We start from the raw sequence: 115,343 nt of genomic DNA on the forward strand, positions 1-115,343 counted from the left end.
TTTCTTTTTCTTGAGCACTTAAAGTAATACCTAAAACTTTTTCTATATTATCTTTAGTAATTTGTGGATAACCTGTATCAATAGGTGAATTTAAAGGTGCATTTTTAGCAAGTAAACTCTCTCCTTCATATTCAAGTCCAAAATTGTTTCTAAAGCCCATACCACCTTTTGCTACTTCAATGTCGGTATTATAAAGCACAGGAGAACCTGGGTGCTTATCACTCCAACAAGGCCAAGGAAGCCCGTAATACTCGCCAGCAACTTCGTCTTTTCCTTCTAAAGTTACCTCATCAAATTTATCCCAGTATAAAGTATGCTTTTTAAGCCTTTCAGGACTCCAACCATTAAGCCCTATACTTCTAACTGCTTTTGCAATTTCTCTTGTTGCATTTTCAGGCCAAACAATCTCACCTTTTTCATCGCGTAAAGTCTTGGTAAAGTCTTCATAAAAACCTAATTTTTTAGCAAGCTCAAATAAAATTTCTTGATCTTCCATGCTTTCATAAAGTGGATCTACAACTTTAAATCTCCATTGTCCGCTACGATTTGTTGCTGTTACACTTCCGCTTGTTTCAAACTGTGTTGCTGCAGGTAAAAGATAAATTCCATCTTTTCTTTCTGCAATAATCCCTGCTTCATTTACAAAAGGATCGGCTAAAACTAAAAGCTCTAAAGCTTCCAAACCTTCTTTAACTTTTACTTGTTGTGCAGTCGAAGTAATACCATTTCCCATAACTACTAAAGCTTTTAAAGGCGTTCCTGCATTATCGATAGCATCATTTCCATCTTTTCCATTTAAAGCCGCTGCCCACCATCTAGCAAGTGAAAGCCCAGTTTTATGCATCCAATCTTTGCTTACAAAATTTCCTAAAAGCCACTCATAATCCACACCCCAAATTTTGGCATAGTATCTCCAAGTCGCTTCATTTAAAGGATAATAACCTGGTAAATTTTCGCTCAAACAAGCCATATCTGAAGCACCTTGAACATTATCGTGTCCGCGTAAGATATTAACTCCACCACCAAATTTACCTATATTTCCAAGTACCATTTGCACAATAGGTGCTAAACGTGTATTTGAAGTTCCTACAGTGTGTTGAGTTAAACCCATAGCCCAAATAAGCGTAGTTGGTTTGTTTTTAGCTACTTCGTGAGTGATTTGCACCAAAAGTTCTTTAGAGATCCCTGTAACATTTTCTACTTCTTCGGCTGTCCATTTTGCTGCTTCTTCGCGAATTTTATCGATTCCAAAAACTCTTTCATCAAGATATTTTGTATCTTCTAAGCCTTCATCAAAGATGATTTTTAGCATTCCATACATGAAAGCAATGTCGGTTCCTGGACGAATTCTTGCATAAATATCCGCTTTTGCCGCACTTTTTGTAAATCTAGGATCTACAACGATAAGCTTTGCACCTTTTTCTTTTGCTTTTAAGAAATGTCTAAAACCCACAGGATGATTTACCGCTGGATTTGCCCCAATGATAATGATACATTTACTTCTTTGAATGTCTCCAAGATGGTTTGTCATAGCGCCATAACCAAATGTATTCGCCACACCGGCGACTGTTGCGCTGTGTCAAATTCTAGCTTGATGATCTACATTGTTCGTTCCAAAAAATGCTGCAAATTTTCTTATATAATAAGCTTGTTCATTATTAAGTTTTGCAGAACCTAAAAACATAACACTTTCAGGATTTTCTTTACGATAAGCAGCTAGTTTTTCTCCGATCTCACTTAAAGCTTGCTCATAACTTATGCGTTTCCATTCTCCATTTTCTTTTTTCATAGGATATTTTAAACGCACATGTGAACGCACCATATCGATCATATCAGATCCCTTGCAGCAATGTCCACCTGAACTCACAGGATGATCTTGAGCGATTTCTTGACGCACCCAAACACCATTTTGCACTTCTGCAATAATCCCACAGCCTACAGAACAGGCTGTACAAACTGTTTTTACTTTTTTACTACCTTCATAAGCTTCTTTAAGCTCATCAGCACTCGCTTCTCTTAAAGTTTCACTTCTAGCAAGCAACGGTGTTGCTAGACTTGAAAGTGCTGCCATTTTAAGAAAAGAACGACGCGTAAGCTTGATATTTTCACCTACACTTGACATTACTCAGCCTTTATATAATAATTTTCCCAATTAGCACTTCTTTGAAAAAGCACTTCTTTTTTCTTGCTTTTACCTTTAACCAAATCTTTTCTTTCTTCATCTTTAGCTAGAGCTAAAGTTGTGCTACCAAGCACTCCAGCAGCCCCTAAGGCAAAAGCGGATTTTTTAAGAAATTCCCTGCGATTTTTCACGAGTCCTCCTTTGTTTATTTGCTTCTCTTCTTAAAAATTCCGAACGCGATAGATCATTTTGCACTTTTTTAGAATTTATTTTTGCAGGTTTTTCCACTTCAAAGCAAAGTCTTTCAAATTCCATAAAAGCCATCGCAATACTTGCAATTTCCTTATATAAATTCGCATTTTTATTCATGAAAACATCGCCTAAAAACTCATCAATGCTTTTATTGATCACTTTTTCAAAAAGCTCTTTAGCTAAATCATCTTCATTTTGCCTTAAAAATTCACTCATCAACAATAAACAAAATCCAACACTATCTTCACTTTCTTTAAAAAATTTTTCATTGCGTCTTATTTTACTTTTGACTAAAATTTGACGTACGCAAAGTAAAGGATTTGAATTTTCAAAACCTTCTTCTATGTAAGAAAAAGTCGTTGGAATGCTGTTTTTAAGACTTAAAAAAAGCAAATCGTATTCTTTAAAAAATGCTTGTATAGAATTTTCATCATCTAAATGCTTAAGCAAGATATCAAAATTTGATTTTAAATTTTCATCAAATAAACATTCTTGCATTGTCTTTAAATACTCTTGTAATTTTGACAATCTTTCTTCAGAAAATGAAAAAACAAAAAGCTCTCCTAGACATTGATAATAAAGACTTCTAGCTAATCTTAATTTTTCCAAATCCATTAAAGCCTCCATGCATTCAAAATTTTCAAAAATAGCTTTAAATTTTGCTTGAATGAATATTATGCAAAATATACCTAATATTCATTTTAAAGCCGATTTTTAAATCGATTTATCTTAATACTATTTGATTTAAAAATCACTGAATTTCAATAAAATTCCACAAGGATTTAAAATCTTAAAAAATCATATCAAAGTATTGAAAATTAGATATTTGAGTTGATTTTATATTTGAAAAAATAAAATACTTTGCATAAAATTTATATCTTTGATTCTCTTCCAAATAAAATTAACATTTTATGCAAATTATAAATAATATTAATTTCTTAAAGAATAATCCTTATAAGAAAATTCTCTTATCATTTGAAGTTCATTTTTATGGTCTAAAAGCATGAGATTTGGAAGTCTTATACCATTAAAAGTTGTGTTTTTCACAATGGTGTAATGAATTTGATCTAAAAAAACAATTTTATCGCCGATTTTAAGCTTTTTATCAAAAGCGTACTCTCCCATTACATCACCCGCTAAACAAGTATTTCCAGTAAGTAAATAGGCAAATTCGTTTTCTTTTAAGTCTGAAATTTTTTCATTTTCTCTTGTGGCTAAAATTCTAGCATTTAAAACTTCACTTGTATAAGGCATGATGATAGTATCTGGCATATGTGCTTCGCTTGAAGTATCTAAAATGGCAATTTGTTTTTCATTTTCTATGATATCTACTACACTAGCAACCAAATTTCCTGTTTGCCAACCTACCGCTTCACCTGGTTCAAGATAAACTTGTACACCATATTTATCGCTGAAATTTTTACACAAAGCAATAAGTTTTTCAACATCATAGCCTTTTTTGGTGATGTGATGTCCTCCTCCAAAATTCACCCATTTCATTTGCCCTATCCATTTACCAAATTTCTCTTCAAAGACCTTTAAAACAGCTTCTAAAGCGTCAGCACTTTCTTCACAAAGTGCGTGAAAATGAAGTCCTTCTATAGCATTTAAATCCACATTTTCAAAATCTTTAGCACGAATTCCAAGTCTTGAGTATCTTCCACAAGGATTGTAAAGTTCTTTTGGGGCTAGAGAAAATTCAACATTGCAACGAAGACCTAAGGAATTTTTTTGTGTTTTGCTTTGAAATTTATGAAATTGAGCTAAAGAATTAAACACTATATGATGAGATAAACTGGCTATTTCACCTATTTCATCTTCTTTAAAAGCAGGTGAATAAGTATGAATTTCTTTATCCATGTATTCTTTAGCAAATTTTGCTTCCCAAAGTCCGCTACAAGTACAACCTTTTAGGTATTCTCCAACAATTTTCATCGCTCCTGAAAAAGCAAAACCTTTTAAAGCTAAAAGCACTTTAGCACCACTTTTTTCACCAACACTTGCTAAAAGCTCACAGTTTTTTCTTAATTTATCTTCTTCTAAAATATAAGCTGGAGTTTGAATTTTTTCATAAAACATTATTTTTCCTTGATTAAATTGCTAAAATCATAACAAAATTAAACCAAATTTTCATAAATATTTACTAAAACTAAAAAAATAATGACTATAATACAAAAAATCAAGCAAAAGGAAAAACTAATGAATAGAAGAAATTTTTTAAAATTTAATGCACTTACTCTAGCAAGTATGGGTGTAGCCTATGCAAATCCTATGCACGATATGCACTCCATGCATAAAAATCATTCTATAAATCATGACTTAGATACTTCTTTTATCAACTTTGCTCCAAAAAATTTAAAACTTTTAGATCCAAAACAATTCCCCCAAAGAGAAATTTTAAAAGCCTTGCCTTTGCTCAAAAATGAAAGTAAAGAAAAAAATATTTTTCGTGCTACCCTAGAAATCAAAGAAAATCATATAGAGCTTATCAAAGGTAAAAAAACCTTATTTTATACTTACAATGGTCTAGTACCTGCTCCAAAAATAGAAGTTTTTGAAGGAGATAAACTTGAAATTTTAGTCAAAAACAAACTCAAGGAAGCTACAACTATACATTGGCATGGCGTTCCTGTGCCACCTGATCAAGATGGAAGCCCACATGATCCTATCTTAGCAGGAAAAGAAAGAATATATCGTTTTGAAATTCCTCAAGATAGCGCAGGAACTTACTGGTATCATCCACACCCTCATTATACCACTTCTAAACAAGTTTTTATGGGTTTAGCAGGGGCTTTTGTGATCAAAGCAAAAAAAGATGCTTTAAGTCATTTAAAAGAAAAAGATTTGATGATTAGCGATTTGCGTCTTGATGAAAACGCTCAAATTCCGAACAACAACCTAAATGATTGGCTAAATGGTAGAGAAGGAGAATTTGTACTCATTAATGGACAATTTAAACCTAAAATCAAACTCGCCACAAACGAACGCATACGCATTTATAATGCTACTGCAGCAAGATATTTAAATTTACGCATACAAGGAGCTAAGTTTATACTTGTTGGTACTGATGGTGGACTTATAGAAAAAGCTATTTATAAAGAAGAACTTTTCTTAAGTCCTGCTTCTCGCGTAGAAGTTTTAATCGACGCTCCAAAAGATGGGAATTTTAAGCTAGAAAGTGCTTATTATGATAGGGATAAAATGATGGTAAAAGAAGAACCTAATACCCTATTTTTAGCTAATATTAGTCTAAAAAAAGAAAATGTAGAACTTCCAAAAAATTTAAAAATTTTCAAACCTTCAGAAGAACCTAAGGAATTTAAAGAAATAATCATGAGTGAAGATCATATGCAAATGCATGGTATGATGGGAAAAAGTGAAAGCGAATTAAAAATCGCTCTTGCGTCTATGTTTTTAATCAATGGCAAAAGCTATGATTTAAAACGCATTGATTTAAGCTCCAAGCTTGGAGTAGTTGAAGACTGGATAGTGATAAACAAATCTCACATGGATCATCCTTTCCACATACACGGCACGCAATTTGAACTCATCTCATCAAAACTCAATGGCAAAGTTCAAAAAGCCGAATTTAGAGCCTTAAGAGATACTATAAATGTGCGTCCTAATGAAGAGTTAAGACTTAGAATGAAACAAGATTTTAAAGGGCTTAGAATGTATCATTGTCATATTTTAGAACATGAAGATTTAGGAATGATGGGAAATTTAGAAGTAAAGGAATAAAATGGTAAAAGTGGAATTTTTAGGCCCCATAAATAAAGAAAATTTAGAACTTGAGGTAAAAAATTTAAAAGAATTAAAAGAAATTTTGCAAAAAGATGAGAGTTTAAAAGAATGGCTAGAACTTTGTGCCGTATCTTTAAACGATGAAATCATTTTTGATGAAAACACTAAGTTAAAAGATGGTGATAAAATAGCACTTTTACCACCAGTTTGTGGGGGTTAAATGAAACATTTTACACTCTATCAAGGTTCTTTAGATATTCCTAAAATTTATAGCCAATGGTATGAATTTGCCAAGGATAAAAACTGCGGTGCTTTGCTGACTTTTTGTGGTATTGTGCGTGAAGAAGGAGGCATTGAGGCACTTAGTTTTGATATTTATGAACCGCTTTTAAAAAAATGGTTTAATGAGTGGCAAAAAAGAGTAGATTCTGATGGTATTAGCTTGCTTTTTGCTCACTCTATAGGCGATGTGGTGGTTCATGAAAGCTCTTATTTTGCAGGAATTTTAAGCAAACAAAGAAAATTAGGACTTAAACTTCTTAATGAATTTGTGGAAGATTTTAAAGCAAGTGCACCCATTTGGAAGTATGATGTGATAAACAAAGAAAGAATTTATGCCAAAGAAAGATCAACCAAGCTTTGCGGTGCAGGACTTTTAAAAGGATAAAAAATGCTAATGTCTTATGAAGAAAGTTTAAAAATTTTACATTCTCATATCAAAACTTATGAAAAGATTGAAAAAATAGCTCTTACAGAGTGTTTAGGACGCATTTTAGCTCAAGATATAAAAGCCCCTAAAAATCAGCCTGAATTTCCAACCTCGGCTATGGATGGTTATGCGATCAAATTTGAAGATCAAGACAAGCCTTTAAAAATTTTAGGCCTCACACCTGCGGGTACTATGCCACAATTTAGCGTACAAAATGGCACTTGTGTAAAAACCTTTACAGGCTCACTCATGAGCGAAGGAAGCGATACTTTAGTCCCTGTTGAAAATATACGCATAGAAAATGATACTCTTTTTATAGAAAAAAAAGTTCCCCAAGCTTTTGCCGTGCGTGCGGTAGGAGAAAACTATAAAAAAGATGAAATTTTACTCAAAAAAGGCACAAGGTTAAATTATAGCGAGATAGCTCTTTTAGCTGAACTTGGATTTTTTCACATTAGTGTATTTATAAAGCCTATTGTAGGGGTTTTAAGTAGTGGAAGTGAGATCAAAGATCTAGGAGAAGCCTTGGAAAATCCTGCTCAAATCCGCTCTTCAAATCATATCGCCATAGCTAATTTAGCTAAAAATTTAAATTGCGATACAAGGGTTTTTCCTCTTTTAAAAGATGATGAAAAAGCCACTTTTTCTACACTTGAAAGTGCTTTGCAAAGTTGTGATATTTTGATTACAACGGGCGGGGTTTCTATGGGGGATTTTGACTTTTTAAAAAAAGCCGTCAAAGAATATGAAATCATCATCGATAAAGCCGACATAAAACCAGGCAGACATATCAAAATAGCTAAGGCTAATGAAAAATTCATCATCGCCTTACCAGGTTTTCCTTACTCGGCTATGGTAATGTTTAATCTTTACGCAAGAGAGATTTTAAGCTCTTGGTTACTTCAGCCTAAAGACTATATTTGCAAAGCCTTTTTACAAGGAAGCTACAAGAAAAAAACACCTTATTTGGAATTTGTCGCTTGTAATGTGGAATTTAAAAATGGACGCATTTTAGCTAATCTTGAAGGTAAAAAAGAAGGCTCTAGTGCGATTATAAACAATCTTAACAATAAAGCCGCTCTTATGGTGGTGCCAAAAGAATGTGAAATTTTAGAAAATGAAAGCTTAGTGGATATTATCTTTATGCCTTAAAATTATTTAAATAATTTTATTTCGATTTTAATCAACCCTAAATTTCAATAAGTTTCAAATTCGCAACCTCCTTTTAGTGGAGTAATTAGCCCTAGCGGAGTTTCAATCCACTAGGGTTTATTTTAGTCCCTTTTTAAATTTCTTTATGGTAAAATGCAGAAAATGGAGATAGACAAGATTTTCCTGTTTTAGTCCCTTTTTAAATTTCTTTATGGTAAAATTATTTGAACGCTTAAAATCAAGAAAATATTGTTTTAGTCCCTTTTTAAATTTCTTTATGGTAAAATGCAGAAAATGGAGATAGACAAGATTTTCCTGTTTTAGTCCCTTTTTAAATTTCTTTATGGTAAAATAGATATTTACCAGATAATGAAAATTTCGGGGTTTTTTCATGAAAAATAGCAAAAATTATGCTATAATCTCATAAGAAATTTAAAAAGGGACTAAAATAAAGAGTTTGCGGGACTCTGCGGGGTTACAATCCCCTAAAACCGCTTTTAAAATTCAAATAAATTTTGCTGATGATATTTTTCTTGTTTTTTGTTTATTTGAATTTCTTCATTATTTGAATTTTTATATTTAAATTCTCCATGACTATCTATATCAAAAAGCGTTAAATTGGTTTCGTTATTAACTTTTTCGTTAAAAACTATGCCACCAAGCAAAAGCTCCATTTTATCAAATTGCTTTTCAGTGATGATTAAAGCCCTTACATTTCCATAAGGTGGCAAAATCTTTTTTACATTTTCAATAGAACTTTTTGCAGAACTTAAACCCTTGCAAATACGCATATAAACACTAAATTGCAGCATAAAATAACCTAATTTTATAAGATTATTTCTAAATTTACTTGCTAGTTTTTGCTCTTTTTTACTTTTAGTAGGTACATCAAACATCAAAAGCACACGCATAAATTTATCTTCAATCATCAAATTTCACTATCTTTAGTTCATCTTCATACAATAAAGCATTTTTAAAATTTGCCACATAATGATTTATCGCTCTGTTTAAAGGATAATTTTGCCCATCAAAATTGATTTTGCTTTGTAAATTGCCAATCAACGCTCTTTTGTCATCTTTGCTTAAAAACTCACTTTCACCCTTAAGCTTTAAAACACAATCATCAACACTAGCCCTAAACACTTCTATCAAATCATCACAAAGCGCAAAAGAATTATAAATATTATCGTGCTTTATGCCAAGCCAAGGCAAAAGCCCACTTATGCAAACTGCTCTAATAATACAAGCCCTAATGATTGCATAGCCATAATTTAAAGCAGAATTTTCAAAGCAAAGCTCATCTCTTGAAAAAGAAGTACCAAACAAAGTTTTAAAATAAAGCGCCGCCGCAACAGCTTCAATATTTTTACTATCATTTAAGCTTACTTTTTTAGCCAAATTTATAAGCTCATTGCTTTGCTCTATTTTATTGTATTTTTTTAAGATAAAGGCTTGATTTAGGATTTTATTTTTAATGATTTTTTGCCATAAAATAGCCTTTTTTTGAGCACTTACATTCATTTGCTCTTTTGCGATTTTTGCACTTTGAAAATGCCCTAAAAAAGGAGTAAAAACACCATTTATACTATGAGTTTCATCGCAGGTTAGCAAGATGATTTTATGCCTTGCAAAAGCGTTAAAAAGTGCGGAACTAATGCTTACTTGTAAGCTTTCTAAAACGATGATATTTATATCTTTTAAAAACAATTTGGCTATATTTTCATCTTGCTTAATCACAAGATGATTTAGCTCTAAATTTAGCTTGGCATTAGAGCTAATAAGCAGTGTTTTAAAAGCTTCATCGTAACTCATTTTTTAAAATCTTCTCTTTGTCTAAACTCAGCCTTTGTAACTTCCCCAAGTGCTGAAACTATGTATTTTTCAAATACTTTTAGATTTTGAATTCCTATGCTTTTTGCGATTACTTCTTTTTCATTTGCATTTTTAAACAATATTTTTTGATTTTTGCTTAGCGTTTCAAATTTATTATCGTGTTTTGAAACAATCAAACTAACAGTAGAGCTTGTAAAAGCATTATAATAAACAAATTCTGGCTCTTGCATATCTTTAGTTTGAATTAAAATCAAACTATCTTTGTATAAAGAAAAGCAAAACTCATAATTTTCATCCATTAAAATCCAGTCTTTTATCTCACCTTTTTTACTTCGTGCTACAGCTTTATTTGGTAATACTTTTAAAGCAAAATCCATAGTATAAATTGGCACAGCATAAAATTTATTTGTCTTTTTGTGTTTAAAAATATCCACTCTAAACATATCGCCATTTTTAACAATTTTACCATTTACTTTGCGGATTTTACCAAGCTCTAGGGCTTTTAAAACTCCTTCTTTTCCGCCGTATGATTGATAGAATTCTTCTTCTTTTCTAAATGTTTCTTCATGTAAGGCTCCGCTTGGCTTTTTTCTCTCAGGTTTTGAGACAAAAATTTCATCAATTTTATCTAAAACCTTTTGCCTAAAACCACTAAAAGGCTCAAAAAACTTCCTTTTGTTTTTATAATCTAATTCACTAATTTTTTTTGCATAAAGTTCTGCACTGTTGCTTTCTTGCTCTTTTTTAAAATCTGAAAAAGCCTTTACGATAGAGTTGTTTGCATAAGCAATAATTACTGCATCGATGGCGTGATGAAGATGGTTATTTCTATCCTTAGCGCTAAAGCCCCAAGTGTGTCTTAAAGCCGATGTAAGCATACCGCTTTTTGCTTCTACATGCACTTTTGAGCCTTTTTGTGTGTCGTTTAACTTTGTATTTTCATCATCGCTTAAAGGTAAAAAATCTAAATAATCTTTAGTGTAGTTTAAAACAAGCCTTGCGATGTAGCGAGTATCGTTTAGATTTCTATCTTTAAAGTCTTTTTGCTCTTTGTCTTTGTAATTTTTATCTAAAATTCTTTTTTGCTTTTTAGTAGGTAAATTTTTTGCTAAAACTTCAATTTTCTGCCATTTTGCACTATCATTGCCAAAGGCTTCAAAGGGGGTTTGATTAAGTTTTTCTTGATTTTGCTTGGTAAAAACTAAAACTTTATTCATATAAGAATCATCAAAACTTCTAGAATAAGGGTAAATGTGATCAATTTCAAGCATTTTTTCATCTTGCAAATCACTAATTTTAATCTTTTCTCCACTATAAGCACAAAATTCTTTTTGTTCTTTAAATAATCTTAATTTTAAAATATTTTTGCTATTTATTTTTAAGCCTAGTTTTTCACATTCAAGTTCGGCGTCTTTTTTGGCCTTGTAGTTTTCATTTTGCTCTTTTTCTATTTTAGCTCTTTGGCTGTAATTTTTACCTACTTCTCTTGCTAATTCAATGTTTATTTTATGCACTTTGCCGTATTTTTTAAGTAAAGCATTTAAGACCTTTCTGTATTCTTTAATCGCTCTTAAAACCACAGGATTAGTTACCTCATCTTTATAATAAGTTTCATTAAATGCGGGTAAAAAATCTTTTTTATCTTCATTGATTGCTACTTTTAAATTAAGCTCATTACAAGCTTCATCGTATTTTTTACCTTCAAGCATTAAAGGAGTGATAAGTTTTAAGGCTTTAAAACTTATATTTAAATGGTCTTTAAATTCCAATTTGCTTAAACTATCAATTTGATTTTGATTTAAATCATATTTTGCTAAAGCCTTTTTAAGCTTAATCTCATCTTTTATAAGGGTAATATCTTTTGCTATTTCATTTAAATCATCTTGGCTTAAACTATGATCACCTAGGGCTTTTATAAATTCTTTATATTTTTTAAACTCAATAAAATAAGTTCCTTTTTCCCCTTTAAATTCATAATCATCGCTTAAGCCCAAAAGCTTTTTTGTTTGTTTATAAGTTAGAGTGCCGTTTTTTAAAACTTCATTCAAAAGGGCGTTTAAATCATCTTTTGTATATAAAATTCCTTCAGTATTTTTAAGATTGTTTAAAAGATTGATAATTCTTGTAAGTGCTACAAACATAAAAGCTAAGGGCGAATTTTTTGGCGCTCTTTTTTCATCGGTAAAAAAACTACAATTTCCCACCAAATGAGAAAAATCTTTTAAAGCCCTTTTATAAAATGCTACACTAAGCACCTCTTCTTCAAATTTTTTTGAAAAAGAAAAGCCAAATTCTCTTTGTTTTTTAAAAATAAGCTTTAATTCATCTTTTAAAAAACTTTGCGCTATGCAGCGTTCATAACTTTCTTTTTTATTTCTAACATTTGTAAATTCTTTGGAATTTTCTTTGAATTTTTGAAAATACTCTTTATAAAGATACTCGCCCACACTTTGATAATTTGCTAGTTTTTCTTCATTTTGCTTGATAGCTTTTAAAATCGCACCTTTTTCTTTATCATCACTATTTTTAATATCATCATAGCCACGCCTTTTTGCAATATGTAAAATCACTCTTGCAAAATCTTGCTTACTTAAAAGCTCGTTTAAAGCTCTAAATCTTAACTCATAAGGGCTAATTAAAGATCCTTTATAAGCCTTGGCTAAACTTTCATCAAAGCTTTGATAATCTTCGTAATTTAACTTAAATTCATTTGCGATTAAATGTTTTAAGTGATTTAGCCTTGCTTTGCGTCTAGCAAGGCGTTTTCTAGCACTTCTTGCAAGGCGTCTTGGCAAGGCTAAGGATTCTCCTGTTTTGGGATTTTCAGCCTTTGTAAAAATCCTAACTCCACAATCTTTTAACTCATCATTTTCACTAAATGCCCAGCCAATAGAGCTTATTCCTATATCAAATGCCAAAATTCTTGCCACACTAGATCCTTTTTAATATTTATGATTTGTGTATAATTATAATACAAAAATCATTTTTTAAACAAACATAAACTTTTCAGTAACCAAACTATACATATTATTAATTTTATAATGTAAAAAATAAGTAAAATTTTAAATGAAAAATATTTATTAGTTAAATTTTAGCTAAAATAAAATAAAAGCTAATAATAACTTTAGGAGAAATCATGCCAATTTTTATGATATGTTCTACACTTTTAGCGGTAATTGTCGTTGCTTATTATATACTTAAAAAATACAATCCTATTTTTGTATTTTTTCTTTCAGGTATTATCTTGCTTATTTTTGCTTTTTACATCACAGGAACACCTATACCCAAAGCCCCGAGCAGAGAACATGCAAGCTTTTTGAATGTTTTACTTGATAGCTATGCTTTTATCACAGCGACTTTTAAAAGTCAGCTTTCTGGAGTAGGACTTATTATCATGAGTGTGGCAGGTTTTGCTACTTATATGAAACATATCAATGCTTCGGCTAAACTCGCTTTTTTAGCAAACAAACCTTTAGGAAAAATCAAAAATAAATATTTGATTTTAAGCGGAACTTTTATCGTTGGAATGGCCTTAAAAATTGTTATTTCTAGCTATGCTGGACTTCTTTTGCTTTTATTAGCATGTATTTATCCTGTTTTAATCTCACTTAAAATCCGTCCTATTACAGCTGTATGTGTGCTTTCTTTGATTGCGCTTGATTATGGTCCAAAAGATGGAAATTCAATCAATATGGCAGATATGGTAGGACAAAGCGATAATGTCGTGGGGCTTTTTTTAAATTATCAAATTTATAGCGTGATTGCTTATGTGATGGTTATTGCTATCTTAATACCTTTTTACTTTGCTTGGATTGATAAAAGAGATAAAGAAAAAGGTGTTTTAAATGATGAAGTTGAAATTCCGCAAATCATTGATCCTAAATGCCCTACTTTTTACATACTCTTTCCTTGGTTACCTGTTGTATTTTTATTTATAGCGTATTTTTTTACTATCAAGCTCGATGTTGTAACAGCAAATTTTGTAAGCATTTCTTTAGTTTTTCTTGTTGAATTTGCAAGACACAGAAATGCTAGAAAATTAGGCGAAGATATGATGGTGATTTTAAAAGCTATGGCTGAAATTTTTATCTCAGTCGTAAGCATAATCATCGCCGCTGGAGTATTTGCTGAAGGCATTAAAGCACTTGGTGGAGTTAATATCCTTGCCAACGCGGTTTCAAGTCTTGGAACAGGAAATTTTGCATGGTTTGGAATTCTTTTGAGTATAGCTATTTTAAGCTTTTTAGTTTATTTTGCCACAGTGATTATGGGAAGTGGAATTGCCGCTTTTAATGCTTTTGGAAAACTAGCTCCTGATATAGCTACAAAATTAGGCGTTGCACCTATTACTCTAGTTTTACCTATAGAAATTGCATCTTGTTTAGGTCGTGCAGCTTCACCAATAGCAGGCGGAATCATAGCTTTAGCTGGATTTGCAAAAGTAGCTCCAATGGATATTATAAAACGAACCACTCCTCTTTTACTTATCGCTATGCTTGTAAATGTACTTGTAGCCTTTTATCTAGCACAAACCAATCCTTTGCCAAAAGAACAAAACACTACAAAAATAGAACTTAAAATACAAAAATAAAGCGTATTGACGCTTTATTTTCATTCTAAAACAATACCTTCATTAATGCAAATTTCGCCGATAATAAAGGCATCTGAATTTTCTAAAACCTTACTTACATTAGAAGGATCTACAACCATTACTAAACCCACTCCCATGTTAAAGCTTCTATACATTTCGCTTTCTTCTACAGCCTGTCCTATAGTATAAAAAATTTCAGGAGTTTTAAGATGATGTTTGCGTATAGTTGCACCCATACCACGAGGCAAAACGCGTGGTAAATTTTCTACTAAACCACCCCCTGTAATATGAGCTAGAGCACTGATATAAGGCTTTAATGTAAGAAAATCACGCACATAAATCCTTGTAGGTTCTAACAAAATATCAATTAAATTTTTACCCTCTATCTTGTCATCAAATTTTAATTTTAAACTTTCAAAAAGTACTTTTCTAGCTAAAGAATAACCATTTGAATGAAGTCCTGAACTAGGAAGTGCCAATAAAATATCACCATTTTTAACAAATTTACTTCTATCAATCTCATCTTCTTCAGCCATACCCACTGCAAAACCCGCAAGATCAAAATCATCTTTTACATACATTCCAGGCATTTCAGCAGTTTCTCCGCCAATTAATGCACAATTTGCCATCTTACATCCCTTGGCAATGCCTGATACAACAGCCTTTGCTACTTCTACTTCGAGCTTGGCTGTAGCATAATAATCTAGGAAAAACAAAGGCGTAGCAAAATTACAAATCAAATCATTCACGCACATTGCTACTAAATCTTGCCCTATAGTATCATATTTTTTAGCATCAATTGCCAAGCGAAGCTTGGTACCAACCCCATCTGTTGCACCTAAAATCACAGGCTTTTTAAAACCACTTGGCATTCTAAAAGCACCAGCAAAAGAACCAATTCCACCTACAACATTATCATTAAAAGTTTCTTTAACCAAAGGTTTTATAGCCTCTACAAAGGCATTTCCATTATCTATACTTACGCCTGCATCTTCATATGAAATTTTCATTTATTTTCCTTTAAGAACTAAAAAGGTATTTTAACGAAAAAAGTTTTAATAAGGCATAAGATGAAAAATGCTTTTTTTGTAACCGCTTCAATTGCTTGTGGTAAAAGCACTTTTATAGAAATAGCGAATTCTTTAGACTTTAAAAGCATTAGCGCAGACAAAATCGCTCATAAAATTTTAGATGAAAATGCTTTAGAACTTGAAAAGATTTTTTCTCCCTTTAGTTTAAAAAATTTACTCACAAAAGAAAAGAAAATCGATAGAAAAATCCTTGGAGAAATTGTTTTTAACAATAAAGAAGCTAAAAAAATCTTAGAAAATTTCACTCATCCTAAAATTCGAGCTAAAATTTTAGAACAAATACAAATTCTAGATAAAGAAAATAAAGCTTTTTTTGTAGAAATTCCTCTTTTTTTTGAAAGCGGTGCTTATGAAAATTTAGGCAAAGTCATTGTAATTTACACACCTAAAGAATTAAGCCTTAAAAGAATCATGCAAAGAGATAAGCTCAGCTTAGAAGCTGCAAAAGCAAGACTTGATTCTCAAATAGATATTGAAGAAAAACTTAAAAAAGCAGATTTTATCATTAAAAATACTAATTCTTATGCCGATTTTAGGCAAGAATGTGTTAAAGTAATACAAGAAATTTCTAAAGGAAAAATGTGAAATTTTATAAATATTGTGCAAGTGGGAATGATTTTGTCATAACAAATGCTGATAGAAAAGAAGATAGAAGTGCTTTAGCTAAAGAACTTTGTAATCGTTATGAGGGTATAGGTGCGGATGGCTTTATCGTGATATTGCCTCATGAAAAATACGACTTTGAATGGGAATTTTATAATAACGATGGCTCAAGGGCTGCTATGTGTGGAAATGGCTCAAGGGCTGCGGCACATTTTGCACATCATATTAACAAAATAAATCCTAACATGAGTTTTTTAACCGGTGCAGGAGTAATAAAAGCAAAGGTAAATCAAGATAAAGTTGAAGTATCTTTAGGCAAAATAAAAAGCGTGCAAAATACTTTTGAAGAATTAGGAAAAACTTGGCAACTTTGCAACACTGGAGTTCCACATCTAGTACATTTTTGTCAAAATTTAGATGAATTTGATACAATGCTTTGTCAAAAAATGAGACAAAAATATAATGCCAATGTTAATTTTGTAAAAATTTTAGATGAAAATCATTTAAAAGTTCGCACCTATGAACGCGGAGTTGAAGATGAAACCTTAGCTTGCGGCACAGGAATGGGGGCTTGTTTTTATCTGGCATTTTTAAATAAAAAAGTACAAAATAAAGTTAAAATAACTCCTAAAAGTGGTGAAGAGGTAGGGTTTGCATATAAAAATGAAGAATTGTTTTTTGAAGGAAAGGTAAAGTATTGTTTTGAAGCCAATTATAATTTTTCTTAGTCTTTTTCTAATCCCACTTTTTGCTGATGATCTAAAGAGTGGATTTGGAGAAGAATATTACAAACTTGATATAGATCAAAAAAGACAAATTTTTTTTATAAAAATGAATGAAATGTTTGATCAAAGCTTTAAAAAAATTGAACAAGAAAGAGCTTTTATCGAAGCCTTTTTTAAAGATGCTTACAAAACAGGCTTTAGGACTTCAAACCAAATAAATCTTGAAAAACTTATCATGATAAAAAACAAATATCGTATTGAAAATCTTTATGATTTTGCAGAATATAAAAAACGTATTCAAAAAATTCCAAAATCCATGGGTATAGCCCAAGCTTTAGTTGAAAGTGCTACAGGTACCAGTCGCTTCGCAAGAGAAGCAAACAATCTTTTTGGAGAATGGACTTGGGGTGAGAAAGGTTTAATTCCTGATTTAAGACATCCAGATAAAAAACATAAAATTAAGATTTTTGATAGTCTGCAAGATAGTGTTTACTCTTATGTTTTAAATTTAAATCGTCATTTTGCTTATGAAAAGTTTCGCGATGCAAGAGCTAAATTTGCAAGCGAAGGCAAAGAGATAACAGGACTAGAGGCTATTAAAACTTTAGATTCTTATTCTGAACGCAAGGGATATTATATCAATCTTATTACAAAAATCATCAAACGATACAACCTTGAAAAATACGATACAAACTCAAACAACACCTAAAATCCAAGTGAAAATTTATCAAAAGATATGACTTCAAATTTAACCCCTTGCTCAAAAAAACTATCCTCGCTTGAAAGAGTGATAAAAATCACATGAAAAATTCCAAGTTCTAAAGCCTTTGGTAAAATTTTCTTAGCACGTAATTTAATCAAATCAATATCTAAAGTTGGACTTGAAATATAAGCAATTTTAGATATTTGGCTATAAAAGTTAAAGTATTTGTTATAAAAAAATTCTTCTTTAAATTTAAACAACTCGCTTAAAACTAAATTTTCAAATAAATGTGAAAAATCCTTTGAAATACAAAGATTATTTCTTAGGCCAAAATCTTTAAAATAAATCTTTTGAAGTTTTTTTTCATCATGTTTTAAGGTATAAATCACATAAGTATTTTCTAATTTTTTGATAGCTTGATAAACACTATCTTTTGAAGTTTTTAATCTTTTTTTGAGTTCTATAAATATCTTAGAAATACTGATTTGCTGACCCAAATTTAAAGCTAAATACTTTAAAATTTCTAATTCTAAAAGAGTAAAGCTTTGTCTTAGAAGTATGTTTTTTTCTCCAAATTTACTGCGTCCACTTTGCAAAAAAAGACCTACTAAATTATTTATAGGTAAATTTTTCTTACTTACACTAATAAATTCTTCAAAATCAAAATAATCAAGTTCAAGCTCTTCAAACCCATTTACATTTAAATCTTTTATATTTGTACTTAAGATGATGGGAATGTTAATTTTTTCTAAATTAGGGATAAAATCCAAATTATAAAGGCAAAGAATTTTAATTTGTAAATTTTCATTCAGAAAATCAGCAAGTCTTTCTAAACTTTGTTTTTCAAAGCGTGTATCATATAAATCTAAAAACAAAATTTCACTTGCTTTAAATTGAGATAAAAAATTAAAAATAAGTGTTTTTTTACCACAAAATCGTGGGCCTTTTATGATAATATTTGGTTTTGAAATTTGATTTTTTCTTTCATAACTTACTTCAAATTTAGGGTGGTTTTCATAAAAAAAATTAAGTACTTTCAATTTTATCCTTTAAAAAAGGATATTATAACCTAGTTTGTATAATTGGGGCATAAAGCCCCTTAAATTACATTTTGCAAGCACCTTGTAAAGTAGCGCCTATCATCCAAAGACTTTTTTCATATTTTGCGATATTTTCTTGTGCAAAAGCAGCTGTTGTAGTATCACTTTCTTTTTCTGCTGCTTCATTGAGTTTTTTAAATTCTGCTAAAAGATATTCATAATCTTGTTTGATCAGTTCTATGACTTCAAGCGGAGTAAAGCAATCTTTTGCAACTTTTGGACTTTTTGCATTTTCCATTAAAACTTTTTGGCAAGTGATAGCTTTTTCGCCAAGTTGTAAAACTCTTTCAGCACAACTATCAAAAAGTTCTGCCATTTCTTCATAAGCTTTTTCTGTGTACTCGTGTATAGAAAAAAATTGCAAACCTTTTACATTCCAGTGATAATTATGAAATTTAACCCATAGATGATGAGCATCTGCTTGCATTTGTAATAATTGTTTTGTAACTGACATGATTGACTCCTTTTTTTAATTTTTAAAATTATAACATAAAATTCTTAAATAATAATTATTATTAATTAAAAATTTTTATTATAATTTTAACTTAAAATTATTATACTCTTTTTTAATGAATTTTGATTAAGAATTTAATATATTTTTTAAGATCAACTTTCCAACTTCCACACCAGGTTGATCATAGGTGTTAATCCCTAGCATAACACCGCAAGTTGAAGTAAAAAGTTCATAATAATACATCAAATATCCCGCATGCCAAGCATCAAGTTTTTCAAGTTCTATCACATCAACGCTCAAATTTTCAGCGATTAAAGCGTGCATAGTTGCATTACATTGAGCGTTTAAAAGTTCGTGAAGATTGACTTTATTACTTAAAGAATCTAAAAATTTAAAATGAATATCAGGGATAATAGGTGCTTTTTGAGCGTCTTTGATTTTTAAAAAAGTTACAGTTTTATTTTTAGGTCCATCCATAATGAGTTGTAAAAAACTATGCTGATCTCTTGCTCCAATGAGTGCAATAGGAGTTAAACCTATACGTTTATAGCCTTGCTTTTTACCTAAACTTTCAGCAATAAGCTGGATATACCATTCATTAAAGCCTTTAAAAGCATCACTATATGAAAAAAGTACATTGATATTGGCATTTTTGTGTGTGCAATAATGATAGGCTTTTTGTAAAATTTCATCTTTTTTATGAGTAAAAAAATCTTCAAAACAAGCTTTAGCTCCTTCTAAAAGAGCTTTGGCATTATAGCCACAAAAACAAAGCGGAACTATACCTACGGCTGAAAGTATGCTAAAACGACCTCCTACATTTGCAGGGATAAAAAAGCATTTAATACCTAAATTTTCACCTTCTTGATGAAGTTTTGAATCCTTATCGGTAATAAAAACAAAGTATTTTTTTAATTCTTGCATATCAAGTTTAAAATGTTCAATAAGAAGTTTAAAAAGCGATACAACTTCTATAGTACTACCTGTTTTGCTGATGATTAAAAACAAACTTTCCTCAAGCTTGATTTTTTCTAAAGTCTTATTAAAAGAATGTGAACTTGTGTTATCGAGTATAAAAAGTTCTCTTTGGTTGCTTTTTTCATTAAAAAGCATATCACGCAAGGCTTTTACACCACAACTTGAACCACCCATTCCCACTAAAACGATATTTTTTATGTGTTCTTTGTCTTTGATAAAAGCCAAACTCTCATCGATTAAATTCAAACTTGTATCAATAAGATGATAATACCCTATATCTCCACTTTTTACCTCATCATTAATACGATTTGCATAAGAACTTATAGTGTGAATTTCACTTTGCTTAAAAAAAAGTGTATTGTTTAACATTTACTTTTCTCGTAAAAATAATTTGTCGCTTCTACAAAGCCTTCTACACTTCCACAATCAAAGCGTTTTCCTTGAAATTTATAAGCTAAAACCATACCATTGGTTGCTTGAGTTAAAAGCGCGTCGGTAAGTTGGACTTCACCATTTTTTCCCGCTTTAGTATTTTCTAAAATTCCAAAAATATCAGGAGTTAAAATATATCTTCCTATGATAGCAAGATTACTTGGAGCTTCATCAGGACTTGGTTTTTCTATCATAGAATTAACCATGATAAGATTTTCTTCTACAAAATTTCCAGAAATTACTCCATAGTTTGAAACTTGCTCTTTTGGTACTTCCATCACAGCTATGATGGTGCAGCGATATTTTTCATAAATTTTTACCATTTGAGCCATAACATTTAAGCCTTCTTCATTGACACACAAATCATCAGCTAAAATTACGCCAAAAGCTTCATCGCCAACCAAAGGTCTACCTTTTAAAACCGCATCACCTAAACCTTTCATTTGATTTTGTCTTGTAAAAGTAAAGGTGCAACGATTGATCAAAGAGCGAATTTCATCAAGTAAGTATTCTTTTTTTGTACCTGAAATTTGATGCTCAAGTTCATAAGAAATATCAAAATAATCCTCCAAAGCTCTTTTTCCACGCCCTGTGACAAAGCCCATATTTTCCATTCCTGCTTCCAAAGCTTCATCAACACCATAATGGATCAAAGGTTTGGTTAAGATAGGTAACATCTCTTTAGGTAAAGTTTTTGTTGCAGGTAAAAATCTCGTCCCATAACCTGCCGCAGGGAAAATACAAGTTTGAAGCATAAAAATTTCCTTTTATTTTTTTATCATTATAGCTTATTTTTATGAATTTTCATGCAACTAGGCAAAGTTCTTTTTGCCTTGTTATTCAAACTCTGCCTTAGCTAATTTAACAATGGTTTCTACTACTTTAGAATCTTCAAGTGTTGAAATATCCTGTTTGATTTCTTCGCCTCTTGCTATAGTTCTTAAAATTCTTCTCATTATTTTACCGCTTCTAGTTTTTGGCAAACCTGGAGTATAAAGAATTTTTTCTATTTTAGCTATAGGTCCTATTTCTACTCTTAAAATGTCATTAAGTTCTTTTAAAGTTTCTATAGCTCCGCCAAGATCACAACTGGATGCAGGACTTAAAACCACAAAAGCAAACAATGACTCGCCCTTAATCACATCCAAAATACTCACTACAGCTGATTCTGCTACACTTGGATGTTTAGCAATAGCGCTTTCAATTTCAGCCGTTCCTATACGATGTCCTGCAACATTAACCACATCATCTGTTCTTCCTGTGATAGTTATATAACCATTTTTATCATAAAAAGCACCATCGCCACTAAAATATACAGCTTTTCCATCTTTTTTAGCTTGAGAAAAATAACTTTCTATATAGCGTTCATCATTACCCCAAATTCCACGAATCATCGAAGGCCAAGGTTTGATTATACAAAGCAACCCATCTTCACCCTCATCTTTTTTATTGCCTTCTTCATCAATAACTTCTGCAAAAATCCCTGGCAAAGGCAAGGTGGCACAACCTGGTTTTAAAGGAGTAGCACCTGGTAAAGGCGTGATCATATGCCCACCTGTTTCTGTTTGCCACCAAGTATCGACTATAGGACTTTTAGTTCCCCCTATTTCATCATAAAACCACTTCCAAGCACTAGGATTGATAGGCTCTCCAACCGTTCCAAGCACTTCAAGCGTACTTAAATCATATTTTCTTGGCTCATCAGGTGCATCAGCATGAAGCATTCTTATAGCAGTTGGCGAAGTGTAGAATTTGCTTATTTGATACTCTTCTATCATTCTCCACCAACGCCCAGAATTTGGATAAGTAGGAGTTCCTTCATGCATTATAGTCGTTGCTCCACATGCTAAAGGCCCATAAACTACATAAGTATGTCCTGTAATCCAACCCACATCAGCACTACACCAATAATTATCATAATCTTTAATATCAAAAACCCATTCCATAGTCATTTGTGCCCAAAGTATATATCCTGCACTTGCATGCATAACTCCTTTTGGCTTGCCCGTTGATCCTGAAGTGTAAAGCAAAAACAACAAATCCTCGCTATCCATGATTTCGGGTTCACACTTATAAGATTCATTTTTCACAAGTTCGTTATAAACATAGTCCCTTCCTTTAATATATTCTATAGGCTCATTATTGCGTATAACTATAAGTACTTTTTCTACACTTTCACACCCTTCACTTAAAGCCTTATCTACTGCAGGTTTTAACATATAAGGTTTGCCACGACGAAAAGCACCATCAGCCGTTACTACAAGTTTAGCTCCTGCATCTATAATTCTATCTCTTAAGGCTTCAGGAGAAAACCCTCCAAATACCACACTATGAATAGCCCCAATCCTTGCACAAGCTAACATTACTATAGCTGTTTCTGGAATCATAGGCATATAAATTACAACCCTATCGCCTTTTTTTACTCCGAATTTTTTAAGCAAATTGGCCGCCTTGCAAGTTTCATGCAATAATCTTCTATAAGTATAAACTTCATAATCCCCCATTTCACCTTCAAAAATCAAAGCAGCTTTATTGCGTCTTGTTTTCATATGACGATCAAGACATTGATAACTTACATTTAAAGTTCCACCTTCAAACCATTTATAAAATGGAGCTTTATCCTCATTTAGCACTCTTGAAAAAGGCGAAAACCACTCAATCTTCTCAAATGCTTGTCTTTTCCAAAAACCTTCAAAATCTTCCTTGGCTTCATCGCATAAATCATAGTATTCACATAAATTTTTTATACGAGCATTACAAGAAAATTCTTTACTTGGCTTAAAAAGCTCTTGATTATTTTGATTAAGCATAAAAACTCCTTTATGGTTATTTTTAAACATTATATAAGAGTTTATTTGTATTAAATACAAATTTAAAAAATAATTAAGATAAATTTTATAAAAAATGGGAATATTTGTAATATTTTATTTAAATTTTATAACGTATGTTAATTTAAGAAACATATTGCATCTTCATAAAAATAAAGACTGAGTTCTTCGTATAATTTTAAATCGAATTTTAAAAATTCTTGTTTTTCTAAGGCAAATTCTAAAATTTTATCCATACAACTTACCCTTATAAAAACATCACTTTTCCTACTTCTAAGTGCTATAATATAACATTTTTCTAAAATAAACTCATAATTATTTTTTGGGATATTTTTAGAATTAAAAAAAGAAATTTTATAAGGATCAATCGCAATTTTACTTGGAGGTTTTTTAAAATCTTTATATTTTTTACAATTACTAAAATCTATAAAATTACAAAATTTCACACCTTGATTTTCTAGTTCAAAAACATTAGTATTTTCAAATTCTAAAATTTCTCCACTGTGTAAATAAAGTTTTTTTTGAGCCAAAGAATCTAAAAAATGTTTATCATGGCTTGCGATTAAAAAACCTGTATTGAAATTTTCATGCATTTTAAGAATAGCTTTTTTAAATAAAAGTGTAGTATTTTTATCCAAAAAAGCACTTGGTTCATCAAGTAAATAATACTTCGCTCTTACGCTTAAAGCTATAGCAAAAGCTATTTTTTGACTTTGTCCTGATGAAAGTTCATTAGGATGTTTACTTAAAAGACTTTCATCTAAATTTAAAAACATCAAACTTTCTTTTATGCGTTCTTCAATATCTTCTTTAATCCCATAAGTTTTTAAGGTAAATAAAAAATTTGCCCTTACACTACGATTTAACAAAATAGGCTCTGGAAAAAGCAAATAAATTTCACGCTTTTGTTTATTATTAAGTTTAAAATTTCCAAAATAAGAAATATTTTTTGAAAAATCTCCTTCTAAAAATTTTAATATTCTTAAAAATGTAGATTTTCCACTTCCATTCGCTCCCATTAAGATGCTAATTTTACTCGTATCAAGTTTTAAATTTTTGATTTTTAAAACTTCTTTGTTTTGATAGTTGAAAAAAAGATTAGAAATTTCTATCATTTTATGTTCTTTTGAGTTTGTGTGTGATGAAATTTAAACAAAAGGCAATGAGAATTAAAACCAAAGCCAAAGCTATACCGCTAGCAAATTCGCCTTTGTTAGTTTCAAGTGAAATAGCTGTGGTTATGGTTCTAGTGTCGTATTTGATATTTCCACCTACTATCATCGCTACCCCTACTTCTGCTACAATGCGTCCATAAGCTAGTGCAACGACGCTAATCAAAGCAAAGCGTAATTCATAAATCATCGTTAAAACAAGTTTTAAAGGACTTAGGTGAAAAGATTTTATAAGTAAAAAATGTTTTTTATTCATATTTTCTATCAAATTTGAAAAAAGTGCGATCACTATAGGAAGTGCTAAGATAAACTGCCCTAAAATTAAAGCCTTTATAGTAAAAAGTAGTCCAAATTCTCCCAAAGGTCCTCGACTTGAAATCAGTGCATAAAGTATAAGTCCTACTGCAACTGTTGGAAAAGAAAGGCTAGTATCTATGATAAGTTTTATAAAGCATTTGAATTTAAAATCAAAAAAACCTAAGATAAATCCCAAAGGAAAACCTATAAGCAAAGCTAAAACTATAGAAATACTTGAGCTTAAAAGTGTAGTTTTTATAGCTGAAATTACGCTTTCATCAGCATTGAAAAGTAAAAATAAAGCCTGTTTAAAACCATCAAAAATATAATCCAAAAATATCCTTTTTAAAATAAGTAATTTTAGCATAATTATGCTAAAATATTTTTTTATGTAAATTTACAAGGAGAAAAAATGAAAAAAATCATTTCTTTAGCCCTTGCTTTAGCTTTAAGTGCAAGTGCAGCAGAACTTAAAATGGCAACCACAACAAGTACTGATAATACAGGACTTTTAGATGCCCTAAAGCCTCTTTATGAAAAAGAAAGTGGCAATACCTTAAAATGGGTTGCGGTAGGAACAGGTGCGGCTTTAAAAATGGGTGAAGATTGCAATGCTGATGTGCTTTTTGTGCATTCTCCAAAGGCTGAAAAAGAATTTATGAAAAAAGGCTTTGGCGTAGATAGAACGCCTGTGATGTATAATGATTTTATCATCATTGCTGATAAATCTTTAGCTTCTAAATTTAAAGGTAAAAATTTAAAAGAAAACTTAGAACTTATCAAAAATGAAAAGCTTACTTTCATCTCAAGAGGCGATAAATCAGGCACTGATAATAAAGAAAAAAGCCTTTGGAAAAATCTTGGCGGTGTGCCTGAAAAACAAAGCTGGTATCAACAAAGCGGACAAGGTATGCTAGCAAGCATTAAAATCGCTGAAGAAAAAAAAGGTGTGATTTTAACCGATCGTGGTACCTATATCAAATATGAAGCCAATGAAAAAGGAAATCCAAACTTAGTCATTGTAAATGAAGGCGATGATAGTCTTAAAAATTTCTATTCTGTTATAGCAACAAATCCTAAGCATTGTAAAAATGTAAATTATACAGAAGCTAGCAAATTTATCAAATGGGTAACAAGTGATAAGACTTTAAATTTCATTGCTGATTTTAAACTTCTTGATAAATCTTTATTTGTAATTGATGCAAAAACAAGAAAAGACTAAAAATTAAGCAGGTTTTAGCCTGCTTAAAATATCATTTTTTACTTATTGTAACTTTTTTATTTATTTTTCAAAACTTTTAGCTTATTTAAATTTCTTCTTTAGATATAATAAAATCAATAATTAAATATACAAGGTCAAATAATGTTCAAAGTGGATTTAAATAGTGATTTAGGGGAAAGTTTTGGCGCCTATAAAATGGGAATGGATGAAGAAATTTTAAAATTTGTAAGTTCAGTAAATGTCGCTTGTGGCTTTCATGCGGGTGATCCTTGTGTGATGGATAAAACCTTAAATTTAGCCAAGCAAAATGGTGTTTGCATAGGAGCACACCCATCTTATCCTGATCTTTTGGGTTTTGGAAGACGCAATATGCAAATAAGCTTTGAAGAGGCTAAAAACTATGCCTTGTATCAACTAGGAGCTTTATTTGGCTTTGCTAAGGCAAAAGGTATGAAAATACAGCATTTTAAAGCCCATGGGGCGCTTTATAATATGGCAGCTATTGATGAAAATTTAGCCTTGGCACTTTGTGAGGCAGTGGCGAGTTTTGATGAAAATATTATTTTTCTAGGGCTTAGTAATTCTGCTATGAATGAAGCAGCTAAGAAAAAGGGTTTAAGATATGCTAATGAAGTTTTTGCAGATCGTGCCTATAATGATGATGGCACTTTAGTTTCAAGAAAATTAGAAGGGGCGTTAATACACGATGAAAATTTAGCTATCAAACGCGTGATAAAAATGATAAAAGAAAGCAAAGTTACAAGCATAAATGGCAAAGAAATTGATTTAAAAGCCGATAGTATTTGTGTTCATGGGGATAATGCAAAAGCTTTAGAATTTGTTAAAAAAATCAAAGAAAATTTAAAAAAAGAGCAAATTCAAATTTGTGCTTTGGAAAATTTTATATAAGTTTTAGCAATGTTTAGTGTGCATTTTAGTGGAAGTAAAGCTTTGCTTTTGCGTTTTGAGCAAGAAATTTCACCTCAAATCAATGCCTATGTTTTAAGCACAGAACAAAGGATACAAAAAGCCCTAAAAAAAGGTGAAATTTATGGTATTGATGAGTTGGTAAGTACTTATGCAAGTTTGTTGATATACTTTAATCCTTGCGTGCTTTCTTTAAATTCTTTGCTTGATTTTTTGGAAAAAATTAAAAAGGATATCAAACTTACGGAGCAAAACTCAAGTCTTTGTATAGAAGTTCCACTTTGTTATGATGAAGAATTTGGGCTGGATTTAGAATTTGTGTGCAAACACAATCAAATTTCAAAAGAAGAGCTTATATCTCTTCACACTAAACCTTATTATCTTGTTTTTATGCTAGGTTTTATGGCAGGTTTTCCTTATCTTGGAGGTTTAGATGAAAGACTTTTTACCCCACGCCTTTCAAGCCCTAGAGCAAAAATAGAAGCTGGAAGTGTAGGTATAGCCGATAAACAAACAGGAGTTTATCCCATATCAAGTCCAGGGGGTTGGCAAATCATTGCTAGAACACCTTTGGAATTTTTTGATAAAGAAGATGAAAAAAATCCCACTCTTTTAAAAGCGGGTATGTTTTTAAAATTTAAAGCCATTTCAAAAGATGAATTTTTTGAGATCCAAGAGCAAGTTGCTAAAAAAGTCTATCAAAAGGAAATTTATGAGTATAAAAATCATTGAAGCATCTATAAATTCAAGTTTGCAAGACTTTGGTAGAAAAAAATTTGCTAAATTTGGCATAGCAAGAAGTGGAGCTATGGATGAAGATGCTTTAAGAATGGCAAATATCTTGCTTGGAAACAAACAAGATGAAGCAGGAATTGAGCTTTGTTTAAAGGGTGGAAAATACGAATTTTTAGATGAGAATTATTTTGTTTTAAGTGGAGCTGAATTTGAGGCAAAGCTTGATAATCAAAAAATCAAAACTTGCAAAGTATATCAAGCAAATAAAGGCGATATTTTAGAACTTGATTTAGCAAAAATAGGTTTTCGTGGGTATTTATGCGTAGCGGGTGGCTTTGAAGTAAAAAGTTTTTTAAACTCTAAATCCAGTGATGCTAAAATGGGAGCTGGAGTTTTTGAAGGAAGAGCTTTGCAAAAAGATGATATTTTAAATACTCATAATACTTTTATACCTTTTAATTTAGAAGCTAGAGAATGTGAAAACCCTCTTTTTAAAAGCCCTAAAGAGCCTATTATACGCGTTATTTTAGGAACAAATGAAGATGCTTTTACCCAAAAAGGCATAGAAACCTTTTTAAATACTACTTATAAAGTAGGTTTAAAAAGCGATAGAATGGCAATTTATGCAGAATCTAGTGAAAGTATAGAGCATAAAAACTCAGCAGATATCATCTCAGATCCTGCGGTTTTTGGAAGTATACAAGTGCCAAAAAGTGGTATTCCTATTATTTTAATGGCAGGAAGACAAAGCACAGGAGGCTATACAAAAATAGCCACGGTTATAGAAAATGATCTAAGCTTACTCGCACAAGCTAAGTTAGGTTCTAGCTTTAAATTTCAAAGCATTAGCATGCAAGAAGCCTTAGAACTTTATAAACAAAGAGAAATGAAATTTAAAGCTATGGATCAAAAAATCAATCTTGATTTTGAAAATTTAATCTAAGCTTTTTTACCATAAATATTGATAAAATATATAGCACCTATAGCCAAGGCACAACCTAACAAGGTAAGTGCATTTGGCACCTCGTCTAGTATAAAATAACTGCAAATTAAAGCACTAGCAGGAGTGATTAAAACAAAAGAATTTGCCTTAACGCTTCCTAAAATGTGAATCCCATAATAATAAATACTAGTTCCTATAATAGTTGATAAAAAAGCCACGACAAACATACTGATCCAAAATTTAAATTCAAAATGAAAAATTTCATAACTTTTTACATCAAACAATATCCAAGAAAACATTAAAATAGAAATGAGATTAATATAAAAGTTAATCGCCAAAGGGTGAGCTCCTTTGGCTTTATGATTAAACACTGCCATCAAAGCCCAAATAAAAGAACAAGTTAAAAATAAAATATTAAATTTACCAAATAAATCTTCTAAACTCCCTAAATTTAGCAAACAAAATCCAGATAATAAACCTAAAAATAAGCCTAGAATTTCACTCTTTGTGATCTTGTGAGTTGATTTTTTGTTTTTTTGAAAAAATATCGCTATCATAAATATCAAATAAGAAAAAATAGGAATCATAGTGGTTACTAAAACTCCTCCTTTGCCTGCCAAGCCGTGCTTTATAGCGATAAAAAATACAAAGGCATAAAGCCCATTTAAAACTCCTGCTATCAATACCCATTTTAAGGCAGTTTTTTCGATTTTAAGAGGAATTTTTAAGAAGTTTAAAACAAAAAATGAACCCAATACAACAAAGAAAAAACGCCAAAAGGTAATAATAGAAGTATCCGTATAATTTGCTAAAATCTTAGATGTTGGCCAAGATGAGCCCCATAAAAACATAGCAATAACAAGCAAGATATACAAATACTTTGTTCGAGTCAATGTTACACCTTGAAATTTTTAAGTCAAATTTTTTAAAAAATTTTTTTCAAGTGTAGTTCATACTCGTTTAGATATTTTTCCACTTGAGGATTTTTTACCACATCATTACACATAAAAGTTGGTAAAGCTTTCATACCTATAAATTCATGAGCCTTATGCAAATGCCAATACACCATATCTACACCCTTTCCTTCAAAAAATTCATTTTTATCATTAAAGGCTTCAAGAGGTGCATTCCAAGTGAGAGAAAACATGTATTTTTTACCATGATCTAAACCACCTTTTCCGTAGTTTTTACTAGGATTTTCATGAGTTCTTCCATCATTTTTAAAAAGCACTCCAGCACCCAAACCAAACACTTCATCGATATATTTTTTAACTATCCAAGGCTCCCCCATCCACCAAGCTGGCATTTGATAGATCACAGCATCAGCTTTTATAAATTTTTGTATCTCTTCTTTAGGATCATATCCTTGATCTATGTGAGTTTGATCTACCTCGTATCCTAGTGTTTTTAAAATTTCTAAAGCATGATTATGCAATGTCAAATTAAGTTGTCCTTTTGAATTTCCAAATTCTTTAGCGCCATTAAGTAAGAGTATATTTTTCATTTTTATCCTTTTTTAAATTTTATGATACAATTATAACTTAGCATAATATCATTTTCAATACAGAAAATAAAGTAATATACTATACTAAAGGAATGTTAAATGACTAAAGAGAATTCTCCGTGCAATTTCGAAGAATGTGGATTTAACTATACTCTAGCATTAATTAATGGAAAATATAAAATGAGTATTTTATACTGCTTATTTCGCTATGAAATCGTGCGTTATAATGAACTCAAACGCTTTTTAAGCTCCATATCTTTTAAAACTTTAACCAATACCTTAAGAGAACTAGAAAACGATGGTTTAATTATCAGAAAAGAATACGCTCAAATTCCACCCAAGGTAGAATATAACTTATCCAAACGCGGACAAAGTTTAATTCCTATTTTACAAGCTATGTGCAAATGGGGCGAGAAAGACAAAAAGGAAAAAAATGCTTGAATTAATTGGCGAACTTTCTTTGCAAAATTATATGGGAGAATGGCTTGAAATGGCTAGAAAACCAGCCTTTTTTCAAAAATCTTGCCTAAATTCAAAGGCAAAATACGAGCTTAAATACAAAAATGGCGTTCCTTATGTAGAGATTGAGAATTTTTGCAGTAAAGAAAATGAAAATTCAAGTATAAAAGGCAAGGCAAAAATCGTTTCAAATAGGCAATTAGCAGTGAGATTTAACATCTTTATGAACCTGTTTAATAAGGTAAATTATGAAATTATTTTTATTGATAGCGAGTATAAAGTTGCCATTGTGGGTAGTCCTGATAAAAAATACCTTTGGATTTTAGCAAGAAATATAATTGATGAAAAAAGCATAAAAGAGCTTTTAAACATCGCTAAGCAAAGGGGATTTGACATTAGCGATGTAGTTTTTGATAAGTATTAAATTATTCTTTTGTCATATCAATAACATAGCGAAATTTAGCCTTACCTGAGGTTAGATTTTCATAAGCTTTATCAATTTCTTGCGGTGTGATAAGCTCGGTTTCTGGATAAATTCCGTGTTTTAAAGAAAAATCAAGCATTTCTTGAGTTTCAGCAATACCACCAATTAGCGAACCATAAACCTTTTTACCTGCCTTATGTACAAAGGTTATCACGCTGATACTTGGAGCAACTTCGTGGGGTGGCAAACCCACTATCGCCATTTCACCGCCAAATTTAAGCAAATCCAAATAAATAGCAGGATTATAAGGCGTTGGAATGGTTGAGATGATTAAATCAAAACGTTCTTTTACAGCGTTTTTATCGCAGCTTGTGTAAAATGAGCTTACACCCATAGCCAAAGCATCGGCTTTTTTGTTTTCATTTCTAGCAAAAACGCTAACCTTTGCACCCATTTTCACAGCGTATTTTACAGCCATCATACCAAGTCCGCCAAATCCTGCTATAGCAACGCTTGAGCCTTCTTTTATCTTAGAAAATTTTAAAGGCGAGTAAGTGGTAATTCCTGCACAAAGCAAAGGCGCGACTTTTTCCATCGGTGCATCTTTTGGCACACAAACGGCAAATTTTTCACTTACAACTATGTTGTTTGAGTAGCCCCCATAAGTGTTTTCATTGCCATGAAATACATCACAACTATTGTAAGTAAAGATGGTTTTGCCATTTTCGCAAAACTGCTCTTGTGAGCGTTTGCAAGCATCGCACTCACCGCATGAATTTACCATACAACCAACCCCTGCGTAATCTCCTACTTTAAATTTACTCACATTTTTACCCACAGCGATAACTTCTCCTGCTATCTCATGCCCAGGCACGCAAGGATAAGTAGCTTCTCCCCACTCGCTTCTTGCGGTGTGAATATCGCTATGACAAATGCCTGCATATAGGATTTTAATCAAAATATCATTATCGCCAATAGCATGGCGGCTAAATTCAAAGGGTGTAAATTTCGCATCCTTGCTAAGCATTGCATAGCCTTTACTTGCGATGCGATTGTTTTCTAAAATTTTGTATTGCATTTTTGCTCCTTTTTTGATTTTTTATAATTATAAAACATTAGAGTAGCTATAAGTCAAGAGTGAAAATAATTTTTTAAAAATTAGTATAAATGCTATAATTATAAAATTTAATTTCACTTTGGGGTAAAAATGCAAAATTTGTATTCAGAAGATGATACTAGAGTAAAATTTATAGATGCAAAGCTTTATGATAGTTCTTGGAATGAAGAAAATATAAAAAGAAATTATTATTTTACAGATGGTAGAAAGCTTTTAGGTGGTAAAAGAGCACAAAGAAAATTTGCAGATTATTTGCTTAGATATGAAGGAAACAACCTTGCTATAATAGAAGCTAAAAAATTTAGTAAAGATCCTTTAGATGGTTTATCTCAAGGCATAGAATATGCAAAAATTTTAAATGTGCCTTTTGTATATAGTAGCAATGGAGAAAAAATTTATGAATACGATATAAGAAGTCATAGTGGTAAATACATAGATAAATTTCCAAGTCCTAAAGAGCTTTTTGATAGGATTTATGGCAATGTCAAAGAATGGCAATACAGGCTTTTAACCCAAAATGTTATGTATATACCGCAAAAAGAATTAAGATATTATCAAAAAATAGCAATAGATAAAGTCATAGAAGCCATTATAAATAACAAAAATAGAATTTTACTCACTCTTGCTACAGGCACAGGAAAAACAACCATAGCTTTTAATTTGTGCTATCGTTTGTTAGAGGCAAGATGGAATAAAGAAAACAAAGATCAAAAGCCTAAAATACTATTTTTATGTGATAGAGTGAGCTTAAGAGATCAAGCCTTAGGAGAATTTAATCCTATAGAAAGTGATTGTAAGGCAATTAGTGCTGAAGAAATAAAGAAAAATGATGGAAAAATCATAACAAATGCAAATATTTTCTTTGGAATTTATCAAAGCTTAGCTGCAAATTCAAAAGAACAAGAAAACACCCAAGAAGAACAAGAGAGCAAATTTTATCTTCAATACCCAAAAGATTTTTTTGATCTTATCATCATAGATGAGTGCCACAGAGGTGGAGCAAACGAAGAAGGAAGCTGGAGAGCTGTACTTGAGTATTTTTCTTATGCGACTCAGCTTGGTTTAACCGCTACTCCAAAAAAAGAAGAAAATATAGACACTTATGAGTATTTTGGTGAGAGTGTTTATGATTATAGTCTTAAAAGTGGTATTGAAGATGGATTTTTAACCCCTTATAAAGTCAAACTCATAAAAACAACTTTGAGTGATGGTTATACCTATAATCCTGATGATTTAATACAAGGTGAGCTTGAAAAAGGCTTTTATAAACAAAGTGAATTTGAAAGAAATATTTTTTTACCAAACTATAATGACTTTATCGCTAAGAAAATTTTAGAGCTTATAAATCCTATGGATAAAACCATAATTTTTTGTGTAAATCAAGCTCATGCAAATGAAGTAAAAAGAGCTATAGATAAATATAAAAGCGTTAAAAGAGATGATTATTGTGTAAGAGTTACGAGTGATGAAGGTAAAATAGGGCTTGATTATCTAAAATTGTTTCAAGATAATGATAAAAGCTATCCTGTCATACTTACTAGCTCTAAAATGCTCACAACTGGAGTGGATGCAAAAAATGTGCGAAATATAGTATTGCTAGCAAATATAGGTTCTATGGTGGAATTTAAGCAAATTATCGGGCGTGGCACTAGGGTTTATGAAGGCAAAGACTTTTTTACCATACTTGATTTTGTCGGTGCGACTAAGCTTTTTTATGATCCAAAATGGGATGGTGAAAAAATAGAAGAATTAAAAGAGCAAGATGAAAAAGAAAAAATCACTAAAGAGCATATAAAACAAACAAAAGAAGAAAGCAAAGAAAAAAAGAGCGTAACCATACACTTAAAAGGCACAAAACTTAAGGTTTTAGATATCACAACTACTTATGTAGGAGCACAAGGTAAGCCACTTAGCACTAAGGAGTTTTTGGAATTTTTGATAGGAAAGCTTGGTGAGTATTATGATGATGAAGCAAAATTGCGTGAAATTTGGAGTGATCAAAAAAATAGAGAAAGATTTTTAAAAGCCCTTGCAAATGATGGAGTAGATGAAAATGCTTTAAAAGATCTAAGAGAAATTTTTCAAAAAGATTGTGATATATACGATGTTTTAGCGCATTTAAGCTTTAATGCCGAGATAAAAACAAGGCAAGAGCGTGTTTTACAAGTAGAAAATGGTGAGTTTTTAAAACGCTTTCAAAAAGAAAAGGCTATAAAATTTATAGAATTTTTACTAAATAGATATCAAGAATACGGCATAAAAGATTTTGATGATGGCTTAAAACCACTTATAGAACTTAGTTCTTTGGGTAATGTAAGAGAATTGGCCGATGAATTTGGTGGCTTAGAAATTCTAAAACAAAGCTTTGATGATTTACAAAGGGAGATTTATGCGAGGTAAAAAATGAAAATTTTAAAATTTAATGAAATAAATTTTGGCTCTTATAAAAATTTTAAATGGGGTAATAATCTTGAAGAATTTAAAACAATTAATATTTTTTATGGTAGAAATTATTCAGGTAAAACTACACTTTCAAGGATAGCTAGAAGTTTTGAGCTTAAAAAACATAATGAAGATTTTTTGGATGGAAATTTTAAAATAAAATTAGAAGATGGTAATTTTTTAACCCAAAATGATGTTATAAAATCTAATCTAGATATTAGGGTTTATAATAGTGATTTTGTAAAGGAAAACTTAAATTATTTATATGATAAAAAAGGAAATATAAAAGGTTTTAAAAGCATAGGGGAGGAGCAAAAAAATATAAAAGAAATAATTGAAAAAAGAGAAGAAATTTTAGCAAAAAGAAATGAGAAGTTAAAAAACATACAAATAAATCAAGATGATATTTTTAAAAAACAACAAGATAAAATAAAAACTTTAAATGAAAATCTTACAAATAAAGCTAAAGTTATAAAAAGTAGTTCAAATTTGACAAAACAAGGTAATGACTATAATAAGAAAAATTTAGAAAAAGATTTAATTGTAATTAAAAATGATGTAAATATCTATATTCTTAACGATGAAACACAAAATAAACTTGTAAAAATCTTAGAAGACAAAGAAAAGCAAAATATAAATTTTACAATTAATTTTAATAAAAATAATTTTCAAAATATTTTAAAACATTCATCAGAAATTCTTGAAAAAAAAATTATCATTAAAGAAAATTTAACAAGCGAATTAAGACAATGGCTAGAAGAAGGTTTAAAATTTCATAAAGAGCATTCATCTACACAGCAATGTAAATTTTGCAACAACCCATTAACACTAGAAAGAATAGTTTGGATTGAAAATAACATAAAAGATGATAGTGGAGAAAAAGAAAAAATTGAAAAAGAATTAAAATATTTATTAGATAATTTTGAAAATTATAAATTAGAATTAAAAAATTTATTACAAGATGTTAAAAATGAAAATTTTTATTCTAATTATAAAGATAGTTTTATTGCCCTAAAAGAACAACTAGGAGTAAGTATTGCGAATTATAATAAAGAGATATTGAAAATAGAGAAAAAAATAAAAGAAAAACAAAAAGATGTTTTTACTCCCATAAAGTTAGAAAATATTAATGATTTTTCAAATGAGATATTTTTAACATTAAACCAAATTGAAAATTTATGCAAAGAAAATGATGAATACACAGAAAAATTATTAGCAAATCAAAATGAAGCAAGAGAAAGATTAAGACTGAATGAAGTAGCAAAGTTTGCTAAAGATAGCGATTATCTTGCCAAACAAGATGAAGTTGAAATTCTACAACAAAATATAAATATTTTAGAGGAAAGTATTAAAACACAAGACAACAAAATAAACCTTTTAAATAAAAGAATAGAAAATTATAAGACAAAGCTTAGTAATCTAGAAACTTCTACAAGCAATATAAATAAATATTTAAAATCATATTTTGGACACAATCTATTAGAATTAAAAGCAAAAAAAGATGATAATGGGCAATTAAATGGAGAATTTGAAATTTTAAGAAATGGCAAGCAAGCTAAGAATTTAAGTGAGGGTGAGTGTAGTTTAATTGCTTTTTGTTATTTTGTGGCAAGTTTAAAAGATGCAAACACCAAAGATAAAAATCCTATAATATGGATAGATGATCCTATCTCTAGCCTTGATAATAATCATATATTTTTTATATTTTCTGTGATAGAGAATGAAATAGTAAGAAAAAATTCTTTTGAGCAATTTTTTATATCTACGCATAATTTAGATTTTTTAAAATATATAAAAAGATTAAAGAAAAGCAAATCCAAACAAAGCAAAAATGATGAAAAAGAGTATGATTTTCCACAATACTATTTTATTGAAAAAAGTGTCAAAGAAAGTATGGAAACAAGTGAAGTTAAAAAATTACCTAAATGTTTAGAGAAATATACAACAGAATTTAATTATCTTTTTGAACAAATTTATAAGTTTAAAAATATTGATGGTATAAATGATGAAGATTTAAAAATTTCTCTTGTTTATAATTTTGGAAATAATTTAAGAAAATTTCTTGAGATTTATTTATTTTTTAAATATCCAAATAATTTTGAGAGTTTAGATAAAGAATTAATCGAAAGATTTTTTAATGATACATATCAAAGTGATAGGATTGATGAAAATCATCAAAAAATGGTAGCAAGTATTATAAATAGGTATCAAAATGAATACTCGCATTTAAGAGAGATACTTAGCAGAGGAATGCAACCTATTGATATAGAAGAAAGCAAAAAAATAGCTAAATTTATTTTAGAAACAATAAAACAAAATGATAAACAACAATATAAAGCGTTAGTTAAAAGTATAGGTAAATAAATAGAAAAAGGCAATACAATGACAAATTTACCGCAGGGTTGGGAAGTTAAAAAGCTTGGTGAAATAGGTGAAATTGTTACGGGTTCAACACCTAGTAAAAGTAATTTAGATTTTTATGGAAAAGATTATCCATTTTTTAAGCCGAGTGATTTCGAGCAAGGGTATTTTTTAGAAAATGCTGGGGATAATCTATCAAAACTAGGCTTTGATAAAGCTAGGCAGCTTCCGCCTAAAACAATCCTTGTAGTTTGTATAGGTTCTTTGGGTAAAGTAGCATTAACTAGAGTTATTGGGAGTTGCAATCAGCAAATAAATGCAATTATCCCTCACAAAAATATAATTGCCGAGTATATTTATTATTATTGCATATCTTCTAAATTTCAATCTATATTATTTTCAAAAGCACCCCAAACAACTTTAGCTATTTTAAATAAGACTGAATTTTCTAAACTTGAAATTATTTATCCAAAAGACATAAAAGAGCAAGAAAGGATAGTGGGAATTTTAGATGAGAGTTTTGCAAAGATAGATGAGAGTATAAAAATCTTAGAGCAGAATTTGCTAAATTTAGATGAGTTAATGCAAAGCGCCTTGCAAAAAGCTTTCAATCCATTAAAAGACAATGCTAAAGAAAACTATAAACTCCCACAAGGCTGGAAATGGAAAAGCTTAGGGGAAATTTGCGAAATTTTAGGCGGTGGTACTCCAGATACAAAAAATCCTATTTTTTGGTATTCAAGCCAAGCAGATGAAGTGCAATTTGAAAAAAGCTATTATTGGGCTACTCTTGTAGATACAAAACAAAAATATTTGTATGGAACAAAAAGGAAAATTACGCAAAAAGGATTGGATTGTAGTAATGCAATTTTATTACCTATAAATTCTGTAATTTTCTCATCTCGTGCATCAATTGGAGAGATAAGTATTGCGAAGGTAGAAACCGCGACAAATCAAGGTTATAAGAATTTTATTTGCGATGAAAGTATATTGTATTATGAATTTTTATATTTTGCATTAAAACATTTTACTAAAGAAATAGAATTGTTAGCACAAGGCACAACTTATAAAGAAGTAAGTAAAGCAAAGATAAAAGATTTTAAAATCCCCCTACCCCCACTCAAAGAGCAAGAGCAAATCACAAAGCATTTAGATTTTATCTTTGAAAAGGCAAAGGCTTTAAAAGAGCTTTACACTAAAGAACTAAAAGATTATGAAGAACTTAAGCAATCCTTACTTGATAAAGCTTTTAAGGGAGAATTATAATGTTAAAAAATTTGCCAAATTTTAACACATTGGCTTGATATGTTAAAAATTTTTGATTTTTTTAACATATTGCAGTTCAAAAACAAAAATATACAAAAATAAAACTAGACTTTGATAAAATTATTTTAAAGGTTTTAAGGGAAGAAAATGCAAAACAAAATCGATAAAATCACAGATATTTTAAGAAGAGATGATGGTATAAGCGGTGCTATGCATTATACGGAGCAGATTGGCTGGATACTTTTTTTAAAATTTTTAGATGATTATGAGACAAATTTAAAAGATTTAGCGTTTTTAGATGGCAAAGATTATAAAAGCATTTTGCAAGAAAAATTTAGCTGGAGTGTTTGGGCAGCACCTAAAAAAGATGGCAAACTTGATGTAAAAAATGCTTTAAGTGGATCGGATTTGCTTGAATTTGTAAATAAAGAGCTTTTTCCTTATCTTAAAAATTTTAAAAATAATGATGATTTTAAAAGTATAGAGTATAAAATCGGTGGAATTTTTGAATTTATAGACAATCGCATAGCAAATGGACATACTTTAAGAGAAGTGATAAATATCATTGATGAGATTAGTTTTAATAAAGAAGATGAAGTATTTGCCTTAGGTGAAGTTTATGAAAAACTTTTAAAAGATATGGGTAGCGATGGTGGAAATAGTGGAGAATTTTACACCCCTCGTCCTTTGATAAAGGCTATGGTGGAAGTAATAGATCCTAAACCAAAAGAAAGAATTTATGATCCTTCTTGTGGTAGTTGTGGATTTTTAGTTGAGAGTTTTTTACATATTTTATATAAAGACAGAACCAAAGGCAAAAAAGCAAATTTAAGCGTAGAAGAGCTTGAATTTTTAAAAAATGATGCTCTTTTTGGTAAAGAAAAAACTCCTCTTAGCTATGCAATGGGCGTTATGAATATGATATTACATGAAATTTCAAGTCCAAATATCATAAAAACAAACACTTTAAGTAAAAAAATCACAGATATAACAGAACAAGAAAAATACGAAGTAATCCTTGCAAATCCACCTTTTGGAGGTAAAGAAAAAGAACAAATTCAAGAAAATTTTCCTATAAAATCAAACGCTACTGAACTTTTGTTTTTGCAACACATTTTAAGATCTTTAAAAAACAATGGAAGATGTGCGATCATCGTGCCTGAAGGTGTACTTTTTCAAAATTCAAATGCCTTTGTGAGTGTAAAAAAAGATTTAGTAGATGATTTTAATTTAGAATGCGTTTTGAGTTTGCCAAGTGGGGTATTTTTGCCTTATAGTGCTGTTAAGACTAATGTGCTTTTTTTCTCTAAAGGTAAAAAATGTATTTGTGAAGGCGATGGAGTTTATTACTACGAACTTATACCACCTTATAAACTTACTAAAAATAAGCCTTTAGAATACACACATTTTAAAGAATTTCTAAAGTGCTACAAAGAAAGAAAAATCACTGCTAATTCTTGGCTTGTTAGCAAAAAAGAGCTTGAAGAAAGAAATTATGATTTAAGTGCTAAAAATCCAAATGTAAAAGAAGAAAAAATCCTAAAAACTAGTGAAGAGATTTTAAATTCTTTAGAAGAAAATCTAAAAATACAACAAGAATATCTAAATGAGCTTAAAAGCATACTAAAATGATTGCAAGTTTTTTGATAAAAACTAATTTACAAATAACTTCTAAGCTCAATTTACAATAAATATTTATTGCTTGCATTCTACTTTTTAATATCATCAAGCAAATTTAGGGCATTTAAAGCCTTTGGATAGCCAATATATGGAATAAGAGCTGCAATGATATTTAGCAAATCTTTTCTACTTTGCCCCATGTTAAGATTGCCTTGTATGTGAGCTTTTACTTGATTGTCTAGCCCACCAAGTGAGATAAGATATACAAGGGTTAAAAGCTCCCTAGTTTTTAGATCAAGTCCTGTGCGTGTATAGTAGTCTCCAAAACAATTCGCACTCAAAAAATCATTTATAAAAGCTTTATCTTCTGGTGTAGTTTCTATCATTTTAGTGATATTAGCTTCACTAAAAATAGCATTTTGTATTTCCCTGCCTTTTATTTTGCGATTTTCTTGTGTAGTGGTGCCTTGTGAAGTTAAAACTAAGGCGATATTTAGTTTTTTAAACACTTTATTGCAAAGGCTTAAAAAATCACATACTCTAGCAAAACCCACATAAGGCGTAGCTTGATAAATCATTTCTTTGATGACAATAGGACTTAAATCGTTCTTGATTGCACCTTGAAGTAAAACTTTAAACTCTATTTTTCCACCTACTGCTAAAGTAGAAGCAAGGGTGATTAAAAAATATTTTTGTGTATCCAAATTTGTTTTTACAAAACTCTCGCCAAAAGTAAAATTAATGTGATTAGTAAAAAACTCCTTATCGCTTGTAAAAAGCAGTTTTTCTTCCACTTTTCCAAAAAATTTTTCAAAAATTTCTCTTGCTTTTTGTGTCAAATTCATAGTATTCTCCTTGATATTTTTGATATTTTGTGAAAAAAGAACGCTTAACATTGCACTTAAAAATATAAAAGTTGTTATACTCAAATTTAAAAAATTCTGCATTTCATTGATAAAATCTTTTACTCTCTTGCTTCTTTTAAGGCATTTTCATATTCTTCATCGCTAACAAGCTCAAGCCATTCTACATTTTTACCTTCTTTTTCGCCTGTAAGTGCTATGTGTGCTCCACTACTTGTATTAGTTGCACCATGAAAATGCTTTACTCCTATAGGACAGCTTATCACATCGCCTTTTTTAGCTATAAAGGCTTTTTGGCCTGGAACTTTTGTGATGATTTCACCCTCTGTTACGATTAAGGTTTGTCCTTGAGGATGAGTATGCCACGCACTTCTAGCACTGGCTTCAAATTCAACCAAAGCCCCGCTAAAATTTCTCCACTCATTTGATTTAAACATCATAGAAACTTTTACATTTTTGCTAAAAATTTACTATCACCTTTAAAACTTCCATGAATTCCTGCTTTTTCTAATTCTTGTATTTTACCTCCTTTTTTAGTATTATAAAACATGAGAGCTACTCTAAGTCAAGTAAAAATTTAAAATCTTAATTTCATTTTTTCTATCCTACTTCTTACAAAAATCATGATAATTCCTAAAATCAACAAAACAATAGTATTTACGATAATATAACGCGTATCACTCAAAGAAATCACAAGTCCACAAATAGCAGTTCCGGTGCTTAATCCTATATTGGCCACGCTTATAAAAAGTCCATTGCTAAAATTAGCAGCCTTTGGAAAGGGATAACTTATCATAAAATGCGTGCCGTTATTCATCACACCTGCTAAAATTCCTAATATAAAGGCAAATATTATAAGTATAATTTCACTATAAAAACTAAAAAGTAAAATATAAAATCCTATCATAATTAAAGGTGTTAAAATCAAAGTAAAATTTGCGTTTTTAACAAGGGTCTTTCCGGCTATATAATTGCCTATAATATTTGAAAAACCATAAATAGCCAATACAATACTAATTAAAGTAAATTTCATCTTTCCTACACTATGTAAGAAATCAGAAAAATAAGAGTAAAAACCCCAAATTCCAGCATTTATACAAATAACACAAAGTATGCTAATCCATAAAAGTGGGTATCTTAAAATAAGCAATTGTTTGCTTATTTTTACAGAATTTACTTTTTTAAAATCAGGAACAAAAAATAAAGTTGCTATAAAAGATAAGGTATTTAAAAATACAAAAAATAACATTGCCATTTTAAAACTAAAATTTCCACCAAAATAACTAGTCATAGGTACACCCAAAACCATTCCAGCACTAACTGCTGCAAAAATCTTAGCTGTAGCTTTTGGAATTTCTTTCTTATCTTCGACCAAATTTGCAACCATACTTAGAGCAAGAGCTATATAAATAGGATGAAAAAAAGCAGGAATAGCTCTTAAAATAAGCAATTGCCAAAATTCACTCACAAAAGCAGAAGTTAACCAGCTTAAGATAAACACAGCTAAACAAATAAGCATAAGTTTTTTAGGATTGAAATTTGCACAAAGCAGCGGGACAATAGGGGCGCAAAAAGTTATCACGAGTGCAAAAATACTCGCACACCAACCCGCATCTGAAATACTTACACTGAAATTTTGAGAAACAATAGGAATTATACCCATCATCCCTAGTTCTGTGCTCAAAATCCCAAATACCCCTAAACAAAATACTAGAATAATTTGAGTATTTGAAGCTTTATTTAAATTTTTCATTTTATCCTTTCAATTAATATTTTTAAAAGTATAAAAGATGAGAGTAGGTCTAAGTCAATAACCTAAAATAAAAATATTTATCTATATTAAATAAAATCTTTAGAAAAATTTGAAACTTCAAAATAAGCATTTAAAAGAAATAAAAGATGCCTTAAAAGCATAAGATATCTTTTATTTATAGGCTTATTACTCCAATGCGTGTATTTTTATCGCAAGAATTAAGCACTATGTCTATCATAGCACTAGCATAATCACTATAGCTGATTTTACTCAAACAAATGTTTAAAATAAAATTTTTATTTTTATTTGTTATGATTATTTTAGGCGTGGCTATATCTTTTGGAATTTTTATTAATTTAATTTAAGGAAATAAAATGCAAAAATTTTTAACCATTATTTCAGCAATCAATGATGAAAGTAGGATTTTGATTTTGCATCATCTTTTAAGATATAAAGAACTTTGTGTTTGTGATCTACAAGAGCTCTTAAACATGGGTCAATCAAGACTTTCAAGACATTTAAAAATTTTAAAAGATGCGGGTTTTTTGTATGTAAGGCATCAAGGAACTTGGGCGTATTATGGGATTAATAATGAGCTTTTAAAGCTGCATTTAGATCTTTTTGAAAATATCAAAATTTTAGAGCTTAAAAATGCTATTAAAAAAAATGAAAATATTATTACCCAAATTTGCCCTTAATATAAAATCAACCCTTAAACTTATGCAATTTATCACAAGGTTGATAGTCCTTGCTTTCTAGATTAAACCCATCGACTTCATTTGCAAGCATTTCTTCATAAATTTTTATCTTTTTGCTTAAAACTTTTTCACTTTCTTTTAATGTTTTAATCTGGTTTTGTAATTTTTTCTTTGTTTGCTTTAACATCTCTTGTCTCTCTTTGGCAGTTTTTATACCCAAAGAGCAAAGTTTTATGTAATGCCTGATTTGTTCGATTTGCATACCTGAAATTCGAAACCATTCTATCCATTTTGCCCATTCTATATCGCTTTTTGAAAAATATTTCACACTATTTTCATCTTTTTGAACAAAAGGAAACAAACCTTTTTAGCCCAAAATCTTAAAGTATGAGCACTAATTTTTGTTTCTTTTTCTACCTCTTTTCATAGTATAAGCCATATTTTCTCCTTTTTAAAATAAAAATAAAAATTTATTTTTATTTTTTTGTGATAAAATAATAGCCAAATTATTAGTTTTATGCTAAAAATAACAAAAATTAAAAGGAAAATAATGAATAGTATTAAAATCAAACTTTCTCTCATTGCAAATTTAATTGCAATTTTTGCCTTAATTGTTCTAGGTATTGTAAGTTTTTATTTTACAAAAACCTCACTATATGAAAGCACTCTTAAAAATCAAACTGATCTACTTAAAGTCACACAATCTACCGTTGAAGATTTCCGTTCCACAAATCAATCTTTTACTAGAGCTTTAGAAAAAGATATCGCGAACTTACCTTATCAATCTTTAATCACTGAAGAAAATATTATTAACAATGTTGGTCCAATATTGAAATATTATCGTCATAGTATAAATGCACTAAATGTTTATTTAGGTTTAAACAATGGAAAAGTTTTACTTAGTCAAAAATCTAATGATGCAAAAATGCCTGAATTACGTGATGATTTAGATATAAAGACAAAAGATTGGTATCAAGAAGCTTTAAAAACAAATGATATTTTTGTTACACCAGCATATTTAGATACAATTTTAAAACAATATGTAATAACGTATTCTAAAGCTATTTATAAAGATGGCAAAATCATAGGAGTACTGGGTGTCGATATACCATTAGAAGATTTGCAAAATTCAGTTGCAAACACTCCTGGAAATACTTTTTTATTTGATCAAAAAAATAAAATATTTGCAGCAACCAATAAAGAATTATTAAATCCATCCATTGATCATTCTCCTGTTCTAAATGCATATAAAACACATGGAGACTATAACTTTTTTACTTATGGATTAGACGGCAAAGAAAGACTTGGAACTTGTACTAAAGTCTTTGCTTATACAGCTTGTATTACCGAAAGCGCTGATATTATAAATAAACCTATTCATAAAGCTGCATTTATTCAAGCCATTGTTGTCATTATTGTAGTAGTATTTAGCGTCATCCTCCTTTATTTCATCGTATCAAAATACCTCTCCCCACTTGCAGCTATCCAAACAGGTTTAACTTCATTCTTTGATTTTATCAACTATAAAACAAAAAATGTTTCTACTATAGAAGTAAAAAGCAATGATGAATTTGGACAAATCTCAAATGCTATCAATGAAAACATTCTTGCTACTAAAAGAGGCTTAGAACAAGACAATCAAGCCGTTAAAGAATCAGTTCAAACCGTATCAGTTGTAGAAGGTGGTAATTTAACAGCAAGAATTACTGCTAATCCAAGAAACCCACAACTTATTGAACTTAAAAATGTTCTAAATAAACTTCTTGATGTTTTACAAGCTAGAGTAGGTTCTGATATGAATGCTATTCATAAAATTTTTGAAGAATACAAAAGCTTAGACTTTAGAAATAAATTAGAAAATGCTAGCGGTAGTGTAGAATTAACTACTAATGCTTTAGGTGATGAAATAGTTAAAATGCTAAAACAAAGTTCAGACTTTGCTAATGCTTTAGCTAATGAAAGTGGAAAATTACAAACTGCTGTTCAAAGCTTAACCACTTCTTCAAATTCTCAAGCTCAATCTTTAGAAGAAACTGCAGCAGCTTTAGAAGAGATCACTTCTTCTATGCAAAATGTTTCAGTTAAAACTAGTGATGTTATCACTCAATCTGAAGAGATTAAAAATGTTACAGGTATTATAGGTGATATTGCAGATCAAATCAATCTTTTAGCTTTAAATGCAGCTATTGAAGCAGCTCGTGCTGGAGAACATGGTAGAGGCTTTGCAGTGGTAGCTGATGAAGTTAGAAAGTTAGCTGAAAGAACTCAAAAGTCTTTATCAGAAATTGAAGCTAATACTAATTTACTTGTTCAATCTATCAATGATATGGCAGAAAGTATTAAAGAACAAACTGCAGGTATCACTCAAATCAATGATAGCGTAGCTCAAATTGATCAAACTACTAAAGATAATGTTGAAATTGCTAATGAATCAGCTATTATTTCTAGTACAGTAAGTGATATAGCTAATAATATCTTAGAAGATGTTAAGAAGAAGAGGTTTTAATCTTAGATAACTAGCTAAAAAGCTAGTTATCTCTAATTTACTTATTGATTTAAAATTTGATTTTTACTCTTACATAAATTCTGCCAATTTGAAACACCTTTGATTTCAAGACATTGTTTTAAACTTTCTTTTTCAGCTTGTATATTTTGCATTCTTTCATAAGTTAAAGCTTGGATATATAAAGCTCTTGCCTTATCCTCATCTGAAAGTTTTAATTTAAGCAAATCTGTTAAAACAGCTAAACTTTCTTCATTTTTATTGATTTTAGCCAAAGCATCAAGATATATAAATTCTAAATTAGGACTAAAAAGATTTATACCTTTAAAATTTTGATAGTCAATGGCCTTAGGTGCGTAAGTTAAAATCGTTGTTTGCATATTGTGATCATTAGCATAAGAAAGTAAAGCATCATAAGCTTCCACCATACTAAAATTCATTGGAAAACTTTCTAAAATTTGCAAAATTTTAATGGCTTGATTGTAGTCATTTAAGCGCAATAAAGACAAAAATTGCAAATAATAAGCCTTAAAATTCTCATCATCGCTTTTTAAAATTCTAGAATTAGCTATATCTTTAGAAATTTTAATCACCTGAGGATATTGTTTATTATCAAAAAGAATAGATGCTTTTTGAAGACCATAAAATATAGAATCTTCATTATAATTTTTATCTATATAATCAAGTGCTTGTTCAACATTAGAAGTTCTGATAAGACAAGCTAACATTTGTTTTTTATTCTCAATTTTCTGACCTATATCATAAGCACTAAAATGCATAAAAATATTTGCAGCATTGATACAATTATCAGCTTTTATCGCATTTTTTAAATCATTAATGGCTGCTTTCTCTAAAAATTGAGTAGCATTTGGAATTTTTTTACTTTCTATAAGATCTTTATAAGCTAAAATAGCACTAAAATTTCCCTCTTTATAATAAAGTGCAACATCTTCATCTAAAGCTTTATTTGCAATATTCTCATCTTTATTTGCATATTGCTTCATTAAATCTGTATAACGCTGATGCAAAAAGCTTGCATTATTATCACCTAAAGCAAAGAATACCTCATCACTTGCTTTTTTAATTTCATCTAAATACTTACCATCTAAATAATCATCCATATACAAATCAAGGTATTTTTTAGCATCACTAGATCTGTTAGCATGTGATAAAACCAAGGCTAAATCTTTTAAAGTTTCTTCATAACTTGGATCAAGTTTGGACATTTTAGCAAAGGCATCTTCATAAATACTTGCACTTATATCAAATTGTCCCTTTTGATTAAATAATTTAGCAAGTTCTAAAGATCTTGGAATATCTTTTCCAAAATATTCAGGATTGGCTTTTAAAATGGTATTAATATATTCTATAGCTTTATTTACTTGCTCATTTGAAAGCAAATTCTTTGCCAAACTCATAGCTGCTCTTGCAGCTAAATCTAAATTTTTTGTATTAAAATAAGTATTTTCATAAATATTTACAGCTTTTTCTTTTTCATTTAAATTATAAATATAGTCTGCATAATCAAGTTTTGATAACTGAGTAAAATAATTATTAGGTTGTTCATTATCCAAAATCGACATTGTATACTCTACATCAGCACGCTGAGCTAAAGCGATATAAGTTCTTAACATTATATGTAAAACTTCTGAAAAATTTTTATCACTTGTAAAAGTACGCGTCCAATTTTTAGCATCATCAATCATCTTTTCTAAAATTTGTTGATCACGCATGCTTGGATCTTGAGTGTAAAGTTTATTTTGAGCTCTTAATTTATAAAGTATAAATTCACTAGTAAAAATACTGCCACGATATCTATTGATAGCATTTTGTGCATCAATCACCACTTGATTGTAATTAGCCTTATCGTATTCTTTTTTGATGCGTAAATAAGTATTGATATCTGCACTTTGAGGAATAACAACAGGATCAGAATTTAAATCCAAAGCTCCAACATAAGGCAAACTCTCATGTGGAAAATTGATATTAAAATCGAGTCCATCATAGTCTTTAATAGGTGCTAGTTCTGGTGTAAAAATAAAAGTAAAAGCCTTACTTTTATGCGAACTTGATGAACTGAGTTCTTTATCTATATAAATATTTTGAGAAGTGTCAAACATTCTTGCTTGTATTTTTGGCAAAATGATCATTTTAATTTTTTGAGCTTCTTGTATAAATTTTAAATCAAAAGCAGAAAAACTCTGATCTTTTAATTTATTATCAACCATACCTGCAATATCACATTCAAAATGAACTTTTGCTTCGGTAATAAATTTTTGACATGTAAATTCTAAATCATTACTCGCATGTAAAACTGCAAAAGCTTGATTATTTTCACGACCCGTGTTTAAAACAAGCTCAAAAGCAAAAGCATTTAAAAAACTTAATAAAATTAAAAATAATATTCTCATAAAAATAATTATAGCAAAACTCTTATAACATTAACAATATAGCAAAAGTGCTTACACAAACACAAAAAGCTAAAATAAAATTTTGTATAAAACTAAACTTAATATTATAAACCCTATCATTTTTCATAAATAAAACATGAATTAAAATCTTTAAATACGCATAAAGCATAATAACAGAAGATAAAGCCACAAAAAGCGCCAAATACCAATATCCATTTAAAATTACTGTATTTAAAATCATAAATTTACCCCAAAATACTCCAAAAGGCGGAATACCTGCTAAAGAAAGCACACTAATGCTTAAACAAAAAGCAATTAAAGGTTTTTTAACCAAAAGCCCATTTAAACTCTCATAAGAATTATTCTCATAATTACTTAAAATCATAAATACAGCATAATTTGCAAAAGCAAATAAAGTCCAATATCCAAAAATAGCAAGCAAAATTCCATCAAAATTTTGTTCTTTTAATAAAGGAATGCAAGCTATCAAAACCAAAGAAGAATGCACTACAGAACTATAAGCAAACATTTTTTTGATATTGTTTTGACTTAGAGCCGCAAAAGCGCCTATAAGCATAGAAAAAATCGCTAGAACTATTATGATATATTCAAAACCTGTATTATTTAAAAAATCAAACAAACGAATAACCACAACCAACATGGCAACTTTTGGCACAACTGAAATAAAAGCAACCAAATTTGTATGTGCTGCATAATACACATCTTTAAGCCAAAAATGAAAAGGTGCCAAAGAAAGCTTGATTGCACAAAGAACAAAAATCATCACTCCAGCACCCAAAAGCATGGGATCTTTTTGAAACTCATTTTTTAACGCTAAATTAGCAGATAAATCTAAAGTTCCTGTTTTTAAATAAATAAAAGCTACAGCCATAACAAAAAACCCAGCTCCTACAGCCGCTATACTAAAGTATTTTATCGCACTTGAAATAGCATTATCACTTCCACGCATTGCTATTAAAGTATAAAGCGCTAAAGAAGAACTTTCAAGTCCTATAAAAATAAGTACTAAATTTGAGCTTGAAACCATCAAAAGCAAAGATGCAATCATAAATAAAAATAAAGCATAAAATTCACCTTGATTTTCTTCTTTTTGCATTAAAAGATATAAAAATGAAAAACACAAAATCACCAAAGAAGCATAAAATGAAACAATATCATTATTTAAAGTAGCCAAAAAAGCTTTTGCATCTAAACCTTGAGCATTTGCATTATTTAAAATCAAAAAAGCACTTACAATCAAAGACAAAGAACTTATGCCAATATAAAACGATCGATGAAATTTCCAAAAACCAGAGCAAAGCAAAAGAACTATTGCAGTTGTAATTAAAAATAAAAATGGATAAGATAAGCTTATATTTAAAAGTTCTAAATTTAAAAAATTATTTAACATTTGCCTCTCCTATTTTAGATAAAAAATCTAAAGTATTTTGCTCAACAGCCCTAATATTCATTGTTTTTATAAGATTATCCACATCTTTTTGTATCGGCTTTAAAAGTATATTTGGCATAAGCCCTAGTCCAAAAATCATTACTACAATGCACACAAGCGCTATTATTTCTCTAAAGCGTAAAGAAAAACCCTCTATAAAGCTTTGTTTTTGCATGAAAAATATTTTTCTAAATACTGCGAACATATAAATCGCTCCTAAAATAATCACCAAACCTGCCAACAAAGCGTAAAATAAATTAATCTTTGCTATACCTAAAAGAATTAAAAACTCTCCCACAAAAGAAACAGTTAAAGGCAAAGAAACACTCGCAAGTAAAATGAGCATAAAGAAAATTGAAAATAAAGGTGCTTTTTTGGCTAAAGAATGGTAAAAAGAAATATCATAAGTATGATATCTTTGGTATAAAAGTTCAACCATTAAAAATAAAGCTCCCGTTACAATACCATGTGCAAACATATAAAAAACCGCACCACTAATACCCAAAGCATTTAAAGAAAAAATTCCCAAAATCATCACACCAAGATGTGAAATAGAACTATAAGCAATCAATTCTTTAATATTTTCTGCTCTATAAGCAATTAAAGCATTATAAACGATACTTACTATACATAAAGCTACAATTAAAGGCATAAAATACACACTCGCATCTGGAAAAAGTGGTAAACAAAAAAGTAAAAATCCAAAAGGAGCCATTTTAAAAACTACAAGCATTACAGAAACAAGTACAGGCGAATTTGCATAAACCTTAGGTGCCCAAGTATGAAGTGGAAATAAAGGAGCTTTGATAGCAAAAGCGATAAAAAATGCTCCAAAAAGTAAAAGTTGCTCTGTAAAATTTACTGCTGAGGCATTATTTTTCCAAATTTCCAAGTCAAAAGTGAAGATATTTAAAAGCTGATAATTTAAATAAGCTTGATAAATCAATGCTACAAGCATTAAAATTGAACCCGCAAAAGCATAGATAAAAAATTTCACCCCTGCTCTAAAATCTTTACCATAAACTCCCATAATATAAAGCAAAGGCAAAAGAGAAAATTCCCAAAAAACATAAAACAACAAACCATCTTTTGCACTAAAAAGTCCCATAATAGCAAATTCTAAAAAGAATATACAAGATACAAGCGCTTTTTGTTCTAGTTTCAAAAATAAAAAGCTTAAAAATATCATCAAAGAACTTAAAAGCATCAATATAAGTGCGATACTGTCTACTCCTACATGAAAGCTAAAAAATTTCAAAATTTTAAAAGAGAGATTATAATCAAAGCTTACCCCTTGTAAAAAATCCGCAAAAATATCCAAATTTAAAGCCAAAATCATAAAACTTACAACAACGCTAAAAACCTTAACGCCTCCACGATTTAAAAGCAAAACCACAAAAGCAGAAATTAAAGGAAAAAATATCAAATAATTTAGCATTTTACACCATCCATACCAAAATCAACAAAATCACAAAAGCTGCCACCAAAAATCTAAGCATTAAGTTTAAACTGTTTGGCATAATCATTTTTTGTGAAATATTTTGAGAATACAAAGCAATTTTTTCAACTATTCTATCAAAAATATAAAGATCACAATGTTTTAAAATCGCACATAAACTTTCATATTTTGAAACGATAAATTGATGATAAAACCTAGGAATAAAATAATCATTACTTAAAAGTTTGTGAATTTTATTTTCTTCAATACTTTCTTTAAACCAAGAATTTTTATAAGCAAAAATAGCCAAAATTACACCCAAAATAGCTGCTACACTCGCACAAATCATTACAATTTGATTTTGTGCATCAATAAAAACTAATTTTGTGCTTAAATATTCAAAAAAACTATGTTCAAAAAATCCTGCAACAATAGCTAAAACCATCAAAGGACTCATAGCCAAAAGTGCGATTTTACTTGCTTCATGTGGATGTTCATCATGTCTTGCAGGGGTAAAAAATACCAACATTAAAAGTCTAAAGCTATAAAATGCTGTTAAAAAAGCTGCGATTAAAAGCACTAAAAAAATACCATGGTGAAAAGAAATGAAAGAATATCCTAAAATCAAATCTTTAGAGAAAAATCCTGCAAAAGGATAAATTCCTGCTAAAGCTAAAGATCCTATACACATCAAAATAGCGGTAAACTTTAAAGGTTTAAAAAGTCCACCCATTTTTTTAATGTCTAATTTATCATTCATTGCATGCATTACATTTCCAGCACCTAAGAAAAGTAAAGATTTAAAAAAAGCATGTGTAGCTAAGTGAAATAAAGCTATACCATAAGCCCCAAGTCCTGCAGCCACAAACATATATCCAAGTTGCGATAAGGTAGAATAAGCAATAATGCGTTTTAAATCCCTAGCCACCAAAGCCATAGAGGCTGCAAAAATCGCTACAAAAGCTCCAAGTAAGGCAATAATATAAGAAACCTCAGGAACTAAATCATAAAGGGTGCTTGCACGAATTACCAAATAAACCCCCGCTGTTACCATGGTTGCTGCATGGATTAATGCAGAAACAGGAGTTGGCCCTGCCATAGCATCAGCAAGCCAAGTGTGAAAAGGAAATTGTGCAGATTTTCCCATAGCCCCTATAAATAAACAAGTTGCGATTAAGATCAAAGCATTGTGATCTAGGCTTTGTGCCATGGAAAAAACTTCATCATATTTTAAAGTTCCTGCTTGTAAATAAAGCCAAAAAATTCCTAAAAGCATACCCAAATCCGCAATACGATTCATAATAAAAGCCTCATTAGCCGCAAAAGAATAAGTATCGTTTTTATACCAAAAACCTATAAGCAACCAAGAGCAAAGCCCAACGCCTTCCCAACCTACGAAAAGTCCTAAGAAATTATCACTCATAACTAAAAAAAGCATAGAAAAGACAAAAAGCCCCAAATAAGCAAAAAATTTATTAAAACCTTCATCATGAGCCATATAAAAAATACTATAAAAATGGACACAAGTAGCTACAATACCTACAACACTCATCATAGTAAGCGAAATAGCATCTATATCAAAGCCAAAATTTACTCCAGCAAACCATTCAAACAAACTCACATTAAAAGCTTCATTGCAAAAAAGCAAATACAAAGAACAAAAAGCACTTAAAGCTACTAAAAGCGAACAAATTATCCCTACAAATTGTTTTTTCTCACTCAAAGCAAAACAACTTGCAAACAAAAAAGCTAAAAAAGGACTAAAAAGAGAAATCAAAGCTAAATTTTGCATACTAAGCCTCCACTTCTTTTAAGCTTTTTAATTCCAAAGTACCTTTTCTTCTATACCAAAGCACACACAAAGCTACACCAACAGCTACTTCACAAGCCGCTACACCCATGATAAAAAGTGCAAAAACCTGTCCATTTAAATCATTGTGCATTTTAGAAGCTGCTACTAAGGCTAAATTAGCACTATTTAATAAAATTTCACTCGAAATAAAAAGCATGATGAGATTTTGTCTTTTTAAAATCCCTACAAGCCCTATGACAAACATTAAAATAGCTATAAAAAAATACTTTTCTATCATTGTTTTTCCTTTGTTAGCTCTTTATGAGTAAGCACTATAGCACAAACTAAAGCAATCAAAAGCAAAATAGCTATAAACTCAAAAGCTAAAAGATATTTTGAAAAAATCGCTAAAGCCAGTTGTTTATTAAAATCAAACAAAGCAGGATCATTTAAAGGCAAATCCGTGCTGATATTTTGGTATTTAAAACCTATAAGCATAGTCAAAAGTAAAATCGCACTTAAAACCACCAAAGTAAAAAAACTTTTTTTAGCTTTAAGTTGTTCTTTAAATTCTTTAGAAGCATCAAAAAACATCATCGCAAAACTATAAAGTCCAAGTACAGCTCCACTATAAACAATAATTTGTATCACGCCTAAAAACTCTGCATCAAGCAAAAAATAAAATCCCGATAAAAACACCATTCCACCCGCTAAAGCAGAAAGAGAATAAAGCATATTTTTACTTAAAACCGCAATGCCAAAAAAGCCTAAAACCACTACACTAAAAAATACAAAAGCCAAATTTTCTATCATTTATTTTCTCCTTGCTCTTGTGTATTTTGATTTTCTAAGGCTCTTTCAATCATCACATCGTAATAATTTGGTGTTTTTACCACCAATAAATCAGCATCTTTTCTAAGGCTTCCTGCTCCTTCAAATTCAACTTGATTTTTAAGCTTATCAATAGGAGTTAAAAAATCTTGCTTATAGCCAAAATAAGACCTTTGCTCAGCTGCATTTTCATACTCTGTTCCATGTACTATAGCAAGTTCAGGGCAAACCTCAGCACAAAAACCACAATAAATACAACGCCCTAAATTAATACTATAATTTCCTACTTTTTTACGCCCATTTTCATCTAAAGAAGTTTCCATTCTGATACAATTACTAATGCAAATTTTTTCGCAAAGCCCACAACCTATACATCTTTCGTTTTCACTTTCTATAAAACGCATCAGACGATGAACAGCACGGTAACGATTGTCAAGTTTTACCTTTTCAAAAGGATATTTAATCGTAGCGCTATTATTTCTCTTAAGCAATTCTCTCATCATCACAAAAAGCCCTAGAAAAAGCTCTAGTTTAACACTTCTACGCAAAGCTTGTGAAATTTTCTCCCAAGTGCTAACAGGAGTTTTTCTTTTCTCATCCACTAAGTAATAATTTTTCATATCAAACTCCTATAAAAGAACTGCCAAAGCAGTGATTAAAAGGTTTAAAACCGCTAAAGGGATTAAGATCAAATAGCACATTTTCATCACTTGATCTGGACGCAATTGCGGAAAAGCAGCTCTTGCCCAAAAATACCAAAAGAAAATAAAACTTGATTTTACTATCATCATAATCCAACCAGGAATAATCCAAAAGCTATTAAAACCCCCTAAAAACAAAAGAGTTACCAAAATAGCTCCAGCTATCATAGAAGCATATTCACCTATAAAAAACATACCCCATCTTAAACCCGAATACTCCGTTCCATAACCCGCTACAATTTCAGCATCATTTTCCGTCAAACAAAGCGGAGTTCTATTAGTCTCTATAAATAAAGCAATTATAAAAAGCACAAAAGCTAGAGGCTGTTTAAAAATAAGCCAAGAAAAAAATCCATCGCTTTGATAATTGTTAATATCCACCAAAGAAAAAGAACCTACAAGCATTACAATAGCAATCAAAGCTAAAGCTCCTACGCTTTCATAGGAAATAATCGCTACAAGCCCTCTTGCAGCCCCTAAAATTGACCATTTATTATTACTTGCAAGTCCACCCAAAAACACCGCATAAAAGCAAATTCCTGAAGTACCGATGACAAAAAGCAAAGCTACATTGATATCTGCCACTATAGGCTGAATTACCTTTCCAAATAAAGTAAATTCAGGTAGCATAGGAATAGCTGCTAAAGAAACAAAAGCACAAATAGCAGAAATCAAAGGTGCTATAGCAAAAATAAATTTTTGCGAATTTGAAGGGATTATATCTTCTTTAGTAAAAAGTTTTATCATATCAGCTACAAGTTGAATAAGCCCAAAAGGCCCTACCATATCAGGCCCTATGCGTCTTTGAAAATAAGCTAAAACCTTTCTTTCAGCATAAGTTGCAAGACCTGCTAAACTCGCAAATATTGCAATGATAATAATACATTTAATCAAAGCCTCTAAAGCAAAAAAAGCAAAATCACTCATGGCTTGCTCCTAATTTTTCTAAATTCGCCACAACAAATCTTTCATCAAAAAAGCTTAGCGTGTCAAGTTTTTCATCAAAATACGGCAAGAAAGCTCCATTTTTTATGTCCTTATCCACACGCACACTAAGGCTTAATTCTTTATCTTTTATTTTAAGTTTTACAAGATCTTTATCTTTTAAATTTTTTTCTTTAGCTAAATTTTCACTTACAGCTAAAAAAATCACCTCATTAATTGCACTAGCACGATTTGAAAATCTACCAAATTGATAGCTAGGATTAGCACTATAAAGCAAAATTTCATCTTCTTTTAGGTTTAAATTTTCAAAATTTGGAGAGATGAATTCTTTTTTAGCAACTTGTTTAAAACATTCTAAATTAAGCTCATATCCCCTTTTACAATCGCCTGCATTGGTATAAAAATTGTCTAAATGATCAAAATCAATCGGAGAAAAACCTTTATTTATAGGGAGTCTCTTGGTATAATTTATAGTATATTCCTCATCAAAACCTAAAGCGTTAGCCAAATCATTTAAAAAATATCCCTTAAATTCTAAAGCAGCGTTAGTTGGTACCACTCTTTTATCATAATTTAAAAAAGTTCCTTCTTGCTGATTTAAACTCGCACTAGCTAAATTTGCATGCTCTTCATAAGAAAAACTAAAATCACCTTTTTCATTGTAGCCTAAAGTCTTGCCTTCTTGTGTATTGTTATCCAAATCACAAATCATAGCCACACCTAAGGTATTAGTATGCGTAGGATTTAAAAAGACTTTAAAAGGAGTGGTATTTTGGATCAAAGCAAGTAATTTAGCAAGTTTTTTCGCATTTTTATGAAAATAAAAATCACTCCCTATAACAAGAGTAAAATTTGCTTTTTTAAGCAATAAATCTTCTAATTTATCTTCATCTATGCCTAAATTTTTAGCAAAAACAGAGCGTTGTACTTCTATGTTGTTTTTCACTTTCTTAGGCACGACTTTTTTTACTTCTTTTTGAATTTCATTGCCTTCTTCATCTTTTTCTATGACTTGTTCTACAACTTCTTCGTTGATACTTTCTTCTATTTCTTTATTTTCACTAACAAAAAACTCTGCTAAATGAGTTTTGATACCTTCATCTTGGCTAAATTTTTGAAGTAAAAAATATAAAATTTGCTCTTCATCGCCACTTTTATGAATGTGCGAGATAAAATTTTTAGAATATTTTGCTATACCCATATCTTCCATAGGATGAAAATAAAGCCCTGAGCCTTTATTCATCACTAAAGCATTATTGATTTTATAGCTAAGCGTTGGAGCATCATATCTTAAAAGCATTCCAGCTACAACCAAAAAATCACTTTTTGTTATATCTTGAGTATTAGCGCTATAAAACTCACCAGAATTAGCGATAAATTCTTGTAAAAATTCTTTAAATTTCAAAGCTTCTTCATTGATCAAAGAAAGATTAAATTTCTTTTTTAAATTTTGTAAAATCAAAGCTTCTTCATTGGTAATAAAACTATTAAATTTAATGTTTTTAATTTCATTTTTCTCAAAAAGTTCCACAAGTTCTTTAAAGGCTTTTTCATCTTTATCCGCCTCATTTTGCGTATCAAAAGCAAATCTTGCAGCCTTATTTAAACTTGCAAAGGCAAAATCATTACTCACACGATAAATTTTTTCTTTTTGATTGCTAATGCCGCTTTGCTTAATATCATAATACATCAACTCACAATCGCTTGAATGCGGATTTGAAGCAGGGATTCTTTTAAGTTCCCAAATATTTGAAGTGTATTGAAATTTCGAACCTATTAAAGCTCCTGTTGGGCATACGCTTGTACATTCTCCACAAAATGAACAATCAAGCGTGTCGCCATTTGTAGGGCCTATCAAACTTTTTTGAAATTTAGTCCAAATCGCATAAGCATCTTTTCCCATGCTCTCTTTAAAGCTATTGTCCACACTATCTCCGCCACGAGGAACAGTCTTTAAAGCACTTTCTCCGATTTTATCCTTACAAACTGTAATACAACGCTCACACACTATGCAAAGTGCGGGATCGTAATTAATCATTCCCCAATGTTTATGCGGTTTATGCGTGTCTTTAATCCAATATTTTTGAACATTTACACGACTTTTATGAGTGAAATTTTGCAATTCACACTCGCCTGATTTATCACAAACTCCACATTCTAAAGGATGATTGATACAATAAGCTTGCATGATCTCATTTCTTTCATCCCAAAGATTTTGTAAATCACTTTCTACAACCATGCCCTCTTTTGCTTTAGTATTGCAAGAATATACCTTTTTACCATCAGCTTCAACCATACACATACGACAAGCCAAAGTAGGACTACAGCCCGAAAGATAGCAAATCGCTGGGATAAAAATATCATTTCTTCTTGCTATATTTAAAATATATTCGCCTTCTTCAAAGGCGCAATCTATACCATTAATCTTAACTGTCATTTTGCTTCCTTTATGCGAATTGGAGTAAAATCAAAACCATTGTTTTCATAATTTAAAAAAGCTATAGTGCCTTGTAAATTTTCATCTAAACAAAGCTTGGTTTTAAGACTAAAATCTTTAGCCAAAATTTCAACTTCACTTTGATCTTTGCATTTTGCAATTTGTAAAAATTGCTTTGAACAATGTAAATTTTTATCTTGCAAATTTGCTCTAAAAAGCACTAACCCGTCATAATTATCGAGTTCTTTTAGGGTGTTTAATTTTGCCTTTTTAAAATCGCATTCTTCTTCATCGCTATCTAAAATCTTTAATCCATATTTTACACTTAGGAAATTTAAAAAATATTTGATATTTTCACTATCTTTATAAGAATGGATATTTTTATCTATAATTAAATACTTAGTCTCTTTTAAAAAAGCAAGCACTTCGCCTGCTTCTTCCTCTCCAAAACAAGATTCAGCACTTAAATATCCCTCATCTAAATCGCAAAATTGTCCTTCATCGCTTAATTTACAAAGCAAGGCCAAAACAAAACTCAAACTTGCAATTTCGCATTTGTAAAATTTAGCTTTTAAGTTTTTATCTTCCAAACAAGAAATATTAATACTATTTACACCTATTTTTTCACATAAATTTTTGTTTTTAAGGCTTGGCATATCTAAAAAACAAAGAGCATTATCATAAATCATACTCTCTCCTTTTTTATAACAATAGTCCAATCGACTTGATTAAATTTCAAAGAATTTAAAAGCTCACAGCCTTGTTCTTTTACAAAAGAAAAACTTTTTTCAACAGGAGAAAAATCGCCGATTTCAAAAAGCACCACTAAAACCTCACCTTGTTTTGCTTCTTTTATGATTTGTGCTAAATCTTCAAAAAGCTCTTTGCTTTTTCTTAAATCTACCCTTCTCATCGATCTATCTCACCTAAAACTATATTTACATTACCCATAATGGCTACAACATCAGCTAAATAAGTACCTACAAGCATTTCTTCAAAAAACGCACAATGCCAATAACTAGGCGTTCTAGCCTTTAAACGATAAGGTCTTCCTGTACCATCACTATGGATAAAAAAGCCAAGCTCACCTTTTGGACTTTCAGTAGGCACATAAACTTCGCCTTTAGGGGGTTTTAAACCTTGAGTGATTAAAACAAAATGCTGCATTAAAGAATAATTCTGCGTTAAAATTTGTTCCTTTGAAGCACTTACATACTCAGGATGCGTAGCTAAAATTTCAGGTGGAGTATCTTTATAAAGCATGGCACATTGTCTAAGGATTTTCAAACTTTCACGAAATTCTTGCATATAAACTTTATATCTTGCATAAGAATCCCCTTGCGTAGCATAAGGCACGCCAAATTTGACTTCATTATAAAGCAAATAAGGCTCTTCTTTGCGTATATCGTATTTTATGCCACTTCCTCTTAGCATCACACCCGTACAACCCCAGTTTAAAGCTTGTTCTTTAGTAACTACACCTACATTTTCAGTTCTTAAACGCCAAATTCTATTATCATCTAAAAGATCTTCATAATCTTTTAAATCATTTGGAAATTTATCGCAAAATGCAAGCATTTCTTCTAAATAATTCTCAGGTAAATCAAGCATAACCCCACCTATTCTCATAGAAGAATGCGTAAGCCTTGCACCACAATACTTTTCTATCAAATCCAAAACATACTCACGTTCTCTAAAACAGTATAAAAACACACTCATCGCACCAATATCAAGCGCATGAGTGGCAAGCCAAAGCAAATGTGATGTGATACGGTTTAATTCTAAAAGTATCATGCGTATCACTGCGGCACGGCGTGGAATCTCTAAACCACAAAGCTTTTCAACCGCTGCACAATAAGCATAATTATTCGCTGAAGCAGCGATATAATCCATTCTATCAGTAGTAGGAATAAACTCTTGATAAATCATATTTTCAGCCATTTTTTCCATACCACGATGCATATAACCTATACAAGGACGCGCTTTTACAACTTGCTCTCCATCAAGTTCTAAAATAAGGCGTAAATTTCCATGTGCTGAAGGATGTTGAGGGCCTAAATTGATAATCATCTTTGAGTCTTCTTGCTCAAAAGCTATATTTTCATAATAAGGTTTTAACTTGCTAGGAATTTGCATTTTAACGCCTTTTCTCTAAAATTTTTGCTTCATCACGTTTTACTTTTTTTACAAAAGCCACGCCTTCATCTTCTTGATATTCTTGTTTAAAGGAAATTTCCTTCTTTTGACTACCTTTTGGCACTTCATGATAAAGTCTTGCAAAATTTAGCGTATCTTTATCATCAGCAAAACCAGAATCTCTTTGCTCTTCGCCCACTACTTCACGATATTCTTTGCCAAAAATTTTATCAATCTCATACCATCTTGCAAACTCATCGCCCTTTAAAGGATAAGTTTTTAAAAGCGGATGTCCAAACCAATCATCAGGCATTAAAATGCGTTTTAAATTGGGATGATTTATGATGAAAATTCCAAACATATCATAAATTTCTCTCTCACTCCAATTTGCTCCTTTAAAAATATGAGCCACGCTTTGCAAACGCTCTTTTACGCCTACAAAAGTTTTTATTCTCACTCTTAATCTTTTTTCTAAATTTAAAAGCTGATAAAACACTTCAAAACCATTTTTATCTGCTACAAAATCAATAGCACTTGCCTCTGTAAAACTTAAATACCCTAAAGTTTTAAGCATTTGCAAGGTTTTAACATTGTCTTCTTTTTTAATTTCTATTACCCAAAAATCAAGCTCTACAAAGGAATTTAAAATTTCTACTTGAGTTTTTAAAACTTCAAAATCCTCTTTAAAAACACTTTCATTAACATCAGATTTTACAGTGTGTGGCGCGTGATAAAATCTATCTTTGTAATAATTTTGAGTTTGAGCATTTTTTTTATCGCTATACTTTCTCATTATACCAACCTTTTAGGTGCGATTTTACGACTTGCTTTTTCTTTGCGGATCTTTTTTTGCAAAATCATCAAAGCAAACTGAAAACTTTCGGGGCGTGGAGCACAGCCTGGCACATAAATATCTACAGGTATAATTCTATCCACTCCTTGAACCGTAGAATAAGTATTAAACATACCGCCTGTATTGGCACAACTTCCCATAGAAATCACCCATTTAGGATCAGGCATTTGATCGTAAAGTCTTCTTGTAAATTCAGCATGCTTTTTACATAAAGTTCCTGCGATAATCATCACTTCACTATGGCGTGGTGAAGCTCTAAAAATCGTTCCAAATCTATCAAAATCATATCTTGAACCCCCAGCCGCCATCATCTCAATCGCACAACAGGCAAGTCCATAAGATAAAGCCCATAAAGAATTACTCCTGCCCCATTGAACTAGTTTATCAACACTAGTTAAAACTACGGGCAAACCACTTGCATAATTTATTTGATGCTCTGCCATGCAAACGCTCCTTTTTTATAAGCATATAAAAATCCAACTCCTAAAAGTACGATAAAAATAAAAACTTCTAAAAGCCCAAACCAACCTAAATCTTTAAAAATCAAAGCCCAAGGAAATAAAAACACAACTTCTATATCCAAAAGTATGAAGATTAAGGCGATGATGAAAAATTGAGAGTTAATCTTGTTAGCTTGTTTAACAGGAATAGGACCACATTCATAAATTCCAAGTCCTAATTTTTTGCGATTTTTTGCGGCAAAATTATTACCGATTTTTGAAGCTAAAAAAACCAGTCCGAAAAAAATAACACTAGCAAGTACTAGCATTAAAAAAATACCAAAATAAGGATGCGAAGCATCTATATGAGACATTTATTCTCCTTTTTTAAAGCACTTTAATCACTCCACAACAAAAATTAAATTTACACTTTTCTTTATTTTACTCTAAACTTTCTATATTGAAACTTATATTAAAAAATATTTTTTAAAGTTTTAATTTTTTATGATTAAATTTATAAAAAAGATCACTTTGATGGCTTATAAATATATAAGAAATATTATTTTTTTGCTGATAGTCATATAAAAAAGTTAAAATTTCTTTAGAAGTTTTAATATCAAGTGCTGAAGTAATTTCATCTAAAATCAACAATTTAGGATTTAAAACCAAAGCACGGATAAGACCTACACGCGTGGCTTCTCCTCCACTTAACTCATAGGGTTTTTGTTTTAAAATTTGCTTTTTTAGACTAAAAAAATCAAAAAATTCTAAAATCAAGTCATCATTCTTTTGTAAATTAAAATTTTCCAAACCATCTTGTATAAGATTTTTGATTTTTTTATAAGGGTTTAAAGCCATTTTTTGATCTTGAAAGCAATACTGAATTTGCTTTCTTAAAAGTCTTTGTTTGTTTTTATCAAGCTTGTGTAAGTTAAGATTTTCATACCATACCTCACCCTCACTTGGATCTTCTAAAAAACAAAGAATTCTAGCTAATGTGCTTTTACCCGCACCACTTTTACCTAAAATTATTAAATTGTCATTTTCATTTAAAGAAAAATTGATATTATCAAAAATAATATGTCTTTCTTTTTTTAAATACCAATGCTTTTTAAGCTCATAAAACTTACTTAAATTACAAACTTTAAGCATTATAATACCTTAAAAACTCATTTAAGCTATATAAATTTGAACTATTTTTTTCTAGCATAAGAATTTCATCTGCTAAAGAATTTACCAAATTTAAATCATGAGTGATGCAAACTAAGGCTGTAGTATTTTTTAATTCTTTTAAAATCGATATAATCTTAGAAGCGTTTTCTTTATCCAAAGAAGCTGTGATTTCATCACAAATTAAAATTTGGGGTTGATTTAATAATGCCAAAGCTAGGCTCACCCTTCTTGCCATACCCAAACTTAATTCATTAGCATAAGAATGCCACAAACGATCAAGATTTTCAAATCCTAATTTTTGAAAATAAGAAAAAGCGTAATCTTTTCTTTCTTTTTGTTTTAATTTTGTATGAGTTTTTAAAACAAGATGACATAAATTTCCAATATCCAAATAAGGATAAAGACTAAGCTCTGCATCTTGCAAAACAAGTGCCACCTTAGAACGAAAATTTCTAAGTTCTTCTTTATTAAAATTAAAAATACAAGAATTATGAAAACTTAATTCATCAAAACTTATTGTGAAATTAGAATCTAAAAGTCTTACCAAAGCTTTTCCCAACAAACTTTTACCCACTCCACTTTGTCCTAGTATCATTAAAGTTTTGCCTGTTTTTATATCTAAATTAATATCCTTAAGCAATAAATTATTCTTCAAACTGATATTTAAATTTCTTACCTTCAAGATCTTATACCCCAAATTTTTTGTAAAAAATTACCCAACCATAAAAGAGGTAAAAACAACAAAAGCAAGCTTAAAAGTGGAAAAAGTATCATCCACCAAGCGCCTATAAAAACTGCGTTTGAAGACTCACTCAAAAGAGTACCTAAAGTTGGAATTTCAAATCCTAAACCCAGTCCAAAAAAACTCAAAGTAGCTTCTGTGGCTATAGCATGAACGATATTAAATATAAAAAGTGTAAAAATCAGTGTTTTTAAAGCAGGTATTAAATCTTTAAAAAAAGCTCTAAATTTAGTTCTTCCAAGCACTATATTTGCTTTGTAAAAATCTAAATTTTCAAGTCTTTTTAATTCACTTTCTATAATTCTTGCTATGAAACACCAATGAATTAAAGCGATTAAAAAAATCATCAAAAACACATCAGAAGTTATCATACTTTGAAAAAACATCATAAGTAAAAAAGCAGGCAAGGCTAAAAAAAACTCTAAAATACGCATCCAAAAAACATAAAAAAAACATCGCGCTAAAAACAAATAACACAAAGCAAAGATAATAGACAATAAAGATCCACCAACACCTATAATCAAAGAATTTCTCAAAGCAAAAAGCAAACGAGAAAACAAATCCCTGCCTAAAAAATCAGTCCCTAAAATATAAGTAAAATTAGGAGCTTGATGCAAATTTTCTAAATGAGTGCTTAAAATATCAAAAGGAGCCAAAAAAGGTGCAAACAAGGCGCATAAAAACAAAAAAATTAAAGGCGCAAGAATGATAAGAAATTTAAACAAAATCAAGCCTTCTTAATCTAGGATTTAAAATCCTAGCTACAATATCACTTAAAAATGTAAAAAATGCTGCAAGCAAAACGCTAAAAAATATAAGTGCAAGTACAACAGGATAATCTTTAAAAATAATACTTTTAAAAAGTAAAGACCCAAGTCCCTCGTAAGCAAAGACACTTTCTACCACATAAGTTCCCATCATAAAACTTAAAGCACTTCCCCCAAAATAAGCCACAATAGGGCTTAAAGAATATTTCAGAACTAAAAAATAAATATCTTTCTCCCTTAAAGCTCTAGCGTATAAATTTTGAATAAAAATTTGAGAAAAACTTTCATTGATAAAATTTCTAGCAATCCTTAAAAATAACGCCAAATGTGATAAAACGAGCACCAAAACAGGCAAAATCAAATGCTCTAAACGATTTAAAAAATCATCTTCAAAGCCTATATCACTACTTCCCATAACAGGCAAAATTTTCCAAAAAATTCCAAAAATCAAAACAAACAATAAAGCCAAAACAAAAGGAGGTAAAGCAAAAAAATTAAAAGCTAAAAAAGTGATGATTTTATCTATAAAACTTTCTTTATAAGAATATCCCAAAAGTGCCAAAAAAACACTGAGTAAAAATAAAAGCATTAAGGCGCTAAAACCCAAAATAAAAGTATTAAAAATTCTTTCTTTTATAAGCTTTAAAACACTTTCTCCACTTAAAAAAGAAACTCCTAAATCTCCTTTTAAAGCCTTAAAAAGCCAAATTTTATACTGCTCTAGCAAAGGCTTATCAAGCCCTAAATTTTGTTCTATTCTTTGAACAAATTCTTTACTTTGTGAATTAACTCCATTAGCATAAGCTATACTGCCTTTACTAAAATGAAGTAAAACAAAACATAAAAAAGTGCTAAAAAATGCTACGACAATACTAAAAACTAAGCGTTTTAGCACTATTTACTCCACTCATAAACATTCCAAGTAAAACCCACTCCGTGATGACCTAAAGTCCTTGCTTTGATACCTTTTAAATCTTTATTATAAACTAAAGCAAAATCAAGATAGGCTAAAAAAATAAAAGGAGGATTTTCATACAAAGCATCTATAAAATCTTTATAATATTTTTTTCTCTCTTCCAAATTTGAAGTGTTTCTTGCTTTTTGCAAGGCTATATCCACTTTTTTATCATGATAATGTCCAAAATTCCAACCCTCATCATTTAAAGCACTATCTTGCGAACTTTCAAATACCCTAAAAGTGTGAAAATCAGGATCTAAAGGACTTCCCCAGCCTATTAAAAAACTATCTACTTTAGAATAATCAAAACTTCCAGCAGGTTTAGCCACCACCTTGCTTACAACTCCTATTTTTCTAAATTCGCTTTGCAAAATTCCAGCCAAACTTACCCTTAAAGGATCATTACTCATCGCCCAAATTTCAAATTCTAAAATCTTGCCATCTTTTTCAAAAATACCCTCATCGTTTTTCTTAAAACCTAAAGCCAAAATCAAATCTTGGGCTTTTTTAGGATTGTATTCATAAGTTTTAAAAGCTTTAGAATCCGCCCAAGAACGCTCTAAAGGATGATTGGCTACAAAACCATAATCATGCAAAAGATTTTTGACTATACTTTGCTTATCAACAGCATAATTTAAAGCCTTTCTTATTTGAATATCTTTTAAAAATTCATTCTCTAAATTAAACATTAAAGCTCTATAATCAGCAGATCTTTCACGCAAAATTTTAAAATTTTCATCCTTTTTAAAAATATTCAATAAAGAAACATCAATCAAAGCCGCATCAATTTTGCCATTTTTAAGCTCTACGCTTGCAACCGAAGGATCAAAAATATGTTTGATGATAAGTCTTGGGGTTTTTACTTTTGTAAGATAAAAATTCTCATTAGCTTTAAACTCTACATATTCGCCCTTTTTCCATTTTACAAATTTATAAGGACCTGTGCCTATGGGATTTTGATTAAAAGAAGCAGTATTTAAGTCTTTATCACTAAGCAAATGTTTAGGAAGCATTCCTATACTTAAAGCATCTAAAAATGCAGGAAAAGGTTTAGAAAGCGTGATTTTAAGATGATAAGGATTTAAAATTTCTATACTTTTAATATCTTCAAAATTCACATAAATAGAAGAATTATTTTTAGGATTTTTAAAAGCTTCAAGACTGAATTTAACATCATCGGCACTAAATTTCACTCCATCGTGCCACAAAACATCTTCACGCAAAAAGATATCATAGCTAAGTCCATCCTTGCTAACATTCCACGACGCAGCTAAATCAGGCTTTAAACTCATATGCTCATCAAAACGCGTAAGTCCTGAAAATACAAGATTAATCACCGCATCATGATCTTCGCTATATGCAGGATTTATCCTTGAAATTTCATTTTCCACAGCTACGATTAAAGTATCTTTTGGAATTTTAGCCTCAACATTGAAAAACAATAAAAATAGTAAAATAAACCATCTAAGCACTTGTAACTCCTCAAATTTAAAATTAAAAAAATTATAAAATAAAAAATAAGAAGCCACAAGCCCTATAGGGGGATAATTTGCTTTAAATTATGGAGTTTTATTTATCAATTAAATTGCTTCTCACTGCATTCATCCAATAAATACGCTATATGCTGCCAAGATATACCCGTAGCATCGCTTAATCCTATCTCGCAAGTGCTTGATGTACTAAACCCGCGCTTAATATTTGTTTTGGCATAAAATTTTTTAAAGCCCTTTGTAGCATTAATATTTAATTGAGGCTTGAAAAAGCCCTTGTATCCAGCAAACCCGCAACAATAGGTATCATTATCTATTAATACTTTTCCATTCGTGCATAGCTTTGCAAGCTTGATTATATTTTCATTTAAACCAAGCTTTCTAGCAGCACACATGATATATAATCCTACATTCTCATTGATTTTATTAATGCGTAACTTAGGAGCAATAAATTTTAATAAATACTCGCTTAAATCATAAATTTCATACTTTAAATGATCGCTAATTAACTTAGCACTACAAGCACTATGATCTAACACTATGGGCGAGTCTATATTGCTTAAAAAATCATTGATTTTTTGTATATTTTTATCTTGGATATCTTGAAAATTCTCATAAGCCTTACCACAACATAAATCATTGGGTGCATAAATAATGCCTATATTTGCTTTTTTACACAAGCTCTCAAATACTTCTTGCAAACTTCTTTTATCATGCATTTTTTCATTTGGTTTAAAGCTTTTATTAAGACAGCTTGTAAAATAAACCACATTGCAAGCTCTTTTACGACTTTTTAACTCATAATCATTCACCTTAGGCAAATACGCCCTAGTTCTTGGTATAATGCTAAGAAAATTGCTTGCTTTTTCGAGCTTATTATCAAGACTTAAATTATCAAATTTATTTGCGATACTTAATGAAAATTTAGCAATTTTTAGAGTTTTTTCATGATTTTTATATGCTAGATTTCCTAAAATTTTAGATATAAATCCTATATTATTTTTTCTATATTTTAATGAAAAATCAGCAAAATTAATCCCCAAAGGACATGAAAAAGAGCACACCCCACAAGCAGCACAAGAGCTGTCTACTAAATGATTGTAATATTTTTTAATATCCTTTAATTTTGCTTTTGACTCATCATCATTTAAGCTTTCAAGGCGTTTGATCTCTCGTAAGATCGCAATTCTTTGTCTTGGAGTAATTGTATATTCATTTGATGGACAAAATCTTTCGCAAAATCCACATTCCATACAGGTATTTAATTTCTCATCAATCCAACTGACTTGTTTGATATTTTTCTTATAAATATCTTTATCATCGCTAATGATTACATCGGGATTAAATAAACTATCCTTATCAAAGATACTTTTGATTTTTTTATTGATCAAATAAGCTTGCTTACCCCACTCTACCTCCACAAAAGGTGCCACCATACGCCCTGTGCCGTGTTCAGCTTTTATACTTCCACCATAAGAAGCTACTATATTAGACATTTCTTTAACTAGATTTGAAAAATTATCAAATTCAAGCTTATTGTTTAAATCCGGTGTGATAATAAAATGGATATTGCCTGCTAATGCATGGCCAAAAATGATTCCATTATCACCAAAGCCATATTTATAAAACAATTCTTGAATGCTTTTAATTCCATCGGCTAAATCCTCGATATTAAAACACACATCTTCAGTAATTACCGTTGAACCTGCCTTTCTAAGACTAGCTGCTATAGGCAAGAGTGCTTTTCTAATCTTCCACCATAAATCATATTCGGCCTTATTCTTGCTAAAATATGACTTATAAGCCAGTTTGGAAATTTCTTTTATTTTATTTATATTTTCATCAAGCTTAAGCTCATTACTATGCTCACTTTGGATCAATACACAAGTATTACCCTCTTTAATATCAGCTAAAATATCTCTTAACTCATCATAAGTTGATGCAGCTTTTAAACTTGCATAGTCCATTATTTCAGCAGAACTTACAAAATCAACTTTAGCAAATTCTTTTATAGTGTTTGCAGCATTATTGATATTATCAAAAAACAATAAAGCACAGGCCTTAAATTCCAAATCATCCAAAACAGCAAGCTTAACTTCGCTTACAAATCCCAAAGTCCCTTCAGAGCCAATAAGCAAGTGTGCTAAAATATCTATTTCATCATCATAATCAACAAAGGCATTAAGGCTATAACCTGTGGTGTTTTTGATTTTAAATTTTTTGATTATTAAATCTTTTAATTCTTTATTGGCATTAATCTCTTCTTTGATCTCTCTAAGTTCATTAATTAATTTTTTATTTTCATCTTTAAATCGAGCCACGCTTAAAGCATCACTGGTATCAAGCATACTACCATTTGCCAAAATCACCCTAATGCTTCTTAAGGTTTTATAGCTATTATCCTTAGTTCCGCAGCACATTCCGCTTGAATTGTTATTTACAATCCCTCCAATTAAAGCTGAATTTATAGTAGCTGGATCAGGTCCTATTTTTTTCTTCAAAAAAGCAAGACTTTCATTAGCATGAATGCCTACTACACCACATCCTAAAGTAATTTCACTAGCGTCTTTGTTAATTTTTATTTTTTTAAAAGCAAATTTAATCACTACAAGTACTCCATCACAAGAGCTTTGTCCACTTAAACTTGTACCTGCTGCTCTAAATGTTATAGGAGTTTTATAAGTATTTGCTAATTGAATAATTTGCTTAATTTCATCTTCATTTTTAGCAATAATCACTATTTTTGGAATATAAAAATAACACGACGCATCAATGCCATAAGCATAGCATCTAGCATAATCATTAAAAATTCTATCCTTAAAAATATACTTAGCCTCATTATAAAAAGCTTTAAAATTTGCCATAGTCCCTCTTTTTAATTTATTATCAATTATATAATTTAATAATTTAAAGATAATTTTAAATTTATATTTTTGAGCATAATTTTAACACAAGTCAATTTTTTTCTCCTTTTTAAGATATAAAATATCTCTTTTACAACAAAAAGGAGAAACTATGACAAAAGAACAAATTCAAATCATCAAAGATTGTGTGCCTATTTTGCAAAAAAATGGAGAGGATTTAACCAATGAGTTTTATAAAATAATGTTTAATGATTATCCTGAGGTAAAACCTATGTTTAATATGGAAAAACAAATTTCAGGAGAACAACCAAAAGCTTTAGCAATGGCGATTTTAATGGCGGCTAAAAATATAGAAAATTTAGAAAATATGAGAAACTTTGTTGATAAAGTTGCCATAACTCATGTTAATTTAGGAGTTAAAGAAGAGCATTATCCTATAGTTGGAGCTTGCCTTTTAAAGGCTATTAAAAATCTTTTAAATCCTGACGAAGCTACTCTTAAAGCTTGGGAAGTTGCTTATGGAAAAATTGCTAAATTTTATATCGATATAGAAAAAAAGCTCTATGATAAATAATATAAGCCCATTTTGGGCTTTAATCAAATTTTTCTACTAAATTTTTAGCTAATTCCTTTATATTCTCACCCTTTAATTCGCTGATTTCACCATTTTGAGCCAAGAAAATTCTATCAGCACTATCAAAATATGCATCATCATGTGTGATAGCAAAGATTGTTTTACCTTGCTCTTTTAGCAAAGGTAAAAGTTTTTTATAAAAAAATCTTCTAAAAACAGGATCTTGATCAGCCGCCCATTCATCAAGCACTAAAATATCCCTTTCTTCAAGCAAGGCTATAAGCATAGCTAAACGCTTTTTTTGCCCTGTAGAAAGTTTGGTTAAGGTCAGTTCATTATCTTTGACACTTGTTTTATTTTTAAGTTCTAAAAACTCCAACCAAAAAGCAATTTTTTCTTCGCTTGCAAAATTTTCTTTATTTAAGGTTTTAGTAAAAAGATGAAAATCGCTAAAAACAGCAGAAATAAGAGATCTATACTCATCTAAATTTTTATCATCTATAAGCGTATCATCAACATAAATTCCGCCTTTGCTTGGCTTAAAAAGTCCTGTCAAAAGCATACAAAAAGTGGATTTACCACTTCCATTTTTACCTATTAAAAATACCAATTCACCTTTTTTAAGTTCTATATTTACAGGATTTAAGTGAAAATTTTCTTCATAAGCAAATTGAGTATTTCTAAAAGAAATTTTTTTCCATTCGCTAATATAATGTGTTTTTTTAAAACCTTCTATATAATCATCTAATTCCAATTTTGCGATCTTATCCAAAGCGATTTTTGCCAAAAGCAAAGTAGGAAAAGATCCTATCATAGATACTAAAGGGGTTCGTAAAAACAAAATAGAAAGAGCTATAGTTGTAGCATCTGCAACACTTGCCCATTCAAATTTTAAAGCTAAGTAAAACTCTACACCCACTAAAGCCAAAAGAGTTACATTTGTCCAGTTGTTTGAGAGATTGTTAAAAAGATTGCCTAAAGTACTATTTTTCTTTTTCAATCTTGCATTATTTTCAAATTCATCTTCATAGTAAAGTTTGGCTCTATCACGATTGATCAAAAGTTCTTTATGTCCATCTAGTATATTTTGGTAATTATTTTGCAAAGCATCATCATTTTCCCTTGCCTTTCTAAAATACTGATATACTTTCATCATCAAAAAATTATTAGTAATAAAAATAACCATAATCCATACCACACACAAAGCAAAAATTTGTGGTGAAAGATAACATAAATAAACACTAGTGCATAAAATCAATATACTTGATTGTAAAAAATCAGGCAATCTTAAAAGCCCAAAAGATATATTTCTCACATCACTTCCTAAAGAAGCTAAAATTCTAGCCTTACCTACTTTAGCCACTCTTAACAAAGGGGTATCTAATATCTGCTTTACTACACGCCTTTGCATTTTAAAAATAAAATTTTGTCCAAAAATACTAAGTCCAAGTTCAACTATGGTAGAACTTATAAAAAATATCAAAAGCAAAACAATAAAATAAAAAATAGGAATGTTTTGTGCATTTTTAAGCAAATAATCATTGATAAAAACAAGAGTTAAAACTCCAACAGCGCTTGTAATAAAAGAAAAAAGCAAAAAAGAAATCAACTTTAATTTATTTTGCTTAAGTAATTCCATAATAAAAGGCATTTATAAACTCCAAAATATAATTTTAATTATAACATTTTAAGAGTGATTATCAAAATTTTATTTTATCTTTTACTATAAAAACAGCACAAATAGCCAATAACGCTAAAAAAATCATATATATACTCATACCATATAAAAATGGATTTTCATTTTTACTCGCAAGTGTATTAAGCCAAAAAACGAGTTGCGGAGTAATACCGCCTGAAATTGCATAAGCAATATTATAAGAAAAAGAAATTCCTGAAAATCTTATTTTAGCTCTAAAAACTTCACTCATTAAAATAGGTGCGAACACATTAATCCCACCTAAAAAACAAACAATCGAATACAAAATACACACCAAAACCAAATTTTTAAGCTCATATAAAGCATAAAAATATAAAAAAGAAAAAAATACAAAAGTTAAAGAAAAGAAAATGCAAATTTTAAATAAACCAAATTTATCTACAAGATAACCCATAAAAGCCCCGCCTAAAGCTATTCCCAAAATTCCTAATATCTGTAAATAACTTCCTTCAACCCCACTTAAATTTAAAATACTAGGCATAAATTTAGGCATTAATAAAACAAGCACAATAACACAACCTGTTAAAACCCAAGTCATCATCATTGATGAAAATAAATTTTTTACAATATCCTTTTCTTTAAATAAATCTTTAAGCGGAAAAGAACTAAGCGATGATTCTTTTTTCATTTGTTTAAAAACAGGAGTTTCTTGCAAAAATCTACGCAAATAAATAGAAATAATCCCAAAAATTCCACCTACAAAAAAAGCAATACGCCATGCATAAGTAGCAATTTCTTCTATACTAAAAAAAGCATTAATGATTAAAAATACTATACTTCCTAACAAAATTCCTAAAGCCATAGCTGAATTTAAACAGCTTAAAAAGAAAGCTTTTTGTTTTTCTTGACAATGTTCTCTTACAAAAACCCAAGCTCCAGGCAATTCTCCACCTATAGCTATGCCTTGAAAAATTCTTATAAGTATCAATAAAATAGGAGCTAAAAACCCAAGAGTTTCATAACCTGGAATAAAAGCTAAGACAAAGGTGGGAAGAACCATTAGTAAAATACTTAGCATAAACATATTTTTACGCCCAAATTTATCTCCAAAATGTGCCATAACTATACCACCTAAAGGACGTGCTAAATATCCAGCTGCAAATGCTCCATAAGTATTTAATAAAGCCCAAAATTCACTCATACCTTTAGGAAAAAATACATTGGCTATATATTCAGCAAAAAAGACAAAAATAATAAAATCATAAAATTCTAAAGTTCCTCCTAGTGAAGAAAGTCCTAAGATCTTAATTTCCTTTGTTCCAAATTTTGATTTTCTCATTGATTAATTACCTTAAATTTTAAAAACATTGTTTTTATTATACTATAATCATTTCCAAAATATTATCTAAAAAATTTAAGGATAAATATGTTTAATTTTATAACCACCCTTTTAAAAACCAATCTTTATTTTTTAGAAGAAAAAACCACAAGCAAAAGTTCAAATCAAACCCATATAATCTCGCTTAAACAATCTGATGATGAATTTTTAAATTTATTATTTTCTTTTTTAGTGCCACAAAACGATGAAGATAAGAATTTTATAGAAAAAACTCGCACAAAAATCAAAAGAAATGAGCATAATATTGCTCTGATAAAAAATCCAAATTTTAATGCTTTAATAGACACAGGGTTTTTAGATACTATTGATACATTAAAGAAAAATTACATATCCACAAAACCGATTTTAAAGATATCACTCATATTATCTTAACACATGCACATCCTGATCATATAGGTGCTTTAATGAGCGAAGAAAATCTTTTTCCAAAAGCTCAAATTTTAATCGATAAAAAAGAATATGATTTTTGGATCAAAAGCGATAGACAAGAAATTAAAAACACCTTGCTTAAACTTAAAAATATAGAATTTATCGATCATTCCAAAGATTTGATCTTTCAAAATTCAAGCATTAAAGCCATACCTGCTTACGGGCATACCCCAGGTCAAAATGCTATCATAATTGATGATAAAATAGTCTTTTGGGGAGATTTACTTCATCTTTATGATATACAAATCCCAAAACCTAAAATCGCTATAAAATTTGATATAGATCAAAATGAGGCTATACAAACAAGGGAAAAACTACTTAAAGAATTTAAAGAAAGAAAACTCAAAGTTATAGGGACTCATGTGCCTTTTATCAAACCTAAATTTTTAGGTTAATTACTTAAAAATTACTAAAAATTAAGTAAAAATTTTAATAATTTTTGCTAAAATTATAGCCTTTTTATTTCATGAAAGGAGAAAATTTTGGCAAAAGATGATGTAATTGAAATTGATGGCACCGTACTTGAAGCATTGCCTAATGCAAATTTCAAGGTTGAACTTGACAACAAACATGTAATTTTATGTCATATTGCAGGAAAAATGCGTATGCATTATATAAGAATAATGCCAGGTGATAAAGTAAAAGTAGAACTTACACCTTATAGCCTTGATAAAGGGCGTATAACTTTTAGATATAAATAATCTAAGTTATTTAAAAGCTAATTTTAGATAAAATTAGAGTTTTGCGACAAATTACATCGAACTATATGAAGAAGTATTTTTAAAATCCACCACTTATTTTAAAAATAGTTGGTTATTCATAAAACCTGATGTAGTTGTAAATCAAGTGGAATTCATTTAAGGAGACGCTCATGAAAGTGAGACCATCGGTTAAAAAGATGTGCGACAAGTGCAAAGTAGTTCGCCGTAAAGGCGTGGTTCGCATTATTTGCGAAAATCCAAAACATAAACAAAGACAAGGATAAACATGGCTCGTATTGCAGGTGTGGATTTACCAAAGAAAAAAAGAATTGAGTATGGACTAACCTATATTTATGGTATAGGACTTTTCACTTCAAGAAAAATTCTAGATAAAGTAGGAATTTCTTATGATAAAAGAGTTCATGAGTTAAGTGAAGATGAAGCAGCAGCTATCCGTAAAGAAATTCAAGAAAACTATATGGTTGAAGGGGATTTGAGAAAACAAGTTGCTATGGATATTAAAGCACTTATGGATTTAGGAAGCTTTAGAGGCTTAAGACACAGAAAAGGCTTACCAGTTCGCGGACAAAAAACAAAAACAAACGCAAGAACTAGAAAAGGTAAGAGAAAAACTGTTGGTGCAAAATCATAAGGATAAATCATGGCAAAAAGAAAAATCGTAAAGAAAAAAGTAGTTAAAAAAAATATAGCAAAAGGTATTGTTTATATCAGTGCGACTTTTAACAATACTATGGTTACAGTGACTGATGAAATGGGAAATGCTATCGCTTGGAGTAGTGCAGGTGGTTTAGGATTTAAAGGTTCTAAAAAATCAACTCCTTATGCAGCACAACAAGCAGTAGAAGACGCTTTAAATAAAGCAAAAGAACACGGAATTAAAGAAGTAGGCATTAAAGTACAAGGACCAGGAAGCGGTAGAGAAACTGCTGTTAAGAGTGTAGGTGCTATGGAAGGAATCAAAGTAACTTTCTTAAAAGATATCACTCCATTAGCTCACAATGGTTGCAGACCGCCTAAGCGTCGTCGTGTCTAAGATATAAGAAAAATTTAGGAGAATATTATGGCAAGATATAGAGGACCAGTAGAAAAATTAGAAAGACGCTTTGGTGTTAGCTTAGCATTAAAAGGAGAAAGAAGACTAGCTGGCAAAAGTGCACTAGACAAACGCCCTTATGCGCCAGGACAACACGGAGCAAGAAAAGGTAAAATTAGTGAGTATGGACTTCAATTAAGAGAAAAACAAAAAGCTAAATTTATGTATGGAGTAAGCGAAAAGCAATTCCGTCGTTTATTTGCTGAAGCAGCAAGAAGAGAAGGAAATACAGGGGTATTACTTATCCAGCTTTTAGAACAAAGATTAGACAATGTGGTATATAGAATGGGTTTTGCTACAACACGTCGTTTTGCAAGACAACTTGTAACACATGGACATATTTTAGTAAATGGTAAAAGAGTGGATATTCCTAGCTTTAGAGTAGAAGCAGGTGCTAAAATCGAAATCATCGAAAAAAGCAAAAACAATCCTCAAATAACAAGAGCTATCGAACTTACAGCACAAACTGGAATCGTTGCTTGGGTTGATGTTGAAAAAGATAAGAGATTTGGAATTTTCACAAGAAAACCTGAAAGAGAAGAAGTTGTCATTCCGGTTGAGGAAAGATTTATCGTTGAGCTTTACTCTAAGTAATAGGGGCTAAATATGAGAAATATTACAACATCTGCTTATACGCCAACAGAATTTACAATAGAAAACATTAGTGATACTGTGGCTAAAATCAGTGCTTGGCCTTTTGAGATCGGCTATGGAATCACCCTAGCCCATCCTTTACGCCGTTTGCTTTACACTAGCACCATAGGATATGCTCCAACTGCGATCCATATTGATGGCGTAGCTCATGAATTTGATAGCATGCGTGGTATGCTTGAAGATGTAGCACTTTTTATCATTAATCTAAAAAAACTACGCTTTAAAATTAAAGGCGAATCAAATAAAGAAATAGTAGAATTTAGCTTTAAAGGCTCAAAAGAAATTTACGGCAAAGATCTAAATAATGATCAAGTAGAGGTAGTAAACAAAGACGCCTATCTAGCAACTATCAACGAAGATGCTGAACTCAAATTCACATTGATCGTTGAAAAAGGTATTGGCTATGTACCAAGCGAAGAAATTAAAGAGCTTATAAATGATCCTAAATTTATAGCTTTAGATGCTTTCTTTACACCTGTAAGAGAAGCAACCTATGATATTGAAAAAGTTTTGTTTGAAGATAATCCTGATTATGAAAAAGTGGTTTTAACTGTAACAACTGATGGACAAATCACTCCAAATGAAGCTTTTCAAAATGCTCTAGAAGCTATGTATAAACAATTATCAGTATTTGATAAAATCACCAATGTTAGAAGCGTAATTAAAAATCAAGCAACAAGCAATGAACTAGAAAATACTAAATTATTGCAAAACATTACAGATTTAAATTTAAGTGCTAGAAGTTATAATTGTCTTGAAAAAGCAGGAGTAGTTTACATAGGCGAGCTTGCTTTGATGAGTGTAAGTGAACTTGCAGGGCTTAAAAATTTAGGTAAAAAATCTCTTGATGAAATTAAAAACATCATGGAAAGCATAGGTTTTCCTGTGGGAACTTCTAAGCTTAGCGATAATAAAGAAATACTTAAAAATAAAATCGCAGAATTAAAAGCACAAAACGAAGGATAAAGAATGAGACATAAACATGGATATAGAAAACTTGGCAGAACTTCATCTCATCGTGCTGCCTTATTAAAAAATTTAACTATAGCTTTAGTAAATAGCGGAAAAATCGAAACTACTCTACCAAAAGCTAAAGAATTAAGAGGTTATGTAGAAAGATTGATTACTAGAGCAAGACTTGGAGATTTTAACGCTCATAGAGCAGTTTTTGCTTCATTACAAGATAAAAACGCTACTAATAAATTAGTGACTGAAATTGCTCCAAAATTCAAAGATCGCAATGGTGGATATACAAGAATCATCAAAACAAGAATTCGCCGTGGTGATGCTGCTGAAATGGCTTTCATCGAATTTGTAGCTTAATCAAATCCTAGCTTTTGCTAGGATTAATACTTCAATTAAATACCTTAAAAATAAAAAGTTTTAAATAATTATTTTAAATAAAATTAAATTTATTTATTTTCTAAAACCCTTGCTAAAAATTCAACTACTTATGCTAATATAAGTTTTTAATTTTTAATTTCAAGGATATGTTATGCAAGAAAACACTCGTTTACGCATTGCGATACAAAAATCAGGTAGACTTTCAAAAGAATCCATAGAGCTTCTTTCAGAATGTGGTGTTAAAATGCATATCCATGAACAAAGCTTGATCGCTTTTTCTACAAATTTACCCATAGATATTTTACGCGTTAGAGATGATGATATCCCTGGGCTTATTTTTGATGGGGTTGTAGATTTAGGCATTATAGGGGAAAATGTTTTAGAAGAAAATGAACTTGAACGCCAGTCTTTAGGAGAAAATCCAAGCTATAAGCTTTTAAAAAAGCTAGATTTTGGATATTGCCGTCTTTCTCTTGCCTTACCTCAAGAAAATAAATTTCAAAATTTGAAAGATTTTGAAGGCTTAAGGATAGCTACTTCTTATCCACAACTTTTAAAGCGTTTTATGAAAGAAAATGGGATTAATTATAAAAATTGTACGCTTACAGGTTCTGTTGAAGTAGCCCCTAGGGCAAATTTAGCCGATGCGATTTGCGATCTTGTTTCAAGCGGGGCAACTTTACAAGCAAACAATCTTAAAGAAGTTAAAGTCATTTATGAATCTCGTGCTTGTTTGATTCAAAAAGAAAATGCTTTAAGTAAAGAAAAACAAGCCTTAGTGGATAAAATTATGTTGCGTGTAGCAGGAGTAATGCAAGCAAGAGAATCTAAATACATTATGCTTCATGCTCCAAAAGAAAAGCTTGATAAAATTCAAGCCCTACTTCCAGGAGTTGAAAGACCGACTATCTTACCTTTAGCACACGATGAAAAAAATGTAGCTTTACATATGGTAAGTAAAGAAAATCTTTTTTGGGAAACCATGGAGGCTTTAAAAGAAGAAGGTGCGAGTTCGATTTTAGTTCTGCCTATAGAAAAAATGTTAAAGTGAGTAAAAAATGCAAATTTTAGTATATGATAATTTGGATGAAAAACAAAAAGAAGAAGCGTTAAAACGCCCTGCTATAAGTGCGAAAGATGAAATTTCAAAAATAGTAAGTTCTATCATTAAAGAAGTGCAAGAAAAAGGCGATGAAGCTTTGATAGAACAAGCTTTGAAATTTGATAAGGCTGAAATTTCAAAGATTAAAATCACTCAAGAAGAAATCACTCAAGCAAGCAAGCGTTTAGATAAAGATTTACAAGAAGCTATTTTAGTGGCTTATGAAAATATCAAAAAATTTCACGAAGCCCAAATCCCACATGAAATCGCTCTTGAAACTACAAAAGGCGTTAAATGTGAAGTTTTAACACGCCCTATAGAAAAAGTAGGACTTTACATACCAGGGGGTTTGGCACCTTTGTTTTCAACGGTTTTAATGCTAGCTATTCCTGCAAAAATTGCAGGTTGTGAAAAAATCGTTTTAGCAAGTCCTGCAAAAATCAATGATGCTGTGCTTTTTTGTGCTAAGCTTTGTGGCGTGGATGAAATTTATCAAATGGGCGGTGCAGGAGCTATAGCAGCTTTGGCTTACGGTACCCAGAGTGTTTTAAAGGTGGATAAAATTTTTGGCCCAGGAAATGCCTTTGTAACCGAAGCAAAACGCCAAGTAAGTAGTGATATAAACGGAGCAGCTATTGATATGCAAGCAGGACCTAGTGAAGTTTTAGTCATAGCTGATGATTTAGCTAATGAAAAATTTGTAGCTAGTGATTTGCTTTCACAAGCTGAACATGGTGCAGATTCTCAAGTGATTTTAGTGTGTTTAAGTCAAGATTTTGCTAAAAAAGCAAGTGATGAAGTCCAAAGTCAATTAGAACTTTTGCCTCGCAAAGAACTTGCAAGCAAAAGCATTGCTAATTCACGCATTATCATAGCTAAAGATTTAAATCAAGCCTTAGAAATTTCAAATCTTTACGCCCCTGAACATTTGATCATACAAACTCAAAATCCACGAGAACTTTTAAAAGGTGTAAAACACGCAGGATCAGTATTTTTAGGAGCTTATTCCCCAGAGTCTATGGGTGATTATGCAAGTGGGACAAATCATGTTTTACCTACTTATGGACTTACTAAAACGCATTCTAGTTTAGGTTTGGCAGATTTTAGCAAAAGAATGACCGTTCAAGAGTTAAGTAAAGAAGGTTTTTTAGCTTTAGGTAAAAGTGTTGAAATTTTAGCACAAAATGAGCATTTAGACGCGCACAAAAATGCAGTAACTTTTCGTTTAGAAAGCTTAAAATGAGTCAAAAAATCCTTTTTATAGATAGAGATGGCACTTTAATAGAGGAGCCAAAAAGCGATTTTCAAATCGATACTCTTGAAAAATTGCGTTTTGAAAAAGATGCTATTCCTACTCTTTTAAAACTAAAAAATTTTGGATTTAAATTTGTCATGGTAAGCAATCAAGATGGTCTTGGAACGCCAAGTTTTCCAAAGGAAAATTTTGAAATCGCTCATGAAAAAATGCTTGATATTTTAAAAAGTTGCGGTATAGAATTTCAAGATATTTTTATTTGTCCGCATTTTGAAAATGAAAATTGTGCTTGCAGAAAACCTAAAACCGCTATGTTAGAAGAGTATATCAAACACGAACTTTACGATAAAGAACAAAGTTTTGTTATCGGAGATCGTGAGAGTGATATGATCTTAGCTTCAAATTTAGGTGTGCGTGGTTTAAGATATGGCGAACTTTCTTGGAAAGAAATAGAAAATGAAATTTTAAGTTCTTTTAGAAGTGCGAGTTATCAAAGAACTACTAAAGAAACAGATATAAAAGTAAAAGTGTGCTTAAATGGGGGCAAGGTTAGCATTAAAACAGGCATTGATTTTTTTGATCACATGTTAGAGCAAATCGCTGTACATGGAGGTATAGGGCTTGAAATTTCTTGTAAAGGGGATTTAGAAATCGATGAGCATCATAGCGTTGAAGATGTAGCCTTAGCACTTGGAGCTTGTATCAAAAAAGCTTTAGGGGATAAAATCGGCATTGCAAGATATGGTTTTGCTTTACCTATGGATGAGTGTTTGGCAAGTTGTGCGATGGATTTTTGCAATCGTCCTCATTTAGTCTATAAAGCCAAATTTAAAAAATCTTATTTAGGGGCTTTAAGCACAGAAATGATCGAGCACTTTTTTTATTCTTTAAGCTATGCTATGGGCGTGAGTTTGCATTTAAAAGTTAAAGGCAAAAACGATCATCATAAAGCCGAAGGGCTTTTTAAAGCCTTTGCAAAAGCTTTGAAAATGGCAGTGAAAATAGAAAGTGAAAATTTAGCCAGCTCTAAAGGAGTGATATGAAAATCATCATCATCGATACAGCCTGTGCGAATTTAGCATCTTTGAAATTTTGTCTGGATAGATTAGGTTTTAATGCAACTATCAGTAGGGATTTAAAAGAGCTTGAAAGTGCGGATAAGCTTTTTTTACCTGGAGTGGGTACCGCAAAAGAAGCGATGAAAAATTTAGAACAATTTAATCTTATTGATTTTATTAAAAATACCAAAAAACCTTTGCTTGGTATTTGTTTAGGTATGCAAATTTTAGGAAATTTTTCCGAAGAATTAAATCAAGAAACCTTAAAACTCATAGATTTTACAACTCAAAAATTTAAAGCTAAAGAAGGCTTTACTTTTCCACATATGGGATGGAATGAAGTTTATAGCTCTCATGCTTTGTTTAAAGGCTTAGAAGGGGCTTATTTTTATTTTGTGCATAGTTATTGTGTAGGACTTGGGAAATACACTATAGCAGATTGTGAGTATTCGCAAAAATTTAGCGCAAGCGTAATGAAAGATAATTTTTACGGAGTGCAATTTCACCCTGAAAGAAGTAGCGAGGCTGGGGAAATTTTAATTTCAAATTTTATTAAGGATATAGGATGACTCAAATCATACCCGCACTCGATCTTATAGATGGCGAAGTGGTGCGTCTTGTAAAAGGGGATTACGAACAAAAAAAAGTATATAAATACAATCCCTTAAAGAAATTTAAAGAATACGAAAAAGCAGGAGCGAAAGAACTTCATCTTGTAGATCTTACAGGTGCAAAAGATCCTAGCAAAAGACAATTTGCTTTGATAGAAAAATTAGCCAAAGAAGTCAGTGTCAATTTGCAAGTAGGTGGAGGTATACGCTCTAAAGCAGAAGTTAGAGCTTTGCTTGATTGTGGAGTAAAAAGAGTAGTTATAGGATCTATGGCAATTAAAGATGCGACTTTATGTCTTGAAATTTTAAAAGAATTTGGTAGTGAAGCTATAGTTTTAGCCTTAGATACGATTTTAAAAGAAGATTATGTTGTGGCTGTAAATGCTTGGCAAGAAGCAAGCGATAAAAAGCTTATGGAAGTTTTAGATTTTTATAGCAATAAAGGCTTAAAACACATACTTTGCACAGATATTTCAAAAGATGGCACCATGCAAGGAGTAAATGCAAGACTTTATAAACTTATCCATGAAATTTTTCCTCATATTTGCATTCAGGCAAGTGGTGGAGTAGCAAGCTTAAAAGACCTTGAAAACTTAAAAGGAATTTGCAGTGGGGTTATCGTAGGAAAAGCTTTATTAGACGGAGTTTTTAGTGTAGAAGAAGGGATAAGATGTCTGGAAAATTGACCTATAAAGAATTAATTATAGAAGTTTTAAAACAAACTAAAAAGCCTTTAAATGTGAGTGAAATTTGGCAAAAAGCTCTTGAAAAAGGCTTAGATAAAAAGCTTTCTAGTATAGGACAAACACCCACTCAAACAATTTGGAATAGGTTGCTTACAGATAAAATTAACTTTCTTAAAACCTCAATAAAACCTACAACTTTTTGGCTAAAAGAAAGAGAAAATGAACTTTTAAAGCTTGATAATAAAAATGAAATTACCAATGAAAAACAAGAAAAAAATAAATTTCATGAAAGAGATTTACACCCCTTGCTTGTAAAATTTTTATATGAAAATTTAGATTTTAATTTAAATTGCAAAACAATTTATCACGAACAAAGCAAAAAGGGTAAGGGCGGGGAAGATAAGTGGAATTATCCTGATATTGTAGGGGTTTATTTTCCCTACGATGATTATGAAAAAGAGACCATAACACTTTTAGAAAATATCAAACAAAATAGTTATAAGCTTTTTTCTTTTGAACTTAAAATTGCTTTAAATTTTTCAAATTTAAAAGAATGCTATTTTCAAGCTGTAAGCAATTCTAGCTGGGCAAATGAAGGCTATTTGGTTGTTTTACAAGAAATTGATAGCGAAGTTTTAAGTGAGTTAAGACGCTTAAATCAAAGTTTTGGCATAGGAGTGATAAAACTTGAAAAAGATATTTCAAATTCTCAAATTTTAATTAGTGCAAAAGAAAAAGAACTTGATATTCAAACACTAAATATGCTGATCAATAAAAATCCAAATTTTAAAGAATTTATTGATGATATAAACAAACAAATTAAAGTGGGCAAAGAAGCAAAAATTCAAGCTAATTTTGATGAAATTAAAAGCGATGAAGAAATGGAAAAATATCTTAAAGAAAAATGTATTTTGGAGAAATAAATGCTTACAAAACGCATAATTGCATGTTTAGATGTCAAAGATGGCAGAGTAGTAAAAGGAACACAATTTAAAAACCATAAAGATATGGGAGATATCATAGAGCTTGCTAGGTATTATTCTCAAAATGGTATTGATGAGCTTGTTTTTTATGATATTGCTGCAAGTGCTAGAAAAGAACGCATATCAAGAGAATGGGTAAGTGAAGTAGCAAAAAATATCAATATTTCTTTTTGTGTTGCAGGGGGTATTAAAAGCGAAGAAGATGCAGCTGAACTTTTGGCTAATGGGGCAGATAAAATTTCTATCAATTCTCCTGCTTTAAATGATCCAAGCCTAATCACACGCCTTGCTAAAAGCTTTGGCGTGCAATGCGTAGTAGTAGGGATTGATAGTTTTAAAGATGAAAATGGAAATTTAAAAGTATTTCAATACACAGGGGATGAAAAAACAAGTAAACATAGTGGAAAAAGCACTTTAGAATGGGTTAAAAAAGTGCAAGATCTAGGTGCAGGCGAAATTGTTTTAAATATGATGAATCAAGATGGTGTTAAAAATGGCTATGATTTAGAACAATTAGAAGCTGTATATAAAATTTGTAAAGTACCTTTGATCGCAAGTGGGGGAGCGGGAAAAATGGAACATTTTTTAGAAGCTTTTAAACTAGGTATAGATGGGGCTTTAGCTGCTTCTGTTTTTCATCAAAAACTTATAGACATTAAAGAATTAAAAATTTATCTTAAAAATCAAGGCTTAAGTATAAGGATATAATATGCAAAATTTCAAAGAACTTAATGAAAAAATCGCTTGGCAAAAAGTGGATAATCTTTTACCTGTCATCATCCAAGATGCAAAAACTTGCGAAGTTTTAATGCTAGGCTTTATGAATAATGAAGCCTTAGAAAAAAGCTTAGAAAGTGGCAAAGTAGTCTTTTTTTCACGCACAAAACAGCGTCTTTGGATGAAGGGTGAAGAAAGTGGAAATTTCTTAAATATCATAGATTTAAGCTTAGATTGTGATAATGACACGCTTTTAATTTTAGCAAATCCTGTAGGGCCTACTTGTCATACGGGCGATATTTCTTGTTTTGAAAAAATTTCTAAAAATGCAGATTTTGTTTTTCTAGCCAGACTTGAAAAACTTATTAATGCACGCAAAAATGCCGATGAAAATACTTCTTATACAGCAAAACTTTTCAAAAGTGGTACAAAACGCATCGCACAAAAAGTTGGTGAAGAAGGCGTAGAAACAGCTTTAGCAGCGACAGTAAAAGATAAAGAAGAGCTTATTTGTGAAGCAGCGGATTTAATGTATCATTTAAGTGTTTTACTTGCAGATGCAAATCTTAGTTTCTCAGATGTGATTTCAAAATTAAAAGAAAGACATAAAGCTTAAAGCTTTATGTAAAATAAATTTATATCAATGCAAGGCTTCATTAAGTTTGACTGCTTTTTTATTTAAAGCTACTATCATAGCACCACTTATAGAATCTTGACGGAAATGTAGCCCATTTAAACCTTTAAGCTCTAAGCCTTTGTAAATTTCTTTATCAAAATTAAAATAAGGATTAAGTTTAGCAAGTTCTTCGGCATCTGTGAGTAAAAATTTCGTTCCTTCTAGCACTGCAATACCTGCATCAACTATACAATTATCCCCTAAAGGAATTCCTGTCACTGAATTAGCCCCTAAAAGACAAGCCTTGCCTACGCTTATAGCATTGCCACTTGTTCCACTTAAAACACCTAAAATCGAAGCTCCGCCACCTACATCAGAACCTTCTCCTACTATAGCACTTGAACTAATACGCCCTTCAACCATACAAGCTCCTGTTGTACCTGCATTAAAATTCACATAACTTGCACCTGGCATGATGGTTGTTCCTGCTGCTAAAGACGCACCCATTCTTACTTTAGAACTTTCTAAAATTCTTGTATTATCCTCAGGGATAATATGTGCTAAAAATCTTGGGAATTTATCAACAAAATCGATTTTTGGATATTGATTGCTCATTTTTAAACGCATTTCATTTGCTCTTAAATACTCAAGCTCGATAGGCTTATCATCACTCCAAGCTACATTGCTTAAAAGTCCAAAAGCTCCATTTAAATTGATACTTCTTAAAGGTACTTTTTTAGTAGAAAGCAAATAAAGTTTTAGATAAATACTTTCTACACTTAAAGGTTCTTTATCTTCAAAAAGACAAACAAAAGAAAATTCATCGTCTTTAAATTTATCTTTGATAATCTTTAATAAATCAATATTTTGATGCCCATCTTCTTCTAAAAAAGGTTTAAAACAAGAAAGTGCAAAATCAATATCTTCTAATTTCAAAGTTTGTACAAACTCACTCGCATTAAAATCAATCTCCACGCCCCTTTGCATAAAAGCTTCAAGCATGATTGCCGCTGAGCCAAAATTTTGCTCATAGTTAATCAAAGCAAAACTTGCTTGTAAGATTTTATTTTTATTTAACTGTCCTCTATCAAGCCTTGCTATACCAAAAGCTTTAGGTTTTTTATAGCCACTTTTTTGCTCGATTTGTTTGATTAAAAGTAAAAAATCTTCTTTAGTATTAATCATTTTCTTTTCCTTATCCACTTAATTTTTAATGCGAACACGCACTTTTTCCATTCATCACAGGTTGTATAGCAGAATTATCCGCACCACCTTCATTGTTAATCTTTTCTATAAAACTCCAAATTTTTTCAGCCGCCATTAAATAACGCCTTGAACTCACACTTTCAGGGTGATAAAAACTCACAGGCTTGCCTTCATCTCCACCTTCTCTTACTATCATTTCTATAGGAATTTGTGCTAAAACTTCACTTTTATAGGCTTTTGCCATATCTTCAGCTGTTCCTTTACCAAAAATATCATACTCTTTACCATTATCAGGACATAAAAATCCACTCATATTTTCAATCACACCCGCTATAGGAATATGAAGTTTATTAAACATATCTAAAGCTCTTTTGCTATCGTCTAAAGATACGGTTTGAGGCGTGCTTACACAAACTCCTGCAGTAATAGGAATACTTTGCGCAGAAGTAATTTGTGCATCGCCTGTTCCTGGAGGCATATCTAAAAACAATACATCAAGTTCAGGCCAAATCACATCAGCTAAAAGTTGCTCGATTGCTTTCATAATCATAGCTCCACGCCACATAAGGCCTTGACCCTCTTCGATCAAAACCCCCATACTCATCATATAAACACCATGAGTTAAAATAGGCTTTAATCTCTGCCCTACTACTTCAGGCTGAGTTTTGGTTTCACCTAGCATTCTTGGAATATTTGGCCCATAAATATCCGCGTCTAAAATACCTACTCTTTTTCCCATTTTAGCCATGGAAATTGCTAAATTTACTGTAGTTGTAGATTTACCCACACCACCTTTTCCACTTGAAACCATGATGAAATTTTTTACTTGTGGAGCGATATTTTTTCCACTTCTTGAATTACTTTTTTCTTCAGGAATTTTTGGAGTAATGATATTAAGTTCAATATTTTTTAAAGCCAAACTCGATAAAGCTTCAATAGTATTTTTACGAATTTCATTAGCTACTTCAGGATTTGCTGAAACGATTTCTATATCAATGAATACACCATCATCTTGAATTTTAATATCTTTTACAAAGTTAAAACTCACTATATCCTTTTCAAAACCAGGATATTTTACAGTTTTTAATTTCTCTAAAATTTGTTCTTTCATATTTTTTCCTTGTCTTTTAAAAAAATCAATTTTACTAATAAAATGATAAAATTTAGCTTTTTATAAGTGTATAATATGGTAACATTATAAAAACCAACAATATTAAAAAGAGGAATGAAAAAATGAGTGAAATGAGCCTCATTATGTTAGCAGCTGGAAATTCTACTCGTTTTAATACAAAGGTAAAAAAACAATTTTTACGACTTGGAAATGACCCTCTTTGGCTTTATGCAACAAAAAATTTAAGCTCTTTTTATCCTTTTAAAAAAATAGTTGTTACCTCTAGTAATATCACTTATATGAAAAAATTTACTAAAAACTATGAATTCATAGAAGGTGGTGATACCAGAGCAGAATCCTTAAAAAAAGCCTTAGAGCTCATAGATAGCGAATTTGTTATGGTAAGTGATGTAGCAAGGGTATTGGTGAGTAAAAATTTGTTTGATCGTTTGATTGAAAATTTAGATAAAGCAGATTGTATTACCCCTGCTTTAAAAGTTGCAGATACAACACTTTTTGACAATGAAGCCTTGCAAAGAGAAAAAATCAAACTCATTCAAACCCCGCAAATTTCTAAAACCAAATTGCTTAAAAAAGCCTTGGATCAAAACCTAGAATTTACAGATGATAGCACAGCTATAGCTGCAATGGGTGGAAAAATTTGGTTTGTTGAAGGTGAAGAAAATGCAAGAAAACTAACCTTTAAAGAAGATCTTAAAAAACTTGATTTGCCTACACCTAGCTTTGAAATTTTTACTGGCAATGGTTTTGATGTGCATGAATTTGGAGAGAATCGCCCTTTGCTTTTAGCAGGAGTGCAAATTCATCCTACTATGGGGCTTAAAGCACACAGCGATGGAGATGTTTTAGCTCACTCTTTAACCGATGCGATTTTAGGTGCTGCAGGACTTGGAGATATAGGAGAGCTTTATCCTGATACTGATATGAAATTTAAAAATGCCAACTCCATGGAGCTTTTAAAACAAGCTTATGATAAAGTCAGAGAAATAGGTTTTGAACTCATTAATATAGACATTTGCGTCATGGCACAAAGCCCTAAACTTAAAGACTTTAAACAAGCTATGCAAAGCAATATAGCTCATACTTTAGATTTAGATGAATTTAGAATCAATGTTAAAGCCACAACAACGGAAAAATTGGGTTTTATTGGAAGAAAAGAAGGTATGGCGGTGCTTAGTAGTGTAAATTTAAAATATTTTGATTGGACAAGATTATGAAAGTTTTAATTATTGAAAATGAAATTTATCTAGCGCAAAGCATTAGCATTAAACTAAGTGATGCTGGATATAGCTGTGAAATTATCAACTCGTTTGATGAATACAATGGTGAAAAATACTATGATATTGTACTGCTTTCTACAAATACTAATAATTTTCTAAAAGCCGTAGGTCAGTTTAAACATAGTATTATTATTTTGCTTATTTCTTATATAAGTACAGATACAGTTTCAAATCCTTTGAAATTAGGTGCTAGTGATTATATTCAAAAACCCTTTATGATAGAAGAGCTGATTAGAAAAATAAAGCATTATCAGGATTTTAGAAAACTTTCAATCCTTAATAAAGCTTATCAAAGCTATATCAAATCAAGATTAGAAACAATCAAAATTCCAGAGTATAATTATAAAAAATTAAAACTTCCATTGATATTAAAATCCAACAAGCAAAGCAGTGCTGATGCTTTTGTTTTTAATTATGCAAATGAATGTGACATTACTCTTTCTTTTATTGATTTAACATCTACAAATTCAGTTGAAAAAGTTATGAAACTTCCCACAGAAAACAATCTCTTATTTTTGAGTAATTTTCAAGCATTAAAAGCAACAGAAAAGGAAAAACTCCTAGATTTTATACAAAACAAAAATGTTATTTTGCATACCAATTCAAATACAGATGATTTAAAAATAAACTGCATTAATTTAAATGATAATGAAAAAAATATCAATAGCAATGAAATTTTAACTATAGATGAGTATGTAAAATATGTTATTATAAATTACCAAAATATATTTCCTGATACTGATCTTTCAAAAAAATTAGGCATTTCACGTAAATCTTTATGGGAAAAAAGGAAGAAATATGAAATCAGCAAGAAAAAATAAAAACATTACCATAGATCAAAATGAATTTGGCATCTTGTCACTTATTAAAGAAGGTTTGCTAGGTACTTGCACTCATTTAATGAATGAAAAAGAAGTCAATGAAATCATTAAATCAGGAAAATTTAAAGGAGAAAGTTTTCCCTATCCCTTAAGCTTTGCACCAAAAAATGCTGAAGAAGCACTAAATGATATAAAATCTGGCGATAGAATCGATCTCATACTAGATGAAAAAGTAGTAGGACATATAGATTTTAAAAGCCAATTTAAAAATAATAAAAATTTTTCTGATATTTTCAGTCCTAACACTTGCTCTTTAGAAGACATGGGAACAACTTGCATAAGTGGAAAAATAGAAATTTATAATTCTCAAATTGAAAAAATAAAAGAAAATTTTCAACAAATCAAAAACAATCTTAATGCACAAAAAATTACTGCTATAGTTTCAAGTTTTGATCCTTTGCATCGTGCCCATGAAAGAATGTTTCGTTGGACTATTGATAAAGCAGATTTAGTTGTAATTTTTCTTGTAGAATCTTTTGATGTAAATGGGTTTGAATTCGAACTTAAAGAAGCATATTTGAAAAAATTTATTCAAAACTATCTTCCACCGGATAGAATTTTCATTTTTCCATTAAAAAATATTAATATTTTTCACGCTCATTTAAATCCTGGCTTAGAAAGTATTATCGCAAAAAGTCTAGGTTGTACCAAACTAGTAGTAGGACAAAATCATACAGGACTTGGAATGTTTTATGACGATAACCAACCAAAAACCATACTTGATGATTTTTCCAAGGACTATGGCATAGAAGTGATCGTTTTGCCTGAATTTGTATTTTGCGATCAATGTCGCATGATTGTTAGCACAAGATCTTGCCCTCATGGTTGTCATCACCATTTGCACTATAATTCTCAGTCTTTAAAAGATTTACTAAGAGCGGGTATCATTCCTCCAGCAATTTTCATGCGCAAGGAAGTATCTAGTGTTATTTTAACTTCTCTTTTTCCAAATAGATTAAAAAATATGCAAAAAATTTATAATGAGCTTTTTCCAACTGATGGAATTTTAGAATACAAAAATGATGAAGAATTTTATCAAAAACTTTTAGAAATTCATCAAATGTCTTATATGGTGTAATAAAATGCAAAAATTATTTTTAACTTTTTTTTATTCAGGTTCTGTAAAAAAGGCAAGTGGGACTTTTGGTACTATCGCTGCTTTAATACCTGCTTTTTTTATACTTAAATATCTCGGGATTAATACTTTGTTTTTACTAAGCATTTTAATTTTTGTTGCAAGTATTCGTGTTATAGATGATTATGAAAAAAAAACAGGAATTCACGATGACAAACACATAGTTATCGATGAGGTTGCTGGAGTTTTTCTTGCTTGTGCTATTGCAGCAAGTGTTGAAAACTCGATAGTCAATTTTATTTTGGCTTTTGTTTTATTCAGACTCTTTGACATTACAAAACCTTCTATTATTGGTAAGATAGATAAAAAAGTCAAAGGCGGACTAGGTGTAATGCTTGATGATATGTTAGCAGGATTGTTTGCTGGACTTTTAAGTGCGGTAATTTATGGATTTTTACTTAAATTTAATTTAGTTTTTTGGGATATAAATTTAAAAGACTTATTTTGAAATTTTGCTTAAATTAATTAAATTTTAAATTTTATTCTTATATAATTTAGTCTTTAATTTCAAAAAAGGAAAATATAAATGGCAAACCATAAATCTGCTGAAAAAAGAGCAAGACAAACTATTAAAAAAACAGAAAGAAATAGATTCTATAGAACAAGACTTAAAAATATAACTAAAGCCGTAAGAGAAGCTGCAGCAAATGGAGATAAAAATGCTGCTAATGAAGCTTTAAAAGTAGCTAATAAAAGCATTCATGCTATGGTAAGTCGCGGTTTCATTAAAAAACAAACTGCTTCTCGCCGTGTAAGCCGCTTAGCCCTTTTAGTAAATAAAATCGCATAATTTTCTATATAGTTTTTAATGTTAGCTAGCAAACTAGATCCTTTTTTAAAACGCTTTGAAGAGTTAAATTCTCTTCTTAGCAGTTCTGATATAATCAACGATATCAGTAAAATGACTACACTCTCTAAAGAACAAAAAAACTTAGAACCTATCGTTTTAAAAGCTAAAGAGTATTTAAAAACTTTAGACAATATAGAAGAAAATAAAGCTTTGCTAAACGATCCAGAACTTGGGGAACTTGCGAAAGAAGAACTAAAAACTTTAGAAGAATTAAAACCAAAGCTTGAAGAAGAGATTAAAATTTTACTTCTTCCTAAGGATCCCAATGATGAAAGAAATATTTTTCTTGAAATTCGTGCAGGCGCAGGTGGCGATGAGGCATCTTTATTTGTAGGAGATCTTGTAAAAGCTTATGCAAGATATGCTGAAAATCGTAGCTATAAACTTGAGATTGTAAGTTCTAGTGAAGGAAGTGTAGGTGGATTTAAAGAAATCATCATGCTTGTTAAAGGAACAGGAGCTTATTCAAGACTTAAATATGAAGGTGGAACGCACCGTGTTCAAAGAGTTCCTCAAACAGAATCCCAAGGACGCGTGCATACTTCTGCTATCACCGTGGCAGTAATGCCAGAAGTTGATGATATAGAAATCGAAATCAATCCAAACGATCTTAAAGTTGATGTTATGCGATCTTCAGGACATGGTGGACAAAGTGTAAATACTACTGATTCAGCTGTTCGTATCACTCATATCCCTACAGGTATAGTTGTAGTCAATCAAGATGGAAAAAGCCAACACAAAAATAAAGAAAGTGCGATGAAAGTCCTAAAAGCAAGGCTTTATGAAATGCAAGAGAGTGAAAGACTGGCAAAAGAAAGTGAAGCAAGAAAATCACAAGTAGGAAGCGGAGATAGAAGTGAACGCATTCGCACTTACAATTTTCCACAAAATCGTATCAGCGATCATAGAATAAATCTTACTTTATATCGCTTAGATGCCATTATGCAAGATGGGCTTTTTGATGAAATCATAGAACCTTTAATCACTCATCATCAAGCCCAAGCTTTACAAGAACAAAATTTATAAGATTTTATATAAATTAATGCTTATGTAGGAATTTATGTGGATTTCCACTAGCACCTACATGTGTAACATTTCCATTTTCTATATCATAAGCTTGACCAAAACCTTTTACAAAGCGTCCTTTTTTAAATTCAAGCTTTACTAGATGAAAATCAAGCATCTTGCGTATAGTTTTAATGCCTCCTTCTCCTCCGGTTTGTTTTTCAAACTCATCATAAATTTGATCAAATCTTTCACCTCTCTCTAAAAAACTTGCATCTACTCTATAGCGCAATCTTTTACGAAGTATAACAGAAGCGGCTTTACTCTCATCCTCTAAAAACATTATTTCTATATTGTTTGGATTTGCTTTGATGTTGTTAAAATGTTCGCTTACTTCACTTATATAAATATAATTTCCCCATTGTGTGCTTACAAAAGGTGCATACGAGCAAACAACTTCTCCATTTGCATTTAAAGTTGCCAAAGCTACAGAATTAAAACTTAGCATAAATTCATTTAATTCTTTTTCTACTCCACTAAAATTTTGCTCGCTCTTTGCACTCATGCAAAGGGATATTATAGTATCTTTAATCGTGTTTTCATCGGCTTTTTTAGGAAATTCCACTCGTAAATTTTCTTTATCATTGTAAACAAGATCCAAGCCATTAAAATCAACACTTTTTAGAAAAACATCTTGCACTTGCTCAATACCACCAAATTTTTTACAAAGATCAACTAAATTTGATTTATGATGATCATTCATATGAGAAATAATGCTTTCAAAATTCATTTTTATCCTTTCTTGATTTTAAAATAAAATATTAAAAAAAATGGTATCAATTATCAAATTAAAAATAACTTAAAATATAAAAATTATCTATTTTATCAAAAATTTATACTAAATTAAGTTAATAAAGGATAAATTTCATCCTAAATTATTATGATATAAATTATCATTATTTATTTTATTTAAGGAGTAAAATTTGCACCCAAATAAAAAAGCTTTTAACTTATCTTTATTTGCATTATTACTAATAACTAATTTAAATGCACAAGAATCAAATGAAGCTATCAATCTACAAAAAGTTGTTGTTAGTGCAACAGGTTTTGAACAAGATGCAGACTCAAATTTACGCAATGTAATCAGCATTGAAGGCAAAGATCTGCAAAATAAAGGTTATGTTTCCTTAGAACAAGCCTTAGAAAGAATTTCAGGCATTAGTTTTGTAAATTTTGGACTTGGACGCAATATAGACATGCGTGGACAAGGAAATAAGTCCAATATAGCTGTAAAAGTTATGATCGATGGGCGTGCTATTAATGTTCTTGATAATTCCCATGGTGTAACCCCGCTAGATAGTATCAATTTAGATAATGTAGAACGCATAGAAATCATACCTGGGGGTGGATCTGTGCTTTATGGAAGTGGTACTAGAGGGGGTGTGATTAATATCATTACAAAAAAACAAAAATCAGATGCTTTTGCTATAAATTTAAAAAGCAGTGCCTATGATCATGGTGGACTAGGTGGAAATTTAGGTATCAATGGCGCCAAACAAATAAATGAAAATTTAGCTTTTAGCTTTGATATACAAAGTTTTAACCTTGATGGATATCAAGAAGGTTATAATGAAAAAGGCTATTTTATCAACACAAAAACCTATATTGATATCAATGATAATAGCGATTTAACTTTGGGTTATAATTATTTTAAAAGCAAAAATACCAGCAGTGGCTATCTAACAAAAGCACAAGCTCAAAGCGATCCAACCCAAAAAGGCAATAGTGACAATATCACACAAATCAATCGCCCTGAAATTTCTTTGGATTATCATTACTATTTTGATGATATATGGGAATTTAACCTAGAAGCTTTTTGGCAAAATCAAAAGATCAATTATCTAAAAGATGAAATTTCTATGATGGGAACTACAGCTTATCAAAATGGAAGTGGTTTTGAAGACACACTTACAGGGATAAGTTTAAAAAATAAGCTAAATTATGCAAATAATTCTTATTTTATTTTTGGTTATGAATTTACAAACCATGATGCAAAAAGAAAGAGTTTGGTGTATTATAGCGTTCCAGGTGTCATAAATTATCACAGGATGACAACTTTAATGGATATGACTAAACAAAGCCATTCTATTTTCGCTCTTGATTCTCATAATTTTAATGAATTTTTCACTTTATCCGGTGGAGCTAGATATGAATTTAGCACTTATAATACCAATAGATCTTATAGAAATGAAATGAGTATGAACGGAAGACCGCCATCATCAAATCCTATAATCACAGACTCAACAACCCTTTTTGATACCGATAAAAACACCAATAATTTTGCTTTTGAAATCACCCCTAACTTTAAATACTCTGACACAGGCAATCTTTATCTTAAATACGAAAGAGGTTTTGTTTCTCCTACACCTGCTCAATTTGTCAATCGCAACAAAACTGGTAATGGAATACCACCCTATTATTCGTCGAACCTAAAAGCTGAGATCTTTGATACCTTTGAACTAGGTATTGATGATTTTTGGTGGGATTTTTACGGCTTTAATCTAACTTTATTTTACACCCTAAGCAAAGATGAAATTTCTTATCTTGGAAACCCTCATTCTACTAGTGGATCTTGGTGGAAATATTATAATATAGATCAAACTCGCCGTTTAGGAGTAGAATTAAGTCTGAGTCAAAATTTCTTAGATGATGATTTAATCTTTAGAGAAAGTCTAACTTATCTTGATGCTAAAATTTCTAAAGGTGTTAATGACGGCATGAGAATTCCTTATGTTTCAAAAATCAAAGCCACAGCTGGGCTTGAATACGCTTGGAATAAAAATTTCTCAAATTTTATTGATTTAACCTATTTTTCTAGAGCAAAAGATGGTGGAACTATAAATGAAAATACAGGAAAAATGTCTAAAAATTCTTGGATAAGGGATTATTTTTTAACAGATATTGGTATGAAATATAATTATAAAAAATTACAAATTTTAGCAGGAATTCGCAATCTTTTCGATAAAAGATACTACACCTATCAAGACAGTATAAATGATCAATACCTAGTTGGGAATGGCAGAAACTACTATGTTGAATTTAAATACGCATTCTAAAATTTTAGTGATTATAGGGCTTTTGGTAGCTTATATAATCGCTTCTTTTACAGCACTTTGCTTAGGAGATGAGAATTTAAACCCAAAAGAACTTTTTTCATATATCTTTAGCCAAGATGAAATTTTAAGACAAATCATCATAGATGGACGCTTACCACGGATTATAATGGCGATTTTAATCGGTATGCTTCTAGCTAGTAGTGGGGCTATCACTCAAAATGTATTTTCAAATCCTATAGCCGATCCTTATATCATAGGTATAGCTTCTGCGGCAACCTTTGGAGCGGTTTTGGCGTATTTGTTAAAATTGAATGATTATTATTATGGAATTTTAGGTTTTGTTTGCTCTGCCTTTTTTGCCCTAGGAGTTTTTAAAATTTCTTCTAAAGCTTCTATAGCGACTTTACTCATTATCGGCATAGCAGCTTCATCTTTTTTAGGAGCTTTTACTTCTTTTTTCACTTATCTTATAGGCGAGGATTCTTTTAAAATAGTCGCTTGGCTTATGGGAAATATAGGCAATGCTTCTTGGTTTCGTGTGGGAATTTTAATCTTGCCTTTAATTTTTTGTTTGTTTTATTTTTACGCTCATAAAAACGAATTAAACATACTTTTAAGCGGAGATGATGAAGCTAGAAATCTAGGGGTAAATGCTCAAAAATTAAAGATAAATTTACTCATCGTCTCATCCTTGGCTGTATCTTTTGCGGTTGCTTTTAGCGGACTTATAGGCTTTGTTGGACTCATCATTCCTCATACTATAAGACTTTTGCTTAAAAATTATGATAATGCCTTAGTTATCCCTTTATGTACAGCATTTGGAGGATTATTTTTACTTATTTGTGATACTTTAGCAAGAACTCTTTTAGCCCCTGTACAAATTCCGATTGGAATTTTAACTGCATTTTTTGGAGCTCCTATTTTTTTATACTTGGCTTTAAGTGCTAGGAGATTTTTATAATGCTAAAAATACAAGATTTAAGCTTTGCTTATCACCAAAAAGATTTACTAAAAAACATTCATTTAGAACTTAAAAATCAGGCTTTTATAGGAATTTTAGGGCCAAATGGCTCAGGCAAAAGCACTCTTTTAAAACTTATACTTAAAAATTTAAGTCCAAATAAAGGAGAAATAAGTCTTTTTAATACAAATATCAAAGATTTTTCTCTTAAGGAATTTGCCAAAATTTGTGGCTTTGTGCCTCAAAAATCAGAATTAAACACGCCTTTAAAAGTCATCGATGTGCTTTTAATGAGTAAATATGCGAATTTAAAACACGCTTTTAGTTCTTATTCTAAAGAAGATATTTTAGAAATTAAAGAATTTGCTAAGGATTTAAGACTTGAAAATTTTCTAGAAAGAAGCATACTTTCTTTAAGTGGGGGTGAATTTCAAAGAATGCTTTTAGCAAGAGCTTTGCTTAAAAAGCCAAAAATTCTTTTTTTAGATGAACCCACTTCAGCCCTTGATTTAAACTATGCTATAGAGCTTTTAAGCCTTTGCGAAAAACGAGTTAAAGAAAAAAATATAGCCGTTGTTGCTATCTTGCATGATTTAAATTTAGCTTCTATGTTTTGCGATAAAATCCTTTTTTTAAAAGAAGGGGAAATAAAGTATTTTGGAACGAGTAAAGAGCTTTTTACTCAAGAAATTTTAAAAGAAATTTATGATTTAAACTGCGAGATTATTTATAAAAATTCTAAACCTTATATTTTAGCTTTAAAGGAGAAAAAATGAAAAAAATTTTAATTATTATGAGTTTGTTTTTAATCACACTAAATGCAAAAGAACGCCTTGTAGTGCTTGATCCTGCAAGCATAGAAACCCTTTTTATGCTTAAGGCTGAAGATCAAATCGTAGGCATTGCCACTTTACAACACTCAAATATCTATCCTAAAGATCAAACCTCAAAACTTACAAGCGTAGGCACTTTTTCAAATCCTTCACTTGAAAAAATAGTAGCATTAAAACCAAGTTTGGTGATTTTAAGCTCTTATTCTTTAAATTTAGAAGAAGGACTTAAAAATTTTGGTATCAAAAGCATCAATTTAAAAGCCGAGCATTTAGAAGATATAACAAAAAATATCACAACCTTAGGTCAAATCACGAAAAAAGAAAAAGAAGCAGAGCTTTTAAAACAAGAATTTAACCAAAAATTTAAAAAATTAAGCGATAAACCCCTAAATAAAAGTGCGATTTATCTTTATTCTAGCAACCCTTTAATGGCCTTTAATGATAATTCTTTAATAGCTGATATTTTAAGACTCATAGGGATTAAAAATTTAAGTCCGCAAAGTCAAATTTCAAGACCTGTTATATCAGCAGAATATATACTGAAACAAAATCCAGACATACTCATTCTTGGAATGAATGCCAAAAACAATCTTTTAGATACAAATGCTTTATTGAAAAATACCAAAGCAGTTAAAACAGGAAGTATTTATTTTAACAAAGATACACCTATATTATTACGCCTTAGTCCTAAGATAATAGATAGAATTCAAGAATTTAAAACAAAGCTAGAAAATAACAATTTTTAATCACCCAATCTTGCTTTAAAAAATTCGCAAGTTTGACAAAGTTTTTCTATGCGTTTATCTTCTTCAAAAGCTTTTTTCATCATCTTTATACGCGATGATTTAAAAAGCTTATCAAAGTTATTTTCAAAAACATTTCCCAAGTTAATATCTGCTTTAGTATCCAAACAGCAAGGCACTAAACTTCCATCACTTAAAATCCCAATTTGCTCTTTTAAAGCATGACATTTTCCTTTTTTATAAAGGGGTTCATCTTTTAAATTTGGCCATTTAAAAAGTTTATTTTGATGAAGCAAAATATGTCTTTGCAAGCGATTTTTACTTAAGTTTGTATCGATCTTAACTTCAAATTCTTTAGCTAAAAACTCATAAATTTTTAAATTTGACTTAGGTGCTTTAAAATTAGCATCTAAATTCCAAAGTCTTAGATTGATAAAAGAAAGGCTTTTTTGCTCTAAATGCTTTTTGCAAAGTTCTAAAATAGGCTTAAAATACTGTTCTAAAGAAATTTTGCTTTGACTTAAAAAAGACATTAAAGAAATATTGATTTGATGGATATTCTCATACCCTAACAATAAAGCTTGATTTTTAGAATTTAGATAAAAGCCACTTGTAGTGATTTCAAGTTTCATAGCTTCATCTTTTGCGATTTTTAGATAATTTTCCAAATTAGGTAAAAGCAAAGGATCGCCCAAAAGATGAAAGGTAAAAAGCTCAGCTTTATTAGAAATTTCATAAGCTAAGTTTTGAAATTTTTCTTCACTCATTACCCCGCGAATTCCTTTTTGAGAAGGACAAAAATCACATTTTAAACCACAAATATCGCTTAATTCTATATATATTTTTTTAAATTTCATTATATTTCCTAGAGTAAACATTTTACCAAAATTTATGAAATTTATTAAAATATGTAACATTTTTATCGATATTTTTATCTTTTTTATTTCTCTTCTTTATTTTTAAATATATTAAACAAAAATCACACTATACTTAAATAAAAATCTAAAATTAAGGAAGGGTTTATGCAAGAGCTTACTCGCACGAAAAAAATTCGCTCTATTATTGCTGCAAGTAGCGGAAATTTAGTAGAGTGGTTTGATTTTTATATCTATGCTTTTACAGCAACTTATTTTGCTCATACTTTTTCAACTTCAGATAATCCTGTTATCCAGCAAATCAATGCCTTTGGGGTTTTTGCAGCAGGATTTTTTATGCGTCCTATAGGCTCTTGGCTTTTTGGCTCTTTAGCTGATAAAGTAGGTCGTAAAAAATCTATGGTTATATCAGTGGTTTTAATGGCTTTAGGCTCTTTTATGATAGCAGCCTTACCAAGCAAAGATACAGTGGGCGATCTTGCTATTATCTTGCTTTTAATAGCAAGACTTATTCAAGGTCTTAGTGTAGGCGGGGAGTATGGCATAGCAGCTACTTATCTTTCAGAACTTGCTACGGAAGGAAAACGCGGTTTTTACTCATCTTTTCAGTATGTAACCCTAATAGGTGGTCAACTTTTGGCCGTTGCAAGCATTAGTATAATGTTTTTATTTTTTAGCATTGATGATATGAAAGATTATGCTTGGAGAATACTTTTTGTAATAGGCGGAATTTTAGCACTAGGCTCGCTTTTTGTAAGAAAAATGATGAATGAAAGTGCTACAAAACTTCACCAGCATGAAGATCGTGGTACTTTAAAAGCATTATGCAAATCTTGGAAACCTTTTTTAATGGTACTTGGGGTTACCTCTGGAGGTTCTTTAGCTTTTTACACCATTACAACTTATACTAAAACTTTTATGGAAAATACGGGTATGGATAAAATGCTTGTTAATAATCTTTTCTTAGGTGCTTTATTTATACTAATGATCATTCAACCTCTTTTTGGATATATAGGAGATAAAATAGGTCACAAACGATCTTTAATTGTATTTTGTATTTTGGCATTGGTAGGAATTTATCCTATTTTTTCACTTATAGCCAATAACGCACAAAATAATCCTTCTTTGACATTTATGTTGGTGGTATTATTGTTTGTTATTTTAAGTTTTTATACTTCAGTTGCTGGGATTTTTAAAGCAAAACTTTTTCCTGAACATGTAAGAGCTTTAGGGACAGGTTTGGGTTATGCTATTTCAAATGCTGTTTTTGGAGGATCTGCTCCTTGGGTTGCTTTACAATTTAAAAATGCAGGTATAGAAAATGGCTTTTTTATCTATATAGCTATTTTTACAATCATCATGCTTATAGCTACTTTGTGTTTGCCTAAAAAATCAGAGCTTAATTAATTTTAACGCTTTTAAAGAAAGTGCCGAAAGTGCGGTACTTTCTAACTCTTTTAAGGTTTGAAATTCATAATTTTTATTTTCATTGTTTAAAATTTGATGATAAACCTTGATATTAAGTTTATACTTAGTATAGCCGTGCTTAAACTCCCCTACAAAACTCATATCTTTAGAAAGTTTATATTCTCCTTCTTTAAAAAAAGGAAAATTATACATACCCTTATAAAGCTTATCTTGGCTTTTCTGTATCGCAAATTTTTTATTAAATTCAAACAAAAAAAGATTTAAATTTAAACTCTCATAAAGTATTTTTTTAGCTCTTGGATAAAACTCTGTATTAAATTTGCCTTGACAAAAATCATACAAAGGACAAATCCCACACTTTGCATTTTTACCCACACAAACCAAAGCCCCTATATCAAGCAAAGCTTGGTTGTGATCAAAGGCATGATTTAAATTTAAAAGCTCTTTAGCTCTTTTTTCAAGTTCTTTCATGCTAGGATTTTCCAAAGCAAAAAGACGAGAAAGCACACGGCGTATATTGCCATCAACAAAAGAAACCTTTTGATCGTAGCCAAAACAAGCTATAGCGCCTGCTGTATAAGCTCCTATACCACTTAATTTTTTTAGATCCTCAACTTCTTTAGGTAATTTAGCCCCAAACTTATCCACGCATTCTAAAGCTGCCTTTTTTAAATTTCTAGCACGAGTGTAATAACCAAGTCCTTGCCAAGCCTTTAAAAGCTCGTCTTCATTAGCATTAGCCAAACTTTCTAAAGTAGGAAATTTTTGCAAAAAGGGGAAATAAAACCTTTCTAAAACTGATTTAACTTGAGTTTGCTGAAGCATAATTTCGCTGATATAAACTCCATAAGCTCTATCAATATGCTTTAAACTTTCATCACAATTTTGACTTTGTAAATTACGCCAAGGCAAAGTTTTGCGTCCATTTTTTTCATACCAAAGAAGTAAATTTTCTTGTAGTTTTTCAAGCTCTTTTTTTTGCATAAATGAGAGTATAACAAAAAATTTTAAAATTTTTTGCTAAAATTAGCTCAAATTAAATTATTAAGGATATCCATGTTAGCTTTTTTTAAAGGTTTAGGTGTAGGTTTTTTATGTTTATTACTTTTTGTTGCAGGAGTAGTTTTTAATGTAGAATTTTTAGGCAAAAAAGACTCTAATCATGATTTATATTTTTCAAGAAATATAGAAGTAAGCAATACACTAAAACCCGATATTTTATATGCAAATATTAATTTTTGGGCAAATGAAAATTTAAGTTCAAAAATTACATTAGACAATAGTGAAAAAGCTGAAATCACAAATATTTTCAATCAAATTTTAGAACGCTCAAAAAAAGAAAATTTTTGTAGCGGAGGAAGTTTTTCTTTAGAACCTAATTTTTCCTATAAAGATGGTATACAAACTCCAAAAGGTCAAAGATTTGATGCGAATTTAGAATGTGAATTTAAAGAAAACCAACTTGCAGATTTTAACAATCTTTTAAATGACATCAATTCTATCATAGCTAAAAATAATTTCATCAGCGTTTCAACACCAGCCATACAAACAAAATTTTCAAAAGATACACTAAACAACAACAAAGAAAATCTCTACAAAGAGCTTTTAAAAACATCATACGAATATGAAAAAACTTACTCTTTAGATCTTAATAAAACTTGTGTATTGAAAAATTTACAAGTAAATGCCAATACCAATATCGCACCTAGAATGCTAAATGCAAAATCTGATAATATAGAACTTTCATCTCCAATTATCAGCGAAAAAGAACAAATTTTAAACGCGAAAGCTTTATTTATTTGCAAATAACTTAAGGCAAAATAAACTCCTTTTAAGTTTATTTTGCTATACTTTTATCTTCAATTCTTTCAGAAATTTATGCGGGAATAGCTCAGGGGTAGAGCACAACCTTGCCAAGGTTGGGGTCGCGAGTTCGAATCTCGTTTCCCGCTCCATAATCACCCGCCCGGGTGGTGGAATTGGTAGACACAAGGGACTTAAAATCCCTCGGAATTTTTCTTCCGTGCCGGTTCAAGTCCGGCCTCGGGCACCACTTTTTCAACATTATCAGGGCGACATAGCCAAGCGGTAAGGCATGGGCCTGCAAAGCCTTGATCTCCGGTTCGAATCCGGATGTCGCCTCCAAAAGGCAAAACTTTACTTTATCGGGAGATGGCTGAGTGGTCGAAAGCGGCGGTCTTGAAAACCGTTGAGGGTCACACCTCCAGGGGTTCGAATCCCTTTCTCCCGGCCACCAAGACTTTCTAGTTTATCAAGCTTATATCATTCCTGAAATTATAAAGGATACTACAAATGAAAAATAATACTTCGGTCTTACTATTTTTGTTATATCCTAAAAAAACTTAGAAAAACTATGGCTAATATAATTAAAAATAAGAAATACAAATGGAAAATTTAGAATTTGTTATCTTAAAACAAAAATATAAAATTTTAAAAATATGTCAAATTTTAAAATACAAGGTAGGCAAATGAAAGAATTTTATATGAATTTAGCTTTAAATGAGGCTTGGAAATATCAGTTTTTAACCTATCCAAATCCGGCTGTAGGCTGTGTAATCTTAGATAAAAATGAAAAAATTTTAGCCATAAAAGCTCATGAAAAAGCTGGATTAGCTCATGCGGAACTTAATGCCATAGCTCATGCTTTTAAAAGCTTAAGACCTGAAATTTCATTGCCTAAAGAAGCAAACGCCTTGCATGAGTTTATTTGCAAAAACCATCAAGGTGTATTTAAAGATAGCATAGCTTTTGTCACACTTGAGCCTTGCTCTCATCAAGGAAAAACGCCTCCTTGTGCAAAACTCTTTAGCGAGCTAGGTTTTAAAAAAATTTTCATCAGCGTTAAAGATGGAAATAAAATCGCAAGTGGTGGGGCTGAATTTTTAAAAAAACAAGGCATAGAGGTTGAATTTGACATACTTAAAGAAGAAGGAAAAAAACTTTTAAAACCTTTTTTAAAATGGCAAAAAGGGCAATTTAAACTTTTTAAATTAGCCCTTTCTATGAATGGCTCGCCTTTTGGCAAAATCGTAAGCAATGAGCTAAGTCGCACTTATGCACATAAAATTAGAGCGGTGATTGATTTGCTTGTAGTCGGTGGAGAAACCATAAGAAAAGATCACCCTATACTAGATGCTAGGCTTTGCAAAGCAAAAGCGCCTAATCTTTGTATCTTAAGCCGTCAAAATATAGATAATTTTGATAAAAATATCCCTTTATTTAAAGTTCCAAACCGCCAAATTTATACCCAAATTCCAAGTGAAGCTAAATTTTTAATGTATGAGGGTGGAGAAAATTTTCTCAAAACCTTTAAAGATGAAATAGATATGTTTTTGATTTTCCAAAGTTCAAGTTTAAATGATGAAAAAAATGTTACAATACCTTTAAATTTCAAGCCACTTTATAGGAATTTTTTAGGGAGTGATACTTATGGCATTTATGAACTTTAGTGGATTTTTTTATGCGAGAAATGATTTAAGATTATTTAAAATAGAAAAGAAAAATGAATTAAAATCCTTTTTTTACAAAGACTACACCTTATCAAGCTACAAAGATGCTTTAAATTTAAATAATGAAATCTTTTTTTATCAAAGTTTAAAAGAAGGCTTATTTAAAGAAAATGATGAAATTTTAGTTTCAAATTTGGGTAAAAAGATCATACTTTTTAGAAATTTCACTCAAAATTGCGATAATTTTAATGAGGCAAAATTAAAACAAATATTGCTTTTATTTTTTTTGTTATTAGCGAGCGTATTTTTTGCAAGTTTGGCTATGATTAATGAATTTGGAGCCATAGATCTTGTTTTTTTAATGATTTGCTTATTGCTTTTAGTGATGGGAGCAATCAATCTTGGCTTGCTTTTTAAGCAAATTCGTATTCTTAAAAGTTTTTCCAAAGAAGAAATGAAAGAATTTTTAAGTCTAAGAATGAAAAAATACACCAAAGTGTAAAAACACTTTAGCATACTGTTTTTAAATTTGTAGCAAGACCACCTAAAGAAGTTTCTTTGTATTTATAATTCATATCTTTTCCTGTTTCATACATGGTTTCTATAACCTCATCAAGGCTTACCATAGGAGTGGATTTGCGTGTCATTGCCATTCTAGCAGCACTTATAGCCTTAATAGCTCCAAAGGCATTTCTTTCTATGCAAGGAATTTGCACAAGTCCTGCAACTGGATCGCAAGTTAAACCTAGATGATGTTCCATTGCCATTTCAGCAGCGTTGCATGCTTTAAAAGCATTAACCCCTAAAACTGTTGCCATAGCCGCAGCTGCCATAGAACTAGCACTACCAATTTCTGCTTGACAGCCTGCTTCTGCTCCGCTAATACTTGCATTTTTCTTATAAAAAGAACCTATAAGCATTGCTGTTAATAAAAACTCTATAGCTTTTTCATCACTAAAACCTATAGTATGATTTTTAAGATAAAGCATAACAGCAGGGATAACGGCACATGCTCCATTTGTTGGCGCGGTTACAACTTTTGCTCCGCTAGCATTTTCTTCAGCAATCGCAATAGCATATAAAGAAATAAAATCTATAATGCCCATAGGATCAGCTGTCATCGCCACTCTTTCTTTAAGCCCTTTAGCTCTACGTTTTAAATGAAGTTTTCCGGGCAAATAATCTTCATTTGGATGCGTACCATTATAATACACTTCTTGCATCACTTCCCAAATTTCAAGACAATAAGCACGAATTTCCTCTTTAGTGTGAAATTGCAATTCATAACGATAGGAAAGCTCTGCTAAATCCCAATCTCTTTTATCGCAAAGCTCTAAAGCTTCTTTAGCGTTATTAAGCTCTATATCTAGTTTTTTCTTTTTATTTTGGTTAGAATTTTTACCTTTTTTTTCTAATTCCGCAGCTGTTAAAACAAAGCCTCCACCTACAGAATAATAAGTTTCCTCATCAACTAACCCACCTTTACAATCATAAGCTTTAATTTTCATACCATTCTCATGTAAAGGTAAAAAATCTTTAGAAAATATCAAATCTTTTTCATAATTAAAACTAAGTTTTTTCTCGCCACAAAAATCAATTTGAGCATTTTCAATAGCATTTTTATTTACTTCATCTTGTATTGCCGCACTTAAATTTTTAGCTTCTAAGCCATTTAACCCCCAAATCACAGCCTTATCACTCAAGTGTCCTTTGCCTGTTAACGACAAAGAACCATAAAGAGTAACCTCAACTCTATCAATTTCATCAAGCTTTTTAGCAACTTTTTTACAAAATAAATTTCCAGCAAGCATAGGCCCTAAAGTATGAGAAGAAGAAGGGCCAACACCTATTTTAAAAATGCTTAAATTACTCATTTTTTATCCTTAATTTATAAAAGATCATGAATTGCAGCAGAAATTGCAACTATCCCCATTACCAAAACAAAAAGATCTAAAAATTTATTACGAAACCTTGCCAAAATATCAAAACGATAAATACAATAAAGCGGCATTAAGAAAAGCAAAATAGCCAAAACAGGACCACCAATAGCCTCGATAATTCCTATAACACTTGGATTTTTATACGCAACAAGCCACGCGATAGCAAAGGTAATGATCGCTGTTAAAGTTTGAGCGAATTTACCTTGAATTCTACCATTACTTGCTTTATATAAAATACCATTTAAGCCTTCTTGAGAACCAAGATAATGCCCTAAGAAACTTTTGCTAATAGCCACAAGTGCAACAATAGGTCCAACATAAGCTAGTAAAGAAACTTCAGGAAATTTATTTGCTATAAAAGTAAGAATATTGATATTTTGATCTTTTGCTGATGCAAAATCTTCTGGTGTAAAGGTTAAAGCACAAGAAAAAACAAAAAACATTACAACAAAAACCATAAGAATAATTGCCAAAGAAATAATTTTTCTAGCGCGAGGTTCAGCATAACCACCATATTCTTTTTTACAATAACAAGCAAGTGAAGAAATGATAGGAGAGTGATTAAAACTAAATACCATCACAGGAATAACAAGCCATAAAGTAACCCAAAAATTACTTGTTGAAATTACGGAAAAATCAACATTTGCAAATAACGATAAATTCCATTGTGGAATTAAAAGCAATGAAAAAATAAATAAAAATATAATAAAAGGAAAAACAAGAAAACTCATTGCTTTTGTTACAACATTTTCACCAAGAATAGAAATCAAAACCAAAACTCCAACAATCAAAAAACTCACCCACCAACGAGCAGCATGAGTAAGATCTGCATTGAAATTGAACTGATTGATTAAGAACTCAAGCAAAGTTGTTGTAAGATTAGCACTATAAACCAATAAAATAGGCAAAATAGCAAAAAAATACAAAAGTGTAATTAAAAATCCACCGCCCTTGCCAAAATAACTTTCTGCAACAAAAGTAATATCATCTTTTGGATTAGAACTTGAAAGCACAAAGCGACATAAATTTCTATGAGCTAAGTAAGTCATAGGAAAAGCTAAAACAAGTATAACTAACAAAGGTATCAATCCACCAAGCCCAGCACTAATAGGCAACAAAAGTACGCCGGCTCCAATAGCTGTTCCAAAAAGAGATAAAACCCACCTTGTATCGTGACTAGTCCATTTAGGAGTATTCATTATTCTTCCTTAAATTTAAGATTACATCTCTTTTATTTTAGCAAAATATTTATAAATAATTATTTTTTAAAAAAATATTTTAAATCTTATGTAACATTTTGTAAATTTAATTTTATAAAAAAACAATCACTTGTATCAATAAAGTATTATTTTAAAACTAAATATATTTTGGGTTTTGCAATCAAAAAATAAAAATTTGGAAGACTATGCTTCCAAATTTTTGCATCAAATTTTCTAAGGGAGTTAAATTTTCAAAAATTAATCTAATTTTTGACCTAGGATATTTCCTTGCATATCTGTATAAACTTCCATATTGTTATTAAACTTAAATTTATAACCATTAATTTCTTTATCTACTTCAAGAATTTGAGCATTTGATTGAGTTGCACTCACTTTTTTCATAACATTGGGTAAGATAGTATGTGGCAAAGCCTTATATTTTCCATCAACTTCTTTCCACTCTCCATTGATCATAAAATCAATTTCAGTTCCATCATTTAAAATCACATCATAAGAATCTATATCTTTTTTCACCAAACCAATTTGAGCGGTTTTAAAATTTTTAGAAATAAATTCTTTGGCATTATTTGGAAGTTCGCTAGCAGGAACAACCATATCTTTAGCTAAAAGCACCGTAGTACCCAACAAAGCAAGTAAAGTTAGTTTTGCTTTCATAATTTCTCCTTTTTTTGTCTTGGTTGGCGAAAGTTTAACTCAAAACTGTGAAGTGAATGTGAAACTTAAAAAATAATTTTCAAGCTTTCATTCTCAACACTTATACCTTGACTTTTTATAAATTTTATTTCTTTTCCATCTTCAAATTTTAAAATATCTTTATCTTTTAGATTAATATCATAAGTTAAAATATGCAAAACAATATCATAAATACAAAAGAAAAGTTCTTTTTCTTCTATGTTTAAATCACAAACTTCAAGTTCTAATTTATCAAAATTTCTAAGCCCATAAGTATAAGCATTAACTCCATTTTCACTAGGATAAACACTAACATATATCCAATTATATACCGGCAAGCGATTATCATCTAACATTTTTGCATTTTCTATATAAAAACTGGGCTCTAAAACAACTGCACCTGTATAAAAACCTAAAGCATGTTTATTTTCCAAACATAAAGCTGCAATTTTCGTAAACATTTTAGCTTGTTCTAATTTGCTTTGATCTTGACTTAGCACCGCTATAAGAAGATGAGCTTTATGTTTTTTAGTTTGCTCTAAGGCATCTTTCCACATAAAATTAAAATTTGCATAGTATTCTGCTTCGTGATTAGGTATAGGATTTTTAATCAAATTTAGAGTAACTAACATATTTTCATATGAAAAAATCACGCCCTCTTTGGTAAAATTTTCATCAGCTATTTTTATATTAAATTTATCTTCTAAAATGCTTTTTAACTCCGAAAAATTAAAATCAACTTCATCAAGAAGAACAAAAGAGGTAAAATTGTGATTTAATTCTATAGTCATGTTAAACCCTATTAAATTTTTATAAATTATAACCTAATAAAAATAAATACTATAAACAAGAATTTCTTAAAAATTATGATAATTGATATTAATTATAAATTTATTTTTTATACAGTATAATCTTTTAAAATTTATAAGTATATTTTTGGAGAAAAATATGGAATTTTTAAAAGATTACATCGATTTAATTATCTTTTTAATTCTAGGAATTATGGCATTTATAGCTTTTTGGTGTGTTGTAGAAAGAATGCTATTTTTTAGAAAAATTAACTTTAAAAATTATGAGAATCAAGAGCAATTTGATGATGCGATTAGTGAAAATTTAACCACTATATATATCATCTATTCCAATGCCCCTTATATAGGACTTTTAGGCACTGTAATAGGCATCATGGTTACATTTTACGAAATGGGCTTGGCGGGCAATATAGATGTCAAATCTATAATCGTGGGGCTTTCTTTAGCTCTTAAAGCTACAGCCTTAGGACTTTTGGTTGCTATTCCTGCTTTAATGGCTTATAATGCCTTACTTAGAAAAGTTTCCCTCTTAAGCAATGCTTATAAGGCAAATAAAAATGCTTAAACTACCAAAAAATGAAGGTTTAAATATAGTCCCATTTATAGACATTATGCTTGTTTTGCTTGCTATAGTGCTTAGTATTTCAACCTTTATTGCGCATGGAAAAATTCAAATCTCACTTCCTTCAAGTGAAAATGCTACCAATATAAGCAATAATGAAAAAAAACTTCTTATAACCATAGACGAAAAAAATACTTTTTATTTAAATGACAAATTAGCTGATTTAAATGAAGTTCAAAATGCTATTTTTTCACTTGATAAAAAAACCATAGTAGAACTAAAAAGCGATAAAAATGCTAAATTTGAAAGCTTTGTAAAAATTATAGATTTTTTAAAAGTCAAAGAACATGAAAATTTTCAGATTCTTACTGAGAAAAACAAATGAAAACTTTATTTTTAAATTATAAATACCAAGCTTCTTATATAACTTTTATAGTCTTTATACCTTTGCTTTTTGTCATTTTTTACTCAAATGACTTTTTTAAAATGGAAATTAAAAATGAAGATTCTTTTTCTTTAGCAATAAAACAATTTACCCAAACTAATCCAACAAATGAGACCAAACCAACAGAATCCATTATAGAACCTATCAAACCAAAACCTCAGCCAAAAGTTATTAAAAAAACTCCTGAAAAAATGCAAAAAAAAGATAAAAAAAACACCTCCACACCCAATACCAAATAAAACCCCAATAGCACCAACTCAAGAAGTTAAAACTTTTGCAAAAACAACTGATACAAATGTCAAACCTAAGATCACTCAATTAACACAAGGAAAAGATAATCACCCTGTATTAAAGAAATCCAAAAAGCTATACAACAAGCACAATTTTATCCAAGGCAAGCAAAAAAAATGCGTATGCAAGGAACTGTAAAAGTAGAATTTTTATGGAAAGAAAACAAAACTTTAGCAGATTTAAAAATTATAGAAAGCTCAGGATATGATTTATTAGATAAAAGTGCTTTAGAAAGCATAAGAAAAGCTTCTTTAAATTTTCCACACTATAACGGAGATTTAAGAATTACACTACCTATTATATATGATTTTAAAACCCTAAGAGGATAAAATTATAATTTGCTACACTCTCTTATCTACAATTTGTGCTTCTTGATTTTCAATTTTATTTTGAAAATCTTTACTTAAATTCTGACTTAATTCTTGCAAAGATTTTTGCTTCAGTTTTTCAAATTCTTCAGGATTGCTAGCCTCAAGCTTTGCCTGCTCATCAGCACTTAAAGCACTTAAACCTTTTTCTTGAGCTTTTTGAAGCAAATCTTCGTCTTCTTTTTCTTTGATATTATTTTCCTTATCATCTTTTTTATTGATTTTTTGCGGATCTATGGTTTTCATAGCATTAGCTCCACCACCTGATGCTTCTTTAATGTCGCTTAAAATTTCTCTCATGCTAGGTTCTTTAACATCACTATCATCAACTTTACCATCTTTATTTACATCTTTATCAATAAAAAAATTTAATTTTTCTTCTATATTTGCATCATCAGATATTTTTTCATCGCTTGTTTTAAAGCCTAAATTTTGCATACTTTGTTGAAGGGTACTTGTATTAAAATTTAATTTTACACTTTGTTGTTTATTATTTAAATTTGAATTTAAAGAACCAAAATTATCTTTTACACTTTCAAACCAATTTGAAACAAATTGATTTGCTTCGCCATTAAGCCTTATACTACCATCATTTCTAGCAACATAATTCATATAAGAACCGAAATTTTTTTGTAAACTACTATAATTTTCATCGCTTAAATTTAAAGCTATAAGTTCACCTTGCTTATTTTCAAAAACAACCTTAACACCATCGCTATTTAAACTCGAAAGATCTTGCACGGGAATTTTATCTTGATCTTCTTTTTTTAATACGCTAAGCTCTTTTTTATCAACATTATTAGTTAAAGAATGGGTTAAACTAGCAGAAGTATCGATTTTCATTATTTATCCTTTTTTACATTTTGCAAATAAACCTAAACGACACATTTTTCTCTCATGTGAATTTTTTAAAGAATTACACTTTTTAAGTTCTTGCTCGTAGTTAGCACAAGAATTTGCAAAAGCAAAAGAACTCAAAATGCTTAAAACCAAAATTATTTTTAACACTTTCCAATCCTTATTTTAAAGATTTTTTAGTTAAAATTATACCTTTTATAATCGACAAAATCTTAAAAAACTTTATAATCTCAGAAAGGAATCAATGAAAGCATTAGCTCTTTTTAGCGGTGGGCTTGATAGTATGCTTGCAATGAAACTCATCACTGCACAAGGCATAGAAGTTAAAGCTCTAAATATCAACATAGGTTTTGGAAGCACAAGTGATAAAAGCGAAATCATGAAAAAGCGTGCAGCGATGGTAGGTGCGGATTTTGAAATGATAGATGTAAGAAATTCCTATCTTCAAGAAGTGCTTTTTAATCCACAATATGGCTATGGCAAACATTTTAATCCTTGTATAGATTGTCATGCTTTTATGTTTAAAACTGCTCTTGCTATGTTAAAAGAAGAAAATGCAAGTTTTATCATCACAGGAGAAGTTTTAGGACAACGCCCTATGAGTCAAAGAAGTGATGCAATGGCAAAGGTTAAAAAACTTGCTCTTGATGAAGAAGATTTAATCTTGCGTCCTATGTGTGCAAAAAACCTACCTCTAACCAAACCTGAAAGAGAAGGTTGGGTAGATAGAGAAAAACTCGAAGGTATTAGCGGAAGAAGTCGTAAAAGACAACTTGAACTTGCAGCTAAATTTGGATTAGAAGACTTTGAAAGCCCAGGTGGAGGTTGTTTGCTAACTCTTGATAGTTTTGCTAAAAAAATTCGAGATTTCATAGAATTTGACAAAGATATGCAGGTTAATGACGCACAACTTTTAAAATATGGTCGTCATTTAAGATTACCCAATGGAGCTAAAATGATCATAGGTAGAAATGAACTTGAAAATACTCTTTTAAAAGGTTTAAAAACTCCTAAATATGAAGTAATAGAACTTGGAGATTTAATCGGAGCTTACTCTTTGGTAGATGAAAAAATTTCAGAAAAAGACTTAGAACTTGCCTTAAAAATAGCCCTTACCTATACTAAACACGAAGCAGGAAAAAGCTATGAACTTAAATTTAAAAATCAAGCTTATACAAGTATAGCTTTTGAAAATAAGGCTGATATTAATCAATTTTTTATTAGTTAAAGTATAAAGTATTTAGCAAAACAAGCGATATAGTATTTGAATCTTTTCAAAATATTGCAATCAAGCCCATGAAAATGGGCTTTTTTTATTTTAATCCATAAGCATTTTTTAAATTGTTTAAATTCGCACTCGTATTTAAAAGCAGACAATCAGCCAAAACTAAACGCACCATAGCACTAGCTACAACACTTCCTCTAACACCTACACAAGGATCATGCCTACCTTTGAGTTCAAATTCCAAATTATTGCCAAATTTATCTATACTTTCTTGCTTAGCAAAAATAGAAGGAGTAGGTTTAAAATAAGTTTTTAAAATAAGATTTTCTCCATTTGAAATTCCTCCTAAAATTCCTCCGCTATGATTGCTTAAAAACTTGCCATCTTTTAAAGCATCATTATTACACGATCCGCGCATTTTGCTTGCATTAATACCTTCGCCTATTTCAACTGCTTTAACAGCATTAACTCCCATTAAAGCATGAGCTAATTTAGAGTCTAACTTATCATAAAGAACTTCTCCAAGTCCCACAAGCATACCACTAACTTTTGTAAAAACAGCAGCGCCTACACTATCTTTTGAATTTCTAGCATTTAAAATTTCATTTTTAAAGTCACTTTCTAGTTTTGGATCAAGGCAAAAAATTTCACTTTTCTTAGCAAATTCAAAATCAAATTCTTCTTCTTTTAAATTTGATACAAAAGTTCCTACTCCAAAAACACCACTTTGAACACAAATACCAAATTCACGCAAAAGCATGGCTGCAACTGCACCACCAGCCACTCTAGCAACACTTTCCCTAGCACTTGATCTACCCCCACCCCTATGATCTCTTATGCCATATTTATAAAAATAAGTAAAATCCGCATGAGCAGGACGAAATAGATCTTTTAAATTATCATAATCTTTAGAATGAGCATTTTCATTAAAAACTACTATAGCTATGGGATGACCCGTTGTATATCCTTCAAAAACCCCGCTTAAAACCTGAGCTTTATCGCTTTCTTTTCTTGGTGTTGCAAATTTACTTCCGCCTTTGCGTTTATCAAGCTCATTTTGCAAAAATTCTTCATCAAATTTAACCCCAGCAGGCATTCCATCAATAATACATCCAACAGCCACACCATGAGACTCACCAAAACTTGTAAATTTCAATCTCGTACCAAAGGTATTCACTATAAAGCTCCTAATTTCTCAAGTGCAATTTTTGCTGCCATTTGCTGTGCTTCTTTTTTGCTTCCTGCAATAGCTCTTGCAAGTTCTTTACCATCAAGCATTAAAGCAATTTCAAATTGCTTTAAATGATCAGGGCCAAAAGCACGCACTGTTTCATACTGCGGAGTTTGTCCGATTTTTCCCTGTGTAATCTCTTGTAATTTTGTTTTATAATCTTTTATAAGAATTTTTGCATCAATTTGAGGGAAATTTTTTTCTATAAGCCTTAAAGCAATAGTTTTTGCAAACTCGAACCCAGCTTCTAAATGTATAGCACCTATAATGGCTTCTAACGCATCTGAAAGTATAGAAGGCTTTTCTTTTCCTCCATTGTTTTCCTCAGCAACACTCATAAGAATAAAATCGCCCAAATTTAAACTATTTGCAATTTTTGCAAAAGACTTTTCATTCACTAAAGCTGCTCTAAGCTTAGATAAATCTCCTTCAGCATCTTTGGCGAATTTATGAAAAAGGTATTCACCTACAACTAAATCAAGCACGGCATCACCTAAGAATTCCAAGCGTTCGTTGTTGTAAGATTTTTTAAAACTTTTATGGGTTAAAGCATGTATAAGAAGATTTTTATCTTTAAATTCATAAGTTAAACTCTGCTCTAGCTTTTCAATGTTTTTCATCATTTTCCCTTGCAATTTTCAAAGCAGCTTCACGCGCCAATGTATCACACCTTTCATTTTCCAAATGTCCATTATGTGCTTTTACCCAAAAAGCCTTAATCTTATGAGATTTTGCCACTTTAATATATTCCTTCCATAAATCTATATTTTTTTTACCTTTAAAATCCTTTTTTATCCATCTTTCTAGCCATTCATTAATACTTTGAACCATTAGGTTAGAATCTGTAAAAAGCGAAATTTCACAAGGCTCTTTTAAAGCCTTCAAAGATTCAATAATTGCCATTAGCTCCATTCTATTGTTAGTGGTATTAGCCTCAGCTCCAAAACCTTCCTTTTGATACTCCTTATAACGCAAAATATAAGCCCATCCGCCAAAACCTGGATTATTAAGACATGAACCATCTGTATAAATTTCAATGTGTTTCATTGTTTTTCACTTCATAAATAATTTTACAAGTATTAAACTCATAACAAATAGGACAGTGATAAAAAAACAAAGGCATTACATTTTTACACTCAGAACAACGATATGAAAATTCTAACCCCGCATTAAAAGAATTATCTTTTAAAATTTTTAACATTTTAAAGTTAGAATTTTTAAAAACAAACTGGTGCGTATCATCATGCTTTGAAATTTTACCCAAAGCATAAAAGAATTCTAAAAAATCTTGATTTTCTAAATTAAACGCTTCATTTTCTCTATAAAGCAAATCACAAATATCAAAAAAATTTTGCCCTAAAAACATATGATATTTTTCAAAAACTAAACGCCCCAACATAGGATTATCTTCTATTTTAAATTCTAAAAGTTTTTTCTTTTTTTCTTCATCAGTAATATTAAAAGTACAAAGTTCTAAAGCTTTGATAAAATCATGTTCTTTTTGTACATCTTCATTAAGCTCAAAAAGACATTCTAAAAGTTCTAAATTTTCTTTATAAGAACGAAGTTTTAAATAAACAATTTTTAAAAGTTTTAAGGCTTGTATATTTCTTGGACGCAGTTTTAAAGCTTGTAATAAAACTTCTTTTGCACGCTCTAAAAATCCTGCTTTAAAATAAACTTTTGCTAAAGAAAGGAAAATAAATTCTCTTTCTTGTTTATCTTTACATTTTTCAAGAGCAATCAAATAAATTTGAGTTGCTTTTTCAAATTCCCCGCTTTTAGTAAAAATTTCAGCCAAAAAACTTAAATTTCCAAAACTCAAGCTACTATTTCTTAATAACTCTTTATGAGCGTTATCCATTTCAAATTTTTTTATAAATTTTTCAAGCTTTTGTTCTTCATCTTTGTTAGCAAATATTTTCCAAATATAATTTGCAACAGCTACAACAAATACTAAAATGGTTAAAATTATAAGCCCTACTAAAGGGTCTCTGTATTCTACAAAGAAAAAATCCATAGTCTCGCTCTAAAAATTTTATGCCAAATTATAGCCAAATCTTTGTATAATTTTAACAAGGTTTGTAAAATGATAACTAAAGAAAGTATAGAAAATTTATCCCAAAGACTTAATATTGTTGATATTATAGAAAATTATATTGAAGTAAAAAAACAAGGCTCTAGTTTTGTATGTATCTGTCCTTTTCATGCAGATAAAAACCCGTCTATGCATATCAATCCTATCAAAGGTTTTTATCATTGTTTTGCCTGCAAGGCTGGTGGAGATGCTTTTAAATTTGTAATGGATTATGAAAAATTAAGTTTTACTGATGCAGTTGAAAAAGTTGCAAGCCTTAGTAATTTTACTTTGAGTTATACAAAAGAAAAACAAGAAAATAAAAAAGAGCTAAAGTCTATACTACCAAGCTTAAATGCGTATTTTAAAGATAATCTCAAACACCACAAAGAAGTTTTAACCTATCTTTACCAGAGAGCTTTAAATGACAAAGATATAGCCAAATTCGAATTAGGTTTTGCAGGAGCAAGTGAAGATAGTATAAGATTATTGCAAAATCAAAAAATTCCTTTAGAAGATGCTATGAGTGTTGGAGCTTTAAAAAAAGATGAAAATAATGAATTTTACGCAAGTTTTATATGGCGTATCACCTTTCCAATCTACGATCATAAAGACTTATTGGTAGGGTTTGGAGGGCGCACTTTAAATCCCAATGTACCGGCAAAGTATGTAAATTCACCCCAAAATATACTTTTTGATAAAAGTAGAATTTTTTATGCTTTTAACATCGCTAAAGAAAATATAGCCAAAAAAAAAGAAATAATAGTATGTGAAGGCTA

General features: G+C 30.4%; 112 protein-coding genes, 4 tRNA genes and 5 pseudogenes (2 of these 121 only partly in view). 60 read left to right on the plus strand and 61 right to left on the minus strand.

Going from position 1 to position 115,343, the window contains the following annotated elements; genetic code table 11:
* The 4 genes from FBF22_RS07280 to nspC form a co-directional block, all read right to left on the minus strand.
* Positions 1-2,122, minus strand: partial view of a formate dehydrogenase subunit alpha gene (locus FBF22_RS07280; protein WP_079254195.1) — the 5' portion only. Its footprint begins 683 nt before the window's first position; only the first 2,122 of its 2,805 coding nucleotides appear in the window; it begins with the start codon at positions 2,120-2,122; its stop codon lies beyond the left edge, outside the window.
* Positions 2,122-2,313, minus strand: coding sequence for a twin-arginine translocation signal domain-containing protein (locus FBF22_RS07285; RefSeq protein ID WP_002851537.1), 192 nt, complete (start codon positions 2,311-2,313; stop codon positions 2,122-2,124). The genes FBF22_RS07280 and FBF22_RS07285 overlap by 1 nt, the downstream gene beginning before the upstream one ends.
* Entirely contained in the window at positions 2,288-3,001 is a 714-nt protein-coding gene (locus tag FBF22_RS07290; RefSeq protein WP_012006785.1) for a molecular chaperone TorD family protein, read from the minus strand. Before FBF22_RS07290 ends, FBF22_RS07285 begins: the two co-directional genes overlap by 26 nt.
* Positions 3,002-3,304: 303 nt before the next feature.
* Positions 3,305-4,453: a carboxynorspermidine decarboxylase gene (gene nspC / locus FBF22_RS07295; RefSeq protein ID WP_002855819.1), complete on the minus strand. Its 1,149-nt coding sequence runs from the start codon at positions 4,451-4,453 to the stop codon at positions 3,305-3,307.
* Between the two features lie 120 nt (positions 4,454-4,573).
* Here nspC and cueO point away from each other — a divergent pair, with 120 nt between their 5' ends.
* Genes cueO through FBF22_RS07315 form a run of 4 tightly spaced genes read left to right on the plus strand, consistent with a single transcriptional unit; the run spans position 4,574 to position 7,979 of the window.
* Complete coding sequence (gene cueO, locus FBF22_RS07300; RefSeq protein ID WP_145620998.1) at positions 4,574-6,115, plus strand: multicopper oxidase CueO; 1,542 nt, start codon at positions 4,574-4,576, stop codon at positions 6,113-6,115.
* A 1-nt stretch (position 6,116) separates the two neighbouring features.
* Complete coding sequence (locus FBF22_RS07305) at positions 6,117-6,338, plus strand: MoaD/ThiS family protein (protein ID WP_002779488.1); 222 nt, start codon at positions 6,117-6,119, stop codon at positions 6,336-6,338.
* Positions 6,339-6,785, plus strand: a complete 447-nt coding sequence (locus tag FBF22_RS07310; protein WP_002838167.1) for a molybdenum cofactor biosynthesis protein MoaE — start codon at positions 6,339-6,341, stop codon at positions 6,783-6,785. It abuts the gene before it with no gap.
* 3 nt (positions 6,786-6,788) lie between these two features.
* On the plus strand, positions 6,789-7,979 hold the full coding sequence (locus tag FBF22_RS07315; RefSeq protein WP_002874620.1) for a molybdopterin molybdotransferase MoeA: 1,191 nt from the start codon (positions 6,789-6,791) through the stop codon (positions 7,977-7,979).
* Between the two features lie 497 nt (positions 7,980-8,476).
* Here FBF22_RS07315 and cas2 read toward each other — a convergent pair whose 3' ends face one another.
* From cas2 to cas9, 3 genes are read right to left on the minus strand one after another with little or no spacing between them, the layout of a single operon-like run.
* Complete coding sequence (gene cas2, locus FBF22_RS07320; RefSeq protein ID WP_002797817.1) at positions 8,477-8,908, minus strand: CRISPR-associated endonuclease Cas2; 432 nt, start codon at positions 8,906-8,908, stop codon at positions 8,477-8,479.
* Complete coding sequence (gene cas1 / locus FBF22_RS07325) at positions 8,901-9,791, minus strand: type II CRISPR-associated endonuclease Cas1 (RefSeq protein ID WP_002799307.1); 891 nt, start codon at positions 9,789-9,791, stop codon at positions 8,901-8,903. Before cas1 ends, cas2 begins: the two co-directional genes overlap by 8 nt.
* Positions 9,788-12,742: a type II CRISPR RNA-guided endonuclease Cas9 gene (cas9, locus tag FBF22_RS07330; RefSeq protein ID WP_002799306.1), complete on the minus strand. Its 2,955-nt coding sequence runs from the start codon at positions 12,740-12,742 to the stop codon at positions 9,788-9,790. The genes cas1 and cas9 overlap by 4 nt, the downstream gene beginning before the upstream one ends.
* A gap of 206 nt (positions 12,743-12,948) precedes the next feature.
* On the opposite strand from cas9, the gene dcuC reads away from it, so the two are divergent.
* A complete protein-coding gene (dcuC, locus tag FBF22_RS07335) occupies positions 12,949-14,403 on the plus strand; it encodes a C4-dicarboxylate transporter DcuC (protein ID WP_165433233.1) in 1,455 nt (484 codons plus the stop codon).
* A gap of 20 nt (positions 14,404-14,423) precedes the next feature.
* On the opposite strand, the gene purM is transcribed toward dcuC, so the two are convergent.
* Complete coding sequence (gene purM, locus FBF22_RS07340; protein ID WP_002888587.1) at positions 14,424-15,413, minus strand: phosphoribosylformylglycinamidine cyclo-ligase; 990 nt, start codon at positions 15,411-15,413, stop codon at positions 14,424-14,426.
* A gap of 60 nt (positions 15,414-15,473) precedes the next feature.
* On the opposite strand from purM, the gene coaE reads away from it, so the two are divergent.
* Genes coaE through FBF22_RS07355 form a run of 3 tightly spaced genes read left to right on the plus strand, consistent with a single transcriptional unit; the run spans position 15,474 to position 17,531 of the window.
* Complete coding sequence (coaE, locus tag FBF22_RS07345) at positions 15,474-16,079, plus strand: dephospho-CoA kinase (protein WP_002858894.1); 606 nt, start codon at positions 15,474-15,476, stop codon at positions 16,077-16,079.
* Positions 16,076-16,825: a diaminopimelate epimerase gene (gene dapF / locus FBF22_RS07350; RefSeq protein ID WP_002855997.1), complete on the plus strand. Its 750-nt coding sequence runs from the start codon at positions 16,076-16,078 to the stop codon at positions 16,823-16,825. The genes coaE and dapF overlap by 4 nt, the downstream gene beginning before the upstream one ends.
* Positions 16,800-17,531, plus strand: coding sequence for a glucosaminidase domain-containing protein (locus tag FBF22_RS07355; RefSeq protein WP_002856551.1), 732 nt, complete (start codon positions 16,800-16,802; stop codon positions 17,529-17,531). Before dapF ends, FBF22_RS07355 begins: the two co-directional genes overlap by 26 nt.
* Here FBF22_RS07355 and FBF22_RS07360 read toward each other — a convergent pair.
* From FBF22_RS07360 to tupB, 7 genes are all read right to left on the minus strand, one after another.
* On the minus strand, positions 17,528-18,565 hold the full coding sequence (locus FBF22_RS07360) for an ATP-binding protein (RefSeq protein WP_002855524.1): 1,038 nt from the start codon (positions 18,563-18,565) through the stop codon (positions 17,528-17,530). The genes FBF22_RS07355 and FBF22_RS07360 overlap by 4 nt on opposite strands.
* Before the next feature lie 64 nt (positions 18,566-18,629).
* On the minus strand, positions 18,630-19,079 hold the full coding sequence (locus FBF22_RS07365) for a Dps family protein (protein WP_002851546.1): 450 nt from the start codon (positions 19,077-19,079) through the stop codon (positions 18,630-18,632).
* Positions 19,080-19,205: 126 nt separating this feature from the next.
* Entirely contained in the window at positions 19,206-20,426 is a 1,221-nt protein-coding gene (locus FBF22_RS07370; protein WP_002860682.1) for a glucose-6-phosphate isomerase, read from the minus strand.
* On the minus strand, positions 20,420-21,244 hold the full coding sequence (galU, locus tag FBF22_RS07375) for a UTP--glucose-1-phosphate uridylyltransferase GalU (RefSeq protein ID WP_002860681.1): 825 nt from the start codon (positions 21,242-21,244) through the stop codon (positions 20,420-20,422). Before galU ends, FBF22_RS07370 begins: the two co-directional genes overlap by 7 nt.
* Before the next feature lie 81 nt (positions 21,245-21,325).
* Positions 21,326-23,299, minus strand: a complete 1,974-nt coding sequence (gene acs / locus FBF22_RS07380; protein WP_002855506.1) for an acetate--CoA ligase — start codon at positions 23,297-23,299, stop codon at positions 21,326-21,328.
* Between the two features lie 137 nt (positions 23,300-23,436).
* A complete protein-coding gene (gene tupC, locus FBF22_RS07385; protein ID WP_002884263.1) occupies positions 23,437-24,432 on the minus strand; it encodes a tungstate ABC transporter ATP-binding protein TupC in 996 nt (331 codons plus the stop codon).
* Position 24,433: 1 nt separating this feature from the next.
* Positions 24,434-25,120: a tungstate ABC transporter permease TupB gene (gene tupB, locus FBF22_RS07390; protein WP_002855945.1), complete on the minus strand. Its 687-nt coding sequence runs from the start codon at positions 25,118-25,120 to the stop codon at positions 24,434-24,436.
* A 78-nt stretch (positions 25,121-25,198) separates the two neighbouring features.
* Here tupB and tupA point away from each other — a divergent pair, with 78 nt between their 5' ends.
* The 4 genes from tupA (at position 25,199) to FBF22_RS07410 (ending at position 28,613) form a co-directional block, all read left to right on the plus strand.
* Positions 25,199-26,008, plus strand: coding sequence for a tungstate ABC transporter substrate-binding protein TupA (gene tupA, locus FBF22_RS07395; RefSeq protein WP_002884271.1), 810 nt, complete (start codon positions 25,199-25,201; stop codon positions 26,006-26,008).
* 141 nt (positions 26,009-26,149) lie between these two features.
* A complete protein-coding gene (locus FBF22_RS07400; protein ID WP_002884273.1) occupies positions 26,150-26,917 on the plus strand; it encodes a LamB/YcsF family protein in 768 nt (255 codons plus the stop codon).
* A gap of 9 nt (positions 26,918-26,926) precedes the next feature.
* Positions 26,927-27,667, plus strand: a complete 741-nt coding sequence (gene pxpB, locus FBF22_RS07405; protein ID WP_002884274.1) for a 5-oxoprolinase subunit PxpB — start codon at positions 26,927-26,929, stop codon at positions 27,665-27,667.
* Complete coding sequence (locus FBF22_RS07410; RefSeq protein WP_002858255.1) at positions 27,648-28,613, plus strand: biotin-dependent carboxyltransferase family protein; 966 nt, start codon at positions 27,648-27,650, stop codon at positions 28,611-28,613. Before pxpB ends, FBF22_RS07410 begins: the two co-directional genes overlap by 20 nt.
* Here FBF22_RS07410 and FBF22_RS07415 read toward each other — a convergent pair.
* A complete protein-coding gene (locus FBF22_RS07415) occupies positions 28,610-29,506 on the minus strand; it encodes a DMT family transporter (RefSeq protein WP_002869215.1) in 897 nt (298 codons plus the stop codon). The genes FBF22_RS07410 and FBF22_RS07415 overlap by 4 nt on opposite strands.
* Positions 29,507-29,538: 32 nt before the next feature.
* Positions 29,539-30,117 carry an NAD(P)H-dependent oxidoreductase gene (locus FBF22_RS07420; RefSeq protein WP_002851227.1) on the minus strand — a complete coding sequence of 193 codons (579 nt, stop codon included), beginning with the start codon at positions 30,115-30,117 and terminating at the stop codon, positions 29,539-29,541.
* A 99-nt stretch (positions 30,118-30,216) separates the two neighbouring features.
* Between FBF22_RS07420 and FBF22_RS07425 the strand changes: the two genes are divergently transcribed.
* Together FBF22_RS07425 and FBF22_RS07430 are read left to right on the plus strand one after the other, a co-directional pair.
* Positions 30,217-30,558 carry a helix-turn-helix domain-containing protein gene (locus tag FBF22_RS07425; protein WP_002856559.1) on the plus strand — a complete coding sequence of 114 codons (342 nt, stop codon included), beginning with the start codon at positions 30,217-30,219 and terminating at the stop codon, positions 30,556-30,558.
* Positions 30,551-31,000 (plus strand): lipocalin family protein, encoded by a 450-nt coding sequence (locus FBF22_RS07430; protein ID WP_002856398.1) that lies wholly within the window; start codon positions 30,551-30,553, stop codon positions 30,998-31,000. Before FBF22_RS07425 ends, FBF22_RS07430 begins: the two co-directional genes overlap by 8 nt.
* A gap of 1 nt (position 31,001) precedes the next feature.
* Here the strand turns inward: FBF22_RS07430 and FBF22_RS07435 are convergent, their stop codons facing one another.
* Positions 31,002-32,078 (minus strand): NAD(P)-dependent alcohol dehydrogenase, encoded by a 1,077-nt coding sequence (locus tag FBF22_RS07435; RefSeq protein ID WP_002855786.1) that lies wholly within the window; start codon positions 32,076-32,078, stop codon positions 31,002-31,004.
* 129 nt (positions 32,079-32,207) lie between these two features.
* On the opposite strand from FBF22_RS07435, the gene FBF22_RS07440 reads away from it, so the two are divergent.
* From FBF22_RS07440 to FBF22_RS07455, 4 genes are all read left to right on the plus strand, one after another.
* Positions 32,208-34,517: a type I restriction endonuclease subunit R gene (locus tag FBF22_RS07440; RefSeq protein WP_165433232.1), complete on the plus strand. Its 2,310-nt coding sequence runs from the start codon at positions 32,208-32,210 to the stop codon at positions 34,515-34,517.
* 3 nt (positions 34,518-34,520) lie between these two features.
* Complete coding sequence (locus tag FBF22_RS07445; RefSeq protein WP_165433231.1) at positions 34,521-36,923, plus strand: AAA family ATPase; 2,403 nt, start codon at positions 34,521-34,523, stop codon at positions 36,921-36,923.
* A gap of 18 nt (positions 36,924-36,941) precedes the next feature.
* Positions 36,942-38,186: a restriction endonuclease subunit S gene (locus FBF22_RS07450; RefSeq protein WP_020247170.1), complete on the plus strand. Its 1,245-nt coding sequence runs from the start codon at positions 36,942-36,944 to the stop codon at positions 38,184-38,186.
* 147 nt (positions 38,187-38,333) lie between these two features.
* Complete coding sequence (locus FBF22_RS07455) at positions 38,334-39,818, plus strand: class I SAM-dependent DNA methyltransferase (protein ID WP_002867867.1); 1,485 nt, start codon at positions 38,334-38,336, stop codon at positions 39,816-39,818.
* Positions 39,819-39,895: 77 nt separating this feature from the next.
* Here the strand turns inward: FBF22_RS07455 and FBF22_RS07460 are convergent, their stop codons facing one another.
* The 4 genes and pseudogenes from FBF22_RS07460 to FBF22_RS07475 form a co-directional block, all read right to left on the minus strand.
* Positions 39,896-40,651, minus strand: coding sequence for a carboxymuconolactone decarboxylase family protein (locus FBF22_RS07460; RefSeq protein ID WP_165433230.1), 756 nt, complete (start codon positions 40,649-40,651; stop codon positions 39,896-39,898).
* 119 nt (positions 40,652-40,770) lie between these two features.
* Positions 40,771-41,189 (minus strand): annotated as a pseudogene (locus tag FBF22_RS07465) (cupin domain-containing protein).
* Positions 41,190-41,246: 57 nt separating this feature from the next.
* Entirely contained in the window at positions 41,247-42,422 is a 1,176-nt protein-coding gene (locus tag FBF22_RS07470) for an MFS transporter (RefSeq protein WP_044277916.1), read from the minus strand.
* 175 nt (positions 42,423-42,597) lie between these two features.
* Positions 42,598-42,693: pseudogene (locus FBF22_RS07475) on the minus strand (NAD(P)-dependent oxidoreductase); the annotation flags it as partial.
* Positions 42,694-42,796: 103 nt separating this feature from the next.
* Here FBF22_RS07475 and FBF22_RS07480 point away from each other — a divergent pair.
* Complete coding sequence (locus FBF22_RS07480) at positions 42,797-43,120, plus strand: metalloregulator ArsR/SmtB family transcription factor (RefSeq protein WP_052777737.1); 324 nt, start codon at positions 42,797-42,799, stop codon at positions 43,118-43,120.
* 7 nt (positions 43,121-43,127) lie between these two features.
* On the opposite strand, the pseudogene FBF22_RS07485 reads toward FBF22_RS07480, so the two are convergent.
* Positions 43,128-43,559, minus strand: a pseudogene (locus FBF22_RS07485) (MerR family transcriptional regulator).
* Between the two features lie 78 nt (positions 43,560-43,637).
* Between FBF22_RS07485 and FBF22_RS07490 the strand changes: the two are divergent.
* Positions 43,638-45,626: a methyl-accepting chemotaxis protein gene (locus FBF22_RS07490; RefSeq protein WP_079461977.1), complete on the plus strand. Its 1,989-nt coding sequence runs from the start codon at positions 43,638-43,640 to the stop codon at positions 45,624-45,626.
* A gap of 41 nt (positions 45,627-45,667) precedes the next feature.
* On the opposite strand, the gene FBF22_RS07495 is transcribed toward FBF22_RS07490, so the two are convergent.
* From FBF22_RS07495 to FBF22_RS07595, 21 genes are all read right to left on the minus strand, one after another.
* Positions 45,668-48,034, minus strand: coding sequence for a hypothetical protein (locus FBF22_RS07495; protein ID WP_002870013.1), 2,367 nt, complete (start codon positions 48,032-48,034; stop codon positions 45,668-45,670).
* 22 nt (positions 48,035-48,056) lie between these two features.
* Complete coding sequence (locus tag FBF22_RS07500) at positions 48,057-49,445, minus strand: NADH-quinone oxidoreductase subunit N (protein WP_002885627.1); 1,389 nt, start codon at positions 49,443-49,445, stop codon at positions 48,057-48,059.
* Positions 49,435-50,922: an NADH-quinone oxidoreductase subunit M gene (locus tag FBF22_RS07505; protein WP_002885625.1), complete on the minus strand. Its 1,488-nt coding sequence runs from the start codon at positions 50,920-50,922 to the stop codon at positions 49,435-49,437. The genes FBF22_RS07500 and FBF22_RS07505 overlap by 11 nt, the downstream gene beginning before the upstream one ends.
* 1 nt (position 50,923) lies before the next feature.
* Positions 50,924-52,714, minus strand: coding sequence for an NADH-quinone oxidoreductase subunit L (gene nuoL, locus FBF22_RS07510; protein WP_002885623.1), 1,791 nt, complete (start codon positions 52,712-52,714; stop codon positions 50,924-50,926).
* A gap of 1 nt (position 52,715) precedes the next feature.
* Entirely contained in the window at positions 52,716-53,012 is a 297-nt protein-coding gene (gene nuoK / locus FBF22_RS07515) for an NADH-quinone oxidoreductase subunit NuoK (RefSeq protein ID WP_002858466.1), read from the minus strand.
* On the minus strand, positions 53,009-53,527 hold the full coding sequence (locus tag FBF22_RS07520) for an NADH-quinone oxidoreductase subunit J (protein ID WP_002867593.1): 519 nt from the start codon (positions 53,525-53,527) through the stop codon (positions 53,009-53,011). Before FBF22_RS07520 ends, nuoK begins: the two co-directional genes overlap by 4 nt.
* Positions 53,524-54,165 carry an NADH-quinone oxidoreductase subunit NuoI gene (gene nuoI / locus FBF22_RS07525; protein WP_002870005.1) on the minus strand — a complete coding sequence of 214 codons (642 nt, stop codon included), beginning with the start codon at positions 54,163-54,165 and terminating at the stop codon, positions 53,524-53,526. Before nuoI ends, FBF22_RS07520 begins: the two co-directional genes overlap by 4 nt.
* Positions 54,166-54,174: 9 nt before the next feature.
* A complete protein-coding gene (nuoH, locus tag FBF22_RS07530) occupies positions 54,175-55,173 on the minus strand; it encodes an NADH-quinone oxidoreductase subunit NuoH (protein ID WP_002885620.1) in 999 nt (332 codons plus the stop codon).
* Positions 55,166-57,628, minus strand: coding sequence for an NADH-quinone oxidoreductase subunit G (locus tag FBF22_RS07535; RefSeq protein ID WP_002885619.1), 2,463 nt, complete (start codon positions 57,626-57,628; stop codon positions 55,166-55,168). Before FBF22_RS07535 ends, nuoH begins: the two co-directional genes overlap by 8 nt.
* Positions 57,625-58,317, minus strand: a complete 693-nt coding sequence (locus tag FBF22_RS07540; RefSeq protein ID WP_002870002.1) for a hypothetical protein — start codon at positions 58,315-58,317, stop codon at positions 57,625-57,627. Before FBF22_RS07540 ends, FBF22_RS07535 begins: the two co-directional genes overlap by 4 nt.
* On the minus strand, positions 58,314-58,541 hold the full coding sequence (locus FBF22_RS07545) for an NADH-ubiquinone oxidoreductase subunit E family protein (protein ID WP_002824979.1): 228 nt from the start codon (positions 58,539-58,541) through the stop codon (positions 58,314-58,316). Before FBF22_RS07545 ends, FBF22_RS07540 begins: the two co-directional genes overlap by 4 nt.
* Positions 58,538-59,764: an NADH dehydrogenase (quinone) subunit D gene (gene nuoD / locus FBF22_RS07550; protein WP_002885616.1), complete on the minus strand. Its 1,227-nt coding sequence runs from the start codon at positions 59,762-59,764 to the stop codon at positions 58,538-58,540. Before nuoD ends, FBF22_RS07545 begins: the two co-directional genes overlap by 4 nt.
* Before the next feature lies 1 nt (position 59,765).
* Positions 59,766-60,560: an NADH-quinone oxidoreductase subunit C gene (locus tag FBF22_RS07555; RefSeq protein WP_079263624.1), complete on the minus strand. Its 795-nt coding sequence runs from the start codon at positions 60,558-60,560 to the stop codon at positions 59,766-59,768.
* Complete coding sequence (locus FBF22_RS07560; protein WP_002824974.1) at positions 60,557-61,060, minus strand: NADH-quinone oxidoreductase subunit B; 504 nt, start codon at positions 61,058-61,060, stop codon at positions 60,557-60,559. The genes FBF22_RS07555 and FBF22_RS07560 overlap by 4 nt, the downstream gene beginning before the upstream one ends.
* A complete protein-coding gene (locus tag FBF22_RS07565) occupies positions 61,042-61,431 on the minus strand; it encodes an NAD(P)H-quinone oxidoreductase subunit 3 (protein WP_002870000.1) in 390 nt (129 codons plus the stop codon). The genes FBF22_RS07560 and FBF22_RS07565 overlap by 19 nt, the downstream gene beginning before the upstream one ends.
* A gap of 112 nt (positions 61,432-61,543) precedes the next feature.
* Positions 61,544-62,209 (minus strand): ATP-binding cassette domain-containing protein, encoded by a 666-nt coding sequence (locus tag FBF22_RS07570; RefSeq protein ID WP_002858929.1) that lies wholly within the window; start codon positions 62,207-62,209, stop codon positions 61,544-61,546.
* Positions 62,202-62,912 carry an ATP-binding cassette domain-containing protein gene (locus FBF22_RS07575; RefSeq protein WP_016818313.1) on the minus strand — a complete coding sequence of 237 codons (711 nt, stop codon included), beginning with the start codon at positions 62,910-62,912 and terminating at the stop codon, positions 62,202-62,204. The genes FBF22_RS07570 and FBF22_RS07575 overlap by 8 nt, the downstream gene beginning before the upstream one ends.
* Complete coding sequence (locus tag FBF22_RS07580) at positions 62,909-63,703, minus strand: ABC transporter permease (RefSeq protein ID WP_079263623.1); 795 nt, start codon at positions 63,701-63,703, stop codon at positions 62,909-62,911. The genes FBF22_RS07575 and FBF22_RS07580 overlap by 4 nt, the downstream gene beginning before the upstream one ends.
* Positions 63,690-64,634: an ABC transporter permease gene (locus tag FBF22_RS07585; RefSeq protein WP_002858932.1), complete on the minus strand. Its 945-nt coding sequence runs from the start codon at positions 64,632-64,634 to the stop codon at positions 63,690-63,692. Before FBF22_RS07585 ends, FBF22_RS07580 begins: the two co-directional genes overlap by 14 nt.
* Entirely contained in the window at positions 64,634-66,169 is a 1,536-nt protein-coding gene (locus FBF22_RS07590; protein ID WP_032582194.1) for an ABC transporter substrate-binding protein, read from the minus strand. The genes FBF22_RS07585 and FBF22_RS07590 overlap by 1 nt, the downstream gene beginning before the upstream one ends.
* A 104-nt stretch (positions 66,170-66,273) precedes the next feature.
* Positions 66,274-69,051, minus strand: a complete 2,778-nt coding sequence (locus FBF22_RS07595; RefSeq protein ID WP_002885615.1) for an FAD-binding and (Fe-S)-binding domain-containing protein — start codon at positions 69,049-69,051, stop codon at positions 66,274-66,276.
* A 151-nt stretch (positions 69,052-69,202) separates the two neighbouring features.
* On the opposite strand from FBF22_RS07595, the gene cgb reads away from it, so the two are divergent.
* Entirely contained in the window at positions 69,203-69,625 is a 423-nt protein-coding gene (gene cgb, locus FBF22_RS07600; RefSeq protein WP_002867582.1) for a single-domain globin Cgb, read from the plus strand.
* Positions 69,626-69,644: 19 nt separating this feature from the next.
* Here cgb and FBF22_RS07605 read toward each other — a convergent pair whose 3' ends face one another.
* Both FBF22_RS07605 and FBF22_RS07610 read right to left on the minus strand, forming a co-directional pair.
* Positions 69,645-71,276, minus strand: a complete 1,632-nt coding sequence (locus FBF22_RS07605; RefSeq protein ID WP_002851469.1) for a multidrug ABC transporter permease/ATP-binding protein — start codon at positions 71,274-71,276, stop codon at positions 69,645-69,647.
* Between the two features lie 49 nt (positions 71,277-71,325).
* The gene (locus FBF22_RS07610; RefSeq protein ID WP_002858936.1) at positions 71,326-72,621 is read right to left on the minus strand and encodes an MFS transporter; all 1,296 of its coding nucleotides are present in this window, start codon (positions 72,619-72,621) and stop codon (positions 71,326-71,328) included.
* Between the two features lie 87 nt (positions 72,622-72,708).
* Between FBF22_RS07610 and FBF22_RS08565 the strand changes: the two are divergent.
* The 16 genes and pseudogenes from FBF22_RS08565 to hisIE all read left to right on the plus strand — a co-directional run bounded on the left by FBF22_RS08565 (position 72,709) and on the right by hisIE (position 83,951).
* Positions 72,709-73,505, plus strand: a pseudogene (locus FBF22_RS08565) (MBL fold metallo-hydrolase).
* Positions 73,506-73,592: 87 nt separating this feature from the next.
* Positions 73,593-73,811, plus strand: coding sequence for a translation initiation factor IF-1 (infA, locus tag FBF22_RS07625; RefSeq protein ID WP_002781436.1), 219 nt, complete (start codon positions 73,593-73,595; stop codon positions 73,809-73,811).
* 170 nt (positions 73,812-73,981) lie between these two features.
* The gene (rpmJ, locus tag FBF22_RS07630; RefSeq protein WP_002781429.1) at positions 73,982-74,095 is read left to right on the plus strand and encodes a 50S ribosomal protein L36; all 114 of its coding nucleotides are present in this window, start codon (positions 73,982-73,984) and stop codon (positions 74,093-74,095) included.
* Positions 74,096-74,097: 2 nt separating this feature from the next.
* Positions 74,098-74,463 carry a 30S ribosomal protein S13 gene (gene rpsM, locus FBF22_RS07635; protein WP_002800121.1) on the plus strand — a complete coding sequence of 122 codons (366 nt, stop codon included), beginning with the start codon at positions 74,098-74,100 and terminating at the stop codon, positions 74,461-74,463.
* A gap of 9 nt (positions 74,464-74,472) precedes the next feature.
* Positions 74,473-74,865, plus strand: coding sequence for a 30S ribosomal protein S11 (rpsK, locus tag FBF22_RS07640; protein ID WP_002779544.1), 393 nt, complete (start codon positions 74,473-74,475; stop codon positions 74,863-74,865).
* A 27-nt stretch (positions 74,866-74,892) separates the two neighbouring features.
* Positions 74,893-75,519 (plus strand): 30S ribosomal protein S4, encoded by a 627-nt coding sequence (rpsD, locus tag FBF22_RS07645; RefSeq protein ID WP_002858938.1) that lies wholly within the window; start codon positions 74,893-74,895, stop codon positions 75,517-75,519.
* 12 nt (positions 75,520-75,531) lie between these two features.
* Complete coding sequence (locus tag FBF22_RS07650) at positions 75,532-76,545, plus strand: DNA-directed RNA polymerase subunit alpha (RefSeq protein WP_002855748.1); 1,014 nt, start codon at positions 75,532-75,534, stop codon at positions 76,543-76,545.
* Positions 76,546-76,548: 3 nt separating this feature from the next.
* Positions 76,549-76,902: a 50S ribosomal protein L17 gene (rplQ, locus tag FBF22_RS07655; protein WP_002851332.1), complete on the plus strand. Its 354-nt coding sequence runs from the start codon at positions 76,549-76,551 to the stop codon at positions 76,900-76,902.
* Positions 76,903-77,074: 172 nt separating this feature from the next.
* A complete protein-coding gene (gene hisG / locus FBF22_RS07660; protein ID WP_002858407.1) occupies positions 77,075-77,974 on the plus strand; it encodes an ATP phosphoribosyltransferase in 900 nt (299 codons plus the stop codon).
* A 7-nt stretch (positions 77,975-77,981) separates the two neighbouring features.
* Positions 77,982-79,268, plus strand: a complete 1,287-nt coding sequence (gene hisD / locus FBF22_RS07665; protein ID WP_002867578.1) for a histidinol dehydrogenase — start codon at positions 77,982-77,984, stop codon at positions 79,266-79,268.
* The gene (gene hisB / locus FBF22_RS07670; RefSeq protein ID WP_002884745.1) at positions 79,265-80,323 is read left to right on the plus strand and encodes a bifunctional histidinol-phosphatase/imidazoleglycerol-phosphate dehydratase HisB; all 1,059 of its coding nucleotides are present in this window, start codon (positions 79,265-79,267) and stop codon (positions 80,321-80,323) included. The genes hisD and hisB overlap by 4 nt, the downstream gene beginning before the upstream one ends.
* Positions 80,320-80,907 carry an imidazole glycerol phosphate synthase subunit HisH gene (gene hisH, locus FBF22_RS07675; protein ID WP_002884742.1) on the plus strand — a complete coding sequence of 196 codons (588 nt, stop codon included), beginning with the start codon at positions 80,320-80,322 and terminating at the stop codon, positions 80,905-80,907. Before hisB ends, hisH begins: the two co-directional genes overlap by 4 nt.
* Positions 80,904-81,635 carry a 1-(5-phosphoribosyl)-5-[(5-phosphoribosylamino)methylideneamino]imidazole-4-carboxamide isomerase gene (gene hisA, locus FBF22_RS07680; protein WP_002860060.1) on the plus strand — a complete coding sequence of 244 codons (732 nt, stop codon included), beginning with the start codon at positions 80,904-80,906 and terminating at the stop codon, positions 81,633-81,635. Before hisH ends, hisA begins: the two co-directional genes overlap by 4 nt.
* On the plus strand, positions 81,620-82,558 hold the full coding sequence (locus tag FBF22_RS07685; protein ID WP_002860061.1) for an HTH domain-containing protein: 939 nt from the start codon (positions 81,620-81,622) through the stop codon (positions 82,556-82,558). The genes hisA and FBF22_RS07685 overlap by 16 nt, the downstream gene beginning before the upstream one ends.
* Positions 82,559-83,326 (plus strand): imidazole glycerol phosphate synthase subunit HisF, encoded by a 768-nt coding sequence (hisF, locus tag FBF22_RS07690; protein WP_002851492.1) that lies wholly within the window; start codon positions 82,559-82,561, stop codon positions 83,324-83,326. It abuts the gene before it with no gap.
* Between the two features lies 1 nt (position 83,327).
* Positions 83,328-83,951 (plus strand): bifunctional phosphoribosyl-AMP cyclohydrolase/phosphoribosyl-ATP diphosphatase HisIE, encoded by a 624-nt coding sequence (gene hisIE, locus FBF22_RS07695; protein WP_002851143.1) that lies wholly within the window; start codon positions 83,328-83,330, stop codon positions 83,949-83,951.
* 24 nt (positions 83,952-83,975) lie between these two features.
* Here the strand turns inward: hisIE and FBF22_RS07700 are convergent, their stop codons facing one another.
* Both FBF22_RS07700 and FBF22_RS07705 read right to left on the minus strand, forming a co-directional pair.
* Positions 83,976-85,136, minus strand: coding sequence for a 2,3,4,5-tetrahydropyridine-2,6-carboxylate N-succinyltransferase (locus FBF22_RS07700; RefSeq protein WP_002884738.1), 1,161 nt, complete (start codon positions 85,134-85,136; stop codon positions 83,976-83,978).
* 25 nt (positions 85,137-85,161) lie between these two features.
* Positions 85,162-86,268, minus strand: coding sequence for an Mrp/NBP35 family ATP-binding protein (locus tag FBF22_RS07705; RefSeq protein ID WP_002884737.1), 1,107 nt, complete (start codon positions 86,266-86,268; stop codon positions 85,162-85,164).
* A 122-nt stretch (positions 86,269-86,390) separates the two neighbouring features.
* Here FBF22_RS07705 and FBF22_RS07710 point away from each other — a divergent pair, with 122 nt between their 5' ends.
* The 6 genes from FBF22_RS07710 (at position 86,391) to prfA (ending at position 91,461) form a co-directional block, all read left to right on the plus strand.
* A complete protein-coding gene (locus tag FBF22_RS07710) occupies positions 86,391-87,506 on the plus strand; it encodes a bifunctional 2-C-methyl-D-erythritol 4-phosphate cytidylyltransferase/2-C-methyl-D-erythritol 2,4-cyclodiphosphate synthase (RefSeq protein WP_002851397.1) in 1,116 nt (371 codons plus the stop codon).
* Complete coding sequence (locus FBF22_RS07715; protein ID WP_002884735.1) at positions 87,503-88,390, plus strand: response regulator; 888 nt, start codon at positions 87,503-87,505, stop codon at positions 88,388-88,390. Before FBF22_RS07710 ends, FBF22_RS07715 begins: the two co-directional genes overlap by 4 nt.
* Complete coding sequence (locus tag FBF22_RS07720) at positions 88,368-89,528, plus strand: sulfate adenylyltransferase (protein ID WP_002868300.1); 1,161 nt, start codon at positions 88,368-88,370, stop codon at positions 89,526-89,528. Before FBF22_RS07715 ends, FBF22_RS07720 begins: the two co-directional genes overlap by 23 nt.
* Before the next feature lie 4 nt (positions 89,529-89,532).
* Positions 89,533-90,033, plus strand: coding sequence for a phosphatidylglycerophosphatase A (locus FBF22_RS07725; RefSeq protein WP_002851418.1), 501 nt, complete (start codon positions 89,533-89,535; stop codon positions 90,031-90,033).
* Between the two features lie 78 nt (positions 90,034-90,111).
* Positions 90,112-90,375, plus strand: coding sequence for a 30S ribosomal protein S20 (rpsT, locus tag FBF22_RS07730; RefSeq protein ID WP_002856547.1), 264 nt, complete (start codon positions 90,112-90,114; stop codon positions 90,373-90,375).
* 18 nt (positions 90,376-90,393) lie between these two features.
* On the plus strand, positions 90,394-91,461 hold the full coding sequence (gene prfA, locus FBF22_RS07735; RefSeq protein ID WP_002860067.1) for a peptide chain release factor 1: 1,068 nt from the start codon (positions 90,394-90,396) through the stop codon (positions 91,459-91,461).
* A 13-nt stretch (positions 91,462-91,474) separates the two neighbouring features.
* Here the strand turns inward: prfA and FBF22_RS07740 are convergent, their stop codons facing one another.
* Positions 91,475-92,230, minus strand: coding sequence for a HugZ family heme oxygenase (locus FBF22_RS07740; protein WP_002860068.1), 756 nt, complete (start codon positions 92,228-92,230; stop codon positions 91,475-91,477).
* A gap of 193 nt (positions 92,231-92,423) precedes the next feature.
* Here FBF22_RS07740 and FBF22_RS07745 point away from each other — a divergent pair, with 193 nt between their 5' ends.
* From FBF22_RS07745 to FBF22_RS07760, 4 genes are read left to right on the plus strand one after another with little or no spacing between them, the layout of a single operon-like run.
* Complete coding sequence (locus FBF22_RS07745) at positions 92,424-94,556, plus strand: TonB-dependent receptor (protein WP_002884732.1); 2,133 nt, start codon at positions 92,424-92,426, stop codon at positions 94,554-94,556.
* Positions 94,531-95,517 carry an iron ABC transporter permease gene (locus tag FBF22_RS07750; protein WP_002856526.1) on the plus strand — a complete coding sequence of 329 codons (987 nt, stop codon included), beginning with the start codon at positions 94,531-94,533 and terminating at the stop codon, positions 95,515-95,517. Before FBF22_RS07745 ends, FBF22_RS07750 begins: the two co-directional genes overlap by 26 nt.
* Positions 95,517-96,293, plus strand: coding sequence for an ABC transporter ATP-binding protein (locus tag FBF22_RS07755; RefSeq protein ID WP_002882736.1), 777 nt, complete (start codon positions 95,517-95,519; stop codon positions 96,291-96,293). The genes FBF22_RS07750 and FBF22_RS07755 overlap by 1 nt, the downstream gene beginning before the upstream one ends.
* Entirely contained in the window at positions 96,290-97,096 is an 807-nt protein-coding gene (locus tag FBF22_RS07760) for an ABC transporter substrate-binding protein (RefSeq protein ID WP_002882735.1), read from the plus strand. The genes FBF22_RS07755 and FBF22_RS07760 overlap by 4 nt, the downstream gene beginning before the upstream one ends.
* On the opposite strand, the gene FBF22_RS07765 is transcribed toward FBF22_RS07760, so the two are convergent.
* Positions 97,093-97,950, minus strand: a complete 858-nt coding sequence (locus FBF22_RS07765) for a radical SAM/SPASM domain-containing protein (protein WP_002882733.1) — start codon at positions 97,948-97,950, stop codon at positions 97,093-97,095. The two genes, FBF22_RS07760 and FBF22_RS07765, sit on opposite strands and share 4 nt — an antisense overlap.
* A gap of 165 nt (positions 97,951-98,115) precedes the next feature.
* On the opposite strand from FBF22_RS07765, the gene FBF22_RS07770 reads away from it, so the two are divergent.
* Positions 98,116-99,375 carry an MFS transporter gene (locus tag FBF22_RS07770; protein WP_002851199.1) on the plus strand — a complete coding sequence of 420 codons (1,260 nt, stop codon included), beginning with the start codon at positions 98,116-98,118 and terminating at the stop codon, positions 99,373-99,375.
* On the opposite strand, the gene mutY is transcribed toward FBF22_RS07770, so the two are convergent.
* A complete protein-coding gene (gene mutY / locus FBF22_RS07775; protein ID WP_002858960.1) occupies positions 99,361-100,380 on the minus strand; it encodes an A/G-specific adenine glycosylase in 1,020 nt (339 codons plus the stop codon). The genes FBF22_RS07770 and mutY overlap by 15 nt on opposite strands.
* A gap of 72 nt (positions 100,381-100,452) precedes the next feature.
* On the opposite strand from mutY, the gene FBF22_RS07780 reads away from it, so the two are divergent.
* From FBF22_RS07780 to FBF22_RS07810, 7 genes are all read left to right on the plus strand, one after another.
* Positions 100,453-101,205: a hypothetical protein gene (locus FBF22_RS07780; protein WP_002884723.1), complete on the plus strand. Its 753-nt coding sequence runs from the start codon at positions 100,453-100,455 to the stop codon at positions 101,203-101,205.
* A 71-nt stretch (positions 101,206-101,276) separates the two neighbouring features.
* A tRNA-Gly gene (locus FBF22_RS07785) sits at positions 101,277-101,351 on the plus strand.
* A gap of 9 nt (positions 101,352-101,360) precedes the next feature.
* Positions 101,361-101,449, plus strand: a tRNA-Leu gene (locus FBF22_RS07790).
* Positions 101,450-101,467: 18 nt separating this feature from the next.
* Positions 101,468-101,541 (plus strand) — tRNA-Cys (locus tag FBF22_RS07795).
* A gap of 21 nt (positions 101,542-101,562) precedes the next feature.
* Positions 101,563-101,650 (plus strand) — tRNA-Ser (locus FBF22_RS07800).
* 205 nt (positions 101,651-101,855) lie between these two features.
* Entirely contained in the window at positions 101,856-102,866 is a 1,011-nt protein-coding gene (gene ribD, locus FBF22_RS07805) for a bifunctional diaminohydroxyphosphoribosylaminopyrimidine deaminase/5-amino-6-(5-phosphoribosylamino)uracil reductase RibD (RefSeq protein WP_002858962.1), read from the plus strand.
* Entirely contained in the window at positions 102,847-103,368 is a 522-nt protein-coding gene (locus FBF22_RS07810; protein WP_002871876.1) for a hypothetical protein, read from the plus strand. Before ribD ends, FBF22_RS07810 begins: the two co-directional genes overlap by 20 nt.
* A 7-nt stretch (positions 103,369-103,375) precedes the next feature.
* Here the strand turns inward: FBF22_RS07810 and FBF22_RS07815 are convergent, their stop codons facing one another.
* The 4 genes from FBF22_RS07815 to FBF22_RS07830 all read right to left on the minus strand — a co-directional run bounded on the left by FBF22_RS07815 (position 103,376) and on the right by FBF22_RS07830 (position 107,489).
* Positions 103,376-104,740 carry an L-serine ammonia-lyase gene (locus FBF22_RS07815; protein ID WP_002858964.1) on the minus strand — a complete coding sequence of 455 codons (1,365 nt, stop codon included), beginning with the start codon at positions 104,738-104,740 and terminating at the stop codon, positions 103,376-103,378.
* Positions 104,741-104,754: 14 nt separating this feature from the next.
* Positions 104,755-106,005 carry an amino acid transporter gene (locus FBF22_RS07820; RefSeq protein WP_002851351.1) on the minus strand — a complete coding sequence of 417 codons (1,251 nt, stop codon included), beginning with the start codon at positions 106,003-106,005 and terminating at the stop codon, positions 104,755-104,757.
* Positions 106,006-106,263: 258 nt separating this feature from the next.
* Complete coding sequence (locus tag FBF22_RS07825) at positions 106,264-106,680, minus strand: PepSY-like domain-containing protein (protein ID WP_002860079.1); 417 nt, start codon at positions 106,678-106,680, stop codon at positions 106,264-106,266.
* 65 nt (positions 106,681-106,745) lie between these two features.
* Positions 106,746-107,489, minus strand: coding sequence for a DUF4261 domain-containing protein (locus tag FBF22_RS07830; RefSeq protein WP_002858965.1), 744 nt, complete (start codon positions 107,487-107,489; stop codon positions 106,746-106,748).
* Between the two features lie 157 nt (positions 107,490-107,646).
* On the opposite strand from FBF22_RS07830, the gene exbB reads away from it, so the two are divergent.
* The 3 genes and pseudogenes from exbB (at position 107,647) to FBF22_RS07845 (ending at position 109,134) form a co-directional block, all read left to right on the plus strand.
* Positions 107,647-108,072, plus strand: a complete 426-nt coding sequence (exbB, locus tag FBF22_RS07835; protein ID WP_002871878.1) for a TonB-system energizer ExbB — start codon at positions 107,647-107,649, stop codon at positions 108,070-108,072.
* Positions 108,065-108,454, plus strand: coding sequence for a TonB system transport protein ExbD (exbD, locus tag FBF22_RS07840; RefSeq protein WP_002871879.1), 390 nt, complete (start codon positions 108,065-108,067; stop codon positions 108,452-108,454). The genes exbB and exbD overlap by 8 nt, the downstream gene beginning before the upstream one ends.
* Positions 108,451-109,134: pseudogene (locus tag FBF22_RS07845) on the plus strand (energy transducer TonB). The gene exbD and the pseudogene FBF22_RS07845 overlap by 4 nt, the downstream one beginning before the upstream one ends.
* A gap of 12 nt (positions 109,135-109,146) precedes the next feature.
* Here FBF22_RS07845 and FBF22_RS07850 read toward each other — a convergent pair.
* Entirely contained in the window at positions 109,147-110,016 is an 870-nt protein-coding gene (locus FBF22_RS07850) for a hypothetical protein (RefSeq protein ID WP_002871880.1), read from the minus strand.
* A gap of 3 nt (positions 110,017-110,019) precedes the next feature.
* The gene (locus FBF22_RS07855) at positions 110,020-110,181 is read right to left on the minus strand and encodes a hypothetical protein (RefSeq protein WP_002778908.1); all 162 of its coding nucleotides are present in this window, start codon (positions 110,179-110,181) and stop codon (positions 110,020-110,022) included.
* A 94-nt stretch (positions 110,182-110,275) separates the two neighbouring features.
* On the opposite strand from FBF22_RS07855, the gene FBF22_RS07860 reads away from it, so the two are divergent.
* Entirely contained in the window at positions 110,276-111,259 is a 984-nt protein-coding gene (locus tag FBF22_RS07860; protein ID WP_002871881.1) for an MnmA/TRMU family protein, read from the plus strand.
* Positions 111,260-111,344: 85 nt separating this feature from the next.
* On the opposite strand, the gene aroC is transcribed toward FBF22_RS07860, so the two are convergent.
* Genes aroC through FBF22_RS07880 form a run of 4 tightly spaced genes read right to left on the minus strand, consistent with a single transcriptional unit; the run spans position 111,345 to position 114,507 of the window.
* Positions 111,345-112,433 (minus strand): chorismate synthase, encoded by a 1,089-nt coding sequence (gene aroC, locus FBF22_RS07865; RefSeq protein WP_002871882.1) that lies wholly within the window; start codon positions 112,431-112,433, stop codon positions 111,345-111,347.
* Positions 112,433-113,107 (minus strand): ribonuclease III, encoded by a 675-nt coding sequence (rnc, locus tag FBF22_RS07870; RefSeq protein WP_002851153.1) that lies wholly within the window; start codon positions 113,105-113,107, stop codon positions 112,433-112,435. The genes aroC and rnc overlap by 1 nt, the downstream gene beginning before the upstream one ends.
* On the minus strand, positions 113,094-113,534 hold the full coding sequence (gene rnhA, locus FBF22_RS07875) for a ribonuclease HI (RefSeq protein ID WP_002871883.1): 441 nt from the start codon (positions 113,532-113,534) through the stop codon (positions 113,094-113,096). Before rnhA ends, rnc begins: the two co-directional genes overlap by 14 nt.
* Positions 113,521-114,507, minus strand: coding sequence for a CDC27 family protein (locus tag FBF22_RS07880; RefSeq protein ID WP_002871884.1), 987 nt, complete (start codon positions 114,505-114,507; stop codon positions 113,521-113,523). The genes rnhA and FBF22_RS07880 overlap by 14 nt, the downstream gene beginning before the upstream one ends.
* A 69-nt stretch (positions 114,508-114,576) precedes the next feature.
* Between FBF22_RS07880 and dnaG the strand changes: the two genes are divergently transcribed.
* Positions 114,577-115,343, plus strand: partial view of a DNA primase gene (gene dnaG / locus FBF22_RS07885; protein ID WP_002871885.1) — the beginning only. 1,051 nt of this gene lie beyond the right edge of the window; the window shows 767 of its 1,818 coding nt (coding positions 1-767); its start codon is at positions 114,577-114,579; its stop codon lies beyond the right edge, outside the window.

This window comes from Campylobacter sp. CFSAN093260 (assembly GCF_012890095.1).
In the GTDB taxonomy this organism is placed as follows: domain Bacteria; phylum Campylobacterota; class Campylobacteria; order Campylobacterales; family Campylobacteraceae; genus Campylobacter_D; species Campylobacter_D jejuni.

Excerpts from the sequence above, each read along its gene's own strand:
- FBF22_RS07290 (WP_012006785.1), bottom strand. The coding sequence starts at position 3,001 with ATGGAGGCTTTAATGGATTTGGAAAAATTAAGATTAGCTAGAAGTCTT.
- nspC (WP_002855819.1), bottom strand. The coding sequence starts at position 4,453 with ATGTTTTATGAAAAAATTCAAACTCCAGCTTATATTTTAGAAGAAGAT.
- cueO (WP_145620998.1), top strand. The coding sequence starts at position 4,574 with ATGAATAGAAGAAATTTTTTAAAATTTAATGCACTTACTCTAGCAAGT.
- FBF22_RS07305 (WP_002779488.1), top strand. The coding sequence starts at position 6,117 with ATGGTAAAAGTGGAATTTTTAGGCCCCATAAATAAAGAAAATTTAGAA.
- FBF22_RS07310 (WP_002838167.1), top strand. The coding sequence starts at position 6,339 with ATGAAACATTTTACACTCTATCAAGGTTCTTTAGATATTCCTAAAATT.
- FBF22_RS07315 (WP_002874620.1), top strand. The coding sequence starts at position 6,789 with ATGCTAATGTCTTATGAAGAAAGTTTAAAAATTTTACATTCTCATATC.
- cas2 (WP_002797817.1), bottom strand. The coding sequence starts at position 8,908 with ATGATTGAAGATAAATTTATGCGTGTGCTTTTGATGTTTGATGTACCT.
- cas1 (WP_002799307.1), bottom strand. The coding sequence starts at position 9,791 with ATGAGTTACGATGAAGCTTTTAAAACACTGCTTATTAGCTCTAATGCC.
- dcuC (WP_165433233.1), top strand. The coding sequence starts at position 12,949 with ATGCCAATTTTTATGATATGTTCTACACTTTTAGCGGTAATTGTCGTT.
- purM (WP_002888587.1), bottom strand. The coding sequence starts at position 15,413 with ATGAAAATTTCATATGAAGATGCAGGCGTAAGTATAGATAATGGAAAT.
- coaE (WP_002858894.1), top strand. The coding sequence starts at position 15,474 with ATGAAAAATGCTTTTTTTGTAACCGCTTCAATTGCTTGTGGTAAAAGC.
- FBF22_RS07365 (WP_002851546.1), bottom strand. The coding sequence starts at position 19,079 with ATGTCAGTTACAAAACAATTATTACAAATGCAAGCAGATGCTCATCAT.
- FBF22_RS07370 (WP_002860682.1), bottom strand. The coding sequence starts at position 20,426 with ATGTTAAACAATACACTTTTTTTTAAGCAAAGTGAAATTCACACTATA.
- galU (WP_002860681.1), bottom strand. The coding sequence starts at position 21,244 with ATGCTTCAAACTTGTATTTTCCCTGCGGCAGGTTATGGGACGAGATTT.
- acs (WP_002855506.1), bottom strand. The coding sequence starts at position 23,299 with ATGCTTAATCAAAATAATCAAGAGCTTTTTAAGCCAAGTAAAGAATTT.
- tupC (WP_002884263.1), bottom strand. The coding sequence starts at position 24,432 with ATGATAGAAATTTCTAATCTTTTTTTCAACTATCAAAACAAAGAAGTT.
- tupA (WP_002884271.1), top strand. The coding sequence starts at position 25,199 with ATGAAAAAAATCATTTCTTTAGCCCTTGCTTTAGCTTTAAGTGCAAGT.
- FBF22_RS07400 (WP_002884273.1), top strand. The coding sequence starts at position 26,150 with ATGTTCAAAGTGGATTTAAATAGTGATTTAGGGGAAAGTTTTGGCGCC.
- pxpB (WP_002884274.1), top strand. The coding sequence starts at position 26,927 with ATGTTTAGTGTGCATTTTAGTGGAAGTAAAGCTTTGCTTTTGCGTTTT.
- FBF22_RS07410 (WP_002858255.1), top strand. The coding sequence starts at position 27,648 with ATGAGTATAAAAATCATTGAAGCATCTATAAATTCAAGTTTGCAAGAC.
- FBF22_RS07420 (WP_002851227.1), bottom strand. The coding sequence starts at position 30,117 with ATGAAAAATATACTCTTACTTAATGGCGCTAAAGAATTTGGAAATTCA.
- FBF22_RS07425 (WP_002856559.1), top strand. The coding sequence starts at position 30,217 with ATGACTAAAGAGAATTCTCCGTGCAATTTCGAAGAATGTGGATTTAAC.
- FBF22_RS07430 (WP_002856398.1), top strand. The coding sequence starts at position 30,551 with ATGCTTGAATTAATTGGCGAACTTTCTTTGCAAAATTATATGGGAGAA.
- FBF22_RS07435 (WP_002855786.1), bottom strand. The coding sequence starts at position 32,078 with ATGCAATACAAAATTTTAGAAAACAATCGCATCGCAAGTAAAGGCTAT.
- FBF22_RS07440 (WP_165433232.1), top strand. The coding sequence starts at position 32,208 with ATGCAAAATTTGTATTCAGAAGATGATACTAGAGTAAAATTTATAGAT.
- FBF22_RS07445 (WP_165433231.1), top strand. The coding sequence starts at position 34,521 with ATGAAAATTTTAAAATTTAATGAAATAAATTTTGGCTCTTATAAAAAT.
- FBF22_RS07450 (WP_020247170.1), top strand. The coding sequence starts at position 36,942 with ATGACAAATTTACCGCAGGGTTGGGAAGTTAAAAAGCTTGGTGAAATA.
- FBF22_RS07455 (WP_002867867.1), top strand. The coding sequence starts at position 38,334 with ATGCAAAACAAAATCGATAAAATCACAGATATTTTAAGAAGAGATGAT.
- FBF22_RS07460 (WP_165433230.1), bottom strand. The coding sequence starts at position 40,651 with ATGAATTTGACACAAAAAGCAAGAGAAATTTTTGAAAAATTTTTTGGA.
- FBF22_RS07470 (WP_044277916.1), bottom strand. The coding sequence starts at position 42,422 with ATGAAAAATTTAAATAAAGCTTCAAATACTCAAATTATTCTAGTATTT.
- FBF22_RS07480 (WP_052777737.1), top strand. The coding sequence starts at position 42,797 with ATGCAAAAATTTTTAACCATTATTTCAGCAATCAATGATGAAAGTAGG.
- FBF22_RS07490 (WP_079461977.1), top strand. The coding sequence starts at position 43,638 with ATGCTAAAAATAACAAAAATTAAAAGGAAAATAATGAATAGTATTAAA.
- FBF22_RS07495 (WP_002870013.1), bottom strand. The coding sequence starts at position 48,034 with ATGAGAATATTATTTTTAATTTTATTAAGTTTTTTAAATGCTTTTGCT.
- FBF22_RS07500 (WP_002885627.1), bottom strand. The coding sequence starts at position 49,445 with ATGTTAAATAATTTTTTAAATTTAGAACTTTTAAATATAAGCTTATCT.
- FBF22_RS07505 (WP_002885625.1), bottom strand. The coding sequence starts at position 50,922 with ATGCTAAATTATTTGATATTTTTTCCTTTAATTTCTGCTTTTGTGGTT.
- nuoL (WP_002885623.1), bottom strand. The coding sequence starts at position 52,714 with ATGCAAAATTTAGCTTTGATTTCTCTTTTTAGTCCTTTTTTAGCTTTT.
- nuoK (WP_002858466.1), bottom strand. The coding sequence starts at position 53,012 with ATGATAGAAAAGTATTTTTTTATAGCTATTTTAATGTTTGTCATAGGG.
- FBF22_RS07520 (WP_002867593.1), bottom strand. The coding sequence starts at position 53,527 with ATGATAGAAAATTTGGCTTTTGTATTTTTTAGTGTAGTGGTTTTAGGC.
- nuoI (WP_002870005.1), bottom strand. The coding sequence starts at position 54,165 with ATGAAAAATTATTACTTAGTGGATGAGAAAAGAAAAACTCCTGTTAGC.
- nuoH (WP_002885620.1), bottom strand. The coding sequence starts at position 55,173 with ATGAGTGATTTTGCTTTTTTTGCTTTAGAGGCTTTGATTAAATGTATT.
- FBF22_RS07535 (WP_002885619.1), bottom strand. The coding sequence starts at position 57,628 with ATGACAGTTAAGATTAATGGTATAGATTGCGCCTTTGAAGAAGGCGAA.
- FBF22_RS07540 (WP_002870002.1), bottom strand. The coding sequence starts at position 58,317 with ATGATTTATGATAATGCTCTTTGTTTTTTAGATATGCCAAGCCTTAAA.
- FBF22_RS07545 (WP_002824979.1), bottom strand. The coding sequence starts at position 58,541 with ATGAGAAGGGTAGATTTAAGAAAAAGCAAAGAGCTTTTTGAAGATTTA.
- nuoD (WP_002885616.1), bottom strand. The coding sequence starts at position 59,764 with ATGCAAATTCCTAGCAAGTTAAAACCTTATTATGAAAATATAGCTTTT.
- FBF22_RS07560 (WP_002824974.1), bottom strand. The coding sequence starts at position 61,060 with ATGGCAGAGCATCAAATAAATTATGCAAGTGGTTTGCCCGTAGTTTTA.
- FBF22_RS07565 (WP_002870000.1), bottom strand. The coding sequence starts at position 61,431 with ATGTCTCATATAGATGCTTCGCATCCTTATTTTGGTATTTTTTTAATG.
- FBF22_RS07570 (WP_002858929.1), bottom strand. The coding sequence starts at position 62,209 with ATGCTTAAAGTTTGTAATTTAAGTAAGTTTTATGAGCTTAAAAAGCAT.
- FBF22_RS07595 (WP_002885615.1), bottom strand. The coding sequence starts at position 69,051 with ATGGCAAATTTTAAAGCTTTTTATAATGAGGCTAAGTATATTTTTAAG.
- cgb (WP_002867582.1), top strand. The coding sequence starts at position 69,203 with ATGACAAAAGAACAAATTCAAATCATCAAAGATTGTGTGCCTATTTTG.
- FBF22_RS07605 (WP_002851469.1), bottom strand. The coding sequence starts at position 71,276 with ATGCCTTTTATTATGGAATTACTTAAGCAAAATAAATTAAAGTTGATT.
- FBF22_RS07610 (WP_002858936.1), bottom strand. The coding sequence starts at position 72,621 with ATGAGAAAATCAAAATTTGGAACAAAGGAAATTAAGATCTTAGGACTT.
- rpmJ (WP_002781429.1), top strand. The coding sequence starts at position 73,982 with ATGAAAGTGAGACCATCGGTTAAAAAGATGTGCGACAAGTGCAAAGTA.
- rpsM (WP_002800121.1), top strand. The coding sequence starts at position 74,098 with ATGGCTCGTATTGCAGGTGTGGATTTACCAAAGAAAAAAAGAATTGAG.
- rpsK (WP_002779544.1), top strand. The coding sequence starts at position 74,473 with ATGGCAAAAAGAAAAATCGTAAAGAAAAAAGTAGTTAAAAAAAATATA.
- rpsD (WP_002858938.1), top strand. The coding sequence starts at position 74,893 with ATGGCAAGATATAGAGGACCAGTAGAAAAATTAGAAAGACGCTTTGGT.
- FBF22_RS07650 (WP_002855748.1), top strand. The coding sequence starts at position 75,532 with ATGAGAAATATTACAACATCTGCTTATACGCCAACAGAATTTACAATA.
- rplQ (WP_002851332.1), top strand. The coding sequence starts at position 76,549 with ATGAGACATAAACATGGATATAGAAAACTTGGCAGAACTTCATCTCAT.
- hisG (WP_002858407.1), top strand. The coding sequence starts at position 77,075 with ATGCAAGAAAACACTCGTTTACGCATTGCGATACAAAAATCAGGTAGA.
- hisD (WP_002867578.1), top strand. The coding sequence starts at position 77,982 with ATGCAAATTTTAGTATATGATAATTTGGATGAAAAACAAAAAGAAGAA.
- hisB (WP_002884745.1), top strand. The coding sequence starts at position 79,265 with ATGAGTCAAAAAATCCTTTTTATAGATAGAGATGGCACTTTAATAGAG.
- hisH (WP_002884742.1), top strand. The coding sequence starts at position 80,320 with ATGAAAATCATCATCATCGATACAGCCTGTGCGAATTTAGCATCTTTG.
- hisA (WP_002860060.1), top strand. The coding sequence starts at position 80,904 with ATGACTCAAATCATACCCGCACTCGATCTTATAGATGGCGAAGTGGTG.
- FBF22_RS07685 (WP_002860061.1), top strand. The coding sequence starts at position 81,620 with ATGTCTGGAAAATTGACCTATAAAGAATTAATTATAGAAGTTTTAAAA.
- hisF (WP_002851492.1), top strand. The coding sequence starts at position 82,559 with ATGCTTACAAAACGCATAATTGCATGTTTAGATGTCAAAGATGGCAGA.
- hisIE (WP_002851143.1), top strand. The coding sequence starts at position 83,328 with ATGCAAAATTTCAAAGAACTTAATGAAAAAATCGCTTGGCAAAAAGTG.
- FBF22_RS07700 (WP_002884738.1), bottom strand. The coding sequence starts at position 85,136 with ATGATTAATACTAAAGAAGATTTTTTACTTTTAATCAAACAAATCGAG.
- FBF22_RS07705 (WP_002884737.1), bottom strand. The coding sequence starts at position 86,268 with ATGAAAGAACAAATTTTAGAGAAATTAAAAACTGTAAAATATCCTGGT.
- FBF22_RS07710 (WP_002851397.1), top strand. The coding sequence starts at position 86,391 with ATGAGTGAAATGAGCCTCATTATGTTAGCAGCTGGAAATTCTACTCGT.
- FBF22_RS07715 (WP_002884735.1), top strand. The coding sequence starts at position 87,503 with ATGAAAGTTTTAATTATTGAAAATGAAATTTATCTAGCGCAAAGCATT.
- FBF22_RS07720 (WP_002868300.1), top strand. The coding sequence starts at position 88,368 with ATGAAATCAGCAAGAAAAAATAAAAACATTACCATAGATCAAAATGAA.
- FBF22_RS07725 (WP_002851418.1), top strand. The coding sequence starts at position 89,533 with ATGCAAAAATTATTTTTAACTTTTTTTTATTCAGGTTCTGTAAAAAAG.
- rpsT (WP_002856547.1), top strand. The coding sequence starts at position 90,112 with ATGGCAAACCATAAATCTGCTGAAAAAAGAGCAAGACAAACTATTAAA.
- prfA (WP_002860067.1), top strand. The coding sequence starts at position 90,394 with ATGTTAGCTAGCAAACTAGATCCTTTTTTAAAACGCTTTGAAGAGTTA.
- FBF22_RS07740 (WP_002860068.1), bottom strand. The coding sequence starts at position 92,230 with ATGAATTTTGAAAGCATTATTTCTCATATGAATGATCATCATAAATCA.
- FBF22_RS07750 (WP_002856526.1), top strand. The coding sequence starts at position 94,531 with ATGTTGAATTTAAATACGCATTCTAAAATTTTAGTGATTATAGGGCTT.
- FBF22_RS07755 (WP_002882736.1), top strand. The coding sequence starts at position 95,517 with ATGCTAAAAATACAAGATTTAAGCTTTGCTTATCACCAAAAAGATTTA.
- FBF22_RS07760 (WP_002882735.1), top strand. The coding sequence starts at position 96,290 with ATGAAAAAAATTTTAATTATTATGAGTTTGTTTTTAATCACACTAAAT.
- FBF22_RS07765 (WP_002882733.1), bottom strand. The coding sequence starts at position 97,950 with ATGAAATTTAAAAAAATATATATAGAATTAAGCGATATTTGTGGTTTA.
- FBF22_RS07770 (WP_002851199.1), top strand. The coding sequence starts at position 98,116 with ATGCAAGAGCTTACTCGCACGAAAAAAATTCGCTCTATTATTGCTGCA.
- mutY (WP_002858960.1), bottom strand. The coding sequence starts at position 100,380 with ATGCAAAAAAAAGAGCTTGAAAAACTACAAGAAAATTTACTTCTTTGG.
- FBF22_RS07780 (WP_002884723.1), top strand. The coding sequence starts at position 100,453 with ATGTTAGCTTTTTTTAAAGGTTTAGGTGTAGGTTTTTTATGTTTATTA.
- ribD (WP_002858962.1), top strand. The coding sequence starts at position 101,856 with ATGTCAAATTTTAAAATACAAGGTAGGCAAATGAAAGAATTTTATATG.
- FBF22_RS07810 (WP_002871876.1), top strand. The coding sequence starts at position 102,847 with ATGGCATTTATGAACTTTAGTGGATTTTTTTATGCGAGAAATGATTTA.
- FBF22_RS07815 (WP_002858964.1), bottom strand. The coding sequence starts at position 104,740 with ATGAGTAATTTAAGCATTTTTAAAATAGGTGTTGGCCCTTCTTCTTCT.
- FBF22_RS07820 (WP_002851351.1), bottom strand. The coding sequence starts at position 106,005 with ATGAATACTCCTAAATGGACTAGTCACGATACAAGGTGGGTTTTATCT.
- FBF22_RS07825 (WP_002860079.1), bottom strand. The coding sequence starts at position 106,680 with ATGAAAGCAAAACTAACTTTACTTGCTTTGTTGGGTACTACGGTGCTT.
- FBF22_RS07830 (WP_002858965.1), bottom strand. The coding sequence starts at position 107,489 with ATGACTATAGAATTAAATCACAATTTTACCTCTTTTGTTCTTCTTGAT.
- exbB (WP_002871878.1), top strand. The coding sequence starts at position 107,647 with ATGGAATTTTTAAAAGATTACATCGATTTAATTATCTTTTTAATTCTA.
- exbD (WP_002871879.1), top strand. The coding sequence starts at position 108,065 with ATGCTTAAACTACCAAAAAATGAAGGTTTAAATATAGTCCCATTTATA.
- FBF22_RS07850 (WP_002871880.1), bottom strand. The coding sequence starts at position 110,016 with ATGAAAATCGATACTTCTGCTAGTTTAACCCATTCTTTAACTAATAAT.
- FBF22_RS07860 (WP_002871881.1), top strand. The coding sequence starts at position 110,276 with ATGAAAGCATTAGCTCTTTTTAGCGGTGGGCTTGATAGTATGCTTGCA.
- rnc (WP_002851153.1), bottom strand. The coding sequence starts at position 113,107 with ATGAAAAACATTGAAAAGCTAGAGCAGAGTTTAACTTATGAATTTAAA.
- rnhA (WP_002871883.1), bottom strand. The coding sequence starts at position 113,534 with ATGAAACACATTGAAATTTATACAGATGGTTCATGTCTTAATAATCCA.
- FBF22_RS07880 (WP_002871884.1), bottom strand. The coding sequence starts at position 114,507 with ATGGATTTTTTCTTTGTAGAATACAGAGACCCTTTAGTAGGGCTTATA.